Here is a 97500-nt window from a genome sequence, read left to right as displayed (position 1 = left end):
CATGGCCGCTAAAAGCAATCCCGGCCCACCTCTCCCCCGCCCGCTGCACCTACACTTCTGAGGTGAGTTTCCCGGCTGTCTCCTCCCCCACGCTCGATTCCACGATTCGGCACCTCTATGTGCATGTGCCGTTTTGCCCCAGCATCTGCCCCTACTGCGATTTTCATGTGCTGACGCGGCGGGCGGGGCTGGTAGAGGCCTATCTGGAGCGGGTAGAAACCGAGGCGGCGGAGTTGGCAGCCCGCTATGACGTTGATTTAGATACCGTGTATCTGGGCGGCGGCACGCCTAGTTTTTTGCGTGACGCAGAAATTACAGCGCTGGTGGGCAGCGTGCGGCGGCATCTGGGCTGGGGCAGGGTGGAGAACACGCTGGAAATCAATCCGGGCACCGTGAACCCCGAGCGGGCAGCCCTGTGGCGCGGGCTGGGCATAGACCGGGCGTCGGTGGGCGTGCAGAGTTTGGATGACGCCACGCTGAAATTTTTGGGCCGCACGCACGATTCAGCGCAGGCCAGAGCCGCCGTGACCACGCTGATAGACGCCGGATTCCGGGTCAGCGGCGACCTGATTACCGCCGTGCCGGGGCAGCCGTTAGAGGCCGATATTGCCGGACTGGTGGCGCTGGGCGTGGGTCATATCAGCGCGTACACCCTGACCATCGAACCCGGCACCGAGTTTGCCCGCCGGGGCGTAACGGTAGAGGAAGACGACGAACGCGCAGGCTTCGAGCGTACCGAAGAGTTGCTGACCGCACACGGTTTTGACCGGTATGAGATCAGCAACTATGCGCGGTCCGGTCAACAGTCGCGGCACAATCTGGCGTACTGGGGCAACCGTTTTTATCTGGGTTTGGGGCCGGGAGCGGCGGGCCACTACCCAGCGGCAGGTGAGGCAGAATTGTTAGGCCAACGCCGCACCAACCTTCACCTGCACGAATGGCTAACAGGCGCAGAGGGTAAGGCGCAACCCATAGATGCCGAGGAATACGTCACCGACGCCCTGTTCATGGGCCTGCGCGTGCAGCGGGGCATCAGCCTGAGCGACTTGACGCAGCGCAGCGGACTGGACGTGGCCGGACGATACGCCAAACCGATCAAGGCCAACCTAGCGCGGGGTTTACTGGCTTTGGAGGGCGACACGTTGCGGGCCACGCCGCAGGGCTGGTGGGCGCTGAACAAGGTGATTACGGACTTTTTGGAAGGGTGAGATCAGGAAGCTCCAACCTGTATCAAAAAGTGGGCGAAGGGCCAGAACCGCAAAGTTCCAAGCCCTTCACCCACTCACCACTGCCTACTTACCGTTTTTCACGCCCCGTATTTATTCAGTTTCAGCGCGTTCGCCATCAGCAGCGGCATGATATCCGTGCCTTTGCGGAGGCCGAGGCTGCCCCGTCCGGCTTCTTCTTCGGTGTAGCGGTTGGCGACGTCTTTGCGGCCATGTTCAGCGTGAATCAGGAACGGGACGGGATGCCAAGAGTGGCTGGCGAGCTTGCTAGGCGTGGAGTGATCGCCCACGATGCACAGCACGTCGGGCTTGAGGGCCAGCAGTTGGGGCAGCAGCGCGTCGAACAGCTCGATCTTCTTGACTTTGGCGGCAAAATCGCCGTCTTCGCCCGTGGAGTCGGTCTTTTTCACGTGGAAGTAGAAGAAGTCGTACTTGGCCCAGTTCTCGGTCAGGGCGGCGACTTTGCCTTCCAGCGCGTCTTCGTGGCCCTCTACGGGCAGCACATCCATGCCCACCAAACTGGCGAGGCCCTTGTACATGGGATAGCTGGCGATGCAGGCGGCCCGCAACTGGTAGGCGGCGTCGAAGGACGGGAAGTGGGGCACATCGCTGTAACCTCGGAACAGCACGCCGTTGACCTGAGGCTCGGCGCTGAGGGCAGCTTCGGCACGGGCCACGAAGGTATTGACCAACTGGGCGGTCTTGGCCCCGGCTTCGTCGTGGGCGACTGCCGTCATAGGCTGCACGCCCGTATCTTGGGGGTCTACGTCGCTGATGTTCGCGCCCAACGCCACGCCGCCCACCGCTCGGAAGACCACCACAAAACGGTGCTCGGACTCGGTGTAGATCTCCACGGGCGTACCGTCGATTTCGGCAATGGCTTCACGCAGCTTGGCCACGATTTCCACGTTCTTCTCATCGCTGGGGCGTCCGGCGCGGCGGTCATCCACGATCCGGCCCGCGCCGAGGGTGGCAAAGTTTCCGCGCACGGCCACATCGCCTGCACCCAACTTCACGCCGATGCCTACAGCACTGAGGGCACCGCGTCCCACCACGTAATGCAGCGGATCGTAGCCGAAGAGGCTAAGGTGGCCGGGGCCGCTGCCGGGGGTAATGCCCGCGCCCACCAGTTCGGCCAGCCCAAGCTGAGAAGCCGCTGCCAGTGCGTCCAGATTCGGCGTTTTGGCAGTGGCGAGTTCGGTGTCGCCGCCGAGGGTCAGGGGCAGGCCGCCCACGCCGTCCAGCACTACCATCAGGATTTTGCTGTCGGTTTTCTTGGCCAGCCCGCGCACGGTATCCAGAAGATCGCTCATGCCAGAAAGTGTAACTGTTACACCCTCAGGGGGCGGTCAGGAGTCTAGGGGGAGGGCAGAAGGCTGGTCTTACGCCTCTTCAGGCCGCGCAAACTGGCCATCCTCGTTCAGAGCCGGATACTCCTCGCCGCGTTCGCGGTAGCCCGCCGCCAAGTCGGGGTAGCCCCATTCGAAGGCAATCCGGGCCAAGTCATCCGGCGCGAGTTGGGGCGTGTCGTACATTCCGGCGCTCAGGCGTTGGCGCTGGGCTTCAAACAGAATGGTGGCCGCTGCAACGGACACGTTCAGGCTTTGCACCATGCCAAACATCGGGATGATGATGTTGCCGTCTGCCGCCTCCGCCGCTGCATCGGACACGCCCCATTTTTCTGCACCCAACAGCACGCAGGTGGGGCGGGTGTAATCGGGGGTGCGGTAGTCCACGCTGCGCTGGCTGAGGTGGGTCGCCAAGACCTGTACGCCCTGCGCCTGCAACTCGCGCACGGCACTCACGGCGTCGGTGTGTGGCTGCACCCTCACCCATTTGTGGGCGCTGCCCGATGTGGCCTCGTAGGCGCTAGAGCCGAAACTGGGCATCTCGCCACTTTTGGGCGGCACGGCGTGGGCGGTCTGCACGCCCACCGCATCGCAGGTTCGCAGGATGGCGCTGAAATTGTGGGGCTTGTTCACTTCGTCCATCAGGACACTGAGCGTGGGCTGGCGCTTGCCCAACACCCGCATGATTTTTTGGTATCGCTCCGGCGTCATCAGGGGGCTAGGGTAACGCACTTGGAGAGTTGAGTTGACGGGCGAACCCCCCCGTTGCCTCCCTAAGCCCACCGCCGCGCATAAGTCTCTATGTCAAATTTGCGCTTCAATCCCCCCGCATTCATGTAGCGCACCGTGCCAAAAATTGGGCGGCGTGTCCACGGACGGTCATGCAGCCCAAACACCCAACTGATGCCCGCGAAACTGTTGGCGTTGCGGCCATCTTGCTCGTAGCGGTTGTTGAGGGCGATCAGGTGGGCGTGCGCCTCACGCGGCGTTTCTGTCCATTCCAGCACTTTTTTGCCCCAATACATCCGCATGTAGTTGTGCATCCGCCCGGTTCTGACCATCTCGTTTTGCGAGGCGTTCCAGTAGGGATCGTGCGTTTCGGCGCGGTCAAGCTGCTCGCGGGTATACAGGGCTTCGCGCTTGTCTCCGGCGTGTTCTTCCAGCGTTTTCCGCGCCCAATCGGGCACACCGTCGTAGGTGTCGTAGTGCGGGTTGTACTGGCAGAGGTTGAAACTCAGTTCGCGCCGCACGATCAGTTCTTCCAAAAAGGTGTCGGCCCCCGGCCCGCCGTGTTCGCGGGCGGCCAGCGCAGCCGTCAGGGGCGAGAGTTGACCGTAATGCAGAAAGGCGCTGAGGCGGCTGCTGCCGTCCTGCGTGGGATCGTTGCGGGTGTCGGCGTACCCGGCAAGTTGCTGGCCCACGAAGGCACTCAGGCGGGCAAGGGCGGCCACTTCTCCACCCGCTTCCCGGCCCGGTGGCACGCTGAAATCCAGCGGCAGGGTCTTGACGGTGGCCGAGGGAGCAGAGACATCTAGTTGGGGCAAATCGAGATCGGTGGGCCAGTCTTGCCCCTGCCGCTTCAGCTCATGCGGTTCCAGCGGCACAAAATAGTCGTGCCAGAGGCGGTGAATCTTGGGCCGAATGGTGCGGGCGGCGTATTCCTGCTTGGGGCTGGTGGTCTGCACAGGAATCAGGGCTTCAGATTCCACCTGCACGAGTGGCACGCCGAGGCGCACGGCCAAATCCTCCCGCCACTGCCGCTGAATCCGCAGATACCCCCGGTCTGTGATCACCACCGCCGCGCCCTTAGAGGCCGCCAGCACCACATCGGGCGGAGAGCCGAGGCGCACGCTGAAGGGAATCCCGCGTGCCGCCAAGCCCGCCGAGAGATCGCGCAAGCCTTCCAGCAAAAACTGGTAATGGCGGGCGTTGGCCTCCGGAAAACTGGGCGTGAGACCGAACACGGCGGCAAGGGGCAACCCAAGTCGGTTAGCCTCTCGAACCGCGTATTCCAGCGCGTGATTGTCGGTGACGCGCACGCTGGCCTGCACCCACAGCAGCACAAAACTGCCTTTGCTGTCCGGCATTCCCACCCGCAGCAGTTGCACCCGTGACTCATGAATCATGCGCCGATTGTGCCGCGTAGGAGGTGGGAAGAATGGTAGGGAATGGTGCTGGGATGGGGTGTAGGGCAATCGCTAAAGCTCACTCACCCCCTCTGCTAGCGCAGCTCTTCGAGTCCCAACCTCCCCCCCTCAAGAGTGAGGAGCTAAAACCACTCACCGCCACCCCACATCGTCCCCGGCCAATTCCGTGTGAGGCCGTCGTCCACGCAGTGGGCGGGCCAATTCCAGCTTAGGAACGACTGGCAGTTCCACTTCAGGTGAACGATTCAGCCGAGTGTGGAGGCGACAAGATCAATCCTCCTCAGCGGAGCGACAACTCCCCTGCACCCTTTGGGGGTGGGGGAATCCAACGCGGGAGAAAGCCAGAAACCCTGTTTCAAACTCAAAAAAACCGAGCAGCAAGCCCAACCCCTACCCCCCCGGCAACCGCCGAACCGGAAGTTGCACCCACCCCCGCCGCGACACCCAGCGCAGCGCAATGACCACCAACGCCCCCGCCAACTGTGCCTGAAACGGCGTGACGTACGGATACAGCAGCAACACCGCCAACGCCCCCAAAGCCGCAGCCGTGGCATACAACTGGTCGCGGCGGTACATGACTTCCGGCACCTCGTTGGCGATCAGGTCGCGGATAATGCCGCCGCCAACGCCACTGAGCATGCCCACGAACACGACACCCAACGGCCCCAGCCCAAAATTGATGGCCCCGATGGCACCCGACGCGGCGAACAATGCCAGCCCCACCGTGTCGAAAATGCTGAGGGTGCGCTCGAAGCGGGCCAGCCGTTCTCCGAAGGCGAAGGCCAAACCTGCCCCGGCAAGGGCCACCCACAGGTAGGTTTCGTCTCTCAGAAAGAGGGGCGGCGTTTGGCCGGTGAGGGTGTCCCGGATGGCCCCGCCGCCCACCGCCGTGACGCAGCCCAGCACCACCACGCCGAACAAGTCGAAGCGTTTGCGGACGCCCAACAGCGCCCCCGACATGCTGAACGCCAAGATGCCCAGCAAATCCAGCAGCCTCAGGCCGAGGGCCAGTGTGACGGGCGGAATCAGTTCATGCACGCTCCGCACTGTAGCTAACCGCCAATGCTGCTCTGTACCCCAAACCCCCACCCGGCGCGGCGTGCTATACTCCCGCCTGTTGTCTCTTCCGCCCGATGTTGGCCGCGCCCTCCGGCACACCAGCACGAAAACACCCCGGCGGGCAGAGCGCGCCCCGGCGGGAAACGCCGAGCGGCACAAGGAGAATCCAACATGGCCAAGCATCCCGTTCCCAAGAAGAAGACCAGCAAGAGCAAGCGCGACATGCGCCGCAGCCACCACGCCCTCGTGGCCCCCAACCTGAACACCTGCCCCCACTGCCACGCCAAGAAACTGAGCCATCACATCTGCCCCAGCTGCGGATACTACGACGGCCGTCAAGTTCTGGCTGTCTGAGGTCAGATTTCAGAAGGTAAATGCCCCCCAGTTCGGGGGGTTTTTGCTGTTTAGGGCAGAGCGAAGAGGTTGGGGCAGTCTGAATTCCAGCTCTAGGCCATCGGCGGTAGACACAACTCGGTATTCCAGTCGCGCCTGCCCAAGCTGCGGCCAGTACTCGGAGTTGAGATCGGCGTAAAGCACCTGAATCTGATCCAAAATTCTGAGTGCCATGTCTTTTTCAGCCCCATTCGCTATAAAAAACATCTGGCTATATGCCGATTGGTGCTGAACGATTACCGAATCGACCTCTACACGCACTTTGATGTCGTCCGAAATAACCGCGCCAAGACGATCAATAAACTGGTTCAGGCGTTCAAGTCGTAAGGCCAATGTCAATTCGGGTTCGTTCACACCCGCAAGTCTTCTTCTTCGGTCAAGAAGTCCACTGCGCCGGAGCCGATTTCGTAGAACGCGCCGATCACGCGGATTCGGCCTGACTTTTCCGAGGCGGCCACGTAAGGCGTCTGCCGCAGCACATGGGCCTGATGGCGCACGTTGTTCAGGACGGCTTCACGCATCCGGGCTTTCTTGTCGCGGATGGGCGGCATATTGGTCACGCAGGGCTGGATTTTCTCGATCAGTTTCCGCAAGTGTTCGGGTTCCTGCGCCACCACTTCGGGGGGAAGCAGGGCCGCCGCCACCGCGCCGCAGCCCTCGTGGCCCAGCACCATGATCAGCTGAATATCCAGATGCTTGATGGCGTATTCCAGCGTGCCCAGCCCCGATTCACCCACCACGTTGCCCGCCACACGCACTACGAACAGTTGCCCGAGGCCCTGATCGAAGACCAGTTCTACAGGTACACGGCTGTCGCTGCACGCCAAAATGGCCGCGTAAGGCGTCTGGCGCATGATCTGGGCGCGGCGCTGGTTGGCCCCCACGTCCGGGTTGCCGCCCTGCCCCGAAAAAAAGCGGGCGTTGCCGTCCTTAAGGGCCTGAATCGCCGCTTCCGGCGTCTGCACGTCGGCGTTTTTGAGGGCCGCGATGTCTTCCATGCTGGCCCCCCGGCGCACGGCGTCCACGATGCGGCGCTCCAGTTCGCTGGGGGGATCGGTGGAAGGGGCGGTGGGCGGCAGCGCATCAGGCAACACAGCAGGCAGCGGAACGGGCAGGTCACTCACCCGGCCATCCTAGAACGTCAGGCCGGAGAACCTGCCCCCCCACTGCTCAGTTGTCTGGCATCCGGCTGGTTAGGTCAGGGAAGGTCAGGCTATTGCCCCTGCCCCGCCGTGTATCCCGCCTGACCGTCAAAGGTGTACAGGTGTTCGGTCTTCACGAAATCCAGTCCTACCGCCGACACCCGCGCCAGCAGCGCCAGCACATCGGCGTGGCCCACCGGTTGCGCCGGGTCTTGCCACATGAACCGGCAACGCCAGTGATCGGCACAGGTAGTTTCGGGCAGGCCCTGCGGCCACACTTTTACGCCCCGGTTGGAGATCATGTCGAGCCGCCAGCCTTCTCCCGCCGCGCCCTGTAGCTGCTGGCCCAACACTTCAGGATTGCGGTCTGCCGCCCACCATTCCAGAAATACATCGGTGCCCACCAACTGCTTGACGGCGCGGGGGCGGGCCTTGACCTGCACACGGATGGCCGGAGCATTGCCCAAGCCACTCACGGCGGGGAGGTGCTGAGGCAGACGGCCCAAGCGCTCGATCACGGCGTCGGCAAAGGCCTGCGTGCCCACGTGCTGAAGGGTGTGCGGCCCCGCCACGTCACCCGTATGAAAGCCGTCTTCCAGCGCACACAGCCACGCATTCTGAATCCGCTGGGCCACCTCGCCCTGCCCGATATGGGTCAGCATCAGGGCCGCCGCGTTCAGCAGGCCGCTGGGATTGGCCTTGTCTTGGCCCGCCAGATCGGGCGCGCTGCCGTGAACCGCCTCGAACATCGCCACCGACGCCCCGATATTGGCGCTGCCGCCCAGTCCCACCGACCCCGACACTTCCGAGGCGATGTCGGACAGGATGTCGCCGTACAGGTTCAGGGTCACGATCACGTCGAAGGTTTCAGGGCGTGCGCCGAGGCGGGCCGCGCCGATGTCCACGATCATATGATCGGCTTGCAGGTCAGGATACTCGGCGGCCACTTCATCGAAGACCCGGTGAAACAGGCCGTCGGTGAGCTTCATGATGTTGTCTTTGGTCATGGCCGTGACCTTGCGCCGTCCGTGTGCGCGGGCATATTCGAAGGCGTAGCGCACCACCCGCTCGCAGCCGTCGCGGGTCACGAGTTTCAGGCACTGGTACACCTCGTCGGTCTGGCGGTGCTCGATTCCGGCGTACAGGTCTTCTTCGTTTTCACGCACGATCACCAAGTCCATCGCCGGATGGTGGGTGGCGACGAAGGGCGCGTAGGCCCGTGCAGGCCGCACGTTGGCATACAGGCCCAGTGCCTTGCGGAGCGTCACGTTCACGCTTTTGTAGCCGCCGCCTTGTGGCGTAGTAATCGGGCCTTTCAGCAGCACTCCAGTCCGCCGCAGAGTCTCCCAAGCATCGGGGGCCACGCCCGAAGACACGCCGCCGAGGTACACCTGTTGCCCCACCGCCACCTCGTGCGGGTCTATGCGTGCGCCTGCCGCCAGCAGAATTCGCAGGGTGGCGGCCATGATTTCGGGGCCGATGCCGTCGCCGTGAGCAATGGCGATGGGAATGAGGGCGGGGCTGGAAGCAGGCTGGGCGACAGGTTGGGCGGGCGATTGAGTTACGTCTGAAATAGGCACGGGGGAATCTCCTTAGGTACGAAGTGGGCGACTTGCCTGCGTTCATACTAGCGAAAAAGTTGTCGCGTATTGGATATCGTATTTTGTACTTCGTCCAGACTTGAGGGAGGAGGGGTGAAACAATGGCAATGAGGCCAGTTAGACTGAACCCTAGTTGCCCCCACCCATGACCCTCACCCCGCCCCCCAGCCACTGGACGTTTCTGACCAACCACACACATGTGCTGCTGTGTCTGGTACGTCAACCCGACGCGACGTTGCGGCAAGTGGCGCTGGAAGTGGGCATCACCGAGCGGGCCGTGCAGCGCATCGTGCGTGACCTAGAGCAGTCGGGAACCCTGACGCGTACACGCACGGGCCGCCGCAACAGCTACGCCGTGAACGCCGCTTTTGCCCTGCGCCACCCCCTAGAGGCTCACCGCAGCGTGGGCGATCTGCTGGCGCTTTTGGCCCCCGTACCCAGTCCGGTTGACCCGGCGCAGTAATCTGAAGCCCATGATGGACGCGCTCGACCCCACCCAAGAACCCACATTGGCCGAACTGCTGGAGCGCTACGCCATGTTGCGCGACACCATGCTGGGGCTAGAAGCCGAAAAGGAAGCGCTGGGAGTGCAGATCAAGGCGGCGCTGCAAACGGGGGAGCAGGCCGAGACTGACCTGTACCGCGCCAGCCTGAAGATTTCGCGCCGGGTGGAATATCCGGTGGAACGGTTCCGGGAAGTGTTCGGAGACGCGGCGGCGCTGGAAGTGGCGACAATTGACCGCAAAAAGGCCGAGGCGCTGGCCCAAGCCGGAGATCTGGACAAGGACGTCTTGCGGAGCCTGAGCGTGGTGAAGGAAACTCAGGCGCTGGTACTGCAACCGAAGACGCGCTGAACCGCAGAAGTACAACAGCAGGTTGACGGCCCTCTGACACGTTCGGCGCAGGCTGCGGCCTATGCGCGAGTCTGCACCGCAACCGCTGGCCCGGCCACACACCCTGCTTGACCCCAGCCTTCCGGCGTGGCAACAGTTCCCCAGCGACACCCTAATTTGGACTCAGGCGAGCCAGTGGATGAACTGCCCGAAAAAAGAGCGGCTGAGTGAGGCAAAAGCCTTACTGCCCAACCCCCGCTGAACTCTGCCGCTGCCCCACCCCAACGGGGCCTGTAACGCCCCTCTCAGGTCATAGGGATGCCGTCCAATTCCTGTACAACTGGGAACCCCACCGGCTGTCCGTCCCTTTCCCGGCATCCCTATTTTTTCCTGCTCGCTCTGCTCGAATTGAATCCCAAACAAGGCGGGATTCAATCGGAATCTATATCAGATGAGAGCGGAGGCGTATTCTGTTTGGCGTATGAACGCCGCCGCCCAAGTTAAGACCTACCTCGACCTCGTGAAATTTGAGCACACGGTCTTTGCGCTGCCGTTTGCCTACGCGGGGATGCTGCTGGCAAGCTTGGCGGTGAACGGCACAGGCTGGCCGGGTTGGAGCGTGCTGATTTGGGTCACGGTGGCGATGGCGTCGGCCCGCACGGCGGCGATGGGGGCCAACCGGGTTATAGACCGCTTCATCGATGCACGTAACCCACGCACGGCGGGACGCGAGGTGCCCAGCGGCAAAATTACGCCTGCGCAGGCGTGGACGCTGGTGGTGGTTAGTCTGGTGGTCATGGCCTTTGCCGCCGCCCAACTGAACCCGCTGTGCCTGTGGCTGATGCCGCTGGCCGTTGTCTTCCTGATCGGCTACCCCTATACCAAGCGGTACACGTGGCTGTGTCATGCGTGGCTGGGCATCACGGACGGCGCGGCGGCAGCGGGCGGTTGGATCGCGGTCACGGGCGAATTTGCGCCCCCCGCGTGGCTCTTGTGGGCCGTCGTCATTTTTTGGATGATCGGGCTAGACGTCATTTACGCCACGATGGACTACGACTTTGACCGCCGAAACAACGTCAAGAGCATTCCGGTGCGCTTCGGCATTCCGCGTGCGCTCAAGATCGCAGCGGGCAGCCACGCCCTCACTTTTTTGCTGTTGCTGGCAGTCGGTGTGGCGGTGGGGGCCAGCGGTTGGTATTACGTCGCGGCCCTCGTTATGGGCGGCATTTTGCTGTACGAGCACCGCATCGTGAACCCCAATGACCTGACCCGCGCCAACGTCGCCTTTTTCGACGCGAATATGTGGTTGGCCCTCACCATGCTGGCGGGCGTCATCGTGGATGTGGTGTGGCGCACGCTGAACGGGTGAGGGGTGAACGGGTCAGCATTCCTGCCAAGATCAGGGCCGCTTTTGCAGAAGGCCAGGAGCGACACGCTCTCACCTTATTGCTGCGCGAGCGTGACCTGCACCCCGCCGGATCGCGCGCATGGGCCGATCTGGAGCGCCTGAGCGGGCTGGTCATGATTCATATGCTGCGTGAAGTAGAGGGCACCTTTGCCCTAGAGCGGGCCGATACGTTGCTGGACGCCCTACCCGACGGCACGCCCCCAGTGCCCCGCGAAGACCGCCCGACGCTGGCGTGGCTGGAGCCTGAAGAAGCAGACTGACCCGGAAACCTGACAGAGGCCCCGGTCTCCCGCTAGACTCCGGCCAATGTCCGTTTCTCCCGCCCTCTTGCCCACTTCCTCTGCACCGGAAACCGCGTGACGCTGGAAAGTTCTGAAACCGAATTCGCCTCGCGCTATGCGGCGTGGGCGGCGGTAGGTCAGGTCTACCCCCAGCGGGAAGGCAGCCCGTTGCAGGAGTTCTCGGCGGGCGGGCGCGTGCTGTACCTGTTTGACCGCAGCGGCCCCTACACGGTGCGCCCCGGCCCGGCCAAACTGGTGGTGCACGGCATTCTGGACTTGGCCGCCACCGATCTCCGTCCTCAACCCGCTGATGGACGTGAGGAACTGACCGTGATCGGCATATCGGGGCTGGAAGGCGTGGGCGAAGTATTAGATGTGTCACGCCGCTCTTGGGTCGTCCGGGCACGGCTGCCGCTGGTGCTGTCCAGCTTTACGCCTCTGCCCGAAGTGCGCCCCGGAGACTGGGTGGCCTTCCGCACACTGCCGCTGCTGCACGGGTTCGCCGTAGAGAACGATTCGCTTCGCTGAAGCTCTGAGACTGAACCTACCAATCAGCATTTCCTAGCGTTAAATTTTTTACAAATAAAGAGTTTCTTTACCCTCTGGTATATACTGGTGAGTCAGTAAAGCTCTTGTGCTGGCCTTCTGCTGACCCAGCAGTGGGTGAGCGGCGCTCCCGCCCTCCTGGGTGGCCTCGAGAGGCAGAAATTGAATGAGAGCTTTCTGACAAGCTTCTGAATAGAGATGAGATGAACAGGACATGGGCTTTACGTGAGGAGAAGGCTGAGGCATCATCAAGCTATCCCTATGCCCACTGACTTGCTGTTTCCCCTTCCCGCTCAGGCCACGCCCTCGCAACTGGCTTGTTTGGTCATGGTGGATCTGGTAGGCAGCACGCGCCTAGCGCACCTTTTGCCGCTAGATCACTACACCTCGCTCATGGCCGAATTTGTCCAGGTACTGATCCTCAGTTTCGAGGCGCGGGGCGGACAGGTGCTGCAACATCAGGGCGACGCGGTTCTGGCGCTCTGGGATGAGCAACACGTGAGCGCAGGCATCACGGCGGCCCTTGAGGCGCATGAGAGATCGGCGCGCCTGTCGTTGGCGGCCATGTTGGGCGTGACTCTGCAGGTTCGCAGCGGGGTCGCGGTGGGTCAGGTCATCACGGGCATGGTGGGCGGGCAACCTAGCGCCTACGGCCTGCCCGTCAACTATGCCTGCCGCCTGTGCAGCGCCGCCCATCCCGGTGAGACGCTGGTGTGCGGCGGCGCGTCCAAAATGGATCACTTGCGGCAGGTCAGTTACACGCCCCGCACCCTGCCTTCCCTGCACGGATTTAATACTGAATGCGTGGCCTTCACGGCGCAGCTGAGGCCCCAGCCAGAGCAGCACTCGCACGGCCACATGAAAGCTGGTTAAGCACACGGCGCGGCTTCTCATGAGAACGCTCCCTAGACTGACCCTATGGAACGCAAGCCGCTGGTTCTCGTGATTGAAGATGAGAAAGACATCGCCCGCTTTATCGAACTCGAACTCGCCGCCGAAGGCTACGCGACAGAGGTGGCGTTCGACGGCGTGACGGGTCTGTCAAAATTCCGTGAAGTCAACCCCGATCTCGTGATTCTGGATCTGATGCTGCCCGTGCTGGACGGTCTGGAAGTGGCCCGCCGCATTCGCAAGACCAGCAACACCCCCATCATTATTCTGACCGCCAAAGACGGCATTCAGGACAAGGTGGAGGGGCTGGACAGCGGCGCGGACGACTACCTGATCAAGCCTTTTTCTATTGAGGAACTGCTGGCCCGCGTGCGTGCCCACCTGCGCCGCGTGAATCCTGCCGTGACCGGAGAAGTACGCGTGGCCGACTTGGTCATGAATCTCGATGGCCGCGAAATTTTCCGGGGTGGACGGCGTGTGGAACTGAGTGCCAAAGAATTTGAGTTACTGGAACTGCTGGCCCGCAACCCCGGCAAAGTGTTCAGCCGCTTCGAAATCGAAGAGAAGGTCTGGCCGGAATATACGGGCGGCAGCAACGTCGTGGACGTATATATCGGCTACCTGCGCCGCAAGTTGGAAGAGGGCGGAGAGCGACGCCTGATTCATACCGTGCGCGGCGTGGGCTACGTGCTGCGCGAAGAATAAGCCGCAATCAGGCTGAATCGGCCTCACACCGGGGCGCGGTAGAGTGGGCGGCGTGATGTTCTCTGCCCTTTGCCGCTGCCCTGCCTGTCTGTACAGATATAGGTGGGCGGCGTGACCCTGCGCTGGCGCTTGACGCTGTTCTATACGGCGCTCTTGGCCGTCCTCCTGACAGGCGTTGCTTTTGCCACCCTGCTGATGATGAGAACCAACCTCATCAGCGGGATGGATCGGGAGTTGCAGGACACCTACCGCCAGTTCACCACCATTTATAGCCAGATCGAACTGGAATCGGCAGCCAGCGGGAACGGGGAGAATGGGAGCGCGGGTGTGCTGCTGAGGCCTGCCCGCTACTTTTTCCCCAACTCGGCCATTCAGATAGAACAGTTGTCCTTCTATGATCAGGACAGCTTGACTGCAGAGTTTACGCGGGCTAAGTCTGAGCAAGCCCGCACCCAACTGTTAACCATCATTCGCGCGTTGGCTGACGGCACCCGCCAGAGCGTGGGCGTAGACCCCAGCGCTCCCATTCGTCTGTCGGACGCCGAATTGGTACGCCTGATCTCCTCTCCCGGACGACAGATGATTCTGACCCAGCAAGTCAAGAAGCAGTTCGACGATCCCGTGTCTATGCGGGTACTGGTCACGCTGGCTCCGGTCTTGCTGGAAAACAACGCTTTCGGTACGGCCCGCGAGACTTTTGCGATTACCTATGTAGGCCGCGACCTGTCCACGCTCACGTTTACGCTGGCGCAACTGAGAAGCGTGATTCTGCTGCTGTTCTTGGTGGGACTCGTGACTGCTGGGGCGGGTTCCTATCTGCTGGCGGGGCAGGCCATGCGTCCCCTGCGTCTGGTACAGCGGGCCGCCGAACGCATTGGCGGCCAGAACCTCGCTGAGCGCGTACCCGAACCCGCCACCGGCGACGAGGTACAGGCTTTGGCACAGGCGCTGAATGCCATGCTGGGGCGCTTGGAAAGCTCCTTCGAGGCCCAGCGCCGTTTTACTTCGGATGCCAGCCACGAACTGAGAACCCCGGTAACGGCCATCAGCGGGCACGCCAGCTACCTGCTGCGGCGCACCAGCCCCAGCGGGCAGCAGCAGGAAAGCCTGAATATTATTCGCAGCGAATCCGAACGCCTGACCAACCTGATCGCCAGCCTGCTGCAACTGGCCCGCTCCGACAGCGGCGCACTCACGCTCACGCATCAGCCGATCTTGTCCAGCCTGTTCTTGGCCGATGTGGCCCGCGAACTCGCCCCGTTGGCACAGGCCCAGAACACCGTGCTGACCACCACAGGCGAAGATGTTCCCTTCGAGGGCGACCCAGACCGCATGAAGCAGGTCATCATCAATCTGGTGGGCAACGCGCTGAAGGCCGGAGCCACCACGATTACGCTGGAAAGTACGCCGCAGGACGTGGTGGGAGGCAAAACCAGAGAGGTGCGCCTGAGCGTCCGCGACGACGGCCCCGGCATTGCGCCCGAGCATCTGCAACGCCTCTTCGACCGCTTTTACCGCGTAGAGGACAGCCGCAGCCGGGATCAGGGCGGCGCGGGCCTCGGCCTCAGCATCGCCAAGGGCATCGTGGACGCGCACGGCGGGCGAATTTGGATAGAAAGTGAAGTGGGCGTGGGCACGGTGGCCCATGTACAGGTGCCGATTGGGAACGTGCCGGATTTGAGTGAAGAGGATGTGCCTTAAAACTGGGGAAATACGAGTGTGGATCGTGGTCAAGGTCAAACCACGATCCACACCCACGATCTAACCGATCATCAGCGCATTCAACTCTTCCATCAATTCCTCGCCCTCGGCAATCGTGCGGGCCACCACGAAAATGGTGTCTTCTCCGGCGATGGTGCCCACGATGTCGTCTCGGCGCAGGCGATCTAACAGCAGGGCGACCCCGGTGGCGTGGCCGTCGGCGGTACGGATGACCAGCACATTTTCGCCCCGGTCTACGTCATGCACGAAGTTTTGGAACAGACGGGCCAGTTCTTCTTCTACGTTGCCATGCCCTGCTACCTGCGCCAGAGCATAGCGGTGGCGGCCCTTGCCGATGGGCAGACGCACCAGCCGGAGTTCGTTGATGTCGCGGCTGACGGTGGCCTGAGTGACATGCACGCCGTCGGCCCGCAGCCGTGCGACGAGATCCGCCTGCGTGGAAACACTCTCGCGGGCGATGATGTCCTGAATGCGCTTTTGGCGCTGATCCTTGCTGAGCACCCTGCAATAGTATGCATATGCGGTGAATAATGCAACAAGGCGGGAAGTGGTTAGTGGTGAGTAGGAAAAGACTTTGATCGCCTGATGCTTACTGCTTCGTCCAACAGTTTCCGGGCCACTTCTCGCTTGCTGATGCGGGGCCAATCTTCGAAGGTGGCGTCGGGGCGGACGAGGGTCACTTGGTTGTCGTCTCCACCAAAAGCTGTGCCTTCGCGGGTGGGGTAATTCAGCAGAATAAAATCTGCATTTTTGCGCTGGGCTTTCAGGGCCGCCCGCTCCACGCCCGCGTGGGTTTCCATGGCAAACCCCACCAGCACGCGCTCTGGGTGGTGGGGCTGTTCGGCCCCTAGCCCAGCTAGAATGTCCGGATTGGGCGTCAGGTGAATGCTCACGTCGCCCGCGACTTTGGCCTGCTTTTCACTTGCTGGGGTGGCGGCTCGGTAGTCGGCGATGGCGGCGGTCATGACCACGATTCCGGCGGTTTGGGCAGCTTCGTCTACGGCAGCTTTCATCTCTAGCGCGGTTTCTATTCGTACCACCCGCACGCCCGCTGGATCGGGCAGGGTCACTGGCCCCGTGACCAGCGTCACTTCTGCGCCGCGTGACTGGGCCTCCTGCGCCACCGCAAAGCCCATCTTGCCGCTGCTGGGATTGGAGATAAAGCGCACCGGATCGAGGTATTCGCGGGTGGGGCCAGCCGAGACGACCACCCGCACACCCGCGAGGTCTTGCGGCACGGCGGGCGCGAGTAAGGCCAACGCCGCCGCTGCAATATCTTCCGGTTCGGCCATGCGCCCCAGCCCCACACCCTCTCCCCGCGAGCCGAATGCGCCCACTTCTGGCCCCAAAAACTGATGGCCCCAGCCGCGCAACGTGGCGGCGTTGGCGTGCACCGCCGGATGCCGCCACATTTGCTCGTTCATGGCCGGAACCCACAGCACGTGGCCGCGCACGCTGAGCAACGTAGCGGCGGCCAGATCGGCCCCATGTCCGCCCGCCGCCCGCGCCAGCAGATCGGCTGAAGCACCTACGATCACCACCGCATCGGCCCGCGCCAAAGCAAGGTGTTGGGCGTCTGGGCGAGACTCGAACCATGTTTCGTCGGTGGCGACGGCGGTGTCGGCAGCAGTGGACAAACTCAGGGGCGTAATAAATTCTAGTGCCGCACGGGTGGCGATGACCTGCACCCGCGCCCCGCGCTCCCGCAAGCGCCGCAGCACCGATGGAGCCTTGACCGCCGCCATGCTGCCCCCCACGATGACCAACACGGTGGGCAGGGCAGGTGCAGAAACGTCGGGATTCACGGGACTAGTTTAGGGGATGCAGCCAACCTGGGCTTCAGGATGTCCTCTGGCTGCCATTCACCAGTTGTAAGTGTAAATACTCCGCGTCCGGCTGGGCGGGTCAGAGGGACAGTCGGCGGGCGGGGGAACGCTAGACTACGGCCATGACGAATCAGGGTTCTTCCGGCATGGATTTTGACGTGTTGGTGATCGGCGCTGGCCCCGGCGGATATCACGCGGCCATTCGCGCCGCGCAGCTTGGATTGCGGGTGGCGTGCGCCGAGCGCGAAGCAGTGGGCGGCGTGTGCCTGAACGTGGGCTGCATTCCCACCAAAGCCCTGCTGCACGCCGGTGAGCAGATCGCAGCGGCCCGCCACGCCGCTGACTTTGGCCTGACCTTTGGCGAGCAGAAGATGGATATTGCCAAGCTGAACGGCTGGAAAGACGGCATCGTGAAGAAGCTGACGGGCGGCGTGGGTGCCTTGTTCAAGGCCAACAAAATTACGCACCTGATCGGGGAAGCCAGCTTTGTGGACGCCCACACCGTGAAAGTAGGCGACAAGACCTACACGGCGGGCAGCTTCATTATTGCCACGGGCAGCGAACCCGCCAAACTGCCCGGGCTGGACGTGGATCAGGTCGAAATTGTGGATTCCACGGGCGCACTGGTGATGCCTGACCCCGTACCCGCCCGGATGCTGTGCGTGGGCGGCGGCGTCATCGGCTTCGAGTTCTCGCATGTGTACAACAACATGGGCAGCGCCGTAAAAGTCATCGAGTTCCTGCCTAACGTGATTCCGGGGGCCGACGCCGACGCGGTGAAGGAATTTGCCAAGTCCATGACCAAGCAGGGCATCAAAATAGAGACGCAGACGAAGGCCAACAAAGCGGAGAAAAAGGCCGACGGCATTCACGTGGAACTGGAAAGCGTGAAGACCGGCGAGAAGCGCACCGAGGTCTTTGACCGCGTGCTGGTGGCTGTGGGCCGCCGCCCGCGCACCGATGGGCTGAACATGGCTGCCGCTGGCGTACACGTGACGGATCGGGGCTTTATTCCCGCCGACTTGCAGCAGCGCACCAACATTCCGCACATCTACTCGGTGGGCGACGTGGCCGGAAATCCCATGCTGGCGCACAAGGCCATGAAAGAAGGCTTGGTGGCCGCCGAAGTGATCGCCGGAAAACCCGCCGCACAAGACGCCGTAGCGATTCCCGGCGTGGTGTACACCAGCCCCGAACTCGCTTGGGTAGGCCTGACCGAGCAGGAAGCCAAAGACAAGGGCTACAAGGTTAAAACCGGAACCTTCCCGCTCAGTGCGTCGGGCCGCGCCATGACGCTCCAGCAGACCGATGGCTTCGTGAAAATGGTGGTCGAGGCCGACTCCGATCTGCTGTTGGGTGTGCATATCGTGGGGCCGCACGCCTCCGATTTGCTGGGCGAGGCGGGCTTGGCCCTAGAAATGGCGGCCACCGCCACCGACATCGCCCTGACCATCCACGCGCACCCCACCTTGGGCGAAAGCGTGCTGGAAGCGGCGGAAGCGGTGCATAAGCAGGCGATTCACATCATGAACCGCTGAGAAATAGCCTCACGGAGCAAAAGCGTCAGCGTGAATCTGGCGCTTTTGCCTGTTGCAGCGGCCTTGCTATACTCTGTGCCGCTACGTAGGCACTCGTAGCTCAGATGGATAGAGCGGCCCCCTCCTAAGGGGCAGGCCACTGGTTCGACTCCAGTCGAGTGCGCCAAGCAATAAAGAACACCCCGGCCAAGCGTCGGGGTTGTTCGTTGATGATCTGTGCCAGAACTTGCCCTGAAGACCCTTTTAGCCAACCGCCATCTGGCCTTGAACTGGGGCCGGGATGCTAGGGTGCATGAAACCCCTCACGCCGCGCCGCCACGGAATCGTCGACTACGCCGCCTGCGCCCTGATGCTGGCCGCGCCTCCCCTGCTGGGCCTGAACCCTGCCGCCCGCCGCGCTTCGGCCCTCTTTGCCGGAACCTATCTGGTGGTCACGGCGCTGACCGATTTCCCGCTGGGACTGCGGCGCACCATCCCTTTTCCGGTTCACGGGAAGATTGAACTGGCAAGCGCCCCGGCCCTGCTGGCACTGCCTGCGGTGCTGGGCGCAATGAGCGGAACCAAAGAAAAAGCCTATTTTGCGGGGCTGGCGGCCACGGTACTGACGGCGTACAGCCTGACCCAATGGGACGCTGACCCAGACGCCTGAGCTTCCTTCAACCCAGCACGCTGGCCCGTATGCTGAGGCCATGACACCTGAGCAACGGCCCGTGCTGGAAAATCAGTTGGCCCGAATCGCACAGGCAGAGGCCGTAGGTTTGCAGGCCTATGCACAGGTTCAGGCCAGCTTTGGCCCGGTCACAGCTATTTTTTCGGGGGCCGAGTTGCCCGTGAATATTGCGACCCTCGCACCAGACGTCACACCGACTGCCGAAGATTTCCGGGCCACCGCCGACTTTTTCAGGGTGAGGGGCGTGCGGCCCAGTGTGCAGGCCTTCAGCGACGTCAACGCTGAAACCCTGGCTGCCTTGACCGGAGCAGGCTTCGTGCTGACGCAAATCTTGCATGTGTATCTGCACCCCCTGACCGATCTGCCTCCTTTGCCCGCTATCGCCGTGCAGGACGCGCCGCCCGAACTCTGGATTGACGTGGCCTGCCGAGCCTTCGGGCCGGGCAGCGAGGCCATTATGCGGATCAATGCCTCGTTGCCCAACGTCAAACGGGTGCTGGCGCGGCTGGACGATCAGCCTGCGGGCGTAGGCCTGATGGGCACAGAACTAGGCGTGGCGATGCTGTTTAGCGGAGCCACCTTGCCAGAGCAGCGCAAGCGGGGCGTGCAATCGGCGCTGTTGGCTGCCCGCCTGCATCTGGCCGCGCAGCACGGGGCAGACTTTGCCAGCGTGAACGTGACCCCCGGTTCCGGCAGTGAACGCAACGTGCGCCGCGCCGGATTCGTCCAGTGCGGCGCACGCCTGCGCTTCGAGCAGGTTCAATCGGGAAACTGAGCCTAGAGCATTTGTCAAAAGAGTCGTTTGCTGTTGACCGAACAGAGTGAGTGAATTGAACGAGGATTCGGGAGAATGGAAGCGTCAGGAGCTTTTTTCTGACGCTTCCATTCGGACAACTGCTCTAAAAGTTAGTCCAGCTTGAGCTGCCACTCGGTCACGGCGGCGTAGGGCAGAAAGCCCATCTGCACATTGATGGCGAGCATGGCGGCGTTCACGTCGGCGTTGTTGGTGCGAATAAAGCGGGTGCCAGGGCACTGGGCGGGCAACTGGCGCAGGGCGGCGGCTTTCAGCCATTTGCCGAGGCCCGCGCCCCGGTACTCTGGCCGCACGGCGGTTGCCCCCTGATAGGCAATGCTGGCCCGCTGAGGATGCCAGAACAGTTGCGTGTATCCAGCTAGCGTGCCTGTGGCCGTGTCTTCGGCGGCCAGCGTCAGGCAGAGTTCACCCTCCTTCGCCATCATTTTTTCCCAGCCCCGGATCATCTCGGGCGTAAATGTCCAGTCTTCCACGTCCAACTCCCCGCGTGGCGCGCTGTTCATCACGCCCATCAGGTCGGCGGCGCGGGCCAGATATTCTTCGGGAAGGGTCGTCCAGACGTGCAGTCGGTAGGGGTCAGCTTCGGGGCGGGTGCACCAGCGCTCAAGCAGTTCGGCGCTGACGTCGGCCACCACCAACTGGCTCTGGCGCATGGGCAGGGCCGCTTCTCCGCCCAAGCTGTCGGCAAAGGCATGGGCGGCAGGCACGCGGTCAGAGGTCATGAAGGTCACGATGCGCCGCCCCTGTTGACGGGCTTGCTGCTCCATGGTGGCAGCCAAAGCGCGGCCCACTCCAGCGCGGCGGTGGTCGGGGTGAACCATGATGTTGGCGTGTGCGGCGTGCAAATTCTGCGTCAGGCTGAATTCCAGTTTGGCCCAGCCGATCACCTGCCCGCCCACGCGCACCAGAGAGGGCAACACCACCTCATCGGGCAGATGATCGCCCAATGTAGCGGCCACCTGATCCCGCACCAACGGTGGGTCTTCGGGGTAGGCCGCCGCATAGCAGGCCAAAATAAGGTCTGCCGCTGCCAGCCGCTCCTGCGGGGACGCCGTGGCCTTGTCGAATGTCTCTACTTGTAGCTCAGTTGCCGTCATGCTCCAGTGTGTGCCCAAAAGGGTCAAGAATGCATCGGCAAACTGGCGGAGTGCTTAAACTGATTGTGACGATGCACATATGCAGCACGGCTGGTCAGCACACTCCGTTAAGATGCCTTCATGAAGCGTTTGCTCTTTCCGATCACCGCCTGCCTGTGCCTGCTGACGGCCTGCCCCACCCGAAATCCTGAAGATTCCAGAGGGAGAAGCCGCCCTACACGGCGAATGGCGCGGAATGCTGACGCCTGCCGTGGGATATTCCCTTGAAACCCAAGGGGATGGACGGCTGTATGTGACCCGGAGTGAGGGCAACAAAGCTTCACGCCTCCTCGCCATTGAGAGTCAAACGGGGCAAGTGCTGAAGGAAGTTCCATTGGCTCAAGATGATTTTGTTTTTCGGGCAGCAACAGACACTACTCCTGCCCGACTGTTGTCTGATGGGTATGCGAACACTCAATGGGTCATGATTGAGCGTGACCCCCTAACCTTGGCTGAAACAGACCGCTGGGTGCTGCCCGCCTCCCTCCGAAGCTTCAATGCCGACACAACGCTGGCGCTGCTGTCCGACGACACCATCATCAACACACGCACGCGGCAGCTTGTGCCCCTTCATCCCGCCGTCAACACGCTTCTGGCGACTCTACCGAAGGACACTTACACGTATTGGTCATCTGATAAGCAGTGGTTTGCTGTTGAGGACTCGATCTGGCAAGGTGTCTACAAAGTGAGACGCTCTCTCTTTACGTCCAATGTCACAGGTCAAGCCATAGACGGGAAGGCTCAACATACTTTCAAATGCTCTGGCGGGAACGATAACGGCATCAGCAACGACGCCCTAACGCTCCCCGACGGCGGGGCAGCACTGGCCTACGATGACGGCGTAATCGAACTGCGCCGCGCCGACGGAACGCTGAGGAACGCGGTAGAGACTGGAGATTGCCAGCGGGTTGATCTGAGCCTGAAGGGAGAGACGCTAACCTTCACGGGCAAGACGCTGGGAACGGTGCGCCTCTCCGACGGGCAAATCACGGCGCAGGTGGACGCAAATGCCCCCGACGACACCCGCCTTCCTATTTTGGGCAGCATCCTCAACACCGACGCAGGCGTGTTGAAGTACCAACAAGTCGGCGGTGTGAAGTGGCAACTGGGTACCGCCCCCAAATCGCTGTGGCTGAAGGCCAACGCCACTTGGATTTCTGAATCCGAATACCACGTGACCGGGGAAGCCCGCGTGAACGATGAGCCACTGACGCTGACCGCCAAGGCTTTTGCCTCAGGCATCAAGTTTCAGGCTCAGGCGGTTCCTATTTATGTCAGCTGGGATGGAGAATTGCGCCGCGCCGATGGCAGCCTGTACGCCAGAGTAGACGGCTCACATGGGGCCAAAACCACAAGCCAGCAATTCAATCTGCAACTGGAAGGCAAAGATCGGGACTTTGCTTATCGGGGCGAATTGAAACGCTGAGAGAGTCGAACACAACCAATCAGCAGGCCGCTGAGACTGGATTGCTCAGCGGCCTGCTTAGCTCTCCCCTGCTTACGCCAACTGTTCGCCCAAAAAGGCCATCAGCCCTTTGATGTACTCGCGGTCAAAGCGGAATTCCACACCCGCTGCACGGTACAACTCCGGGTTGGGGGCCGTGCTGCCTAGGCGCAGGGCGGTTTTGTAGTTGGTGAGGGCCGCCGCCGGGTCAAGCCGCGCCCCCTGCCAAATGCCCACCGCCGCGAGATAACACATAGCGTATTCGATGTAATAAAACGGCGCACGGAAGATGTGGTAATACTGCCAGCCCTTGGCCCGAATGCCTTCGTCCAGTCCGTCCCAGTTGATGAAGGGGTGGAAGGTACGGTCAAGTTCCAGCCACTTGTTATCCAAATCGGCAATGGTCAGGTCGGCGGGGGCTTCGGCGTAGAGCCAGTGCTGAAAAGCGTCCATCTGCGCGGCCCACGGCAAAAAGGCCACCACGCCTTCCAGCTGCTTGGCGCGGTAGCGGGTCAGTTCGTCGGGCGTCAGGGCATGGCCCAGATGATCGAGCGTCAAGAATTCCATCGCCATGCTAGGAATTTCTACGAATTCAATCGGACTCCAGCGGTTCCAGAGCAGCGGTTGCGCGTCGCCGCTGTAAAAGCCGTGGAAGGCGTGCCCGACTTCGTGAAACAGCACGCGCACGTCTTCGCCCGTGCCCACCACGTTCATCAGCACGAAAGGTTGATTTTCCACGGGGTAGTACTCGCAGTAGGCGTGCGCCATTTTACCGGGCCGTGATTCTAGGTCAAGCAAGCCGCCGCGCATAGAGCGGAAACGTGCGCCCAGGTCGGCGTCCAGCGAGTCGAAGGCGGCTTGGGCCAACTCCTCCAACTCTGCGCCTGTGGTAAAGGGCTTCAGCGGTGCGCGGCCTTGCGGATCAAGCAAGTTGTTGCGGTTGTAATCCCAAGGGCGCACGGTATCGAGGCCCAATGTGGCGGCAATGTCGGCCATCATGCGGGTCGTCAGCGGCACCACTTCTTCCCGCACGGCTTCATGGAAGGCGGTGCAGTCGGCGGGCGTGTAGTCCACGCGGTCAAGGCGCTTCCACATATAGTCGCGGAAATTGCCCAAATCGGCGTTGCGGGCGAGTTGCTGGCGCGTGGCGATCAGTTCCAGCATCAGCGCGTCGAGGTCGGGGGCCACGGCCAGATTGCTGGCGGCCAGTGCCTGCCAAGCGCTTTCGCGGGCGGCGCGGTCTGGGTCGTCCAGCCGGGCTTTGGCCTGAGGCACGGTCACGCTTTCACCGTCCAACGTCACGGTCTGGTTGCCCGTAATGACCCCATGCCGCGACATCTGCTGCTCGTGCGTGGTGCCCAGTTCCACGTTCGCCTCACGGAACAGGGCGGCGGCGTCGCGGAATCGGCGGTAATTCAGGGCAAAATCGGGGGCGGGCACGTAACCGGGCACGGCCAGCAGCTTTTCGGTCAGGGCTTGCTCGGCCCGTTGCACGCCGGGAATCACGTCTTGCACGAACGCCTGAAACCGCGCCTGAATCGCCTCGTCATCGGTGTGCAGGTCGGCGTGCGTGGACAGTTTGGAGCGGGCCTGCGTCAGATCGGCGTCTACGGCGCTCCACTGGGCCAGCCATGCGGGAACGCCGTCCGCGGTCAGGTCGGCGTCCTGCAACGCCTGATAGCGCGGCGCGAAGGTGTCCCAGCGGGTTTGGTCTTCGGGAACGGCCAGAATGCGTTCCACAGCCTCTAGTTGTGCGGTCATGGCCCCCAGTGTAGCGGCAGAGTGTAGCGGGCGGGCATGGGGTAGGCATAGGCCAAATGACCGACAGCGGGGGCGGGTCTGAGGGTCGAGGGAGGGCAATCGCTTCGCTCACCACCCCCTCCCCAGCCCTCCCCCCTCAAGGGAGAGGGAGCGGAACACACCGCGCTACTTAGATCCTTGACCCTTAGACAAAATACCCCCTACGCCACATCACCGCCGCCCAACCCCGCCCGCACCCCCGGCCACTCCTCCCGCGTGATGGAATACATCACCGTGTCGCGCAGATAGCCGCTGGCCGTGATCATATGCGAGCGCAACACGCCTTCGCGCACCGCTCCCAGTTTTTCTATGGCCCGCTGACTACGGACGTTGCGGGCGTCGGTTCTGAGTTGCACACGCACGCAGCCGAGGCCGTCCCAGAGGCCCCCAAAGGCGTAAGTGAGCAGCAGCAGTTTCATGCGGCGGTTGGCCCCCGTACCGTGCAGGGCGGGTCTAAGGAATGTCCAGCCAATTTCGGCGGCGCGGTGGGCCTGACTTAAGCCGCCTAAGCGCGTTCCGCCCATCACGTCTCCGTTCACTTCCAGCACGAACGGCAGGGCATCGGGCGCGTCCAGCGCGGCCTGAAAATAGGCTTCTTCGGTGGGCTGGCTGCCCATCAAGGCCCATTCATCGGCTGTGGCGCGGGTCAGGGCTAGGAGAACGGGAATGCCGGCAGGCGTCAGGGGCCGCAAGGTCAGGTTGCCTTCAGTCAAGGTCAGGGCGTGCCGCATAGCCCCAGCTTAAAGAACCCGGCTGCATAGATTGACTTGCGGTGCATACCGCGCTATCTTGTTGTCAATCAAGTTCAGTGTTCAACCAAATGCAGCCACCGCCGCCAGAAGGCGGATTTTTTGTTGTGGGCTACAAAGTGAACTGGCAGAGACTGGGGCGAGGTTGATGCTGAAAATTGCAGGTTCTTTGTCCTCTAACTCAACGCCGTCCAGTACGCAGTTTCTCGGATCGACCTGCATAGCTTGACTGGCCCTGCATACCGCGCTATACTCTGTTCAATCAAGTTAAGCCAACCGCCGCCACAAGGCGGGTTTTTTATTTCGTGTTCAGACACGGCGTCCGATGACCTGTAGCGCGTCCTGTGCGGCGTCCAGTTCCAGTTGTGCGGTGCGGCCCGGTGCGGCCAGTGGGGTCAGGCGCAGCACGTCGGCGCGGATGCGGGCAGCCAGCAGCGGCCCAGCTTCGCGCAGCAGGTGGGGGCCGTAGCGCAGGGCGGCGGTGTGCGGCAGGCCCGAATAGGCCGGATCGGGGCCGGGATGCCTCAGTAGACGCAGCACCGGATACGGCCAGTAGCCGTCTATCAGGCGCTCGTGAGTCAGGTGATAGCCCGATTGCTGCGCCCACACGCGAATGGGGGCCGGATTATCGTTGGGCTGCAGCACCAGCGTAGGCGGCAAGACCCCTACCTCTGCCCGCCGCAAAATGACCGCGATGGTGCCCGCGCCCATGCCCGTAATGCTGGCGCTGTCGGCCTCAGCGGGGTGCAGGGGTGCAAAGCCGTCGCCTGCGCGGATCTCGATGTAGTCTGCCAGTCCGGCACGGGCCACATTGCGCCGCGCCAACGCCAGCGGGCCGGGATTGAGTTCTATGACGATGCAGCGCCGCGCCCGCCCGGTCTGGATCAGGCGCAGGGGTAACTTGGCATGATCGGAACCTATGTCGGCGTGCGTGTCTGTGTCCAGAAGCGCCAAGACAGCTTCTAGGCGCTCGTCCAGCCGAACGAACCGCCGCACCGTTTCCGGCGTCGAAAGAGTTGGCTTCGTGACCTGTGGCGTCACCGTGCCGCGCCCTCATCTTCGGCCAAGGGGCCTGAACTGTGCTGCTCCCCCTCTGTGTGGTCACCGACCTGATGCCGCTCGCTCTGGCGCGACAAAATGACCGAATACACGCCGATAGACAGGATCATGGCGGCCACGGCTGCCCCGTAGATCAGCACGTCGTAGCCGCCCGTCCATTCCAGCGCCACCGAAAAAAAGTCGACGGCGATGGCCGTGATGACGATGCCCAGCAGCTTTTGCTTCAGGTCTTCGAAAGTGCGGATGTGCAACCATTCGGGCACATTTTTGATGCCGCCGATAAACAGCGACTGCATGCCGAGGCTGATGATCAATAACGCCATCGCCACCAGCAGCGTATCGGTCTGCTCCACAGCCGCGATCATCAGGTGCTTGGTGGTGTCTTCCTGGCCCAGCCGCGCAAAAGCCTCGGTGATGCTGACGTAGGCCTGCACGATGGCGGCCACGAACAGCGCCAGACTGAAGGCGAGCGCACTCAACACGCCGATTTCGACGATCAGGCGCGAAAACCCGAAGGCCCGCTGGATGGCAGTGGCCCGGACATGGCTGGGGGAAGAACGGCGCTGACTCACACGTTCCAGCATACGGGGTCGGCTGCGATAAGGGGGCCACCGGGCAAGACGGTCAATCGGGCAACACGGTCAGCGCGTCGCCTACCCGGATCAGGCCGCCCCGCACTACCCGCGCTGTGATGCCGCCGTGCCCGCGCACCGCGTTGTAGCCGCCCGCCCCAAAGGTCTCTTCCATGCGCGAGCAGGGGTGGCATTCGCCCGTGCCTTCCAAAATCACCTCTCCAAGCTGAAAGCGGGCGTCCTTGAGGGCCAGCACCGACAAGCCGCTGACGACGATATTGCGCCGCATTTCTTCGGGGGTCACGGTTTGCACGCCCGCCAAAGCCGCGATCACGGGCAAGTGTTCGGCCTGAATAAGCGTGACTTGGCGTTTGCCGGGGCCAGTCCAACCCGATGAGGCGGCGGGCGGCGGGAGGTACGGCGGCACTTCCTCTCCAGTCTCAAACGGAATGGCCTCGCCCGAAATGGCCCGCAAACGACCCGGCGCGGTTTTGCCGTGATCGCCCAGCAGGCCCACGAGCGGATGGGCTTCGGCGTGCTGCACACTCTGAACAGGCAGGCGGCGGCCTTCGCGGAGGCCGATCCAGTCCACCCGTCCGGGCCGGGGCAAGCTGCGTCTGAGTTCCTGCATGGTGAGCATGGAGCCATGCTAGCGGGGTTAAGGCGGGCCAACTCCCGTTCAGTCCTGAATACGGGCGTCGTATTCTACGCGCTCCGGCACAAGATTGCCGCCCTGCACACGGTAAATCAGCAGCAGGGTGCCCGAAAAAGCCCAGTCCTGCTGCACCGTCGCTTCGGCCACCAGACGACCCCCACGCACGCTCCAGCGCAGTTGGTCGCCTATGCGGGACGGCACGGCGGGCGCACCTTCGGGCAAGTCCAGCGTGTGCCGCACGCCGCCCACGATGACGGCACCGGGGGCAAAGGTGACGCGGGCGCGGATGGCGTTCAGCGGCTCGGCTACGTTCAGTTCCCACAGTTCCCCGTTTAGCGCGTCGGGCAGGGCCAGCACACGGGCATCGAAGATGGCGTAGCCCGTGCCCTCGTCCACCATCAGTTGCGCCAGCACTTCGGGCCTGCCGTCTCCGGTCAGGTCGGCGGCCTGAAGCGTGGGCCAAAACGTCGGGTTGCCGATGCTACGCCACGCCGGAAACACCCGCACCGCGCCGCCTGCCCGCACCCGTATTCCAGTGATGTCGTTCCATTTGAACGCCCGAACACCTTCTAGCGTGACCGCAGGCTGCGCGAGTCGGGCCAAGACTTGCCCAGCAGGAAAAGTTCCATCCGAGCGTGGGCCGCCCGAACCGCCAGCAACGGCAAAAGCAGGCAGAGCGAGGGCCAAAGCGAGCAAACTCCGGGCAACGGGGCGGCGCATGGCTTTAGCGTAGGCTTCCGGCGGACGCGGCGGCAGACCCTCCCCCACTGTCTCCCCCAGTGGCCCCCGGTGTGTAAATGGGCGGCCCAAGCGGCGGCATTCGGCGTTCCAGTCGCCGTTCTAGCTGAAACCCGAACCCTGTCCAAGTCCACTCGCTGAGGGCGACTGACGGGCTACTTCTGCCCGCTGCGTAAGTGCCTTCCCAAGTTCGCAGGCGGCCCCCCGGCTCCACACTCAGCGCCAGCACAGGCCGGAACAGGGCGCTGCCGATCCAGACTTTTTGGTACGCCCCGCCCGCCAACGGGCGCAATACCGCGATGTGGGCGCTGTCTCCGGCGGCGTCCCGGTTGGCCCCTATAGGCGTCTGGGCCTGTGACCAGCGGCGGATCGGCCAGTCGGCCCACGGACGCCACAACGCCAACACGCATTCGGGCAGGCCATCGCCCGTAACGTCGGCATACGCGCCGGAACGCACATCCCAAGTGGGCGGCAGGTGCAGGGCCGCGCAAGGGGCAGGCAAGGAAGCAGGCAGGCGTGCAGGCACAGACACGGGGCCACTGCCGCCACCGGCAAACGCCGTACAGAACGACAGAACAAGGAGAATCAGGACTTTCATGGCAGCCCGCCCATGCCCCCAGCACAGGCCGGAAGATTCAGCCGCGCCAGCACTGGCCCAGCTTCGTCACCAGTGGCCCGCGTGACCCGGCCCGCACGCACACGGGTCGGCACGGCGCAGGCGTCCAGTTGGCCCTGCACCCAGCGCACCCGTACCACCGCACCCACCCGTGCCGCCGGAAAGGTCTGATCGAACAGCAGGTTGCCGAGGCTGTACAGCACCAACGTTGGGCCGCGTGGGGTGCCGAGTTGTTCTGCCCGCTGAAGCACGTGCGGGCCGCTGCCTACGATCAGTGTCGCGCCCGCCGCGGCCAGTTGGCGGGCCAGCAGGCGTTGCCGCGCTGTGACCGGGCCAAACTCTGCGCCCCAATGCACGGCCACGATGACTACCCGCGCCCGCTTTGCACCGTCTTGCACGGCAGCCAGCGGGGGCAGTGTACGCCCATCATCAAAAAACCCGATCCATGCCACAGGTACGCCGCGTACCTGCGAAACGGTCAGGCGCGTGGTCACGGGCAAGATGCCGTGCCGCCGTAAAGTGGCCCCCGATTCGGCTTGCCCCGCCGCGCTGCCGTCCTGCGCGTGGTTGTTTTGGGTGTTCAGGTGCGTAAAGCCGGAGAGAGCGGCCACCGCTTCAGGAGTGGCGCGGAGGTCTATTCCTGCCGTCTGGCGCGGGGCCACCGTCAGCGGAGATTCCAGATTGCCCAGCGTGGCGTCGGCCTGCAGGGCCGGGCGCACCCCGTCCAGCGCCGCAGTCCAGTTGCCCGCCAACGCCTGCGTCACGCCCCGCGCAAGGCTGAGGTCTCCGGCAAGGGCAAAGGTCAGGGGAGCAGACGCAGGGGGGCCGGAACTGCCGGAAGTAAGGGCGAAGGCGAGCAGGGCGGCGGCCAAGTGTTCGCCGCCGCGCCTCCATCCCGCCCAGCGCCTCACTTCACCACGATGCCCCGCAGCCAAGGGTGCATGGGCGGCAGTTTTCCGGCTTTCAGTTGTGCCCGCCACGCTTCGTTGGTCAGACGCTGAGCAGAGGGAACCGTGAATTCGTACTGCGAATACACGCCGCCCCGCGCCACTTGCACGCCGCCGCGTCCGTTGGGCACCACTGCGTACAGTTCGTGAATGGTTCCGGTGGCCTGCTCCAGTGCCTCGCCGCCCGCCGTGGCGACATCGGCCACCACCGCAGCGTAGGGCGGCTCGTCGAAGGTGGGGCTGCCGCCCTCCGATCCGTCTTCGGGGTCGGTGCTGGCGAGTTTGAGTTGTTCCAGCCAACCGCCGTAAAAATGAATGCGGTCATAGTCGTCGCGGCTCAGGGCAGTTCCGGCCAACTGCTGGGCACTGACCCGGTTCAGAAAAGTCAGCATGTCTTTCAGTTCGGCCAGATTGGTATCGGTGCGCTCCGACAAGATGTTTTGGTTCACCAGCACGCGGCGGGTCAGGGCTTCGAGAGTCAGGAGGCGCGTCCAGACCGCCGCGTTAGGTTCCACGTACCCGCGCGGCGATTCAGGTTCTTCGCCCGCGCCCATTTCGGCCATGACCTGTTTGGCGTACAGCAGCGTGTCGTGGCGCAGTTCCGTCCACGATCCTAGGGCGGTCAGCATCTCTTTGCGCGTCCAAGCGGGCGTGCGCATAAAGGCTGGATAGCGGGCGTCACGGGCGGCGGGATTGGCGAGGGCTTGCAGCACGTACACCCACCCGCTGTACACGTTGGCCGTCCAGTCGGCGGGCTTGAGGGCCGCGAATTGGCCGCGCACTTTGGTCATCTGAGATTCGTAGTTCAGGAATTTGGCGTCGCCCAACTTGCGGGCTTCGTTCAGGGCGGCGTTGCTGCCCAGCGCGGCCAGCAGGTCTAACCCACGCGGAAACAGGCGCGGCTGGGTTTCCGTGCCTACCTCGCGGTACACCAACTGTTGCAGGGCCGCGCCGTCCAGCGTAAAGCGTTGCCCCATCAGCCGGAAGCCGAGGGTCTCGCGCTGCCGCACGTCTACACCTTCGCCGGGTTTAGCCACCACGAATACGCTGTTCACACGGGGCGGGGGCAGTTTGGCAAGGGCCGCTTGCACCGCCGCCAGCTTGGTGCCGTCTGCCAGTTGCCGAATGTCTCCCCCCGTCACCGACTTCAGAACCTGCGCGTATTGGCGGTAATTCAGGTCGTCGCTGGCTCCCACCAACAGCGCCGTGGGGTCATACACCCGCGCCCAGAGGGTTCTGACCTCGGCGTTGCCGTCCATCAGGCGCGTAATCAGGGCCGCCGTCAGCGTCTCGGACGGCTTCTCTACCCGCAGATTCAGGTGCCCCAGCCACATCATTGCCCGGAAATAGCGTTTCAGGGCTTCACTTTTGCTGTAGTGGCCGCGTGGCACGTACTGCGAATAGTCTTCGGTGAGGTCGGTAGAGGCGAAAATGGGCGAGACGGCAGCGCCCGCGTGGGCATCGATGAGCCTGAGTTCGGCGGCCACCAGCGCGGCCACTTCGGGCGGGGGTTGGGCAGCGGGGTCGGCCAATTTTTGCGCCACCGCCACATAAGCCAGCGCCTGCCGCGCTTGGGGGGCCAACTCTGTTCCGGCCAGCGCCGCCGATTGCTTGCGGGCGTCTTGCACCAATAGGGCCGTCATGCGCCGCACTGCCGGGGCCAACGTTTCGCGCTCTAGGTCACGCAGCATCTTGTCGAACACCAAATGGTAGATGTGCAGCATGGAATCGGTGGTAATCAGCACGGGTTGAGCAGCGTAGCGGGTATTTTCGTATACGGCGTCGAATTGCCGCCAGTTGGCCGGAGCGATCACGAACCCCTGAGCGGTGAGGGCCGCCCGCTGCGCTGCACTGAGGGCCGGGAATCCGGCGTCCTTGTCGCCCGTCAGGAGGTTGGGATTGCTGACCGTGCCCAAGTTCACGGGCAGGCTGTAGCTGGAGGCCGCCCCCGCCGTTCCCAAACACAGCGCCAAAGCTAAAGCCGCCGTAAGTCTGCCGCGCCCGCCCGTCCCACCCTGTCGGTTCATACCGATTGATACCACTCCCAGAGCCTAGAAGGAACCCGCCCCCCAACCCCAATCAGATGATTCGGCCCGCTAGTGCCCGCCGCGCCTGCTCCACTTCATTCCAAGCCAATGTTTCCCCACTGCGCTCCAGTGTGTCTTCGGGGCCTTTTCCGGCCAGCAGCACGGTGTCGTCGGGTTGGGCGGCATGAATAGCGTGGGCAATAGCTTGGGCGCGGTCTGGAATAGACACGAAATTAGACTGTCCCGCCTCCCGCGCTCCGCGTTCCATTTCATTCAAAATGTCGGCCAGCGGGGTATCGCGGCTGTCTTCTTCGGTAAAGACGGCGTGATCGGCCAAGCGCGTAGAAACCTCGCCCAGCGGCGCACGTTTGCCGGGGTCGCGCAGGCCCCCCGCCGAACCCAACACCACCCACAGTTGCCCGGCAGTGGTGGCCCGCAGCATGCTCAACACCTTCTCCAAACTGGGCGGCGTGTGGGCAAAATCCACGATCACGCGGGGGGCATCGGGCAAACCAGGCACCAACTCCATACGCCCCGGCACCCCCCGGAACGACGCCAGGCCCGCCACCAACTGCTCGGCAGTGGCCCCCAAATGTGCCGCCGCCGCCATGCCCGCCAGCGCATTGGCGACATTAAACCGCCCGATCATGGGCAAGTGCGCCTTGAACTGGCCCAGCGGTGAAGCAACCTCAAAGTGCAGGCCGTCCGCCGTTTCGCGGACTGCGCGGGCTTGCCAGTCGGCGTGCTGGCCCTCTGCCGAATAAGTGACTTCGGCGGGGGCGATGCCGCGTAACTGTGCCGTCCACGGGTCGTCGGCGTTCAGGACGGCAAACGGAGCGCGTTCGATCAGCTTGCGCTTGTCGGCAAAGTAGTTTTCCAGCGTGCCGTGAAAATCCAAGTGTTCGGAGCTGAGGTGCGTCCAGACCGCCACCGCCCACGGCACGCCGCGCACCCGGTCTAGGGCGAGGGCGTGGCTGCTGGCCTCCAAGACCACCGCCGCACCGCCCGCCTCTGCCATGTCGCGCAGGGTGGCCTGCACTTGCGGCGCTTCGGGCGTGGTGAAATGGGCCGGAAAGTGGCGCAACTGGCCGTCTGGAAGCTCGTAGCCCACCGTACTCAGCAACCCTGTGGGCAGTCCGGCGGCCCGCAACAAATGGCGGGTCAGCCAACTGGTGGTGGTTTTGCCATCGGTTCCGGTTACGCCCACCACCTTCAATTCCCGCCCCGGATGGCCCGCCAACGCTGCCGCTGCATCAGCTAACGCGGCCCGCGCCGACGCCACTTTCAAATAGGGCAAAGGTGAAACTACGCCGTCTGACAAGCCTTCGCCCAAGACGGCCACTGCCCCGCGTGCGGCCACATCGTCCAGAAAACTATGCCCGTCGAAGCGTGCGCCGCGAATGGCGACGAACACGTTACCGGGTTCCACCCATGCCGCGTTGTGGGTAATGCCAGTCAGGTCGGCTTCGGGCCACGCGCCCTCTTCGGGGACGACATCTAGGGTATGGGCAAGGTCACGCAGAAGCATGGGCCAACGCTAGCAGTGTTGGGGGGATGGGTGCATGGGGCTAAGCATCAAACGTTGTAGCCAAAGATGAGCCGAACATCATCGAGGCCACCCAGCGGGCGCAGTTTGTCTAAAACAGCCGATCTGACATACAGCAAGTATCCCAGCCATTCTTGTTTCTTTTCGTCGTCAATATGCGTCCATCTCCAACCGTCCCAGCAAGCTTCCCAATCTGTCTCTTCAAGATCACGGAGCAAGAGCATCTGGTCTGCTTTCTTATCAGTGGTGAAAAAGATGAGCGCCTCTCTGGCCTCACGACTCATGTCATCAGGCACTGAACGACGAGTAGGCCATTCTACGTTCATCAGCCACTGATCGCGGGGATAGAAAGTCCATGTGTTATGGAGCAGGTCTGCCTGCGAGATGCCCAAATCGGGATAGTCCTCGGCAAGCCACGAGCGATAATCATTGGGAACCAACTCCTCCGCCCGTTCCCAGCGCCCATCAGTCCGGCGACGTTCCACAACAATGATCACATCTAGACCCATACTGCCTGCACCCTACCGCAAGAGCGGCAGCCCGAACCCGAACGCCTGCACGCGGTCACAGACCCACTGAAAGGCGGCGGGGTCTTGCACAAAGTCCAATTGATCGCCGGGCACGCGTACCACCGGGCAGGCGTCGAAACTCGCTACCCAGTCGTCGTACAAGCGGTTTAATCCGCCCAAATAGGCTTCGGGAATAGTTTGCTCGTAGCTGCGGCCCCGCTGGGCAATCCGGCTTTGCAGGGTGGGCAGGCTGGCATCAATATGAATCAGCAGATCAGGGAGGCGCAGAGCAGGCAAAATCCCCTCGTACAGCCCCCGGTAAGTGGCCCAATCCCGGTCTTCCATCTGGCCCGACTCGTACAGGTTGCGGGCAAAAATGTTGGCGTCCTCGAACACGGTGCGGTCTTGAATGACGTACCGCGCCCCAGTCACCAAATTCAGGTGTTGCTCTAGGCGGCGGCTGAGGAAATACACCTGAGAATGGAAGGAATAGCGCCGCATATCGCGGTAAAAGTCTTCCAGATACGGATTATCGGTGTATGGCTCGTACACGGGGCGCAGGCCGTAGCGGTCAGCCAGCATCCGGGTGAGGGTGCTTTTGCCGCTGCCGATGTTGCCTGAAACGGCGACGTACATCTAGCGAATCCGCCGCTGAAAAACGAATCGTGGAGTGTAGATCGTAGAAAAAACACTCTCCAAAACCCACGATCCACGATCCCCTAACCACGTTCCGTCCCTCATCAATCTGCCGCGCTCGCCGCTGCTAAAGCCGCCTCAATCTGCTCTACGATGGCCTGCTCGTCGGCCTCTTTGCCCACAAAATCGTAGCCGCTGGCGTCCACCGTCAGCAGGGGATGGGGATAGGTGCGGAAATATTCGTCGTAGCGGGCGGTCAGGTCGGCCAAGTACGCGGCCTGCATATCGCGCTCGAAGGGCCGCCCACGCTGTTCTATGCGCCGCAGCAGCAAATCGGTGTCTGCCCGCAGGTACACCACCAGATCGGGCGTGGGCAGGCGCGGCGACAGGTGCGAATACAGGTCTTCGTAGAGGGAAAATTCGGCGTCTTTGAGGTTCATGGCCGCGAAAATAAAATCTTTGGCGAACAGGTAGTCGCTGACCACGTTGCCGCTCCAGAGACCGGGCTGGGCCAGTGTACTGAGCTGCTTGAAGCGCGAGAGCAAAAAGAACACCTGCACTTGAAAAGAGTAGGCGGCGGGGTCTTCGTAAAACCGCGCCAAGAACGGGTTCTCTTCTACGATTTCCAGATTCAGGTCTGCGCCGTAACGGGCAGCCAGCCGCCCCGCGAGGCTGGTTTTTCCCACCCCGATGGGGCCTTCTATGACCAAGTACATGACGGGGGGAATGATAGCGCCGCTGCGCCGGATAGAGTGAGAGGGGGCGCGGCGGCGATGGGGGTAGAGTTTTCTGCTCTGCTGGTTTATTGCAGCGTGCGCCGCAGCAGCGTTACCTTCACGTCTACACTCTTCTTGTTGCGCCACAGCCGCAAAGTGACCGTTTGGCCGGGCCGTTTGGCCGCCACGATGCGGATCACGTCAAACGAGTTTTGCACCCGTTGGCCGTCTACTGCCACGATGATGTCTCCGAGGGGAGCCAAAAACTGATCCTTGCTGTTGCGGAGTGAACCGCGCAGGGCGGCCCGTGCGGCGGCGCTTCCGGCGGGCACTTCGTCTACCAGTGCGCCCTCGCTGCTGTTCAGGCCCGCCAAGCTCCGCAGGGCCGGGTCGAGGGTTTCCAGATCCACCAAGGTCACGCCCAGAGTGCCGCGCTGAGGCACACCGATTTTCTCCAGATCGTCCAGACTTTGCTTGACCAGATCGCCGGGAATGGCGATGCCGATGGTGCCGGGAATCAGGCCGCTGGGGGCCGCGTTCAGGTCGGCCACACCCACCACCGCGCCGCGAGAATCGAGGATAGGGCCGCCGCTGTTGCCCGGCTGGATGCTGGTGGTCGTAGAAATGTACTGCCCGATTTCCGATCCCAGATTGTCGTTGCGCGGCACGTCTCGCGGGCTGACCATCACGCTGAAGATGCCTGCGCCCACGAAGTTTTGAATGCGGAGCGGCGTCCCGATGCTGATCAGTTTTTGGCCGGGAATCAAGCGGGCGCTTTGACCGAAGCTCAAGGTTTTGGGGGCCGTAACGCCCGTGACGCGCAAGATGGCAATGTCTATGCCGGGGTCTACGCCTTCAATTCTGGCGTTCACGCGCCGCCCGTTCGACAGCGTCACGCTCACCGATTCCTGATACTGAATGACGTGGTAGTTGGTCACGATCAGGTCTTTTTTGTAGAAGAACCCGGTGCCCACCTCTATAGGATCGTCGCCGGGTTGCAGAAATTCCTTGCGGAGCCGCGAATCCACGCGCACCACTGCCTGAATAGATTTCTGCACCACTTCGACGGTATTGATTTCATCGGACGTGACGAGGGCTCGCTGGGCCGTGACGCGCCCCGTGACATACGCGCCCGCCACCGCCGCCGACAGCAGCAACAGGGCGGCCAGCACGGGTTTATTCAACCCTACTTGGTTCAATGCTGGCATCAGCGGGCGCTTGGGCCGCGTAGGTTTGGCAGGCGTTCCAGTCGCCGGAACCTCCGCCTGAACCTCTGCCGCCTCTGGGGGCCGGGGCGTGCCAGGGGGGGTCATTCGCCGCCGCTCTTGCCCTTGCTGCCCCCCGAACTCTCGGAAGAACCGCTGCTGCTGGAAGAACTGCCCGAATCCCCACCGGAAGCAGGGCGGGAATCGTTGACATAAAAGCCGCTGCCCTTAAAGGCGATGCTGGGCCGCGCCAGAATGCGCTTGACGGCCACGCCGGTTTCAGGGTGGGTGGTGTAAGCATCGTCGCGCATGCTCTGGCGCAGTTCGTAGACCTCTCCGGTCAGGGTGTTTTTGTACAGGTACGTCGGCATGGGTGTCCTCTTAACTGGTGGGGGTTGGGAATCGGGTATGCGTGTGGAACTGGCCTGCGTGAACAACACCTGCTTCTGACGCGCCAAAAGCGCCCGTGCTGCGGTCTTGCCCGGCTGCGGTGCTTCCCCAGAGTGCGGAGTTGCAGCGCCGGGCCGCCTGCCGTGCCGACATCCTATCAGGCAGCCCCCGCACGGGCACAGCAAGCTGTCCCACCCTGCTTGAGCCAATCGTCAGGGAGGAGGGGCAGGCCAGCCGCCTCCCGCCTCTACACCCGACAATGAGTATCTTGCTCCCCTTGCTCAGGCGGGGTGCTACACTGCGGGGCAGACTTGTGGTGTCGGGTCTACACGAAGGAACAACAGGGCAGCGCAAGGCCCCACTGCCGGGCAACACTCGGGAACGCCGGGGAACACTAGGCAGGTGGGGAAACGAGGTGAGGGTCAGCGAGATTTCTGCGGATGCCCTCAGGCGAGCATGAGCGCCTACCCGCCGTACCAGTCGGTACGGGAAGCCCGGACGATAACCCCTGCGGCAACGCAGACATAAGGTTCGGCAACATGCATCCAATTCAAAGCAGACACCCCCACCAGCTTGTACGCCGTGTGGGACGGAGTTCTTATGTGTGGAATCGTAGGGTATATCGGCAGTCGGCAGGCGCAAGACGTTCTCATTTCGGGCCTCGCCAAACTGGAATATCGCGGCTACGACAGCGCGGGCGTGGCTATTCGCAACGGCACGCACATAGAAGTAAAGAAGAAGGCGGGCAAACTCGCCAACCTGAGTACGCTGCTGGAAGGCAAGCCGCTGGAAGGCACGCTGGGCATCGGGCACACGCGCTGGGCCACGCACGGCCTGCCCAACGACACCAACGCGCACCCGCACGCCACCGAAGACGGGCGCATCGTGATCATTCACAACGGGATCATTGAAAACTACCTGACCCTGAAAGCGGGGCTGATGGAACGCGGCCACAGCTTTAAGAGCGAAACCGACAGCGAAGTGTTGGCCCACCTGATCGAAGAAGCCTACTCCGGTGACCTGTACGAAGCGGTTCGGACGGCGCTGGGACAGGTACGCGGCGCTTACGGCATCGTGGTGACGCACGTAGACCACCGCGAAATCGTGGCGGCCCGCACGGTCAGCCCGCTGGTCATGGGCGTGGGCGAAGGCGAAATGTTCCTCGCGTCCGATGTGCCCGCGCTGCTGCCCTACACGCGCAAGATGGTCTTCCTGCACGACGGCGATATGGTAGTGCTGCATGACGACGGCTTCCGCATTACCGACCTCGCCGGAAATCCCGTCGAGCGCGACATCGAGCATATCGACTGGGACGCCGAAGCAGCCGAGAAGGGCGGCTACGACACGTACATGCTCAAGGAAATCTACGAGCAGCCCACCGCCCTCACCAACACCCTGATTGGCCGCCTGCACGATGAAACAGGCGAAGTGAATCTGGACATCAACCTCGATCCGGCCAGCTTCAAGCGCATCAGTATTATTGCGTGTGGTACGGCCTATTACGCCGGATTGGTGGGCGAATACCTGATCGAGCAACTGGCGCGGATTCCGGTGGAAGTGGACGTGGCGAGCGAATACCGTTACCGTTCGCCACTGGTCAGCGAGAACACCCTCGCCATCGTGGTGTCTCAGTCGGGCGAGACGATTGACACGCTGGAAGCCCTGCGCGAAGCCAAGAAGCACGGCGCGAAGACCCTCGGCGTCATCAATGCCAAGGGCAGCTCTATGACCCGTGAACTGGACGACACGCTCTACATCCACGCTGGCCCCGAAATTGGCGTAGCGAGTACCAAGGCGTACACGGCGCAGGTGTCGGCCATGCTGATGCTGGCGCTGTGGCTGGCCCGCGCCCGCAACACCCTGACCGACGAACAGGCCAAAGAGCTGCTGCACGCCGCCCGCGAACTGCCGCGCCTCGTGGAAGAAGCCTTGGCCCCGGAGCGCGTGGAAGCCATCAAGGCAGTGGCCGAGAAGTACGCCCATGCCCGCGACTACCTGTTCCTTGGGCGCGGCGTGAATGCCCCGACTGCCCTTGAGGGTGCGCTGAAGCTCAAGGAAATCAGCTACATCCACGCCGAAGGCTACGCGGCGGGCGAGATGAAGCACGGCCCGATTGCCCTGATCGACGAAAACCTGCCTGTGGTGGTCATCGCCACCGAGAGCTTCCTGTTGGAAAAGACCATCAGCAACTTGCAGGAAGTGCGGGCGCGGGCAGGCAAAGTTATTGCCATCCTGAGCGACGGCGATACCGCCAACGCTGTACACGCCGACGACGTGCTGTACGTGCCCCGCGCTCACGAAATGGTCAGCCCGATTGTGAACGTGGTGGCGCTGCAACTGCTGAGCTACTTCACGGCAACGGCGCTGGGCAAAGACGTGGATAAACCCCGCAACTTGGCTAAGAGTGTGACGGTGGAGTAAACAAGTCTAAAAGTTAGACAATAAACAAAGTGGCGGAGCTATCAAGTCTCCGCCACTTTCTATTGCTTTAGGCTGAAATCAACTTTTCGAAATCAACGTTCCCAAGTCATCCCAGACCACCCGAATCTCACGCAGTTCTCCGCCGGGAATGGTTTCGATCTTCTCTCCTGCCTCGCGCCCTCCCAAATGCAGGTAGAAGGCGCGGGTGGGATTGACGTCCAGCACCCAGAGGAACAGAGATTGGAAGCCGCGTGCCTGCAATTCTTCGGCCAGCGTAGCGGTGAGGCGGCGGCCTAAGCCCAAGCCCTTGGCGTGTGGCAGGGCGTACAGGGTATGGAGTTCGGCGTCAGAGCTGGGGTGATCTCGCTCAGCTGTAGGGCCGCCGGAGACGAAGGCCACCACTTTTTCTCCAAGTTCGGCCACCAGCGTCACGTGATCGGGGCTGCCCACATGCCTTTCCCAGAAAACGCGGCGGCGTTCCTGTGCGGCGGCATCGGTCATGCCTGCCAGAAACTCGGCGGGCATCAATCCGGCGTAGGTGTCTTGCCAACTGCTCACGTGTACCCAAGCCAAAGCGGACGCATCGGCAGGGGTAGCCCACCGGATGCGTCCGTTTGTCATAGGAAAGCTTAGTTACTCTGTTCGAGGTAGCGTTTCAGGGCTTCCATCCGCACGATGATAGGCGTCCGGGCACGCATGATCGCGCCTTCCTGCTTGAGTTTGCCCAAAGAATGACTCACCGTTTCGCGGGTGGCCCCCACCATGCGGGCAATATCTTCTTGGTTCAGCTTGAGGGCCAGTTCCACGCCTTGTGCGTGTGGGCGGCCAAATTCCCGCGCAAGGCGGTACAGCAGGCTCGCCACGCGCTCTGGGGCGCTGTAGGCACTGACGGCAGCCGTCCAGCTTTGGGCCTCAAACAACCGGGCGGCCATCAGGCGAATGAGTTTCATAGCCAGTTCGGGCTTGCTGTTCAGCAGCTTTTGCAGCTCGCCGCGCGGCAGCACGATCAGGGTGGTGCGTTCTAGGGCTTCAGCCTGTGTGGGACGGCGCTCATCGGCTTGCAGCAGCAATTCCCCAAAGGTGTCGTGTTGCCCGATCACGCCGAGAATGGCCTCCTTGCCGTTCGGAAACAGCTTGCTGATTTTCACGAGGCCGCTGCGAACGAAATACAGCGCATCGGAAGGGTCGTCCATGCGGTAAATCACTTCACCCGGCTGATAAGAACGGTAGGGCGTCGTGGCAGCCACGCGCTCTAGTTCGGTCAGCTCAAGATCAGCAAACAGCTCGGTGCGCTTGAGGTGCCAAACAAGGCTTGGGTAGTTCATGATCCTTAACAACATACCTGAAATGCAGAGAGGGAACACAAACAGACCTGACGGGACAGATGGCCCCCGCCCCCCGATAGATGAATTCCGGCGTGATTTAACCTGTTTTGGGGCGAAGGTGAATCTCTGCTTTAGGTTTGATGAGGGGCTGAGTGCCGTGTTCCCAGCGCAGAGACACCTCTGGCTGCCTTGAGACGTTTTTGAAAGCACGGTTGAACCACATGACAATGCCGCCAAAAAGTTTTAGACTGAGTCTAATCAACAATGCTGGGTTGCGCCCTCTCGTCGGGCGGCCCCCTGCGAGGAGTGTTTTATGCCTGTATACAAAGCCCCCCTTCGTGACGTGAAATTCCTGATGCATGAGCTGCTGGACGCCCCGGCGCAACTGGCGAAGATGCCGTTTTATGCCGAGAACGACACCGCCGACGGCGACCTGATGAACCAAGTGTTGGAGGAAGCCGCCCGCTTTGTAGAAGGCGAATTGTTGCCCCTGAACGCGGTGGGCGATCAGGAGGGCTGCACCCGCCATGACGACGGCAGCGTGACCACCCCCACCGGATTCAAGGCCGCCTACAACAAGTACCGCGCCGCAGGCTGGACGGCCCTCGACGCTGACCCCGCGTTCGGCGGTCAGGGCATGCCGCATCTGATCAGCAACGTGCTGGTGGAAATGATGAACTCGACCAACGTGGCGTGGAGCATGTACCCCGGCCTCAGCCACGGCGCTTATTCGGCGCTACATGCGGTGGGCAGCGAAGAACTGAAGGCCATCTACCTGCCCAAAATCGTGAGTGGCGAGTGGACGGGAACCATGTGCCTGACGGAACCGCACGCCGGAACCGACTTGGGCATCATTCGCACCAAAGCCACCGCCAACGCCGACGGCAGCTACGCCATCAGCGGCACCAAAATCTTCATCAGCGCGGGCGAACACGACCTGACGCCCAACATCGTGCATCTGGTGTTGGCCCGCTTGGAAGGTAGCCCGGAAGGCACCAAGGGGATTTCGCTGTTCCTCGTGCCCAAGTTCCTCGTGAATGAGGACGGCAGCCCTGGCGAGCGCAACGGCGTCGTGTGCGGTTCCATCGAACACAAGATGGGCATTCACGGCAACGCCACCGCCCTGCTGAACTTTGACGGCGCGACCGGCTACCTCGTGGGCGAGATCAACAAGGGTATGAACCACATGTTCATCATGATGAACGCGGCCCGTTTGGGCACGGGCTTGCAGGGCTTAGGCATTGGCGAAACCGCTTACCAGAACGCCTTGGCCTACGCCAAAGACCGCACCCAGATGCGCCATGAACCCCGCGTGAATCCCGGCGAGAATGCCGATCCGATCATCGTGCATCCCGACGTGCGCCGGATGCTGCTGACGGGCAAGGCCTACACCGAAGCGGGCCGCGCTATGGCGATGTGGCTGGCCCTCAGCATCGACACCGAGCACCATCACCCCGACGAGGCCGCCCGCAAAGAAGCCGCCGACCTCGTGGCCCTGCTGACGCCGATTGCCAAAGCGTTTATGACCGACAACGGCTTCAACATTGCTGTGCAGAGCCAGCAAGTGTTCGGCGGTCACGGCTATATCCGCGAGTGGGGCATGGAACAGTACGTGCGCGACGCCCGCATCGGCCAGATTTACGAGGGCACCAACGGCATTCAGGCGCTGGACTTGCTGGGCCGCAAGGTGCTGATGGACGGCGGCAAGAAGCTGCAAAAGCTGGCGACCATCCTGCAGACCTTTATCGAGGAAAATGAGGGCGAGGACGACTTGGCCGCCATGCTGGATCAACTCGGCAAGGCCGCCAACCAACTGGGCAGCTTGACGATGGTGGTGGGCCAGAAAGCCATGAGCGGCCCGGAAGGTGCCGACGAGGTGAACGCCGTAGCGGTGGATTACCTGCGCTTTTTCGGGCACGTAGTGTACGGCTACCTGTGGGCACGCATGGCGAAAATTGCCCACGCCAAGATTGCCGCCGGACAAGACCGCGACGGCTTTTACCTCGCCAAAGTCCAGACCGCGCAGTTCTACTTTGCCAAACTGTTCCCTGAAACCAAGGCGTTGGCTGCGACCATCAAGGCCGGAAACGAAAGCCTCGCCGTGGATGACCGCATGTTCGGACTAGAGCGGGCATTGGTCGGCGCTTAAGCCTCCGCTTTACAGCGTTAGCTTTCAGGCCATTCAACGCTGCTCCTGCTTCACGGCGGGGGCAGTTTTTTTAGTGCTCTATTTTTAGTGCTGTGTCGCCCCTTCCGCCCCAAGGAAGGAATTCAGGCGGCGCGACATTCCCCGCATCTCCCCGCCCGCTTCACCCGGCACACCCTCGAAGGCCAACACGGCCAGCGTGCAAGCTTGGCCTTCATTGGTCAGAGGTTCGGCGGCGACTTCGGCTATCAAGTTGCTCAGGGCGCGGGCAAGGCGGGCGTAGCGTTCCGGCGTGAGGCGTAAGGTCAGGGCATCAAAGTGGGTGGGGTAGGGTTCTACGGCGGGCTTGTCCAAGAGGCTGATGGGCGGCGCTGGAATGATGTGGTCTCCAAAGCTGAATGTGCCGTCCTCATCACCCTGCATCACGCCCCATGACCGTTCGTAGGCGTGCAGGAAGGCTGCCGACAGTTCCCGCATGTCTGCCGTGCCGTTGCCCAGCCCATCTTCGGGCGGGAGCAGGCGGGACGCCACCACAAATTCCCGCGCCGCCAGTTGGTAGGCCACTTTGCCCGCCTTGCGTTCCAGCCGGATCAGTAGGCCCAATCCGGCCAGTTTGCGGGCGTGGTGATGGGCCAGATTCGGGGCCATGCCCACCGACACGGCGATGTCGCTGGGAGAATGCGGGGTGAGAAAGCGGGCCAGAAAATGATGCTGCTGCCGCAGGGCGCGGGCCTGTGCTGCGTCGGTGATTCGGAATTGGGTCTGCTGGGTGGCGGTCATGCCTTCAGCGTGGCACAGGCGCTTTCAGCCCGCGCCCCCTGCCGCTGAAAGCCACATCAAGACACGCTCAATCCTTTCTGACAGCCCCATCAGACTCACCTGACCTGTGCGTGCTACTTCTAGTTTGATGAAGCGCGTTGCCCTCTTGTTTGCCCTCTCCTCTGCCTGCTGTACGCCTGCCGCCGCTGCTCCTGCCAAAGCGGATGTAGAAAAGGCGGCGGTGAGGCTGGCAGGCGTGCTGGACGGCGTACTCCGCAATTGCCCCACCAGTTTTGCCAAAATTGGCACCACCCTAAAGGCCTGCGTGGGCACAGGGGGCACCGTAGAAAATGTGCGGATGAAATTGGTGGCCGAACTGGAAGCCGACCTGTACGGGGTATGGCGCAGCCGCGACGAGCAACGCAGCGTGTTCAATTGGCTCAAAACCCCGGCGGGCTTCGTGTATGTGCGCCTGCAACCCGATCCCGATGGCCGCGCCCAAACGCTGGTGTATGTGGACACGCCGCCCGCCAGTGCGCCCGCGCCCACTGCCGCACCGACCACGCCCAGCACGGCGGCCAAGCCTGCCACTCCGCCTGCCAACTCCACCCAAATTGGTGGCGTAACGCTGACCCGGCCTACGCCCACCCCGGCTCCGACCACGACGCCCACTCCTACACCGACGCCCCCAGCTCGCACGCCGCCTCCCGTACCGACCCCGACAGTCGCCGCTGCAACGCCTTCACCCGCCCCCAGCGCGACACAACCCTCAGTGGCCCCGCTGACGTACACCCGCCCGCTGGAGCTGCTGCCCAAGCGCATGAACGGACAAGACGTGCTGGCCGTGCAAAACCGCCTGATCGCCCTGACCCAGCCCAGCGGCGGCGGGCGTGGCGACGGCTATTTCGGGCCAGTCACGGCGGCCACCGTGCGGGCGTTTCAGGCGGCCAACGGCCTTGGCGTGACGGGGCGGGTAGACCGCGCCACTTGGGACGTTCTGTTTTCGGCGGGGGCCAAACCCTTTAAAGCCAGTTCTATTCGGTAAAGCACGTCTAGTGGACAGCCACAGGCATGACATGGGTTAGACTCAGGAATGGGACGACAGAAGCAGTGGGTTGTGAAGCTGAGTGACGATGAGCGGCAACAGCTGACGGACATGACGCGCAAAGGCGTGCACAGTGCGCGGGTCATGACCCGCGCACGTCTGCTGTTGCTGAGCGAGCAAGGGCTCCTCGATCAGGAGGTGGCCCAGCGTCAGGGCGTCAATGCTGCGACTGTGGCATCCATTCGCAAGAAGTACGCTGAGGGCGGCCTGCAGGCTGCCCTGTACGAAAAAGAGCGTCCTAAGCAGCCCCCGAAACTGGATCCTCAGCAGACGGCGATCCTGATTGCCGAAGTCTGCTCGACTCCTGAGGGTCGGGAGAAGTGGACGATGCAGCTCTTGGCTGATCGTCTGGTGACCTTAGGCGTGGTGGACAGTATTAGTGACGAGACGGTGCGGCGCACACTGAAAAAAACGCGCTCAAACCGTGGCAAGTTCAAAGTTGGTGTGTCGCTCAGGTAGGCGCGGACTTCGTCTGGCGCATGGAAGCTGTGCTGGACACGTATGCTCAGCCCTACGACGCTTCGCGGCCGGTCATCTGCTTCGATGAAAAATCCTACCAGCTGCTTGATCATGTCCGTGAGCCATTGCCACCCGTGCCGGGAATCCCGGCACGGGTGGATCATGAATACAAGCGGTGCGGCACGGTGAATTTCTTCGTGGCCTTCGAACCCCTGACGGGTCAACGTACGGTCACGGTGACCGAGCGACGAGGAAATGCGGAGTTCGCAGCGCAACTCCAGAGCCTGGAGGTACACTATCCCGAGGCAGAGAAGATCACACTCGTCCTGGATCAGCTGTCGACACACAGCCCAGCGGCGTTATATCAACATCTTCCGGCAGAGGAAGCCCGGCAATTGACTCGTCGATTTGAGTGGGTACACACGCCAAAACATGCGTCTTGGCTGAACATGGCCGAACTCGAATGGTCGGCCCTGCAACGTCAGTGTCTTGGGCAACGTCTGGCCAGCAAAGAGGCCGTCGAGCGTGAGATACATGCCTGGGAAACCGACCGCAATGCGCGGGCGGTGCGCGTGAACTGGCAATTCTCAACACCAGCTGCGCGGGAGAAGCTCGGACGGCACTACCCAGCGTGAGAATAACTACAGACATGCCTGTGGCTGTCCACTAGGCCGTATCCTGAACGCATGACCGCCCCCGCTCCAGCATCTGTAACTCTGCCGCTCAATATTCTCAGCATCCAGTCTTGGGTCAGCTACGGGCATGTGGGCAACGCCGCCGCCGTGTTCCCGCTGCAATGCCTCGGGTTCGAGGTCTGGGCGGTGAACACGGTGCAGTTTTCCAATCACACCGGGTACGGGGCGTGGACTGGCGCGGTGTTTCCGCCCGAACTGGTGGCCGAATTGCTGGACGGCATAGAGGCACGCGGCGCACTGCCGGGGTGTCACGCCGTCCTCAGCGGCTACATGGGCAGCGAAGGTACGGTGGCGGCTGTTGTCGGCGCGGTGCAGCGCGTGCGGGCGGCCAATCCGGCGGCCCTGTACTGCTGCGACCCCGTGATGGGCGACGTGGGACGCGGCGTGTTCGTGCGGCCCGAACTGCCGGAATTGATCGCGGGACAGGCCATTCCCGCCGCCGACATCGTGACGCCCAACCAATTTGAACTGGAACTCCTGACCGGGCAAACGGTGAATACACTGCAAGACGCCCTGAGCGCCGCACACGCCCTACGGGGCCGCCTGAACCCCAACGGCCCCCAAATTGTGTTGGTGACCAGCCTGACCCGCAGTGACGCGCCGCAAGACACAATTGAAACGCTGGCAGTGACGGATGAGGGCGCTTGGCTGTGCCGCACGCCGCTGCTGCCGCTCGACCCACCGCGCAACGGCACCGGAGACGCTATTGCCGCGCTGTTTTTGGGGCAATTCGTCCGGACTGGAAACGTAGCGACGGCGCTGAGCCTGTCCATGAGCGCCCTGTACGTTCTGCTAGAGCGCACGCACCAAGCCGGAACCCGCGAAATTCAGTTGGTAGCAGCGAGGGACGAGTACGCCGCGCCGGGGCGGGTGTTCGGGGCAGAGCAGGTGGACTAGAAATCCGGGGGCCGGATGTAGGCGGAAAATGAAGGCCAGCCTATTCGTGTCCGGTGTACACCATCGGCGGGCAGGTTAAGATGGGCGGCATGTCCACAAGCCCAGAACAGAGCGGCACAGAGCAGGCCACGGGTCAGACCTCCGGCGCGGCGCAACTGAGCATCAACACCATCCGCACCCTCAGCATCGACGGCGTGCAGCAGGCCAACAGCGGGCATCCCGGTGCGCCGCTGGGAGCCGCGCCGATGGGCTACGTGGTGTGGCAGGATTTCCTGCGCCACAATCCCGCCAACCCCGAATGGGCGGGCCGTGACCGCTTCGTGCTGTCGGCGGGCCACGCCAGCATGCTCATCTACTCGCTGCTGCACCTGACCGGGTACGATATGCCGCTGGAAGACATCAAAAACTTCCGGCAGTGGGGCAGCAAGACGCCCGGCCACCCGGAGTTTTTTCATACCAAAGGGCTGGACGCCACCACGGGGCCACTGGGTCAGGGCGCGGCGATGACGGTGGGCATGGCGATGGCGCAGGCGCACTTGGCCGCCCGCTACAACCGTGAAGGCTTCCCCGTGTTCGACAACTTCGTGTACTCCATTTTGGGCGACGGAGACTTGCAGGAAGGCGTGAACCACGAGTCGGCAGCGCTGGCCGGACACCTGAAACTGGGCCGCCTGATCTGGCTGCACGACGACAATCAAGTGCAGCTGGATACCGCCACCGACAAGGCCGAATCCGAGAACACCTCGGAGCGCTACCGTGCTTACGGCTGGCAAGTGCTGCGCGTGCAGGACGGCAATAATCTGGACGAAATCCGCGCCGCCATCGAGCAGGCCAAGGCCAACAAAGATCAGCCCACGCTGATTCACGTTCGCACCGTCATCGGCTTCGGCAGCCCCCGCGCAGGCACCAGCAAAGCGCACGGCGAGCCACTGGGAGCAGAAGGCGTCGCTTCTACCAAAGCCGCGCTGGGCTGGGACTACCCGCCCTTTACCGTGCCGGACGAAGTGAAGGCCCACATGGACGCCACCGCACGCGGCGCGGAGCAAGAAGGCCAGTGGAACGAGATGATGGCGGGCTACCACGCCGCCCACCCCGAACTGGCCTTGGAGTTGGACGCCATGCTGGCCCGTGAACTGCCCGCAAATCTGGCCGACGCGCTGCCCAGCTATGAAGTGGGCGGCAAGGCGTCGGGCACCCGCGTCACCAGCGGCGAAGTCATCAATGCGCTGGCCAAAGTGGTACCGGGTCTGATGGGCGGCAGCGCCGACCTGAGTGGCAGCACCAAAACCACCATTACGGACGGCGGCACGCTGGACAGCAGCAATTACGCGGGCCGCAACGTGTACTTCGGCGTGCGCGAATTCGGCATGGCCGCCGCCGCCAACGGCCTGAGCCTGTTCGGTGGCCTGCGCCCGTTGGTGGGCACGTTCCTCGTGTTCGCGGACTACCTCAAGCCCGCCTTCCGCCTGTCGGCCCTTCAGATGCAGCCCGTGACCTATGTGCTGACCCACGATTCCATCGGGTTGGGCGAAGACGGCCCCACGCACCAGCCGATAGAGCAGCTGGCGATGCTGCGTTCGGTGCCCGGCGCACACGTGATCCGGCCCGCCGACGCCAACGAAACCGCCGCCGCGTGGCTGATGGCGCTGGAATACGGCAAAGGCCCCACCGCCCTGATCTTGTCTCGCCAAGATTTGCCGATTTTGCCCCGCAACCATGCAGGCGTAAAAAAGGGAGCCTATGTGCTGCGTGACGCCGACAACGCACAGGTGATCTTGGTCGCGTCGGGAAGCGAAGTGGCTCTCGCGCTGTCTAGTGCCGACGCTCTTGCCGCCGAAGGCATCGGTGCCCGCGTGGTGTCTATGCCCTGCATGGAAGTGTTCCGCGCCCAAGACCGCAGCTACCGCGACAGCGTCCTGACCCCCGGCGTTAAGCGCGTGGCGATTGAAGCCGCCACCAAGCAGCCTTGGTATGAATGGGTCGGTCTGGACGGCGCAGTCATCGGCATGGACACTTTCGGTGCATCGGCACCCGCGCCCATCCTGTTCGAGAAATTCGGCTTCAGTGTGCCGAATGTGGTGAAGACGGTGAAAGGGCTTCTGTAAAGCTCAAACCTTTCAAAACGCCCACCCCCAAGCAGCAAGGGGGTGGGCGTTTTCTTTGGTCAGGCCCAAGACCTTCTGAGGCTTCTCCCTGTATTTGCTACACGCGCTCTAAAGGACAAAGCAGGCTGGGGCGTGTGAAATAGGCGCATGACCTCAGACCAGCATGAATTGAACCAACAGGGCCAGCCGGAAACCGCCGCCATTCAGGACATGCCCGAACAGGTGCCCGCCGAGACGCAGGATGAGCAGCCCGGCAGCGAAGCGGAAATGAGCGTGGCCCCCGTCGTGGTGCGCGACAACTACCGGGGCAGCGGCAAACTGGAAGGTAAAGTCGCCCTGATCACGGGTGGAGACAGCGGCATCGGGCGGGCGGTGGCGGTGCATTTTGCGCGGGAAGGCGCAGACGTGGCCGTGCTGTATTTGGACGAACACGAGGACGCCAAAGCCACTGCCGAGATGATTGAGAGCGAAGGCCGGAGGTGCCTGACCATCGCGGGCGACGTGGGTGACCCCCAGATCGCCAAGGACGCCGTGCAGCAAACGGTAGACAAGTTTGGCCGCCTCGACATCGTGGTAAACAACGCCGCCGAGCAGCACCCGCAGGACAGCATCACCGACATTACGCCGGAGCAGTTGCAGGCCACCTTCCGCACCAACGTCTTCGGGATGTTTTACGTGACTCAGGCGGCCTTGCCCCACCTGAAAGAGGGCGCGAGCATCATCAATACCACCAGCGTCACGGCGTACAAGGGCAGCCCGCAACTGCTGGACTATTCCAGCACCAAAGGCGCACAGGTGGCCTTTACCCGTAGCCTCAGCCAAGCGCTGGCCGAACAGGGCATCCGCGTGAATGCGGTGGCCCCCGGCCCCATCTGGACACCCCTGATTCCGGCCACCTTTGATGCCGAACGGGTAGGAGAACACGGCGCAGACGTGCCCTTGAAACGCCCCGGCCAGCCCGCCGAAGTCGCCCCTGCCTATGTGTACTTGGCGAGCGAGGACAGCAGTTACGTGACGGGGCAAGTGATGCATGTGAACGGGGGCGAAGTGGTGAACGGCTGAAAACCGTGAGTGGCGAGTAATTAGTGGTCAGTGGAAAAAGATAAAAGCGGGAACTGCACACAGAATGTCGTTGCAGTTCCCGCTTTTCCCACTCACCACTGACCACTTACAGCAATTACATCCCTTCCAACATCAACCGGTCAGGATTCTCCAAGAGCCGGATCACTTCTTTGCAAAAGCGGGCGGCTTCCGCGCCGTCTACGAGGCGGTGATCGAAGCTCAGGCTCAGGTACATCATGTGGGCCACCACGATCTCGTCGTGTTCGTTCACAATCGGGCGCTTGACGATGGAATGCACGCCCAGAATCGCGGCGTCGGGCACGTTGATGATCGGGAAGGAAAACAGCGCACCAATGGAGCCGATGTTGGTGATGCTGAAGCTGCTGCCCGTGAGTTCGTCGGCACTGAGTTTGCCGTTCTGGGCGCGGCCTGCGAGGTCAATCACTTCGCGGGCCAAGTCGAACACACTCTTATGATTCACGTCGCGCAGCACGGGCACGGTCAGGCCCGCGTCGGTGGCGACGGCCATGCCCATGTGGTAGTACCGCTTCTGCACAATTTCCCCGGTGGCCTCATCAAACGAAGTGTTCAGGCTGGGGTATTTGCGGAGGGCCACCGCTACGGCCTTAAAGAAGAACGGCATGTAGCTGAGGCGCACGCCCGCCTCTTTCGCCTCTTCCTTCACGCGGTCACGGAAGGTCACGAGCTTGGTCAGGTTGACCTCATCCACGGTGAGCGTCCGGACAGTGTAGAGGTGGCTGGCCTGCATCTGGTTGCTGATGGCCCGGCGCATTCCGCGCAGTGGCACGCGGTCTTCCAGATGTTCGTAGCCTTTGGGCGTGCGGTACTGCACGGGGGCGACAGGCATTCCGCCGGTATTGGTTGGGGCGGGCTTGGCGGGCGCTTGAGGTTGAGGGGCCGGAGCGGGGGCGGCAGACTGGGCGGGTTGAGCTTGAGCGGCTGGAGCCTGTGCCACTGGCGACTGTGCTGCTGGCGCTTTGACCCGCTCCACATGCGCCGTCACGTCCTGCACGCGCACCCGCCCGTTGGGGCCGCTGCCCTGCACCTGCGCCACGTCTACGCCCAGTTCCCGTGCCAGTTGGCGGGCGGCGGGAACAGCCAGAACGCGGCCATCTTCGCGGGTCTGCACGGCGGGCTGAGCGGGGGCCGGGGCTGTCAGAACGGCAGTGCGGCCAGCGTTTCCTAAACCCTGCACCTTCACCGTTTCGTCGCTGGCAAAGGCTTTAAAGAGGCTGGTGTCGTCGTCGGCTTTGGCCGGAATATGGCCCGCTTCTACAATCGAGCGTTCTTCCTGCGCTTGCGGGGGCAGATGCTCGGCTGTGGTGGCAGGGTTTTGAACGCTGTCCTGAATGGCCTGAATCGGGGCCACGCTCTCCCCTGCCCCGCCTGCCGCACTCTCCGCGCCGCTCTCATCGATCAGGGCAATGGCCGCGTGGACGGCCACCACGTCGCCTTCCTGCGCCAAGCGTTTGGCAAGGCGTCCGGCGACGGGGCTGGGCAGTTCCACGGTCACTTTATCGGTCATGACTTCGCAAAGGGGCTGTTCCAGCGCGATCATGTCGCCTTCCTGTACCAGCCATTTCAGAATTTCGCCTTCTACGACGCTTTCAGCGAGTTCGGGCAGCAGCACTTCTTTCATAAGGAACCTCGGTTGTGGGGGGAGGCTGTGGGAACAGACCCAGCCCCAGATAAATTGTGTTCAGCACAGGACGTTTATCTGAGAAGGAAGGCCCGAAGCAGGCCGTACCCCATCAGGATCACGCCCAAGACCTGAATCCACCGTTCGCCCGCCGCGTACACCCACGCCGCCACGCCGAGCAGCACGAACATCGCGCCGATGCACAGGCTTTGCCACGGTTCGGGGAGTCGGCCTGCCTGCGAATACAGGCCAAAGCCGATCAGCAGGCCGATGGTGCCGAGGAAGGGACGCAGAAAGTTGGGATTCATGGCCCCCAGCATAAAGACTAATAATCCAAAGCCTAATAGTTCAGCGCCTTCACGCAGGCCGCCGTGATGCGGTTTGGCCCCGGCAGATACACCTTGTCCTGCACGTAGGGATAAGGCGTATCGAAACCCGCGACTTGGCCCACCGGAGCCAAGAGCGAGTCGAAGGCCTGCTCCTGAATGACGTAGGCCACCTCGCCCATAAAGTTACTGATGCGCGGGGCCTCGCTGACCAGCACGGCGCGGCCCGTTTTTTGCACGCTGCTGAGGACGAGTTCCCTATCCCAAGGCACTAGGCTCCGCAGATCGATGACTTCCACGCTCACGCCCTCTGCGGCCAACGCGGCGGCGGCCCGTTCCGCGTCGGGCATCACGCCGCCGTAGCCCACCAGCGTCAGATCGGTGCCTTCCCGCCGAATGGCACCCTCGCCAATTTTGACGGTGTAGTCGTGGCTGGGCACTTCCCCTTTGGCCGCGCGGTACAGGCGCTTGGGTTCAAAATAAATCACCGGGTCTTCCCCACGAATGGCGGCTTTCAGCAGGCCTTTGGCGTCGTAGGGCGTGCTGGGCATCACCACTTTCAGCCCCGGCGTGTGCGTGAAGTAGCTTTCGGGACTCTGGCTGTGATGGTGCCCGCCCTTCACGCCGCCGCCGCTGGGCGTGCGAATAATCATGGGCGCGGTAAATTGTCCGCCGCTACGGTAGCGGATTTTGGCCGCCTGACTGATGATCTGGTCGAAGCCCGGCCCCATGTAGTCGGCAAACTGAATTTCGGCAATCGGACGCAGGCCACGCACAGCCATGCCCACTGCCGCGCCCACCACGCTGGCTTCCGACAGGGGCGTATCGAACACCCGGCGCGGGCCAAATTCGGCTTGCAACCCGGCAGTGGCGAGGAACACACCGCCGCGTGCGCCCACATCTTCTCCGAACACCACCACGCGCTCGTCACGGGCCAATTCTTCGCGCATGGCTTCGGTCACGGCCTGAATAAGGGTGAGGATGCGGGTCTCCCCCGCCCCAGTTGGTCGCTCTTGGGTAGCCGTCATTTTTGGCCCTCCATCTCGGCCCGCACGAAGGCGGCCTGCTCGCGCAGATGGGGCGGCGTGTCGGCGTACACGTCCTCGAACATGATGCGCCAGTCGGGTTGCCCGGTGGCTTCGGCCTTCAGTACATCGGCGTCCACGGCCCGGTGAACCGCCGAAATCAGGTCAGCGCGTTCTTCGGCATCGACCGGGTGGCCCAAGTGCGCCAGCAGTCCTTCTACGCGGGCAATCGGGTCGCGGGCCAACCAAGAATTCACTTCGTCGCGGGTGCGGTAGTTCTTTTCGGCGTCGGCATCAGCATTGCTGTGAGAACCCACGCGGTAGGTCAGGCACTCCACCAGCGCGGGGCCGTTGCCTGCACGCACCCACTCGGCAGCGTAGCCGCAGACTTCCATGACGGCCACGATGTCGTTCCCGTCGACATAAAACCCCGGCATCCCGTAGGCCTTGGCCTTGATGTGAATGTTCGGGCTGGCGGTCTGGGCGGCCAAATTGGTGCTGATGGCCCACTGGTTGTTCTCGCACACGAACAACGCCGGAGCTTTGGCCGCGCCCGCCATGTTCAGGCCCGCGTGCCAGTCGCCCTCGCTGGTTGCGCCGTCGCCAAAGGTGCAGAGGGTAATTTCATCGGTGCCGAGGTACTTCTGGGCCATCGCGTTGCCCGCAGCGGGGGGCACCTGAGAAGCGATGCTGGAGCTGATGGACACGAAATTTTTGCTGGCACTGCCGAAGTGGTGCGGCATCTGGCGGCCTTTGCACAGGTCGGAATTGGTGCCGAGGCACTGGCTGATCAGGTCGATCATGGGCACGCCCATAGCCAAGCCCAACGTATGATCGCGGTAATAGGGCCAGACCCAATCGTGGCCCACGCGGATAGAGCGGGCCAGCCCGACTTGCGTGGCTTCCATGCCGCTGGACTGGGCATAAAAGGTGGTTCGCCCTTGCCGCAGCAATGTCACCAATTTGCGGTCAAACTCGCGGGCACGCACCATCTCACGGTGCAACTCTCGCAAGAGTTCAGGCGTGTAGCGGGCGGGCAAGTCGCGCACAGGACGGCCATCTTCGGCCACCCAGCGCAGCGGCTCGGGCGAAAAGGGTTCGATGGGGCTGGCTAGGGGCAGGGTGGTGGGGCTGGATGGTGAAGCGGTCATCATGACCGGGCCTCCTCGAATGCGGATGGGAAATACGGAAAAGTGCTGGCGGAATGGGGTTGGGATGCAGCAGGCGGCAAAAGGCGCGGGCGATAGCTCTAGCTCTGGCCTCCTTCTGCTTTGGAAATCTGTCTAGCAAACGCTCGTTAGGTATCTTATACGGATTCGGCCCGCCGCGTTCCATTTGGGGGAAAGTGGCGGCTGGGTGGGGGTTGGGTTACATAGCAGGTCAGACTGAACTGGGCAGATTGCTTCCAGTTCGCTCTGCTGCGCATCGGTGAGAATGCACGGGTTAGGGCGCACTGGCTGAAGCTCTGGCCGTGCGGTGGTGGGGAGTTGGGGGTGTCTGGGAGTGCTGGACGGGTTGGGTGGGGCGGTTACTGGTGGCCCCCTCTCCCACAGGTGGAGAGGGCAACACACAAGGGCAAAAGCCTCGTTTTGCTCCTCACCCTTGAGGGGGAGGTTGGGAGGGGGTGAGTGAGCGAAGCGATTGACTTGGACTTTTCTCCTGCTCGTCCCCACAAGCTCCGCTCAATACGCGAAAAACACCAAGTCTGCCGGAATATGCGCCGGAATAGTCCGCTGCTCCAAATCGGGCGCGAGGGCGGCTACCCGTGCCGCAGCTTCAGCCAAATACTCGGCGTAGGGCACGTCTCCCCCACTGCGCTCTGGGCGGGCTTCCCCAAACAAGTCCAGCGGGGCGGTGTCGGCGTCATGAGTCCATGCGCCCGAACCCCAATCGAAGTGGTACAGCGGCAAAAAGCGTTCGCCGTATGCAGCTACGAATTCGATGGCGTCCAGCAAAAAGTCCACCTCGGCGTCGGTGGCCCAAGGCGCGAGGTTCAGGCGCGTCCAGCCGGGTTTCAGGCCGTCCATCTCGCCCAACACACAGTTCAGGTAGCGTTCGCTGCGTTCCTCGTCTATGCCCAGCAGCACATGGCCGTATGGCCCCGCACAGGCACAGCCACCCCGCGCCTGAATGCCGAACAGATCGTTCAGCAGGCGCACCACGAAGCGGGGATGCAGGAACGCGCCCGACTCGGTGCGGATCAGGAACGACAGGAAGGCCAAGCGGGGCGAATCGGGATTGCCCAGCAGATGCACGCGCTTGTTGGGGGTCAGGCGGGCCATGGAACGTGCAAACAACTCGTGTTCGCGTGAGGTGAGCGCCTTTACGCCCAATTCCTCCTTGACCTTGAAGGCCAGTGCGGTGCGGATTTTACCCAGGATGGCGGGTGTTCCGGCATCCTCACGGGCCTCAATGTCGTCGATGTAGGCGTGCTTGGTGCGGCTCACGTAGCGCACTGTGCCGCCGCCCGCCGTACTGGGCACGGTCAGGCGGTACAAATGCTCCTGAAAGCACAGCAAACCGGGCGTGCCAGGGCCACCCACAAATTTATGGGGGCTGAGGAACACCGCGTCATACCCGTCTGCCTTGCCCGGCTTCATATCGATCTGGACATAAGGGCCACTGGCGGCAAAGTCGAAGCAGGCAAATGCGCCGTTCGCGTGCAGGATGCGGGCCACCGTGCGCGTATCGGTCAGCAGGCCCGTGACGTTGCTGGCGGCGCTGAACGAACCGATCTTGGGCCGCCGCACGAATTCGGGGGCCTTGAGCAGCGTCACCAACGCATCCAGATCAAGATTGCCGCGCTCGCACAACGGCACTTCTACCACTTCGGCCAAGGTTTCGCGCCAACTGACCTCGTTGCTGTGATGCTCATAGGGGCCGACGAACACCACCGGGCGCTCGTGGGCGGGCATGGTGTTCAGGATGGCGGCGCGGTGGGCTTCTGGCACGCTGAGGCCCAGAATGTCCTGTAACCGCCGCACCGCCGCTGTACTCCCCGAACCGCAGTACACCAGCTTGCACGTCGCGTCGCCGCCCAGTTGCCCTTTCACGTATTCGGCGGCCTGGTGCGCCAAATGCGTGGTCTGCGCTCCCGTCGCGCTGTCCTCGGTGTGGGTGTTGGCATACAGCGGCAGCGCCAGCGTCTGCACCCGCTCTTCTATGCTCCGCAGCGCCCGCCCAGACGCCACATAGTCGGCATAGGTCACGCGGCGAGGCCCGAACGGGGTGCGAATCAGGGTGTCCGTTCCGATCAGGTCAGCACGCAGCGTGGCAAAGTCCATGAAGCTATCTTAATCTCCGGGGCGTTGAGCTACTGTGACAGACCGTGATCCAGCGCCGCGCAATCCTCTCCCCTGCCCACTACACTCTTTGCTGAGATGAGCGGCGTGCAGACGGGATGGAACGTAATCGTAATCGGCGGCGGCCACGCGGGGTTGGAAGCGGCGTGGGCGGCGGCCAAATATGCGCGTGTGGCGCTGTTGGTGGGCAATCCGTCCACCATTGGCCGGATGCCCTGTAACCCGGCGGTGGGTGGCCCCGGCAAAAGTCAACTGGTTTTTGAGGTACAGGCGCTGGGCGGTCTGATGGGGCAATTGGCCGACGCCACCGCGATTCATACCCGCGTGCTGAACGCCAGCAAAGGGCCAGCCGTGCAGTCTTTGCGGGTACAGAACGAACGTGACGCCTACGCCGAACACGCGCAGGACGTGATTTTAGGGCACGCGGGCATAGATGTAGTTCGTGGAGAGGCCGCCGATCTGGAAAGTGACGGGCGCGGCGGTTGGTGGGTCATCACGACGGATGGACGCAGATTGGCCGCTCGCAGTGTGGTCATCGCAGCGGGAACTTTTATGCGGGCGGTCACGTGGTACGGACGGCAATCGCGCCCCGAGGGGCGGCAGGGCGAGCCACCTTCACGCTTCCTGTCGGAGCCGTTGGCGCGGGCGGGGCACGTGCTGAAGCGGTACAAAACAGGAACGCCGCCACGTGTGCGGGCCGACGCCGTGCGATTTGAAGACCTGTTGGAGATTCCCGCCGATCCCCACCCACGCGGTTTTACGGGCACGCCCGGCCCACGCGCCATGCGCTCCCCCACTTGGCAGACCTACACCACCCCTGAAACGCACCGTCTGATTCAGGAAAACCTGCACGAGTCGCCCATGTACGCCGGAGACATTGAAGGCTTAGGGCCGCGCTACTGCCCCAGCATCGAGGACAAAGTGGTGCGGTTTGCCCACCATGACCGACACTTGTTGTTTGTGGAACCCGACGGCATAGAAACCAGCGAGGTGTATTTGCAGGGCTTCAGTTCCTCGCTGCCGCCCCACCTACAAGACCGTCTGGTACGCACTTTGCCTGGATTTGAACAGGCCGTGATTCAGCGCTATGCCTACGCCGTGGAATACGACGTGGTGGATTCCACCGAATTGACCCTGAATCTGGAGTCTCGCCAGTTACCCGGAGTGTTTACCGCAGGCCAGATCAACGGCACGAGCGGGTATGAGGAAGCCGCCGCACAGGGCTTGGTGGCCGGAACCGCTGCTGCTCGACGTGCCCAAGGCCTACCCGAACAGTTCATTGGCCGCGAAACCGGCTACATGGGCGTGATGCTGGACGATCTGGTGTTCAAGGGCAGCGACGAACCCTACCGCATGATGACCAGCCGCGTGGAACACCGCCTGCTGATGCGACAGGACAACGCCGACGAACGGTTGACGCCGTTGGGCCACGAATTGGGCTTGGTGAATGACGCTGAACGAGCGCGCGTGGCTGCTAAATACGGACGGGTGGCCGACGCCGTAGCTGAATTAGGCCGCCAGCGCGTACAAGGACATACCGGGGATGCGTGGTTGCGCCGTCCAGAATTCACGCTGCCGGATGTAGAAGCTCTAGGCTTCACTCTGCCCGTGCTAGACGCCAGCGAACGGGAAGCCCTAGAAATCCGGGTGAAGTACGCGGGCTACATTGCGCGGGCCGAAACGCAACTGAAGTCGGAAGGGCGGGCGCGGGAACTGAGTCTGGCGGACGTGGATTTTGCGGGCATCGCGGCCCTGTCGAACGAAGCCCGCGAGAAGCTGGGGCGGGTACGCCCGCTAACGGTGGAGCAGGCCGCACGGGTTCCTGGTGTGCGGCACGCTGATATCAGCGCCCTATTAGTACATCTCAAGCGTCAATCCGCATAAGAATGTTTCACGGGAAACTTGACGGTGAAACAAACTTGGATGGCGAATAGATGGTGCTTGACCTGAGTCACGTTTCACGGGAAACTTGACGGTGAAACATGAATAAGCCCCCCGAACCTTCCGCTCCTACCACGCCCTTCGATCAGGGCTTACTGCTGGGCATCCTAATCGGTGAAGGACATTTCGGCGGCGACGGCAAGCAGCCCCACATCACGCTGAGAATGCACACCCGCCACCGCAAACTGTTTGAAGCCATGCTGCGAATCTGCCCCGGCTCGCGGCTGTACGGCCCCTACGATCACGGCGGACGCCAGTATTACCAGTGGATGGCGCGGGGCAAAGTGCTGCGCGAACAGCTGGTGCCGCTGCTGGACGCGCTGCCAATGGCCGAATTGGATGACCATGTATTTGAACGCTACACAGATATGAAAACGAGGTACGGCCTGATGAACACGACACCATTGGAAACCCAATCAAGAGAAACGCAGGACACCGCATGACGCCCGAAGGCCAAGACCTCCTGCTGCGGGGCGGCGACGCGCTGGGTATAGACCTCACGCCGCACTTGCCCGCCTTTGCCGAATTGCTGAGGCTGCTGCTGGAAGGCTCGGCCCGTACCAACCTCACCGCCCTCAAGGAAGAACCCGACATCATCCTCAAACACTTCGTGGATTCACTGACGTGCTTGCAAGGCGGCTATCTGCACGGCGTTCAGCGCGTCATTGATTTGGGGACAGGCGCAGGATTTCCAGCCTTGCCACTGGCAATCGTGCAGCCGGAATTGCAGTTGGTTCCGGTGGATTCCACCCGCAAAAAGATCGAGTTCGTGCGGGCTACCGCCGCTGCACTGGGTCTGACCAATGTAAATCCGCTGGTGGGCCGCGCTGAGGAACTGGGCCAAGACCCCGAACACCGCCAACACTATGACCGCGTGGTGGTGCGTGCAGTGGCCGCCTTGCCCATTTTGGCGGAATTGGCTTTGCCCCTCCTTAAAGAAAACGGCCTGCTGGTGGCCCAGAAAGGCCCGATCAGCAGTGAAGAACTCAACGCGGGCCGCCGTGCATCGGGCGAAGTGGGCGGCAAGGTACAAGTCGTTGATCCCTTTACGCTGCCCATCTTGGGCGACGCCCGCACGCTGATCGTGATCGAAAAGCTCAAGCCCACTCCTGCCAAATATCCCCGGAAACCGGGTGTGCCCAACCATCAACCCCTGTTCTGGAATGGCAATACGTGAGCAGCCGAAAAATCACGGCAACACCGCTTGACACCCAATTGACGGTATCTTCACTGGCAATGCTCGTTCTCAAGGACCCTCAGTGAAGACCATCGGCGTGGTCAATCAAAAAGGTGGGGTGGGCAAGACCACCACCGCCATCAATCTGGCCGCGTACCTCGCGGCGGGTGGGCGGCGCGTGCTGCTGCTGGACATGGATCCGCAGGGCAACGCCACGAGTGGGCTGGGCCTGCGCGGAGCCACCGAGGGCCTGTATGAGGCGCTAGGCGAACCGGGCCGAGTCGCCGAATGGACGTGCACCACCGATCAGGCCGGGCTGGATGTGCTGCCCGCCACACCGGATTTAGCAGGCGCGGGTGTAGAACTGGCCGAAGACCCGGACGCCCTGACGCGCCTGCTGGCCAGCGTGAAAGGCTACGACTTGGTACTGATCGACGCGCCGCCCAGCCTTGGCCCCCTGACGGTCAACGTGCTGGCAGCCGCCGACGCCCTGCTGATTCCCTTGCAGGCCGAGTATTACGCGCTGGAAGGTTTGGCCGGAATGATGGAAACCGTAGAACGCATTCAGGGCGGCCTCAATCCCCGCTTGAAGGTGCTGGGCGTGGCTCTCACCATGTTCGATGGCCGCACCAACTTGGCGCAGGAAGTAGAGACGATGGTGCGCCAGCATTTCGGAGAACTGGTGTTCTGGTCAGTCATTCCGCGCAATGTGAAACTGTCGGAAGCGCCCAGTTTCGCCAAGCCCATCAACGCCTTTGCACCTCTATCGAGCGGCGCAGCGGCCTACAAACGGTTGGCCGAGGAGGTGATGCAGCGTGTCGAAAAAATCTAGCCTCGGACGCGGCCTAGACGCCCTGCTGGGCAAGCCTGTGGCCGAATCGGGCAGCGTGACGGGCATCCAAACCCTGCGATTAGACCGAATCGTGCAGGCGGCCTATCAGCCCCGGCAAGTGTTTGCCGCCGAGGGCTTGGCAGAACTGGCTCAGAGCATCCGTGAAAAGGGTGTGCTGCAACCGCTGTTGGTGCGTCCACGTGGCGACGCCTTCGAGATCGTGGCGGGCGAACGGCGTTGGCGGGCCAGCCAACTCGCAGGCCTGACCGAACTTCCAGTCATTATCCGTGACCTCGGAGACCGCGAGGCACTGGAAATTGCGATTGTAGAGAACCTGCAACGCGAGGATTTGGGGCCACTGGAAGAAGCGCGGGCCTACCAAGCCCTGCTGGATCACGGGCTGAATCAGGAAGGTGTAGCGCAGGCGGTGGGCAAAGGCCGCAGCACCGTCTCTAATGCGTTGCGCCTGCTGACGCTGGGCGACGCGGCACTGCGGGCGCTGGACAACGGCGAGATCACCGCCAGCCACGCCCGCGCCGTCCTTGCACAACCGGCCAAAGACCGCGACTGGGCGCTGGAACAGATCGTGTCGCGTGGCCTGAACGTGCGCGACGCCGAAGCCTTGAAACGGGAAGTCAAAGCCGAGAAACCTGCGGCCCATACGCCCATTCCCGTGAATCCACCGCGCACCTACCGCCAGTTGGAACTGGATTTGAGCCGCCGCACTGGAACCCGCGTGCGAATTACGGGGGAGGACAAGGGACGCGTGGAACTGAATTACGGCTCGCGTGAGGAGCTTGACCGGATTCTGGAACTGTTGGGGTTCACGGCTGAGGAGTAAGTCTAAGGGTCTAGGGTAAAAGGGTCTAAGAAAAGCAGTGGGGGAGAGGCCGCCAAAGCCTCTCCCTTCCCTAGTCCGACTTTAGCGACGTGTGCCGACCAAGAAAATATTGGGCCACGGGCGGTACACGCTCCGCAAAATATCTTGCTTGAAGGCTTGCCCGTTCCGCACGAATTTACGGGTGACTTCGATGGTGGCTCCGGGAGCGGCCCACTCGACTTGCTTGCGCTGTCCGGCAGGCAAACTGGCGTCCGAAATCAGGCGGTCTGCGGGCGAGGCACGGGTATTGAGCGTGCGGGGCGTGCCCACCTCTACGGTGTAGTCGCGGGCCTTACCGAACACGGCGATGCTGAGGCGGGCCTCTTCGTCGTTCCAGTCGGTCTGGAACCACAGTGCGCCGCCCGTATCGTTGGCAAATTTCAGGTCAAGCGTGGGCTGGTACACCGCCGCATCGAGGCCCGAAGGATCGTAGTAGCGCACCTGATACGAGTGGTTTTGGCGCTGGGTGGCCGTCAGGCCCGCGCCGTAGAGGGTACGGAAGACGGTGGTGCTGACCTGACAGACGCCGCCGCCCACGCCGTCCACAGTGCGCTCACCCGCGATGACCAGCCCGGTCACAAAGCCCGTTTGAGTACTGATCGGCCCAACAGCCTGATTAAACGAAAAGGACTTGCCCTCGAACAAGCGGTCTTTGAAACGGGACGCCGCCACATGAATATTGGTGACGCGGGCCGGACTGCTGCCGTAATAACTGGTTTCGCCCGTGCCGAGGTGCTGCGTGATGCCGCGTGAGGCGAAGAAATTCAGGGTGCGCTCCGGGGCCACTTGCCCAGACACGATGACGCTGGCCTGCACGCCTTTGGGGTTCTTCAGCACGGCTTCGATACTGGCGCGGGTCTTGTCCATGTTGATGATCAAGCCGTTGCGCTGCACGATAGACCAGCCGTCCCAGAGTTGCTCGAAACGGGCATTTTCGGGTTTGGAAGGCAACTCGGCCACAAACTTCTTCAGATCGGCCTCTAATGAAGCGCTGATGCTGCCGCCACGTGCCCGCAATTCGTTGACCCGCGCACTGGAAATGGTGAGAGTGCGGGTGAAGGGCAAGGTGGTTTTTTTGCCGTCCACCAGCGCAGGCCACTCGGCACGCACCGTGATCAGAAGCGGCGCGGTGCGGGGAGGCGTGACCTTCACGCTGGGTGCGGGCGGCGTGGGGGCGGGCTGGGGAGCAGGTTCAGTGGGCGGTGTGGGCACAGGCTCCGGCGTCGGCTCTAGGGGCGGCGCGGGTGGCACGACTTCCGGGGGAACTTCTACAGGCGGGATGGGTTCTGCAGGCGGTGTCGGTGGAGGCACAGGGGCGGGCAGTACAGGCGCAGGAGGTGTGACGGTGGGGGGCACCGGGGGCAAGGGCAACACCGGAACCACGATGGGCGCGGGGGCAGCGGGGGGCGTTTCTGTCTGCGCGCCCGCGCCGCCCAACAGTGTCCCGCCCAAAACTGCACTGACCAGCACAGTCCACTTGCCCACACGCCTCAGTTGACCCTTCATGTCCGGCAGTATTTCACGCGCCCCAGACTGAATTGTGAAGCTCGTGAACGTACTGATGGGGGTGCCGTGGAGCCGTTCAGCGGCCTATCAGCGCCGAGTGTTCCAGTTGCCGCCCGATTTCGGCTACCGCTGCGATGGCGTGATGCCGCCCATTTTCGATGAAGACCTGATTGGTCTTGCCCGCGAATCCCGCGCTGCCCACCACGAACAGACCCGGCACGCTGCTTTCATAACTCTCGCTGAGAACCAAGCATTCGTCCGGCTGCTGCGCCAAATTCAGACCGTCTAGGAAGCTGAGATCAGGGCGGTAGCCGGTCAGGGCAAAGGTGAAGTGCGTGGGTAGATCGAAGGTGCTGCCGTCGGCCCGCTCGATTCGCGCCATGTCGGGCAGGATTTCCGTGACCCGCGAATTGAAGTGCGCGGCGATGCTGCCTTCTTTAATCCGGTTTTCCAAATCAGGGCGCACCCAGTATTTGATGGTGGATTTGAGTTCGGGCGCACGCACCACCATCGTCACCTTGGCCCCACCGCGCCACAGGTCAAGGGCGGCGTCGGCGGCGCTGTTGCCCGCCCCGATCACGGTCACGTTCAGGCCCATAAACGGGTGCGCCTCGGTGTAGTAGTGCGAGACGTTGTCGCCGTCCTCGCCGGGAATGCCGAGGTGCAGGGGATTGTCGTAGTAGCCTGTGGCCACGATCACGCGCCGCGCTTCCACCACGCCGGGGGTGCCGTCCCGCGCCTCTATTTCCAGCGTGAAGCCCGCCGGAGCCGCGTGAATCTCGGTCACAGTGGTGTACTGTTCCACGTTCAATTCTTCGCGCTGCGTCACGAGGCGGTAATACATCAGCGCGTCGCGGCGATCCGGCTTGTCATGACCCGTCACCATCGGATGGTTGCCGATTTCCAGTTCGGGGGCAGTGGTAAAAAACGTCATATAGGTGGGGTATTCGAAAATGGCGTTGACCACACAGCCTTTCTCCAGCACCACGTAACTCAGGCCCGCCCGTTTGCAGGCGATAGCCGCCGCGAGTCCCACCGGGCCAGCGCCCACGATTGCCACATCAATCATACGGACTCGCTCTGATTCCCGAACATCTGCAACGACACCGGATGTTCAGCAAACGCCGCCAGCCCGTACTTTTTGCCACTCGCTCTGCTCTGCTGCGCAGCTTTGCAAGTCGGATTCGTCTTCGACTCATCGCAATTTTTTATCAGACCACTCATGCCGCCCATTCTGGCAGGGGAGGGGAGAGGAGACCGTAAGAGAGGCTTGGCTAGGGGCGTGAAGGGCGTCTAAGGGTCAAGAGTCTGAGGGTCTAAGAACGGCAACTATGTTCCGCCCACCCTTTGCCGCTCACCGTTAAACTAAGCGCATGACCGATACCCGCCAACCTGCAACCCGCACCGAGTCCGATACGATGGGCAAGCTGGAAGTCGCCTCTGACCGGTATTGGGGCGCACAGACCGAGCGCAGCATTCACAATTTCCCGATTGGGCGCGATACCTTCGTGTGGGGCCGCCCCGTTATTCAAGCACTTGGGATTTTGAAAAAGGGCGCGGCGCAGGCCAATGCCGACCTAGGCGAATTGCCGCAGGATGTGGCTGACCTGATCGTGCGGGCCGCCGACGAAGTGATCGCGGGCACGCTGGACAGCCATTTTCCGCTGGTGGTGTTTCAGACCGGAAGCGGCACGCAGAGCAACATGAACGCCAACGAAGTGATTTCCAACCGCGCCATAGAACTGGCGGGCGGCGTGCTGGGCAGCAAAGCGCCCGTGCATCCCAACGACCACGTGAACCGGGGCCAGAGCAGCAACGACACGTTTCCGACTGCCATGCATATTGCCGTGGTGCTGGAATTGAACCACCGCCTGTACGGCAGCGTGGGTAAATTGCGCGACACCTTGCACGCCAAAGCCGAGCAGCACGCCGGACTGGTGAAAGTGGGGCGAACGCACCTGCAAGACGCCACGCCCATCACGCTGGGTCAAGAAATCGGCGGCTGGGTGGCGCAACTGGACTACGCCCTAGCCGAAGTGAAGCACGCCGAAGCGGGATTGTATGACCTCGCCATCGGCGGCACGGCAGTCGGCACGGGCCTGAACGCACACCCCAAATTCGGTGATCTGGCGGCGCAAAAGTACGAGGCTGAAACGGGCTTTCCCTTCCGCTCGGCAGAAAACAAATTCGCGGCCCTGAGCGCCCACGACGCATTGGTGCAGACCTCGGCAGCCTTGCGGACGCTAGCAGGCGCACTGATGAAAATGGCGAACGACGTGCGCTGGCTCGCCAGTGGCCCCCGCAACGGCATCGGTGAGATCGTGATTCCCGAAAATGAACCCGGCTCCAGCATCATGCCGGGTAAGGTGAACCCCACCCAGAGCGAGGCGCTGACGATGGTGGCGACCCGCGTGTTCGGTAACGACGCCACCGTTGCTTTCGCGGGCAGTCAGGGTAACTTCCAGCTGAATGTGTTCAAGCCCGTGATGGTTCACGCCGTGCTGGAAAGCATTCGCCTGATTTCGGATGCCAGTCTCGCCTTCAACGACAACTGCGCGGTGGGCATAGAGCCCAACCTTGCCAAAATCGAGGAGAACCTCAGCATCAACCTGATGCAGGTGACGGCGCTGAACAAGCACATCGGGTACGACAAGGCCGCCGCCATTGCCAAAAAAGCGCATAAGGAAGGCAGCAGCCTGCGCGAAGCAGCGTTGGCCTTAGGCTACGTCACCGACGAAGAATTTACAGCGTGGGTGATCCCGCTGGAGATGACGCACAACTGAGGACGGGGGTGGAACCTGGAGTGTGGGAAAAGCAAAAAGCTACCGGCCACCACGCCCTTCCCATTCACCACTCACAGCACCCCGCGATTCCTGCACCTCGAAGACCCACGATTTGGCCCCGGCAGGCAGCGCGAGCTGGGGCGCGGGGCAGGCCCACCGGCTGGCGATCAGCAGCAATCCCGGTTGGGCGGGACTCACCAGCAATTCGGCCCCCACGAAACCGGGCTGGGTCTGCAACAGGTTCAGGTGGGCGCTGAGGGCGGCACTGGTCAGGCCGTCGCCGTTGTCGCGGGCCTCCACGTACTGCACCTGAACGGGCGGAGTGGCAACGGACTGGGCGGCAGGCATAGACCTAGGCTACTGGCTCCAGCGGGCCTCACCCAGTTGGGGGCTGACCTGTCAATAACGGCTCTCTTTGTTCTCCAGACGCGCTAGGCTACGGTTCATACCGTGTCTCTCTCTCCCTCTCCCACTGAGTTCGACGATGTTCCTGTGTCGCCTGCGGTGATTCAGTGGGCGTCCGACTGGCGTGTACAGGCCCTCAGATTGCTGGGAACGGGCCGCATCCAGCAGGCACTCTGGCCGATGGCGCGGGCCAACGCGGGCGGCGATCCTTGGGCGCGGGCCACCTTGGGGCACATGTACGCGCTCTTAGGCTTAGGGGATTCTGCCGAGAGACATGAGGCGGCGGCGCTCTCTCACCTGACCCAGCAGAGCTTGGGCGGCGATGCAAGTGCGGAAGCGGCCTTGGCCTGTGCGCGGGCCTGGGCCGCCTTGCGTGAAGCTGCGACCCGGCCCCAGCAGAACAACTGGCAGCGGGCCTTTCAGTGCGTGCAGGACGCCTCTACCAGTCCTTCACCGTTGGCCCCGCATCTGTGGCTGGCGTTGGCGCGGGGCCTGCGTGAGGCGGGCGAGGCGGCGCAGGCAGCGCGGGCACTTCAGGCGGCTCTGACTGCACCGGGCAACACCGCTCAGAGCGACACGGCACCCGGCGACACCGCACAGGGAGACACAGACGCCGCGCTTCCAGCCGAGGTCTGGGCCGAAGTTTGGACAGCGGAATGGGCGCTGACTGCACTGCTCACTTCTGAAAGCGGTAGTGTGACTTCTGAAGCCGGTAGTGCCGACAGGCCCGCGCAACAGCACCGGCAAACGCCGACGCCCGACGCACCCGGCCCCGATGCGCGGGCACTCAAGGCGTTGGCCGCGCTGCACCGTCACGCCACGGTGGGCACACTCTCTGAACTGGCCGAGGCTCTAGAGGCCGTAGAGCGGGTGGATCTGCGCCGCAGCTGTGCTTTTGCTCTGGCCGAACGCCTGAGTGTACTGGGCGCACACCGCGCCGCTCTGGCCGCCATGCACGCCTATCCTCTGTTTCCCCGCGCCACTGGGCCGCGTGACTGGGCCTGCCGGGGCATTCTGCTGCGCCGCCAGCACCACGACCCCCCCGCCCTGCGCGACCTAGACGCGGCCCTCAGCGACCCCGACAGTTTGCCGCCCCCGCTGAGGGTGAGGGTCGGCCTGCACCGCGCCGACCTGTTGTACCGCCAGAACCGCGTGCCAGAAGCCCTGAGCGGCCTACGGGAAGCCCTGCCCGCTCTGTTGGAACTGACCGCTCCGTGGCAGCTGGCCCCTGACCTTGCAGAACTGACCACGCTGATGCAGTTGGCGGCGCTGGAGCCTGACCTGAGCGGTTGGGCAGAGCTGGCTTACGGAGCGGCAAATCGGCGGGGGTCAGCGCCTGCAGAGGCCTCTGCAGGCTGGACGCTGGACACGCTGGGACAGGCCACGTTGCGCCGGAGCGGGCAGCCCGTTCCCCTGCGCTGGCCCGAAACCTCGCTCCTCATCGCCTACCTGACCTTGCAGGGCGAGGTGACCCGCACGCAGGCCGAACTCGATCTGTTTCCCGATCTGCCGCCCAAACTGGCGTTGGCCCTGTTCCGGCAGGCTCTGGCCGAACTCCGCACGCACTTTGGCCCGGACGCCGTGCGCGTGGGCGGCCCCAGACGCTCTCCGACCTACACGCTGCTGGTGCCTGTGGCGCTAGATGTACAGCGGCCCAGCGCAGTGGCCGCCGCGCCGGGGCTGTTTTTGCCGCATCTGCCGCATACCGGCTGGGTGGCCGAACGCCGGACGCTGCACCGCCTCACCGATCAGCATTTTGTAGAGCAGCAGACAACCAAGCAGGCCAAGCAAAGCCTCTTCAAGAGAAGGATGGATACGGATTACATCTGAGAGCGGGAAAAAGCGTCGAAGGGTCGAGAGTCGAGGAAAAGATGTCACGCTCTGGTGGAGCCGATTAAGCGATCAGTACAGACTCAGGGGATCGCGTGGACTCCAGCGCAAGTAGGTTCCGAAGTGCAGGTGCGGCCCTGTGGAGCGGCCTGTGTTGCCTACCCGGCCAATCGGCTGCCCCCGAGTCACCACTTCACCCTGTCTGGCCAGATTGGCGCTCAGGTGGGCGTAGCGGGTGATCCAGCCGTCCGGATGCTCCAGCACCACTGTCCAGCCCCAGCCCCGGTCAAAATCGGGCCGGGATTCCAGCACCCGTCCGCTGCGGGCCGCCCGCACCAGCGTTCCGGTGGGGGCCACGATGTCTATGCCGTAGTGCATCTCGCGCACGCCGTCCAGCACGCGGGAACCGTAATCGCTGCTGACGGTGCGGTATCCGGCCACCGGCCACAGCCACGCACCCGATGACGCCGGAGACACAGGATTGACCCGGATGGCGGCGGGGCGCACCGTGGCAGCCGTGCCCGTGCGTGCGGCCACCGTGCGGGCCGGAATCTGAATAATCGCGCCCACCCACACAGGTTTTCCGCCTGCATATTTGGGATTGGCCCGCACCAACTGTGTCAGGGTCAGGCCTACCCGCTGGGCAATGACCGTCAGATTCTCGCCCGCCTTGACGCGGTATCGGGTGGCAGGCAGCACGCGCCCCGGCAGGGTCAGCACCCGGCCCGCCTGCACCGAATTGGCGTCGCGCAGGGCTGGGTTGGCCGCCCGCAACTGCGCCACCGTCACGCCCGCCCGCACCGCGATGCCCGACAGCGTATCGCCCGGCTTGATACGGTAGGTGGCAGCCGACGACGCGCTTCCCAGCATCAGCGCGGCCACGATGGGCAGACAAAGTGCCCGCGAAACTTGGTTGAGAAGGCTCACAAGCCACAGGATACCCATCTGGCGGCCAAATAAGCTGAGAGCCGTTTCCCCGCACGCCTCTATCGGCTAGCCTGTTGCAGTGTCCGCCGATGCTGTCTTGCCCGACGCCCCCCTGTTTGCCCCGCCCGCCGGATTCATCCGTCTGCGCCTCACGGTGGCCTATCACGGCGCAGAGTTCGCGGGTTGGCAGTCTCAGCCCCAGACCCGCACGGTGCAGGACACCTTGCACGAGGCTTTTGCGCGGCTGGGCGCGGGCGAGTCGGCGCGTCCGGTGGCGGCGGGGCGCACCGATGCCGGGGTTCATGCCGACGCCATGCCCGTGCATATAGACGTGCCAGACAGCTTTCGCCTTGCCCCGCAACGATTGGCCCGCGCGCTGAATGCCCACCTTCCCTCTGATCTGGCCGTGCTGGACGCCGCACCTGCTCCGGCCAACTTTCATGCCCGCTTTCGCTGCACGGGCCGCGCCTACATTTACCGCCTCTGGACGGCCCCGCAACGCCACCCGATGTGGGCAGACCGCGCCCTGCACGTGTCCGCGCCACTGAACGCAGAAGCCATGAACGCCGCCGCCGCCGCCCTGATCGGCACCCACGATTTTGCCGCCTTCGCCACCCGTGAAGACCGCCATACCGTGCGCGAACTGCGAGAGTTGGAAGTCAGGAGAACAAGTGAGCTTTGGGAAATACACGTACAGGGCGAAAGTTTTCTGCGCCATATGGTGCGCGGTTTGGTGGGCACGCTGCTGCTGGCGGGACAAGGCCAACTCAGTCCTGCCCAAACCGCCGACATTCTTAGCGGCGGCGAACGCGCCCGCGCAGGCGCAAACGTGCCCGCACACGGCCTGACCTTCAGCGGGGCAGAGTACGGGAAAGTAGTGTATAGGAGCCAGTCAACCAGTCTTTTTAGCAGTTTTTAGACCCTTGACCCTTAGACCAGCCCCACTAATCCCCGCTCCCAAGTCACCCACATCGGTTCCGGCACGTAGCCGAGGCGGGCATTGACGCGCAACATGGGCAGGTTCAGCACTGTGCCCCCCGTGCCAGCCGCCAAAAACCCCTCGGCTTTGGCCCAAGCGAGGGCGCGGGCCTTGACCAAGGTGGCGAGGCCGCGTGAACGGTGGGCAGCATGAGTGACGGTGTGTTCAGTTTCTACCTCCGTACCGCGTGGCGTTAGGCGGGTGCTGGCCACAATTTGCCCACGCCAACGCACCACGAAGGCCACTTCTTCACGGCGCACCATGTCGCGCAGTTCGGCGGCGTTCAGTACGTCCGGCGTAGTGGTGGGGTTACGCGGGGCGTCGGCGCTGCCCTGTTCATAGAGAGTATGCAGTGCGGCCCAGTCGGAGTCCTCTGCATCTTGCTCCAAGCGTTCCACCTCGTAGCCGTCCAAAAACAGGCGTTCCTCTAGCGGCTGATAGGGGAGAAATTCAAAACCTGCCAAGTCCAGATGTGCGCCCCACGATTGCCAAGCGTTGCGGAATCCTGCCGCCCCAAAAAAGCCCATTTGTTCGGGCCAATCTTCGCGGGTCACGCCCAGCAGGCGCGTGAATCCGGCGGGCAGGCGGCCCAGCAAGGCCAGATACAGCGGCGTGAATGCCGCGCCGTCACCTGCCAAATCTAGGCGCAGGGCGTCGGGCGCACCGGAACCGAACGGGGCGAGGCGGGCCATTGCCACCACGCGCCCCCCCTGCTCGGCCACCCACCGCAAACGGTCTGGCTGCACGTCTTCCTGAAACTGTTCGGCGTTGTAGCTCCAATGCCCGCGCACACTGTCCGTCACGAGTTGAGCCACCGCCTCGGCATCGGCATTCTGGAAGGGGCGTAGTGTGAATGGCGTGTGGGAGGGCAAGCCGTGTGATTCCGACATAGCGACATCCTGCACCGGAGAAGACCAGAAGGCCAACTAGGGGAATACGCCACTTGGCCTAGGTGCCGAGTATGCGTTGGCATATACCTCAGCCTACCGCTCTCAGCAGACTCTCAGGCTGTCTGGTGTATTTGTGACTAAGAATATATTCACATATCTGTTGACAAGATTCTGTCTGTATCATATTATGCTGTTACCGGAATGGAAGTGCCATCGGTGCACTTGTTCCCCAACCCGGAGGGATCACCGTTTTCCCCAGATACCAATGAGGCGACGCCTGACCCAACTTCAGTCTTAACCCGCGCCCCCCGCCTGTTTCCGGCGGGGGCTGCGCCGTTTTTGAGCGTGTTCCAGAGAAGCGGGACGTGGCGAGGCTGTGCTGCAAAGGCGTGCTGCCGAGGCTGTGCTACCCTGCGTCTATGACGTTCCCGCGCCCGCCGTATTCACCCCGCCGCAAGTCGGGGCGTCTGGCGTAAGCGAAGGCAGAACGGTTCCGGCAGGCGGCGTGCGATACAGGGCACGCCGCCTTTTTTTGCCTCTCTGAGCTGGAAGGAGTTCCCATGACCGACATTCAAAGAAACTTGCCCGTAGACGAACAACTTGCCCTGCTGAAACGCGGCGTCGTCGACCTCGTTTCGGAAGACGATTTGCGGCGCAAGCTGACGCAGGCGCAGGCAGAAGGCCGCCCGTTGCGCGTCAAACTAGGGGCCGATCCGACTCGCCCCGATCTGCATTTGGGCCATGCCGTCATTCTCCGCAAAATGCGCCAGTTTCAGGATTTGGGCCACAAAGTCATCATGCTGATCGGTGATTTTACGGCCATGATCGGTGATCCCAGCGGCAAATCCAAGACCCGCCCGCCGCTGACGCTGGAGGAAACCCGCGCCAACGCAGGGAGTTACCTAGAGCAGTGCAAGCTGATTCTGCGCGACGATCCAGAGGTACTGGAAATCCGCTACAACGGCGAGTGGCTGGAGCCGATGGGCTACGCCGACGTGATCCGGCTCGCCAGCCGCTACACCGTGGCCCGCATTCTGGAGCGCGACGACTTCACCAAGCGCCTCAATTCCGGCACGCCCATTCAGATGCACGAACTCTTGTACCCGCTGACGCAGGGCTACGATTCGGTGGCGCTGGTGGCTGACGTGGAATTGGGAGGCACCGATCAATTGTTCAATAACCTCGTGGGCCGCGCCCTGCAACGCGATTACGCGCAGGAACCGCAAGTCGTGATGACGCTGCCACTGCTGGTGGGGCTGGACGGCACCGAAAAAATGTCGAAGAGTCTGGACAATTACATCGGCCTGACCGACGAAGCGCACCGGATGTTCGCCAAACTGATGAAAGTGCCTGATCCGCTGCTGAACAACTACTTCACGCTGCTGACGGATTTGAGCGCCGAACGCGTAGCGGAGTTGCTGGCGGGGCATCCGGTAGCCGCACACCGCGAACTCGCCCGCGAAGTAGTGGCGTCGCTGCACCCCGGCGCAGACCTAGAGGCCGCCGAAGAACGGTTTAAATCCGTTGCCAAAGGCGGCATTCCTGAAAACATTCCCACTGTGCCCATTCCCGCCACCGAGCGCAACGCCGAAGGACGCTACAGCCTCGCCCGTTTGGTGGTGCTGGCCGGACTGGAACCCAGCAACGGCGCGGCCCGCAAACTGATTGGGAACCGGGGCCTCAAGCTGAACGGCGAAACGGTGGCCGAAGCGCAGGCCAGCATCGAGCTTCCGGAGGGCGGCGCGGTTATCCAGAAGGGCAAAGACCGCTTTGCGAGGGTCATTGCTGAGACTTAGGCCAGAACAATCTTCACGGGGCCTTCATGGGCCTCACAGCGCCTTCTGGCCTCTCCCCCCAACTGGCTGGATTTGGCGCTGTAGGGGCAAAGTTATGCACAGGAAGGTGTGGACAACCTCCGCAGGCTGTGGATAACGTGCTGGAGTGCAAAAACCTCGACTCGTACCCAAGAGTTATCCACAGGGAGCGTGTGGATAAACCGCGTCCCTGTGGATAAAAGCCTGACCGCCCCATCACACTTGGCAACGGGGACGGTCAGGGCGAGCTGAGGATTAGACCCTGTCGCTCATGTCCTCTTCGCGCAACCGCTCAACGCGCAGCATGTTGGTGGTGCCGCGCACGCCGAAGGGCACGCCCGCCGTGATCACGTAGCGGTCTCCCACATCGGCCAGCCCGCTCTTTTTTAGTTCGTCATTGGCAATGCGAACCATGTCGTCGGTGTCGCGGGGGTCTTCGCTGAGCATAGGCACGACGCCCCAAGACAGCGCCAACTGGTCACGCGTCTGGATGTTGGGCGTGAGGGCCAGAATCGCCAGTGGGGGCCGGTTCTTGGCAATGCGGGCCGCCGCGCCGCCCGTGCTGGTAAAGGTCACGATGGCGGGCGAGTCCAGCTTCTCACCGATGGTACAGGCCGCGTAAGCGATAGAATCCTGCGCCAGTTCGGTGTCGACCACCAATTGACGCTGCAACATCTGGTAATGCTCGCTGCCTTCGGCTTCACGGGCGATTCTGTCCATCATCGCTACCGACTCCACCGGATACTGCCCCGCCGCCGACTCTGCCGACAGCATCACGGCGTCGGTGCCGTCGTAGATGGCGTTGGCCACGTCCGACGCCTCGGCGCGGGTGGGGCGCGGCAGGCTGATCATGCTTTCCAGCATTTGGGTGGCCGTAATCACGGGCTTGCCTGCTTCACGGCACATCCGGATAATGCGCTTCTGGATGGTGGGCACCTGTTCTGCACGCATTTCTACGCCCAGATCGCCGCGTGCCACCATGATGCCGTCCACCTCTTTGAGGATGTCCTCGAAGCGGTCTACGGCTTGCGGCTTCTCGATTTTGGCCATCAGCTTGGCGCGGCTGCCAAAGCGTGACAGGTAGTGGCGGGCCAAGAGCAGATCGTCGCGGCTGCGAACGAAGGAGAGGGCTACCCAATCTACGCCGAGTTGTGCGCCAAATTCCATGTCCTGCACGTCTTTATCAGACAGAGCGGGCACAGACAGGTCGGCTTCAGGCACGTTGATGCCCTTGTTGTTTTTCAGGACGCCGCCCACGACCACCGTAGTTTGCACATCGTTGCCACGCACGCCGTCCACACGCAGGGCCATGTTGCCGTCGTCGAGCAGCAGGGCCATACCGGGGTGCACGTCCTGGGCCAAGCCCTTGTAGGTGGTGCCCACGCGCTCGGCGTTGCCTTCCACATCGTCATCCATCGTGATGATGAATTTCTGGCCCTTGACCAGCGTGACCGCACCTTCCGCAAAACGGGCCACGCGAATCTTCGGCCCCTGCAAATCTTGCAAGATACCGATGCTCACTTCTTTTTCGGCGGCCAACTTACGAACCATCTCGAAAGTCTGGCGGTGGTCATCGGGATCGCCGTGACTGAAATTCATACGAACCACGTTCAGGCCCGCGTCGATCATGCGACCCAAGACCTCGGGGCTGCGGCTGGCGGGGCCGATGGTGGCAACAATTTTGGTAGCGCGGTCAAAATGCTTCATGTGGGTTACCTGCTTTGTGCGGGAGAGGCTGCTCTGGTTGGGTCGCTGCTGACAGTGCTGCTGGAAAGGATTCCAAACTGTTCTGAACAGATGGGCGGCAAGGGTCATGGCCCCGCCGCCCACCTGCTTTGGGCCAGCGCAAGCTTTAGCGCAGGGCTTTGCGCCCGAGGAACACGGCGCGGTCACCCAAACCGTCTTCGATACGCAGCAGTTGGTTGTATTTGGCGATGCGGTCAGAGCGGCTGGCGCTCCCGGTCTTGATCTGTCCGGCGTTGGTGGCGACCGCCAAATCAGCGATAAACGCGTCTTCGGATTCGCCGCTGCGGTGGCTGATGATGGTGCCGTAGCGGTTGCGCTTGGCAAGTTCGATGGCGTCCATGGACTCGGTCAGGCTGCCGATCTGGTTCACTTTCACCAGAATGGCGTTGCCTACACCCGTATCGATGCCGCGCTGGAGGCGTTCGGGGTTGGTCACGAACAGGTCGTCGCCCACGAGTTGCACCTTGTCGCCGATCTTCTGGGTCAGCAAGCGCCAGCCATCCCAATCGTCTTCGGCGAGGCCGTCTTCGATAGACAAAATGGGGTAGCGGGCGGCCCAATCGGCCCAGAAATCCACCATTTCGGCGGTAGACAGCACGCGGCCTTCACTTTCGAGGTGGTAATTGCCGTCTTTGTACAACTCGGTCACGGCAGGATCGAGCGCGATGACGATGTCTTTGCCGGGTTCGTAGCCCGCCTTCTCGATGGCTTCGAGGAGCACGCTGAGGGCTTCTTCGTTGCTCTTGAGGTCGGGGGCAAAGCCGCCCTCATCGCCGACGTTGGTGTTGTAGCCGCGTGCGCTCAGCACTTTCTTCAGCGAGTGGAAGGTTTCCGTGCCGTAGCGCAGCGCCTCACGGAAGGACGGCGCACCCACAGGCATGACCATGAATTCCTGAAAATCCACGGAGTTGTCGGCGTGTGCACCGCCGTTGATCAGGTTCATCATGGGCACAGGCAGCGTCTTGGCGTTGCTGCCGCCGAGGTAGCGGTACAGCGGAATATCAAGTTCGGCGGCGGCGGCGCGGGCGGTGGCGAGGCTGACGGCCAACACCGCGTTGCCCCCCAAGCGGCCCTTGTTAGGCGTGCCGTCGAGGTCGAGCATGGCGGCGTCGATGGCGGCCTGATCGCTGGCGTCGAGGCCTACAACGACTGGCCCCAGAGCCTCGTTCACGTTCTGCACGGCTTTTTGTACGCCTTTGCCCCCGTAGCGGCTGCCGCCGTCGCGGAGTTCGAGCGCCTCATGCGTGCCGGTGCTGGCTCCGCTGGGCACGATGGCGCGGCCCACATACCCGCTGTCGAGATGAACTTCGGCTTCTACGGTGGGGTTCCCACGCGAATCCAGCACTTCACGGGCCATCACTTTTTCGATGTTCATGCGTTCCTCCGGGTGTTTCTTGGTCTCGAATCTGAATTCAACCGCATCCCGCCGCAGTCCAAAATCGGTGGGGCGCTAGGTGTACTTAGAACACTATAAGCGCCCCGTGTCAGGTGTGGATGCACCCGGTCTAACGTGGTCACCCGTATTGGCATTCAGTGAAACTAGTCGGGAACTATCTCAGCGAACAGAATCTGAGTCGAAGGGCAGCCTCAGCAGATGCCCGTGCCGCCTCTCACTGGCCCCTCAGACGCGCAGCGTGACCATGACTGCCATGTAGCCGCCTCCGCCGCTTGCACGGAAGATAGCGGGGCTTGTGGAGCCGCTGAACAAAAGTTCGGCGTCGCCCTCGATTGGGCCGAGGGCGTCAAGCACGTGCCTCGCGTTGAATGCCAAGCTCATGGCGGGTTCGGTGCCGCCCTGCACCACGTCCAGCGTGTCTTGGGCACGCCCATAGTCGCCCTCGGCAGCCAGAAGGAGCTTGCCTTGAGAGACTTGAAACTCGACTCGGTTGTTGGCGTTTTTGTCGGCCAGCACAGCCACGCGGTTCACAGCGTCCTTGAGTGCGGTGGCAGGCAGCGTGACCTGCAAGCGGATGTCTTTGGGGATCACCCGCTCGTAGTCGGGGAAGTCGCCGTCAAGCAGTTTCAGGTTCATACGGACGCGGTCTGTGGTCACGGTCAGCATGCCTTCGCCGTAGGTAAACCGGGCCTCGCCGTCCTTCAGCACGCGAATCAGCTCATCGGCGCTGCGGGCAGGCACGATCAGATTTTTGCCGTCGCCGCTGGCCGGAAAGTCCCGAATGGCCACGCGGTAGCCGTCAGACGCCACCACCCGCGCTGTTTCGCCCCGGTGTTCCAACTTGATTCCCCGGAAGACGGCTTGAAAAGCCTCGTTGCTGGCGGCATAACGCACGCTACCAAAAGCCCGCGACAGTTCCCCGGCGTCCAGACTCACGTCGGCTTGCGTGGGGAACGACAAGGGCGGGTAAGCTTCAAAATCCCCGGTTTGCAATTTAAAATTTGAGCCGCCAGCACGCACAGCAAGCTCATTCCCCGTCAATTCCAGTTCCACGAGTTCGCCGCCCAAGCTGCGGACGATCTGGGCGAACAAGTGGGCTGGAATGACAAAGTTTTGCGGATTTTGAACTTCTGCTGGCACGAAGCAGGACAGGTCGATTTCCAGATTCGTGCCGCTGAGGGTCAGGCCCGCTTCTGTGGCTTCGACTTTCAATGAAGTGAGCAGGGGGTTGCTGCTGCGGCTGGGGATCACACGCTCAAGAAGTCCTAGACCTTCGCTCAAGATTTTTTTGGTGACATGCGCTCTCATGTTGGGTGACCTCTGGGCAGGAATGGAAAGGGGAGAGAATCTGGCTTGCTCCCTCATGGCTGGGTTCCTATCTTTTATCTGTCTTTATATAAATTAAAAGATAGTAGTAGTAGTAATAGGGCCTGTGGAAACTGTGGATAAGTAGCTTAGGCGGGCGCTAGGCGCAGGTTTGCCCTGTGGACGAAATTGTGGATAAGTGGCACTTGCCTGTGGATAACCTGTGGATAAAAATGGCACTTATCCACAGGCCTCAATTGACCCAAGGTTATCCACAATTTTATCCACAGGAAAATGGCACTTATCCACAGGTTATCCACAGGGTTATCCACAGCTTGTGAAACTCCGCACACGGTTTTGGAACGCTGGGTGGAACTTATTCAGACCTGTGCGTAAAACAACTGCCTGATTATGCCTCATTTTCTTCCTCATCCAAGCCTTGCATTCGCCTCCGCAGGCTCGAAACCGAGGCGGTCAGTTCAGTATCTTTGCCCATTTGCTCCGTCACTTTGCTCACGGCATGCATCACGGTGGAGTGATCGCGCCCAAAAAACTGGCCGATTTCGGGCAAGGAATGGCTGGTGAGTTCCCGAATCAGGTACATGGCGACTTGGCGCGGCACGACAACCTCCCGCACGCGCCCAGCGCCGCGTACCACGTCCTGCGGCATGTTGAAGTGCGCGGCCACTTGCCGGAGTACATCAATCATTTCTACTTTGACTTCTTGCGGTGTAAAGACATTACTTAAAGCCTTAGCTGCCACCGCACGCGAAAACGGTACGTTATTCAAGCTACTGAAGGCCACAACCCGCATCAATGCGCCTTCCAATTCACGAATGTTGCTCGTCACTTGGCGTGCAATAAGTTCCAACACGTCTTGGGGAATATCAATGCGATTATGCTCCGCATTCATCTTCAAAATCGCCACACGGGTTTCGAATTCAGGCGATTGAATGTCTGTAATTAGACCCCATTCGAAGCGACTTCTGAGGCGACCTTCCAGCGTTTGGATATCTCTGGGTGGCCGATCTGAACTGAGGATGATCTGCTTGTGGTTTTCGTACAAGGCATTGAACGTATGAAAAAATTCTTCTTGTGTCCGCTCTTTGCCTGCCAAAAACTGAATGTCATCTACCAATAGAAGATCAACAGAACGATATCTGTTGCGGAACAGGGTCATCTTATCGTCACGAATGGCGTTAATCAGATCATTGGTGAAGCTTTCCGTAGAAACATATTCGATTCGCTTGCCCGGAAAGCGTTCCATCATGTAATGGCCCACCGCATGCATCAAATGGGTCTTGCCTAGACCCACATCCCCGTAAATAAAGAGTGGATTGTAGGCTTTACCGGGAGATTCGGCCACCGCTAGCGCCGCAGCGTGGGCCAGATTGTTGTTCGGCCCTACCACGAAGTTCTCGAAAGTGTACTTGGGATTCAGGCTTTTGCGGTTCTCGAAGGGGGCGGGCGAAGGCGAGCGCGGGGGCGGGCCGGGCGGTGGCGGCGCGTCTTGCGGCATGAACATGGCTTCTTGCACTGCGGGCAAGACCTGAAAACTCACGGCTGGATTTTGTGCCCCCAGACTGCGGAGCGCGTCTTCCAACAGCTCAAGGTAGTGTTTGCGAAACCACTCCTGCGCGAAACTGTTCCGCACGCCGAGTACCAACGATCCTTCCTGCACGCCCAAGTTTTTGACCGGGGCGAACCAAGTGTGGTACTCGACTTCGGAGATGTTTTTGCGGACGTACCCCAGCACGTCCGCCCAGATTTCCTGCGAAATAAAGCACACCCCCCTTCTGTCCTGCGTCGGATTGTCGCCGTATCGACCCAACCCATGTCAGGCCAGCATACCACCCCCCATTTCTGTAACCCGCCGCCTTACCGACGAACAGGTGAATGAACAGTAAGGTGGGCAGTTCGGGTGAAAGCAGCGTGTGTGGCTAGAGAAGTGGAGTGCTGAACCAACCAGAATCTGCCTTCTAGACGGTGCGGCTGACCTTCACTGCTTCTGCTTCCCGCTCTGGCGTCAGGAGATATTCAGTTGGTTGGCCTGCACTCCAAGCCCCCGTGTCCCGCGCAGTCGTCGCCGGATCGGTCAGCGTGAGGCCAGCGGCGAGAGCACGGGTGGCGTCTACGTCCATCAGGCCGCCCTGTTCGCTGTCGTCGGCCAGATACAGCGGCAAATCGCGCCAGCCGATGCCCTGAGCTTCCAGCGTGGCAGCGTCTACCCACACCACCGACTGTGCGCCTATGGCAGTCATAAATTCGGCCCAAGTCAGGCGCGGGCCAGCCACATTGAAGATGCCGGGCGTGCTGTCTTCTATCACCCGAACGGCAAACCGTCCAAAATCCCGTGCATCTATGGCCTGCACATGATCGGAGCCGCTGCCGGGAGCCAACATGGGCTGGCCGTTCTGCCGAGCCTGCGTCGCACGATCCGGCCAGTACGGATAGCGGGCGGTATGGTCGAAAGGGCCAGCCACGATCTGCGGGCGAAGAATGGTGGCACGGTCTGCGAACACCTCCTGCACGATCCGTTCACAGGTCACTTTGAGGGGGCCGTAGCTCTCGCCCGTGACTTCGGTCAGGTCTTCCGGGGCGGCGGGCAACAGCGGATCGGTTTCTCGGACAGGGTGGCGATTCTGTTCGGCGTACACGCTGACCGTGCTGACGAAGACATAGCGCCCCACGCTGCCCGCCAATGCCTCGGCACTGGCCCGAACTGCGGCGGGCGTGTAGCCGCTGACATCTACGCAGGCATCCCACGTGCGGGCCACCAACGCTTGCAGGCCCGCCGCGCCCCGTTCACGGTCACCCTGTAAGCGTTCCACGTGTTCCGGCAATTCATCCGGAGACTGGCCGCGTGTCAGCACCGTGACCGTATGGCCCGCCGCCAAGAGTGCTTCTACAATGTGCCGCCCCACAAAGCGTGTCCCGCCTAAGACCAGTACCGTCTGGGTTGTTGCCATACCCGCAGAATGCCACGGCGCTCCACTCCGCGCCATACACTGCCTGCCATGAAGATTCGGTTCACGGCGGGGCGGGTGCGGGTGCGCCTAGACGATCTGGAAGCCGCGAGCTTGGCGCGTGGGGAACGGCTGGAAACGGGCGTGAGTTGGCCGGATGGGGGCTGGAGCCTGACGCTCGATCCGCTAAAAGTAGGAGTTCAAGGTGCGGCGGGTGGCCTGACTGTCGGCTTGAAAGACGTGTTGGCTACTCTGCTTGACCCCGCCCAAGAAGGCGTGACTCTCCCCGGCCCGCCGCGTGTGGATGTGGAAAAGGACTACGGGCCACAGCACGAATAACGGCCTGCTCTTACCGCCTGACCCATCTTCCCCCCACTTCTTCGGCCAGTCCTTGCAGTTGCAGCATCACCAGCGCGGTTTGCAATTCAGGGAGGCCCAAACCCGTGCGGGCTTGCAAATCATCCAAGGTAGAAGGTGCGTTGAGCGCGGCCAGTACGCGGGCCTGATCGGGTGGCAAGTCGGGCAAGGGCGCGGTGCGGGCTTGCCCCCAGCCCATCTCGTTCAGGATGTCCTGCACGTTCTCGGTCAGCACGGCTCCGTCACGAATCAGGCGGTGTGGGCCAGCGGCGCGGGGATCGCCTGCCAGTCCCGGCACGGCGAACACGGTGCGGCCACATTCCAGCGCGTGCGTGGCCGTAATCAGTGACCCCGACTTCCACTCGCCTTCTACGACCAACGTGGCCGCACTCAGCGCCGCGATCAATCTGTTTCTGATGGGGAAATGGTGCGTGGCAGGCCCAGTACCCAGCGGATACTCGGAAATCAGCGTGAGCTTGCTGGCGAGGGCAGTGTTTTCCTGCGGATAGATCATGTTCACGGCACTGCCCAAAATGCCGATGCTCAGGCCGCCCGCCTCGGTGCTGGCAGTGTGGGCGGCGGTGTCTATGCCGCGTGCGAGGCCGCTGATGACGATCACGTCGGAGCGGGCCAAATCTGCGGCGATTTTGCGGGTCAGCGCGAGGGCGTGCGGGCTGGCAGAGCGGGTGCCCACTACGCCGACCGCACGCGGCACGGTGGGCAACTCGGGCAGTGGCCCCAGCACCCACAGCACGGCGGGTGGGTCTCCCAGCGAATCCAGCGCCGCCGGATAACCGGGGAGTCCCCGGCCCAGCAGGGTCACGCCCCCTTGCTCCAGTTTGCCCAGCTCGGCCTCGGCCTGCTGCGCGGGCTTGGCGGTTCCTATGCCTGCCAGCGATTTGGCGTCCAACCCCGGCGTATGGCGCAGTTCGGTCAGGGGCATGCTCAGGGCCGCCCGCGCACTGCCAAATCGCTGGCGCAGGTTTTCTATCCGGCGCGGCCCCAACTGAGGCGTCAAGCGGAGGGTCAGCAGGGCGAAGAGTTCCTCGGCTTGCTCGGAAGCAGGAGAGGAACTTGAGGTGGGATTCACACCGCCAGCATAAGCCTAAGAGAGAGGTAAATGTCAGGGCGTTCAACAATGATGTAAAGTCTCTAGCTTTTTAGAGTGGCCGGATCGACAGCGGGGGTTCACGTTCCACTTCCCCCAATCTGACCCCCTGTGCAGAACATCTTCACCCCCTCACAGCCTGGGCGCGTATCATGGCCGGGTGCGGCTCCTGCTGCTTTCTGACATTCACGCCAACCAGACAGCTCTGGAAGCGGTGCTGAGCGATGCCGAACCCAAGCGGCACGAACAGGTCATCCACCTTGGCGACGCGGTGGGCTACGGCCCTCACCCCCGCGAGGTACTGGATACCCTGCGCGACTTAGACGCCGTATGCGTCATGGGCAACCACGATCAGATGCTGCTGGACTACGCCGATGGCCGCCGCGAGATCAAAGAGAGCATCGTGTCTCAGGCGTTGTTGTGGCAACTGGAGCGCCTGTCCGAGCGCGATGTGGCGTGGGTCAGGACGTGGCGCGACGGCATAGACGACCCCGATGTGGGCGCACGCTACCGTCACGGCACCCCGGTCAGCCTCGACGATTACACCGATTCGGTCACGGCGGCCCGCGACGCTTTTCAGCAGTGGCAGGGGCGGCTGGGCTTCGTGGGCCACACGCACGCGCCCAGCGTGTACGCCACCCTCAATGCCCCGGTGGGCGAGTGGATCAAGCATCAGGCGTTTCAGGACGGAGGGAGTTATATGGTGCCGCCCAGCGCCCGCGTGATCCTGAATCCGGGCAGTGTGGGCCAGCCCCGCGACGGCAACCCCAAAGCCAGCTACGCCATTTATGATTCGGTGCGCGGTCACTTCGAGGTGTTCCGGGTGGCCTACAACATTGCGCGGGCACAGGAAGCGGCGCTAGACGCGGGCTTGCCACAGGTGTTGGCGGCGCGATTAGCCATCGGCAAGTAGGACGTGAGTTGTGGCAACTGGGAAAACATCTAAAAAACAGGCTGAAGCTGAGGCAACCGTTCTGGCTATCGGCTCGATGACGGCGCAGGCGGCGCTGCTGCACGGGCCTCTGCTAGAGCAGACCGGGTTGTTTGGGGGCAATGCCCTGCTCCTCACCGGGCCAGCGCGGGTAGGCAAGTTGGCGGTGGCATGGGCGGTGGCCGCGCAGTTCAACTGCTCCGGCACACGCGGCATGTCGGGCGAGGCGTGCGGGCAGTGTCCGTCTTGCCGCACGTTGGCGGCGGGCACCCACCCCGATGTGCTGACGGTGGAACCACGCGCCACCACCAGCACCGGAAAAACGGCGCGGCGCAAAATCATTCCCATCGGCGCGATTCTGGACAGCCGCGACGACAAGAATGAGTACGACATTCACGTCTACGAATTTTTGGAAGTCCGGCCCAGCTTCAGGCGGCGCGTGGTCATCGTGAACGGTGCGGAACATTTGGGAAATACCGCCGGAAACGCCCTGCTGAAACTGGTGGAAGAGCCGCCGCACGGGGCCATGTTCGTGTTTTTGGCCGAGGATGCGCGGGCGGTGCTGCCCACGATTGCCAGCCGGAGCGCCCGCCTGAGGGTGTCGCCCGCACCAGACAGGGCGGTGGCGTTTGCCCTAGCCAAAGCAGGCCACGAGCCAGACCCCGAACTGGTGGCCTTCGCCGCAGGCCGCGCCGCAGTGCTGGCCGACCCGGACACCGTGCGAAACGCTTTGGCCGATGCCCGCGAACTGGATGAAGCCATCGGCACGGGCTTGCTGACCGCGCTGGAAGCCGCCGAACGCTTGGAGAAACGCTTTGACCCCGCGTGGCATCCCGAGGCGTTGCGCTTTGTGTGGCAACCCCGTCCCCCTACCCAGCGTGCCCGTGCCGATACCGCGCTAGACGCCCTACAAGCCGCGCTGGAAGCCTACGCCAGCCCCAGCCTCAGCTTTCAGGTATTCGTGCTGGCCCTGCGGGATGCGTTCGGGTTGGCGTAGAGGGCAAACCCCCCGGTACACTCCCCCCATGACCCGCCCCCACACCCAACCGCAAGTTCACGGTTCCACCCGCGTCTGGACTCTGGCCACTGGCCCCCTCCAAGAAAACGCTGTGCTGGTGGCAGGCCAAGGCAATGAAGGCTTCCTGTTCGATCCCGGCGACGAGGCCGATAAGATACTGGCATGGGTGCGGGCGTCGGGCGTCACGGTGCAGGCCATCTTGCTCACTCACGCGCATTTTGACCATATCGGCGCAGTCCAACCCGTGCGCGAGGCCCTGAAGGTTCCGGTGTATCTGCACCCCGCCGACTTGCCGATTTATCAGATGGGCGCGGCGAGTGCGGCCCGCTGGAATCTGCCCTTCATTCAGCCCCAAGCGCCGGAACACGGCATTGCACAGGGGCAGACCTTTACGGCGGGCGACCTGACCCTGACTGCCCGCGAGGTGCCCGGACACGCTCCCGGCCATGTGGTGTTCGTGGACGCGGCAAGCGGAGTTGTCGTTGCCGGAGACACCCTCTTTCGCGGCGGCATTGGCCGTACCGATTTGCCGGGGGGCAACCACGCCCAACTCTTGGCAGGCATCGCGCAGGAACTGCTGACCCTCCCCGACGAGACCGCCGTCTATCCGGGGCATGGCCCAGCCACCACCATCGGCTTCGAGCGGCGAACCAATCCATTTTTGCAGTAGGGGCGGTGTTCTTGGTTACGTATCCCCGACACGCTGTAATGACCAATCTTTCATCTGTTCTTAGACTCTTAGACCCTAGACCCTTCGACGCCTTCCCCAAAGGACTCCCATGACCCACACCCCTCCACCCGCCGGAGTGTTCGACGCCGTGGCCACCTTGCGGGCCGACGATGGCCGCCGCTTCCTGCTCCAGCGCCACCCACAGAGTCCTGTGTTGCGCCCCAACCCGCTCCATGCATGGGAAGCCATGAACGTCTTCAATGCCGCTGTGGTGCAGCACGCGGGCCTGTTTCATATGCATTACCGGGCGCAGGGCATCGATTTCGTGTCCAGCATCGGCTACGCGGTGTCGGCGGACGGCCTGACGTGGAACAAGTTGGAGCGCCCGGTGTTGGCCCCCCAAGAACCCTACGAATCGCGTGGCGTAGAAGACCCGCGTGTGACGTGGCACGAGGACGACCAGTGTTTTTATATGGCCTACACCGCTTATTCGCCGCTTGGCATCATGCCCTGCTTGGCGCGCTCGCACAATCTTATTTCGTGGGAACGCCTTGGCCCGGTCATTCGCGGCGAGGACAATAAAGACCACGTGCTGTTTCCGCGAAAGATCGGCGGGCGCTACGTCATGTTTCACCGCCGCCCGCCCAGCATCTGGATTGCGTATTCGGACGACTTGCTGAACTGGGCAGACCACCGCGAACTGCTGGCCCCGCGCCCCGAATTGGGCGGCTGGGACGAAAAGCGCGTCGGAGCGGGCGGCGTACCGATAGAAACGGCTTACGGCTGGTTGGTGCTGTACCACGCCTATGATCAGCGCCACGTATACCGCCTGTCTGCTGCGCTGCTTGATCTGGAAGACCCGTCCAAAGTACTGCGCCGCCCCGCCGACTTCATCATGGAACCCACCGAAACATGGGAAATCCGGGGCGACGTGCCCAACGTGGTCTTCTCCTGTGCCAATCCTGTGGTGGGTGACGAAGTCTGGGTGTATTACGGCGGTGCAGACCGGATGGTAGGGCTGGCCACCTGCACCCTCAGTGCCCTGATGGAGTTCGTGCTGGAGCCGTAACGGGCACACCGAATTCAAATCTGGCCTGGCACCCAGACAACCACACGTTCAGATGAGACTCTGAATGTGTGAGAATCCGTGCAAAGCAACTTTAGACTCTGGTGGCAAAAGCCCCAGCTGCATGTGCCGGGCAGCGACGCCAAGCGGGTGACCTGGCTCGAACTCTTTTATGACCTGATTTTTGTGGTTGCCATTGCCCGGCTGGCCCACCATCTGGCCGAGCATCCCGATCTGAAAACATTTACCGAATTTGTGCTGCTGTTTATTCCGGTGTGGTGGGTTTGGCTGTCCATCGCCTATTACAACGAACGGTTCGAGACTTTCGATCTCAGTTTCCGGGCCTTCACCTTCTTGCAAATGCTGTCTGTGGCGGCTATTGCGGCAACCGCAGAATACGGCCTCAGCAAGACGGCCACCGGATTTGCACTCTCCTACGCCTTTGCGCGGGCGGTCATTACGTTTATGTGGTGGCGGGCAGGGCGGCACAATCCGCAGGTCAGGGTAGTCACCGACGTGTATGTCAGAAATTTCAGCATCAGCATCGTGCTGTGGGTCATTGCCGCCTTCGTGGGTGGCCCGTTGGGGTTGGCCCTCAAAGGGGCGGGCCTCCTGCTTGACCTGATCACGCCGCTTCTGACCGTCAAGGATCAGCACCGGGCTTTTCCTGCCGCTGCCCGCAAGTTGCCGGAACGTTTTGGCCTGTTCGTCATCATCGTGTTGGGCGAAAATTTGGTGGGCATCGTGAACGGGTTGGCCGATGCCGAGCAGCTCAACGCCGTCATTTTGCTGCGGTTCGTCCTCGGTTTCATTTTGGGGTTCGGGCTGTGGTGGGTCTATTTCGACTACATCGGGCGGCTGGAACCCGATTCGCACAACCGCCGCAAGTTCATCCGCTGGTCTTATCTGCATCTTCCGCTGGTCATCGGCATCACCATGATCGGTGCCATGATTCAGCACGCCATTGCGCCGCACGGAGAAGGGCCGGATGCCCAGACCGTAGACATCGGCGTGCGCTGGCTGCTGGCGGGCGGATTTGCCCTGTTCTATCTGGCCTGCGCGGGTCTGGAGCATACGCTGGAAGAGGGCGGCACTCTCATTGCGGCCAAAACCATCGTGCCGATCAGAATTGCTACGGCGGGCGCGGCCCTGCTGCTGCCCCTGTTGCCCGTCACGCTGTCTTGGATGGTGGTCGGGCTGATTTTGCTGCACGTGCTACACGCCGTTCTGGGTGTACGGGCGTGGTTTGCCAGCGGCAATGTGGGGCGTACCGACGTTCACTGAGTGGAGTGTCGGTTGTGGGACGTGGGACGCGCGTCTAAGCGTCTAGGGGTACGGTGTCTGAGGGTCTAGCGTCTAAGCGTCTGAGATGGGATTCAAGAACAGGCTCCAGCTGTTGCCCGCGTTGAACGGTGCGGTGGATCACTGGGTGAGATTTCCGTTTACCCTGCTGCGCTACCCTGATGGCATGAATCCCTCTCTGTCTGTGGTCACGGCCTGATGCCCGGCTCTGGCGGCGGGCCGGGAGCGGTAGCGGGCAGCGCCCTGACCGAGGCGAGCTACAGCACCAACACGGCCAACGCCCTGATTCACCTCTACCGCGCCGAGGTGGGCAAAATGACGGCTTACCGCCAGCGGCTCGATATGACCACCAACTGGTCTGTGGTGACTACGGCGGGTCTGTCGTCGTTTGCGCTGGGTGATCCCAACAACAGCCACGCCACCTTCCTCTTTGCGATGTTCATGAACTACTTTTTCCTGCGCTTAGAGGCCCGGCGCTTTCGCAGTTTCGAGATTGCCCATCACCGGGTGCGGATTATGGAGCGCTTTTTTTATCCGGCCATGCTGGGCGACAAGGTAGATACAGGCTGGCACCAGTTGCTCTTGGCCGAGTTGGGCAAACCCCGCAGCCCCATGACCCGCGCCGACGCGCTGGGCTGGCGGCTGAACCGCAATTACCTGTGGATTTACACGGCGGTGCTGTTCGCGTGGTTTGCCAAATTAGACCTCAGCCAACCCAAAGGCTGGACGCTGGAATTTCCCGAAGCGCTGTCCTTGGCCGACATCGGCAATTTCCCCGGTTGGCTGGTGTTCGCGGGCGTCACGGCCTTCTATACGCACCTGATCGTGCTGGCGGTGCGGGCAGCCCGGACGTATCCGTTAGAGGAAGGGTAAGGAGTGTAGAACGTAGAACAAGCCAACCCACCTTCTACACTCCACGTTCTGTTGTTCGTTCTACCCGTCCTTCCCGCCACAGTTGCACGCCCAGCAGCACCGCCGCTTGCACGGGCAAACTGGCCGCATACAGGCGCGGTTTGCCCAGCAGCAGGCACGCTCCCAGCGCCAGCAGTTGCGTACTCAGCCCCAGATTGGCGGCCAGTCCGGTGATAGGTTGCGGCGTGTAGGCCACCCGCTGAGTTTGCGTTGGCGTGGGGCCAGCATGAGCGTTTAGCCGACGTTCGAACACTGCACCCAACAACTTCTCCTGCGGCACGAAATAGGCCGCGTAGACGGCTTTCAGGGCCGCCAACAGGTGCGGGTTGTCTGTGTTCTGGGCAGGCGCGGCCCGGAATTCTTCCCCCCGTGCGGCGCGGTAGTCGCGTTCCCACAGGTAATCCACGGTCAAGATCAGGCTTTGCAGCAGCGTCAGCGGCAGGCCCCAGCGCCCTACCAGCGCCACATTCAGCGCGGCATTCACCACCAAATCCATTTCGGTATCCAAATAGCGCCCGGTTTCGGTGGTCTGTCCGGTGGCACGTGCCAATTGGCCGTCCAAGTTGTCCAGCACAGTCTTGACCTGAAGCAGCAGCGCAGGCGTCAGCCGTCCGCCGCGCCGGATGGAATGGGCCGCGTACAGCCCCAGCGCCGTGTGAAACAGCACCAGATAGGCTGGATTCACGCCCCGTTCGGCAAAAGGTGGAATCAGGCGTTGGGCCAGAGGCCGGAACAGTCGCTCAGCCGCCCACTCGATACCGGGGCGGGCCTTGCGCGTCTGTGCCAGCGGGGGAGAGGAAGGGGCAGACATTGTGCCCATCATCCTGCATCAATTCGGCCCGATCACAACAGTAACCCCCGCCGCACGATTGCTCATGCTTGGCGGGGATCGGCTGCAACTGTGGGTGTGAACAGGAGCGGCAGGCTCTATCGGCGGCCACCCTTCGGCGCACTCTTCCGCACTCCGGCATAGCGGTTGCGTTCCTTGCGGCGCTCGGCACTGGTTTTGCCCGCTTTATTCACGGGCGCTTTGCTGGCTCGGCCTGCTGCCAATCTGCTGGGCGCAAAGGTATCCACCATCAGAAAACGGGCCAGCGGTATATACAGCACCAGCACAAAAATCAGGGTTCCCCACCACGTATCCAAGTATGGCCCCAGCCCGACAGCCCGCAGCAGTCCGCCCACCAACGTGGCGAAGAGGGCGAACAGGAACACGCGCACCGTGAGCTTCATGATCTTGCCGCGAGTGAAACCGGGTTCGGGGTCAGGGGTGGTCAGCCAGCGCCAGATGTTCATGCGGGTTCGTCTCCTGTGGTTGTGGTGCCTTTCGCGGGCCGGGCCGCCGCACCCAGCGTAATCCGGTCACGGAAGGCTTCCAGTTCCGGCCACTCGGTTTGTCCGGCGTCCAGTTCGATGAGGAGCGTGGGCGCGTGCATCCGGGCGGCGGCGCGGGTCAGGGCGGCACGGTGGGCAGCGTCACGGGCCGGGGCCACGAAAATCACGCCCCGCACGGCGCTTTTACCCGACAACAACGACGCCGCGCCAAACAGTTCCCGTTCGCCCGCCGTGATGTGTCCGGTGTCTTCCATTCGCACGGCCCGCGCCAACACCTGCGCCACAGGCAACTCGGAAGAAAAGACGGCGTGCAGGCCAAGTTCATCCAGCGCCGGAGCCAAGCCGCCCGCCAGAATGTCTTCGGCCAGCAGCGAGCGCGGCCCGATTACGGCCACCGTCACGCGGGACGCCATCGCCAGCGGCGGCATATCCTCGCGTGCGCCACCCGATTTGGGCTTGACCCGCTCCAGCGCCAGCCGCATGCCGCCCGGATTCTGGGCCAGTTTCAGACCAATTTCAGTCGCCACCGTTTCCAGCGTGGGGCCGCCATCAGGAATGGGCATCAGCGTAGGCAAGCTGCTAAAGCGCCGCGACAGCAGTTCGGTCAGCGCCTCGCCCCAAGCGTCGTTGGCCACCGGGGGGCTTTGCGGCACCAGCACCGCGTCCACCCGGCCCAGCGCCAAAATGCGTCCCAGCGCCAATTGCACCTGCACGGGTTCCCCCGGCAAGCTTTCTTGCCCCAGCGCCAAAGCTTCGGCGTCGGTCAGGTCAGAGACGGCTCTCTCGACCCCAAGTTCCTTAAGGTACGCCGCCCAGTACCCCGACAGACGCGCCGCACGCGATTCCAATAAGCCAACCTTCACGCTCCGCAGTGTACAGGGCCGGAGTGTTCACAACCGGAATCTGGGTTTCCTCGGCCTCGCGCAAGCCTCTATCCTTGCCCCCATGTCTGATCTGCCCACCCTCCCCGACGCCCTGCGCCGCATCCTGCCCGCCGCCCGTTGGGAAGCCATCACCGAGGGTCAAAGTGGAGCGGGCGTGTGGAAATCGCAGAAGTATGTGATGAAGGTGCAGGAGCGCGGCGGCCACCCGGTCAGCACCTTGCAGCAGGAGCGGGAGCGGTTGCGCTGGCTGGCGGAGCGCGTGCCCGTGCCTGCGCTGATCGGCTTTGAAGTGAGCAGCGCACACGAGTTTTTGGCGATGTCGCGCCTGCCCGGAATCCCCATGAGCCACGCCGACGCCCTGCTGCACCCAGAGCGCGTGGTGGGTCTGCTGGCGCGGGCGCTGCGCCAACTTCACGCCCTGCCCGTCCGAGATTGCCCGTTTTCCATGATCCTGCCCGTGACCCTGCGGCTGGCCCGCGAACAGGTAGAAGCGGGCGCGGTAGACGAAACCGACTTTGATGAAGAACGCTTAGGCCGCAGCGCCGTCAGTATTTTCAACGAGCTGGCCCGCACCCGCCCGCCCGCCGAAGACATCGTGGTGACGCACGGCGACCCGTGTTTGCCCAACCTCATTCTAAATGGCGAGTGGGTAGAAGGCTTTGTAGACGTGGGCCGCGCGGGACTGGCAGACCGACACGCCGACTTGGCCTTGGCCCACCGCAGCCTCAAATTCAACCTGAACGCCGCCCATGCCGAAGCCTTTCTGGATGCGTATGGACGCGAGTGGGTAGACCCGGAGAAGTTGGAATATTACTGCCTGCTGGACGAATTGTTTTAGGGGAAGGGTTCATGGTTGGCGATGCACTACAACATAGGAATGTCAGGCGACCTTGAACTCTTTCTTCCCGCTGAAACCGCTGAGCCCTTCCGATTCCCGCCCACCGTTCGTCATTGGGGGCCAGAGGAATTCGTGATTCCCAGTGAAGAGTTTGGCGTCGATCCTGCCTTTATTTTTCGGCAACTGGACAGCACACCCGCTTTGTATGGCCCTTGGCTTCAGGATGTAGCTGCTTATGGTGCTCCTCGAATCTTGTTCCGCCTCAGTGCCATAGAAACGCTCAGGTGGCATGGCCCTGCAAACGACAGTAACCCTACTTGGAGGGCTCTGCAACGTTTTCTAGAGGCGACATTGCCAGACAGTGCCGCTTGGTGCTTCATAGTTAGCCACGACAGCGAAGGGCCGCTCCCTCATGAGGCAGAGTTTGGGGATGTCGCCGTGTTGATGCAGCGACTCCGCAGCTATTTCGAAGAAGGCACCCGCCAAAGTTTTGCCGTCCGTTCACCACGCCCAACACTCTGACCTTCTAAAACACATTCTGCTTAAGCACAGGGATTAACACGTTTTCTATCCAGCAGCCGCAGACCATACTGCCCCACCTGTATCTCTTCCGTCACGTCCTTTCCCGCCCCCCATGCTCTACTTGGGCTTCATGCGTGCCCTTTCCCTCTTTGTGACCCGGCGGCCCTGGCTGGTGCTGGCCCTCTGGGGGCTGGCGGCGCTGCTGTCGGTGCCCTTTGCGGCCCGCGCTCCCGCCGCACTTTCGGCCAATCCCGGCAGCCTGCAAGACTCCGATGGCCGCCGAGTCATCAACATTTTGCGCGAGCGGTTTGAAGAAGTCGACACCAACACGGTGCTGCTGGTCACACGCAGCACGCCGCCGCTGGATACCGCGCAGGGCAAAGCTGTCTACGACAAGTTCGTGCAGGGGCTAGAGGGTGTGCAGGGCGTGACGCGGGTACTGCGTCAGGATGCCCAGACCACGCTGCCCACGCGGGCGGAGGACGGCGTGCTGGCCCTGACGGTGGCGCAAATTCCTCTGGAAGAAGGAGCCACCGAAACCCTAGCGCGGGTGCGCGAGTACGCCGACAAGGTAGAAGCGTCTCAAGTGGGGGCGTCCGGCCCCGGCCTCAGCATCCGCATCACGGGCGGGCAGGCCATTGCCGACGATTTCACCGCCTTTGCCGAAAGCGATACCAAACGCAGCGAATTCGCCGCCCTGCCACTGACCGCGCTGGTGCTGCTGCTGGTGTTCGGGGCGCTGGTGGCGACTGGGTTGCCGTTGGTGGTGGGCGTCCTCAGTATCACGGTGGCTATGGCGTGCCTCTTTGGCCTAACGCGGGTCATGGAAGTCAGCACCTTTGCCCAGAGCATCATCACGCTGATCGGCCTCGGCGCGGGCATCGATTACGCCCTGCTGATGGTCAACCGCTTCCGCGAAGAATTGGCCCAAGACGGCGATTCGCGGTCAGCGGCAGCCCGCACCATGCTCACGGCGGGGCGAAGTGTGGCCTTCAGCGGCATCACGGTAGCCATCGCCATGGCGGGCCTGATCCTGCCGCCGCTGGCCTTTGTCCGCAGCATGGGCCTCGGCGGGGTGCTGGCCGTCCTGCTCACCATTCTTGCCAGTCTCACAGCCCTCCCGGCGATGCTGGCCTTATTGGGCGAGCGCGTGAATAGCCCCCGCATCCTCAAATTTCCGTGGGCACAGAGCAGCGCGGCCTCCGAAGCATGGACGGCCTTCGCCCGCCGCGTTACCGCCCGTCCCTTTCTGGGGGTCATCCTCAGCACCGCGTTTTTGCTGCTGCTGGCGCTGCCTGCCCTGAACATGAAAACAGGCTACGCGGGCGCGTGGGGCCTCACGCCGGGAGTCGAAAGTCGGGACGCGCTCTCCGATGTCCGGACGCTGGGCGCGGGCGGCCTACTTAGCCAATTCGAGGTGGTGCTGGACAACGGCGGGCGTTACGGCCCCGAAGACCGCGACAGGTTCCGGGCAGTAGTGGCCGACTTGCGGGCCTTGCCGGGGGTAGAAACCGTGCTGAGTCCCTTCCTGACCGCTGCCGATCTCAGCGGCAATACAGCGGGAGGCGGCACCGACGCTATCGCTGCCGTCACCGCGCTCACCCAGCGTTCCTTTAGCACAGACCGCCAACTCCTCCGCGTCACGGTCATTCCCGATACGGCGCTGCGGGCAGACCGCATCGATGCCTTCGAGACCCAGATTCGGCGCACTTTGGACGCCAGCGGCTACCGCTACACGCTGGGCGGCGCTCCTGTGGGCGAGCGGGAATTCAGTCAGGCCATCACCGGGGCGCTGCCCACCGTCATCGCGGGCGTATTCGTCGCCACCTTCCTGCTGCTGATGGTGGCCTTCCGCAGCCTGTTGATTCCCCTGAAAAGCATTTTGATGAATGCCCTCACGGTGGCCGCCGCCTACGGAGTGGTCACGCTGGTGGTACAGGACGGCTTTCTGGCCTCCTACCTCGGCATTCCGCAAGATGTCGGGGTGCTGGATTCCAGCCTGCCGCTGCTGCTGTTCGCCGTCCTGTTCGGCCTCAGCATGGACTACGAAATCTTTTTGCTCTCGCGGGTGCAGGAAGAAGTGCTGCGCGGCCACTCCAACGATGAGGCGGTGGTATTGGCGGTGGGGCGCACAGCCCGGATCATTACGAGCGCCGCCATCATCATGTTTATCGTGTTCTGCGCCTTCATCGTGGGGCGCGTAGTGGCGAATAAAAGCATCGGCTTGGGGCTGGCGGTGGCCGTGCTGCTGGACGCCACGTTGGTCAGGCTGGTGTTGGTGCCCGCCTTCCTCAAAATTGCCGGAAAGTGGAACTGGTGGCTACCCGCGTGGTTAGACCGGTTGTTGCCGCAGGTGCGGATAGAGCATTGATGGCGGGTGGATAGTAAAACGTGGATCGTGGGGCAAACGCCAAACCACGATCCACGTTTTACTATCCTTAGTGCCGTTCAATCACCGTGCCCACCACATCAATCGGCAGATCCAGCACCGTTCCCGTCAGGCCGTTTTTAGCCATCACGCTATGCAGATAGGTGTGCAGCCGCGCCGTGTCTTCGCGGGTGTCGTGAAAACACAGCACAGTTGGCCCCGCGCCACTCAGGGCGGCTCCCAGTGCGCCGTGCTTGTGGGCTTCTTCCAAAATGTCGCTGAGGCCGGGCACAAGGGGCGCTCGCCAGATTTGATGAATGTAGTCCTGCATGGCGTGGCGCAGCAGATCGAGCCTGCCCACGCTCAGAGCCGCTGCCAGCAACGCCGCATGAGACAGCGCGTGTACGGCGTCGGCGCGGCTGTATTCCTTGGGCAGCACGGCGCGGGCCTTGCTCGTCGACAACTCGAAGTCGGGAATCAGCACCGTGACGGCCAAGTGTGCGGGCGGGTCTAGGCGCACATAATGCGTGCCCAACTTGTCCAGTGTGGCGACCACGATGCCGCCAAACAGCGCCGGAGCCACGTTGTCGGGGTGGCCTTCTTCCCGCGCCGCCACGTCCAGCACGGCTTCGGGGGTCAGCGGGTTGCCCAACAGTTCGTTGCCCGCCACGATTCCGGCCACCAAGGCGGCGGCGCTGCTGCCTAGGCCCCGTGCCAGCGGCACATCGGACTCGATTTCTATGCGGGCGTGCGGCAAAGGTTGACCCGCACGTTTGGCGGCCAGCAGCATGGCCTTGTACACGTAGTTGCTCTCGTTGTGCGGCGTGCCGTCCAGCCCCGCACCCATCGGCACCACTTCGGTGTGGCCCTGAGGCGTCACGCGCAAGGTGGTATAGAGCGGCACGCTCAGGCCGAGGCTATCGAACCCCGGCCCCAAATTAGCGCTGCTGGCAGGCGCACGAACGGTAAACGGAGTCACCCGACTACCGCAGGTTCAGCAGTCCAGCCCACGCTCCACGATCCACACTCTGTCCCGTGTGTTTCCCACTCACCGCTCACCACTAACCACTGACCCATTTTCAAAGAATAGTCGCCAACACGCTCTGCATATCCGCCCCCACCGCCACAGGCGCGGCCATGCCCCGCATCGCGTTGTTGGGGTCTTTCAGGCCGTTGCCCGTCAGCACGGCCACTACACGCGATCCCGGCTTCAGTTTTCCGGCGGCGTGTAGCTTCAGCAGGCCCGCAACGGGGGTGGCGCTGGCAGGCTCGCAAAACACGCCTTCGCGGGCAATCTGAAAGTAGGCGTCCATGATTTCGTCGTCGGTGGCCATATCGAACAGGCCGCCGCTCTCGCTGACCGCCGCTTTGGCGAGGTGGGCGCTGGCCGGTGCACCAATGCGGATGGCCGTCGCCAGCGTTTCGGGGTTGTCCACCCGCTCCAGCCCGCGTGCCAAAGGAGCCGCCCCCGCTGCTTGAAAGCCCCACATGCGCGGAAGCGTGTCGGTCATCCCACGCGTGCGGTACTCGCGGAAGCCCATCCAATACGCGCTGATGTTTCCGGCGTTGCCCACAGGCAGGGCCAGAATATCGGGAGCCGCACCCAGTTCATCCACGATTTCAAAGGCCGCCGTTTTTTGACCCTGCAAGCGGTAGGGGTTCACGCTGTTCACGAGGGCAATCGGGTGTTCCCGGCTGATCTGCTGCACCAGACTCAGGGCCGCATCAAAGTTGCCGTTGATCGCCACGATCTGCGCCCCATACGCCACCGCCTGCGCCAGCTTGCCCAGCGCGATGTTGCCGTCGGGAATCAGCACGATGCAGCGCAGCCCACTGCGGGCGGCGTAAGCGGCGGCGGCGGCGCTGGTATTGCCCGTGCTGGCGCAAATTACGGTGTCTGCGCCGTCTTCGACTGCTTTAGCTACGGCCATGACCATGCCCCGGTCTTTAAAACTGCCGGTGGGGTTCAGGCCCTCGTATTTCAGGAACAGCTCTATGTCCAGCAGTTTGCTCAGGGCGGGCGCGTGAATCAGCGGCGTGCTGCCCTCGTGCAGGCTCAGGGCGGGCGTCTTGTCGGTGATGGGCAAAAAGTCTTTGTAGCGTTCCAGTAGTCCGGGCATAGGGGTGATGTCCTCCGCGCCGCCTCACCACTGCTGTGGGAGCGGATCAAGTCTGCCTATGCTAGCGGTGCAGTCGCCCCGGCGTGGGCAGGGGGGCAAGACAAGACAGCGAACACCCCCAATTGGCGGCGGCACTCCTGCCGATTCGTCAGCTTGAAGTCAGAGATGAGCGTGCTGGCCGTCCTTTGCATAGCCCAGCTTGATCGGCGGTTTCGCTGGTGCTTACCCCATGTTGGGCCAGTCTTGAGAAGGTGTGCTTGGCTACACTGATCGGGGGGCCTGCGTCTCATGCTCATCCCACAACGGCTTCACCTCAGAAGCAAGCATCGTTGAAACTCAACGTCCAGGAGGTAAGAATCATGGGTTGGATCATCACTATTCTGGTAGGTGCCCTCTGCGGTTGGCTCGCAAGTCTCATCATGAAGACCAACGCTCAGCAGGGTGCAGTGGCAAATATCTTGATCGGTATCGTGGGCAGCATCGTCGCCCAGTTCGTCTTCGGCAACCTGCTCAACATCGGCGGCGCAAGTGTCGCGGGCAGTGGCTTCACCATCTGGAGTATCATCTGGGGCGTGGTCGGCAGCGTCGTGCTGATCGCTATCCTCAAGGCCCTGAAGGTTTTGCGCTAACACCTTCTTTCTTCACCAACCGGACGCCCCAGTGGTGTCCGGTTTTTTGTGTCTTCGCCCTTGGCAAATCGCCCTTAAGATTCGTTGCTGGGTCTGTGCAAGGCTTATCTTGCCCATTTTAGATGTGCTACATTCGTAAGGCTTGTCTGTTCCCGCCCGGCGTGGCAGACGCTCCAAAATGGGGCGCGGCCTGCGGGCAGTGCAGCGGAATCAGACTCAAGAAGGGAGACCAACATGTCAAAAGTATGCGAAATGTGCGGCAAAGGGCCGGTAGTCGTCAACTCTGTGGTGCGCCGTGGTAAGGCCCGTGCAGCGGGCGGCGTAGGCCGTAAAGTCACCGGCGTGACCAAAACCCGTCAGGTGCCTAACCTGCAGCCCCTCACCGTGACTCGCGGCGGCATCAGCCTGCGCGTGCGCGTGTGCACCAAGTGCCGCCGCAGCCTGATCTAAGCTGCTTGAATCTTCACTCGTCGCCTCTGTCTGTCATGGATGGAGGCGGCGGTTTTTATTGGTCTGCTTCTACAGCTTCGGTTTGCGGTCAGGCACGAGGCTGGCAATCAGGAGCAGCAGCGTGCCGCCGACGACGCACATATCGGCAATATTAAAAATAGGGAAGTCGCCCGCATTGAAGGCGCGAGTCACGGCGCTTAGGGCGGGCGAGTGGATCATGTCGGTCACCTTGCCCTGCCGAATGCCGTCTATGGCGTTGCCGATGGCCCCGGCAGAGACCAGACTTAGGACTACTGTAATAAAGCGGGGTTGCGGGCGGAAAGTAAGGTAGCCCAAAATGCCCAAGCCAACGGCGAGCCTTCCTATCGCCAGCGGCAGCGCCGAGCCGCTGAATAGACTCCACGCCGCGCCCGTGTTGAAGGTCAGTACCCAATCGATCAGACCGGGAATAAAAGGGATGGCAGGTTGGCGTTCTACTAAATTTGCCAAGGCCCACGCTTTGAGGGCTTGGTCGGCCACGATCAGCAGCCCAGCTATTAGGAACGGCATCCACACAGGCAGGCGGGGCGCACGGTTGGTCAGGGTCGGCACGCCGAGCAGTATACGGAGCGTGGGCAGGGAAGAGGGGAGCGGCGTTGCAGGTAGCCTGCCGCGTCACCATATCTATCCACCGACTGCGCGACAATAAACGGTATGGCAAATGTCGAATCCTTCGATCTGGATCACACCAAAGTCAAGGCTCCTTACGTGCGCTTGGCGGGCGTCAAGACCACGCCGCGTGGCGATTCCATCAGCAAATACGATCTGCGGCTGCTTCAGCCCAATCAGGCGGCCATAGACCCGGCAGCCATTCATACCCTCGAACACCTACTGGCCGGATATCTGCGCGACCATCTGGAAGACGTAGTAGATGTTTCCCCGATGGGTTGCCGCACCGGAATGTATATGGCCGTCATTGGCGAGCCTGATGAACAGGGCGTATTGCAGGCCTTCGAAGCGGCCCTACGCGATACTGCCGCCCATGACCGCCCTATTCCCGGCGTCAGTGAACTGGAGTGCGGCAACTACCGTGACCACGATCTGCAAGCTGCTCGCCAACATGCCCGCGACGCTCTGGGAGGCGGCCTGAAGGTACAGGAGACCATCCTGCTCCAACGCTGAGCCTGTTCCACTGCCGTGTCCTCCAACAATTCGGTGGGTAAGATTCAAGTCGATCCGGTCTGCAAAGGCCGGATTTTTGCGTCCTGAACGTTGACTTTCATCTCACGAGAAAAGTATTCAGAGAAGATGGCGGGCAGGGGGTTGACACCCTGCGCGTTCCCGTGTAATCTCTCTGAGCCTCACGAGAGGCGCGGTGCATGACAAGCGAGTGAGAAGAGCGAGAGCAAGCAGAAATTATTCTGTCTGCGCGTGCGCAGACAGTTGCAAGC

The 97500-nt window shown here is 62.5% G+C and carries 94 protein-coding genes and 1 tRNA gene (1 of these 95 cut by a window edge); 45 read left to right on the top strand and 50 right to left on the bottom strand.

The window, feature by feature from the left end; genetic code table 11:
- Nucleotides 1-12: the final stretch of a hypothetical protein gene (locus tag SU48_RS00810; RefSeq protein WP_064013584.1), read on the top strand. Its footprint begins 474 nt before the window's first position; only the last 12 of its 486 coding nucleotides appear in the window; its start codon lies beyond the left edge, outside the window; its stop codon occupies nucleotides 10-12.
- A 50-nt stretch (nucleotides 13-62) separates the two neighbouring features.
- Nucleotides 63-1208 (top strand): radical SAM family heme chaperone HemW, encoded by a 1146-nt coding sequence (gene hemW, locus SU48_RS00805; protein WP_064013583.1) that lies wholly within the window; start codon nucleotides 63-65, stop codon nucleotides 1206-1208.
- Between the two features lie 98 nt (nucleotides 1209-1306).
- Here the strand turns inward: hemW and SU48_RS00800 are convergent, their stop codons facing one another.
- From SU48_RS00800 to SU48_RS00785, 4 genes are all read right to left on the bottom strand, one after another.
- Nucleotides 1307-2539, bottom strand: coding sequence for a 2,3-bisphosphoglycerate-independent phosphoglycerate mutase (locus tag SU48_RS00800; protein ID WP_064013582.1), 1233 nt, complete (start codon nucleotides 2537-2539; stop codon nucleotides 1307-1309).
- 69 nt (nucleotides 2540-2608) lie between these two features.
- The gene (gene trmH, locus SU48_RS00795; RefSeq protein ID WP_064013581.1) at nucleotides 2609-3286 is read right to left on the bottom strand and encodes a tRNA (guanosine(18)-2'-O)-methyltransferase TrmH; all 678 of its coding nucleotides are present in this window, start codon (nucleotides 3284-3286) and stop codon (nucleotides 2609-2611) included.
- 62 nt (nucleotides 3287-3348) lie between these two features.
- Nucleotides 3349-4701 carry a deoxyribodipyrimidine photo-lyase gene (locus SU48_RS00790; protein ID WP_064013580.1) on the bottom strand — a complete coding sequence of 451 codons (1353 nt, stop codon included), beginning with the start codon at nucleotides 4699-4701 and terminating at the stop codon, nucleotides 3349-3351.
- A gap of 411 nt (nucleotides 4702-5112) precedes the next feature.
- The gene (locus SU48_RS00785) at nucleotides 5113-5760 is read right to left on the bottom strand and encodes a trimeric intracellular cation channel family protein (protein WP_064013579.1); all 648 of its coding nucleotides are present in this window, start codon (nucleotides 5758-5760) and stop codon (nucleotides 5113-5115) included.
- A 192-nt stretch (nucleotides 5761-5952) separates the two neighbouring features.
- On the opposite strand from SU48_RS00785, the gene rpmF reads away from it, so the two are divergent.
- Nucleotides 5953-6135, top strand: coding sequence for a 50S ribosomal protein L32 (gene rpmF / locus SU48_RS00780; protein WP_064013578.1), 183 nt, complete (start codon nucleotides 5953-5955; stop codon nucleotides 6133-6135).
- Nucleotides 6136-6144: 9 nt separating this feature from the next.
- Here the strand turns inward: rpmF and SU48_RS00775 are convergent, their stop codons facing one another.
- The 3 genes from SU48_RS00775 to SU48_RS00765 all read right to left on the bottom strand — a co-directional run bounded on the left by SU48_RS00775 (nucleotide 6145) and on the right by SU48_RS00765 (nucleotide 8896).
- Nucleotides 6145-6528 carry a hypothetical protein gene (locus SU48_RS00775; RefSeq protein ID WP_064013577.1) on the bottom strand — a complete coding sequence of 128 codons (384 nt, stop codon included), beginning with the start codon at nucleotides 6526-6528 and terminating at the stop codon, nucleotides 6145-6147.
- Nucleotides 6525-7172, bottom strand: coding sequence for a carbonic anhydrase (locus tag SU48_RS00770; RefSeq protein ID WP_231881705.1), 648 nt, complete (start codon nucleotides 7170-7172; stop codon nucleotides 6525-6527). The genes SU48_RS00775 and SU48_RS00770 overlap by 4 nt, the downstream gene beginning before the upstream one ends.
- Before the next feature lie 215 nt (nucleotides 7173-7387).
- Nucleotides 7388-8896 carry an NADP-dependent isocitrate dehydrogenase gene (locus SU48_RS00765; RefSeq protein WP_197474659.1) on the bottom strand — a complete coding sequence of 503 codons (1509 nt, stop codon included), beginning with the start codon at nucleotides 8894-8896 and terminating at the stop codon, nucleotides 7388-7390.
- Between the two features lie 166 nt (nucleotides 8897-9062).
- Between SU48_RS00765 and SU48_RS00760 the strand changes: the two genes are divergently transcribed.
- From SU48_RS00760 to SU48_RS00725, 9 genes are all read left to right on the top strand, one after another.
- Nucleotides 9063-9380 (top strand): winged helix-turn-helix domain-containing protein, encoded by a 318-nt coding sequence (locus SU48_RS00760; protein ID WP_064013576.1) that lies wholly within the window; start codon nucleotides 9063-9065, stop codon nucleotides 9378-9380.
- Nucleotides 9381-9390: 10 nt separating this feature from the next.
- Nucleotides 9391-9771: a hypothetical protein gene (locus SU48_RS00755; RefSeq protein ID WP_064013575.1), complete on the top strand. Its 381-nt coding sequence runs from the start codon at nucleotides 9391-9393 to the stop codon at nucleotides 9769-9771.
- A gap of 61 nt (nucleotides 9772-9832) precedes the next feature.
- A complete protein-coding gene (locus SU48_RS14015; protein ID WP_157451032.1) occupies nucleotides 9833-10012 on the top strand; it encodes a hypothetical protein in 180 nt (59 codons plus the stop codon).
- Between the two features lie 219 nt (nucleotides 10013-10231).
- Complete coding sequence (mqnP, locus tag SU48_RS00750; protein ID WP_064013574.1) at nucleotides 10232-11119, top strand: menaquinone biosynthesis prenyltransferase MqnP; 888 nt, start codon at nucleotides 10232-10234, stop codon at nucleotides 11117-11119.
- Entirely contained in the window at nucleotides 11116-11418 is a 303-nt protein-coding gene (locus tag SU48_RS00745; RefSeq protein ID WP_231881651.1) for a hypothetical protein, read from the top strand. The genes mqnP and SU48_RS00745 overlap by 4 nt, the downstream gene beginning before the upstream one ends.
- Nucleotides 11419-11514: 96 nt before the next feature.
- Nucleotides 11515-11967 carry a hypothetical protein gene (locus SU48_RS00740; protein WP_064013572.1) on the top strand — a complete coding sequence of 151 codons (453 nt, stop codon included), beginning with the start codon at nucleotides 11515-11517 and terminating at the stop codon, nucleotides 11965-11967.
- A 279-nt stretch (nucleotides 11968-12246) separates the two neighbouring features.
- Complete coding sequence (locus tag SU48_RS00735) at nucleotides 12247-12858, top strand: adenylate/guanylate cyclase domain-containing protein (protein WP_064013571.1); 612 nt, start codon at nucleotides 12247-12249, stop codon at nucleotides 12856-12858.
- Between the two features lie 45 nt (nucleotides 12859-12903).
- Nucleotides 12904-13581, top strand: a complete 678-nt coding sequence (locus SU48_RS00730) for a response regulator transcription factor (protein WP_010887388.1) — start codon at nucleotides 12904-12906, stop codon at nucleotides 13579-13581.
- A gap of 111 nt (nucleotides 13582-13692) precedes the next feature.
- Nucleotides 13693-15282 carry a sensor histidine kinase gene (locus SU48_RS00725; protein ID WP_064015759.1) on the top strand — a complete coding sequence of 530 codons (1590 nt, stop codon included), beginning with the start codon at nucleotides 13693-13695 and terminating at the stop codon, nucleotides 15280-15282.
- A 60-nt stretch (nucleotides 15283-15342) separates the two neighbouring features.
- On the opposite strand, the gene argR is transcribed toward SU48_RS00725, so the two are convergent.
- On the bottom strand, nucleotides 15343-15804 hold the full coding sequence (argR, locus tag SU48_RS00720; RefSeq protein ID WP_064013570.1) for an arginine repressor: 462 nt from the start codon (nucleotides 15802-15804) through the stop codon (nucleotides 15343-15345).
- 50 nt (nucleotides 15805-15854) lie between these two features.
- The gene (coaBC, locus tag SU48_RS00715; protein ID WP_082869588.1) at nucleotides 15855-17108 is read right to left on the bottom strand and encodes a bifunctional phosphopantothenoylcysteine decarboxylase/phosphopantothenate--cysteine ligase CoaBC; all 1254 of its coding nucleotides are present in this window, start codon (nucleotides 17106-17108) and stop codon (nucleotides 15855-15857) included.
- A 167-nt stretch (nucleotides 17109-17275) separates the two neighbouring features.
- Between coaBC and lpdA the strand changes: the two genes are divergently transcribed.
- The 4 genes from lpdA (at nucleotide 17276) to SU48_RS00695 (ending at nucleotide 20112) form a co-directional block, all read left to right on the top strand.
- Nucleotides 17276-18667 carry a dihydrolipoyl dehydrogenase gene (gene lpdA / locus SU48_RS00710; protein WP_064015757.1) on the top strand — a complete coding sequence of 464 codons (1392 nt, stop codon included), beginning with the start codon at nucleotides 17276-17278 and terminating at the stop codon, nucleotides 18665-18667.
- Nucleotides 18668-18756: 89 nt separating this feature from the next.
- Nucleotides 18757-18833 (top strand) — tRNA-Arg (locus tag SU48_RS00705).
- Nucleotides 18834-18959: 126 nt separating this feature from the next.
- Nucleotides 18960-19316, top strand: coding sequence for a hypothetical protein (locus SU48_RS00700; RefSeq protein ID WP_064013569.1), 357 nt, complete (start codon nucleotides 18960-18962; stop codon nucleotides 19314-19316).
- A 40-nt stretch (nucleotides 19317-19356) separates the two neighbouring features.
- On the top strand, nucleotides 19357-20112 hold the full coding sequence (locus SU48_RS00695; RefSeq protein WP_064013568.1) for a hypothetical protein: 756 nt from the start codon (nucleotides 19357-19359) through the stop codon (nucleotides 20110-20112).
- A 131-nt stretch (nucleotides 20113-20243) separates the two neighbouring features.
- On the opposite strand, the gene SU48_RS00690 is transcribed toward SU48_RS00695, so the two are convergent.
- Nucleotides 20244-21248: a GNAT family N-acetyltransferase gene (locus tag SU48_RS00690; RefSeq protein WP_064013567.1), complete on the bottom strand. Its 1005-nt coding sequence runs from the start codon at nucleotides 21246-21248 to the stop codon at nucleotides 20244-20246.
- A 463-nt stretch (nucleotides 21249-21711) separates the two neighbouring features.
- Between SU48_RS00690 and SU48_RS00685 the strand changes: the two genes are divergently transcribed.
- Entirely contained in the window at nucleotides 21712-22713 is a 1002-nt protein-coding gene (locus SU48_RS00685; protein ID WP_064013566.1) for a hypothetical protein, read from the top strand.
- Nucleotides 22714-22785: 72 nt separating this feature from the next.
- On the opposite strand, the gene SU48_RS00680 is transcribed toward SU48_RS00685, so the two are convergent.
- From SU48_RS00680 to SU48_RS00610, 15 genes are all read right to left on the bottom strand, one after another.
- Nucleotides 22786-24492: a M3 family oligoendopeptidase gene (locus SU48_RS00680; protein WP_064013565.1), complete on the bottom strand. Its 1707-nt coding sequence runs from the start codon at nucleotides 24490-24492 to the stop codon at nucleotides 22786-22788.
- Between the two features lie 200 nt (nucleotides 24493-24692).
- Entirely contained in the window at nucleotides 24693-25262 is a 570-nt protein-coding gene (locus tag SU48_RS00675; protein WP_064013564.1) for a GNAT family N-acetyltransferase, read from the bottom strand.
- A 327-nt stretch (nucleotides 25263-25589) separates the two neighbouring features.
- A complete protein-coding gene (locus SU48_RS00670) occupies nucleotides 25590-26276 on the bottom strand; it encodes a tRNA (adenine(22)-N(1))-methyltransferase TrmK (protein ID WP_064015756.1) in 687 nt (228 codons plus the stop codon).
- 41 nt (nucleotides 26277-26317) lie between these two features.
- Nucleotides 26318-26911, bottom strand: a complete 594-nt coding sequence (locus tag SU48_RS00665) for a YqhA family protein (protein WP_331710193.1) — start codon at nucleotides 26909-26911, stop codon at nucleotides 26318-26320.
- A gap of 52 nt (nucleotides 26912-26963) precedes the next feature.
- Nucleotides 26964-27551, bottom strand: a complete 588-nt coding sequence (locus tag SU48_RS00660) for an MOSC domain-containing protein (RefSeq protein ID WP_064013562.1) — start codon at nucleotides 27549-27551, stop codon at nucleotides 26964-26966.
- 39 nt (nucleotides 27552-27590) lie between these two features.
- Nucleotides 27591-28286 (bottom strand): hypothetical protein, encoded by a 696-nt coding sequence (locus SU48_RS00655; RefSeq protein ID WP_064013561.1) that lies wholly within the window; start codon nucleotides 28284-28286, stop codon nucleotides 27591-27593.
- 4 nt (nucleotides 28287-28290) lie between these two features.
- The gene (locus SU48_RS00650; RefSeq protein ID WP_231881650.1) at nucleotides 28291-28902 is read right to left on the bottom strand and encodes a hypothetical protein; all 612 of its coding nucleotides are present in this window, start codon (nucleotides 28900-28902) and stop codon (nucleotides 28291-28293) included.
- On the bottom strand, nucleotides 28899-29831 hold the full coding sequence (locus SU48_RS00645) for a CapA family protein (RefSeq protein ID WP_231881649.1): 933 nt from the start codon (nucleotides 29829-29831) through the stop codon (nucleotides 28899-28901). Before SU48_RS00645 ends, SU48_RS00650 begins: the two co-directional genes overlap by 4 nt.
- A complete protein-coding gene (locus SU48_RS00640) occupies nucleotides 29828-31894 on the bottom strand; it encodes a DUF3160 domain-containing protein (RefSeq protein ID WP_064013560.1) in 2067 nt (688 codons plus the stop codon). The genes SU48_RS00645 and SU48_RS00640 overlap by 4 nt, the downstream gene beginning before the upstream one ends.
- A gap of 52 nt (nucleotides 31895-31946) precedes the next feature.
- The gene (locus SU48_RS00635; protein ID WP_064013559.1) at nucleotides 31947-33422 is read right to left on the bottom strand and encodes a UDP-N-acetylmuramoyl-L-alanyl-D-glutamate--2,6-diaminopimelate ligase; all 1476 of its coding nucleotides are present in this window, start codon (nucleotides 33420-33422) and stop codon (nucleotides 31947-31949) included.
- Between the two features lie 47 nt (nucleotides 33423-33469).
- Nucleotides 33470-33949 (bottom strand): hypothetical protein, encoded by a 480-nt coding sequence (locus tag SU48_RS00630; protein ID WP_064013558.1) that lies wholly within the window; start codon nucleotides 33947-33949, stop codon nucleotides 33470-33472.
- A gap of 12 nt (nucleotides 33950-33961) precedes the next feature.
- The gene (locus SU48_RS00625; protein ID WP_064013557.1) at nucleotides 33962-34585 is read right to left on the bottom strand and encodes a deoxynucleoside kinase; all 624 of its coding nucleotides are present in this window, start codon (nucleotides 34583-34585) and stop codon (nucleotides 33962-33964) included.
- Between the two features lie 104 nt (nucleotides 34586-34689).
- The gene (locus SU48_RS00620; RefSeq protein ID WP_064013556.1) at nucleotides 34690-35301 is read right to left on the bottom strand and encodes a deoxynucleoside kinase; all 612 of its coding nucleotides are present in this window, start codon (nucleotides 35299-35301) and stop codon (nucleotides 34690-34692) included.
- Between the two features lie 86 nt (nucleotides 35302-35387).
- A complete protein-coding gene (locus tag SU48_RS00615; RefSeq protein ID WP_064015754.1) occupies nucleotides 35388-36509 on the bottom strand; it encodes a S1C family serine protease in 1122 nt (373 codons plus the stop codon).
- A 101-nt stretch (nucleotides 36510-36610) separates the two neighbouring features.
- Nucleotides 36611-36877, bottom strand: coding sequence for an FmdB family zinc ribbon protein (locus SU48_RS00610; RefSeq protein ID WP_064013555.1), 267 nt, complete (start codon nucleotides 36875-36877; stop codon nucleotides 36611-36613).
- 619 nt (nucleotides 36878-37496) lie between these two features.
- On the opposite strand from SU48_RS00610, the gene glmS reads away from it, so the two are divergent.
- Complete coding sequence (glmS, locus tag SU48_RS00605; RefSeq protein ID WP_064013554.1) at nucleotides 37497-39317, top strand: glutamine--fructose-6-phosphate transaminase (isomerizing); 1821 nt, start codon at nucleotides 37497-37499, stop codon at nucleotides 39315-39317.
- A gap of 78 nt (nucleotides 39318-39395) precedes the next feature.
- On the opposite strand, the gene SU48_RS00600 is transcribed toward glmS, so the two are convergent.
- Nucleotides 39396-39938 carry a GNAT family N-acetyltransferase gene (locus tag SU48_RS00600; RefSeq protein WP_064013553.1) on the bottom strand — a complete coding sequence of 181 codons (543 nt, stop codon included), beginning with the start codon at nucleotides 39936-39938 and terminating at the stop codon, nucleotides 39396-39398.
- Nucleotides 39939-39946: 8 nt separating this feature from the next.
- The gene (locus tag SU48_RS00595) at nucleotides 39947-40642 is read right to left on the bottom strand and encodes a Crp/Fnr family transcriptional regulator (protein WP_026298891.1); all 696 of its coding nucleotides are present in this window, start codon (nucleotides 40640-40642) and stop codon (nucleotides 39947-39949) included.
- Nucleotides 40643-40955: 313 nt separating this feature from the next.
- Between SU48_RS00595 and SU48_RS00590 the strand changes: the two genes are divergently transcribed.
- Nucleotides 40956-42791 carry an acyl-CoA dehydrogenase C-terminal domain-containing protein gene (locus SU48_RS00590; RefSeq protein WP_064013552.1) on the top strand — a complete coding sequence of 612 codons (1836 nt, stop codon included), beginning with the start codon at nucleotides 40956-40958 and terminating at the stop codon, nucleotides 42789-42791.
- A gap of 84 nt (nucleotides 42792-42875) precedes the next feature.
- Here SU48_RS00590 and SU48_RS00585 read toward each other — a convergent pair whose 3' ends face one another.
- Nucleotides 42876-43568, bottom strand: coding sequence for a winged helix-turn-helix domain-containing protein (locus tag SU48_RS00585; RefSeq protein WP_064013551.1), 693 nt, complete (start codon nucleotides 43566-43568; stop codon nucleotides 42876-42878).
- 127 nt (nucleotides 43569-43695) lie between these two features.
- Here SU48_RS00585 and SU48_RS00580 point away from each other — a divergent pair, with 127 nt between their 5' ends.
- The 5 genes from SU48_RS00580 to SU48_RS00555 all read left to right on the top strand — a co-directional run bounded on the left by SU48_RS00580 (nucleotide 43696) and on the right by SU48_RS00555 (nucleotide 49870).
- The gene (locus SU48_RS00580; protein WP_064013550.1) at nucleotides 43696-44592 is read left to right on the top strand and encodes a peptidoglycan-binding domain-containing protein; all 897 of its coding nucleotides are present in this window, start codon (nucleotides 43696-43698) and stop codon (nucleotides 44590-44592) included.
- Nucleotides 44593-44640: 48 nt separating this feature from the next.
- Nucleotides 44641-45746 (top strand): IS630 family transposase gene (locus SU48_RS13800; RefSeq protein ID WP_157451030.1). Its coding sequence is split into 2 segments (ribosomal slippage): nucleotides 44641-45055 and nucleotides 45055-45746, totalling 1107 coding nucleotides; the frame shifts between segments, so codons are not numbered across the junction.
- A 51-nt stretch (nucleotides 45747-45797) separates the two neighbouring features.
- Complete coding sequence (gene pdxY, locus SU48_RS00565; RefSeq protein ID WP_064013547.1) at nucleotides 45798-46703, top strand: pyridoxal kinase; 906 nt, start codon at nucleotides 45798-45800, stop codon at nucleotides 46701-46703.
- An 89-nt stretch (nucleotides 46704-46792) separates the two neighbouring features.
- On the top strand, nucleotides 46793-48808 hold the full coding sequence (tkt, locus tag SU48_RS00560) for a transketolase (protein ID WP_157451029.1): 2016 nt from the start codon (nucleotides 46793-46795) through the stop codon (nucleotides 48806-48808).
- A gap of 147 nt (nucleotides 48809-48955) precedes the next feature.
- A complete protein-coding gene (locus tag SU48_RS00555) occupies nucleotides 48956-49870 on the top strand; it encodes an SDR family oxidoreductase (protein ID WP_064013546.1) in 915 nt (304 codons plus the stop codon).
- 115 nt (nucleotides 49871-49985) lie between these two features.
- Here SU48_RS00555 and SU48_RS00550 read toward each other — a convergent pair whose 3' ends face one another.
- From SU48_RS00550 to SU48_RS00530, 5 genes are all read right to left on the bottom strand, one after another.
- Nucleotides 49986-51530: a dihydrolipoamide acetyltransferase family protein gene (locus SU48_RS00550; protein WP_064013545.1), complete on the bottom strand. Its 1545-nt coding sequence runs from the start codon at nucleotides 51528-51530 to the stop codon at nucleotides 49986-49988.
- A gap of 74 nt (nucleotides 51531-51604) precedes the next feature.
- Nucleotides 51605-51838: a hypothetical protein gene (locus tag SU48_RS00545; protein ID WP_064013544.1), complete on the bottom strand. Its 234-nt coding sequence runs from the start codon at nucleotides 51836-51838 to the stop codon at nucleotides 51605-51607.
- Nucleotides 51839-51870: 32 nt separating this feature from the next.
- Nucleotides 51871-52884 carry an alpha-ketoacid dehydrogenase subunit beta gene (locus tag SU48_RS00540; RefSeq protein ID WP_064013543.1) on the bottom strand — a complete coding sequence of 338 codons (1014 nt, stop codon included), beginning with the start codon at nucleotides 52882-52884 and terminating at the stop codon, nucleotides 51871-51873.
- Nucleotides 52881-54035 carry a thiamine pyrophosphate-dependent dehydrogenase E1 component subunit alpha gene (locus SU48_RS00535; RefSeq protein ID WP_064013542.1) on the bottom strand — a complete coding sequence of 385 codons (1155 nt, stop codon included), beginning with the start codon at nucleotides 54033-54035 and terminating at the stop codon, nucleotides 52881-52883. Before SU48_RS00535 ends, SU48_RS00540 begins: the two co-directional genes overlap by 4 nt.
- A 528-nt stretch (nucleotides 54036-54563) precedes the next feature.
- Nucleotides 54564-56165, bottom strand: coding sequence for an aminotransferase class V-fold PLP-dependent enzyme (locus tag SU48_RS00530; RefSeq protein WP_064013541.1), 1602 nt, complete (start codon nucleotides 56163-56165; stop codon nucleotides 54564-54566).
- A gap of 96 nt (nucleotides 56166-56261) precedes the next feature.
- Here SU48_RS00530 and mnmG point away from each other — a divergent pair, with 96 nt between their 5' ends.
- From mnmG to parB, 5 genes are all read left to right on the top strand, one after another.
- Nucleotides 56262-58067, top strand: a complete 1806-nt coding sequence (gene mnmG / locus SU48_RS00525; RefSeq protein WP_064013540.1) for a tRNA uridine-5-carboxymethylaminomethyl(34) synthesis enzyme MnmG — start codon at nucleotides 56262-56264, stop codon at nucleotides 58065-58067.
- Nucleotides 58068-58165: 98 nt separating this feature from the next.
- Nucleotides 58166-58567, top strand: a complete 402-nt coding sequence (locus SU48_RS00520; RefSeq protein WP_064013539.1) for a hypothetical protein — start codon at nucleotides 58166-58168, stop codon at nucleotides 58565-58567.
- Entirely contained in the window at nucleotides 58564-59301 is a 738-nt protein-coding gene (gene rsmG / locus SU48_RS00515; protein WP_064013538.1) for a 16S rRNA (guanine(527)-N(7))-methyltransferase RsmG, read from the top strand. The genes SU48_RS00520 and rsmG overlap by 4 nt, the downstream gene beginning before the upstream one ends.
- 82 nt (nucleotides 59302-59383) lie before the next feature.
- Nucleotides 59384-60133: a ParA family protein gene (locus SU48_RS00510; protein WP_064013537.1), complete on the top strand. Its 750-nt coding sequence runs from the start codon at nucleotides 59384-59386 to the stop codon at nucleotides 60131-60133.
- The gene (gene parB, locus SU48_RS00505) at nucleotides 60117-60974 is read left to right on the top strand and encodes a ParB/RepB/Spo0J family partition protein ParB (RefSeq protein WP_064013536.1); all 858 of its coding nucleotides are present in this window, start codon (nucleotides 60117-60119) and stop codon (nucleotides 60972-60974) included. Before SU48_RS00510 ends, parB begins: the two co-directional genes overlap by 17 nt.
- Before the next feature lie 81 nt (nucleotides 60975-61055).
- On the opposite strand, the gene SU48_RS00500 is transcribed toward parB, so the two are convergent.
- Nucleotides 61056-62519, bottom strand: coding sequence for a VanW family protein (locus tag SU48_RS00500; RefSeq protein ID WP_231881647.1), 1464 nt, complete (start codon nucleotides 62517-62519; stop codon nucleotides 61056-61058).
- Nucleotides 62520-62595: 76 nt separating this feature from the next.
- Nucleotides 62596-63588 carry a YpdA family putative bacillithiol disulfide reductase gene (locus SU48_RS00495; protein ID WP_064013535.1) on the bottom strand — a complete coding sequence of 331 codons (993 nt, stop codon included), beginning with the start codon at nucleotides 63586-63588 and terminating at the stop codon, nucleotides 62596-62598.
- 304 nt (nucleotides 63589-63892) lie between these two features.
- On the opposite strand from SU48_RS00495, the gene fumC reads away from it, so the two are divergent.
- On the top strand, nucleotides 63893-65302 hold the full coding sequence (gene fumC / locus SU48_RS00490; RefSeq protein WP_064013534.1) for a class II fumarate hydratase: 1410 nt from the start codon (nucleotides 63893-63895) through the stop codon (nucleotides 65300-65302).
- A gap of 39 nt (nucleotides 65303-65341) precedes the next feature.
- Here fumC and SU48_RS00485 read toward each other — a convergent pair whose 3' ends face one another.
- Nucleotides 65342-65650 carry an antibiotic biosynthesis monooxygenase family protein gene (locus tag SU48_RS00485; RefSeq protein WP_231881646.1) on the bottom strand — a complete coding sequence of 103 codons (309 nt, stop codon included), beginning with the start codon at nucleotides 65648-65650 and terminating at the stop codon, nucleotides 65342-65344.
- Between the two features lie 102 nt (nucleotides 65651-65752).
- Here SU48_RS00485 and SU48_RS00480 point away from each other — a divergent pair, with 102 nt between their 5' ends.
- Complete coding sequence (locus tag SU48_RS00480; RefSeq protein ID WP_157451028.1) at nucleotides 65753-67537, top strand: hypothetical protein; 1785 nt, start codon at nucleotides 65753-65755, stop codon at nucleotides 67535-67537.
- 72 nt (nucleotides 67538-67609) lie between these two features.
- Here SU48_RS00480 and SU48_RS00475 read toward each other — a convergent pair whose 3' ends face one another.
- Complete coding sequence (locus SU48_RS00475; protein WP_082869584.1) at nucleotides 67610-68464, bottom strand: LysM peptidoglycan-binding domain-containing M23 family metallopeptidase; 855 nt, start codon at nucleotides 68462-68464, stop codon at nucleotides 67610-67612.
- A 79-nt stretch (nucleotides 68465-68543) separates the two neighbouring features.
- Between SU48_RS00475 and truA the strand changes: the two genes are divergently transcribed.
- Nucleotides 68544-69383: a tRNA pseudouridine(38-40) synthase TruA gene (gene truA, locus SU48_RS00470; protein WP_231881645.1), complete on the top strand. Its 840-nt coding sequence runs from the start codon at nucleotides 68544-68546 to the stop codon at nucleotides 69381-69383.
- 11 nt (nucleotides 69384-69394) lie between these two features.
- Here truA and SU48_RS00465 read toward each other — a convergent pair whose 3' ends face one another.
- A complete protein-coding gene (locus SU48_RS00465; RefSeq protein ID WP_064013532.1) occupies nucleotides 69395-70333 on the bottom strand; it encodes a GNAT family N-acetyltransferase in 939 nt (312 codons plus the stop codon).
- Between the two features lie 560 nt (nucleotides 70334-70893).
- Between SU48_RS00465 and tyrS the strand changes: the two genes are divergently transcribed.
- Complete coding sequence (tyrS, locus tag SU48_RS00460; protein ID WP_064013531.1) at nucleotides 70894-72129, top strand: tyrosine--tRNA ligase; 1236 nt, start codon at nucleotides 70894-70896, stop codon at nucleotides 72127-72129.
- A gap of 273 nt (nucleotides 72130-72402) precedes the next feature.
- Here tyrS and pyk read toward each other — a convergent pair whose 3' ends face one another.
- The 5 genes from pyk to SU48_RS00435 form a co-directional block, all read right to left on the bottom strand.
- On the bottom strand, nucleotides 72403-73854 hold the full coding sequence (gene pyk, locus SU48_RS00455; protein WP_064013530.1) for a pyruvate kinase: 1452 nt from the start codon (nucleotides 73852-73854) through the stop codon (nucleotides 72403-72405).
- Between the two features lie 145 nt (nucleotides 73855-73999).
- Nucleotides 74000-75268: a phosphopyruvate hydratase gene (gene eno / locus SU48_RS00450; RefSeq protein WP_064013529.1), complete on the bottom strand. Its 1269-nt coding sequence runs from the start codon at nucleotides 75266-75268 to the stop codon at nucleotides 74000-74002.
- Nucleotides 75269-75514: 246 nt separating this feature from the next.
- Nucleotides 75515-76597 (bottom strand): DNA polymerase III subunit beta, encoded by a 1083-nt coding sequence (gene dnaN, locus SU48_RS00445; RefSeq protein ID WP_064013528.1) that lies wholly within the window; start codon nucleotides 76595-76597, stop codon nucleotides 75515-75517.
- A 406-nt stretch (nucleotides 76598-77003) separates the two neighbouring features.
- Nucleotides 77004-78350 (bottom strand): chromosomal replication initiator protein DnaA, encoded by a 1347-nt coding sequence (gene dnaA, locus SU48_RS00440; protein ID WP_231881644.1) that lies wholly within the window; start codon nucleotides 78348-78350, stop codon nucleotides 77004-77006.
- 223 nt (nucleotides 78351-78573) lie between these two features.
- Nucleotides 78574-79563, bottom strand: coding sequence for an NAD-dependent epimerase/dehydratase family protein (locus tag SU48_RS00435; RefSeq protein ID WP_064013527.1), 990 nt, complete (start codon nucleotides 79561-79563; stop codon nucleotides 78574-78576).
- Nucleotides 79564-79611: 48 nt separating this feature from the next.
- Between SU48_RS00435 and SU48_RS00430 the strand changes: the two genes are divergently transcribed.
- Nucleotides 79612-79899, top strand: a complete 288-nt coding sequence (locus SU48_RS00430) for a hypothetical protein (RefSeq protein ID WP_064013526.1) — start codon at nucleotides 79612-79614, stop codon at nucleotides 79897-79899.
- Nucleotides 79900-79909: 10 nt separating this feature from the next.
- On the opposite strand, the gene dprA is transcribed toward SU48_RS00430, so the two are convergent.
- Nucleotides 79910-81007 (bottom strand): DNA-processing protein DprA, encoded by a 1098-nt coding sequence (gene dprA, locus SU48_RS00425; RefSeq protein ID WP_064013525.1) that lies wholly within the window; start codon nucleotides 81005-81007, stop codon nucleotides 79910-79912.
- A gap of 178 nt (nucleotides 81008-81185) precedes the next feature.
- Between dprA and SU48_RS00420 the strand changes: the two genes are divergently transcribed.
- The 6 genes from SU48_RS00420 to SU48_RS00395 all read left to right on the top strand — a co-directional run bounded on the left by SU48_RS00420 (nucleotide 81186) and on the right by SU48_RS00395 (nucleotide 86885).
- Nucleotides 81186-81938 (top strand): metallophosphoesterase family protein, encoded by a 753-nt coding sequence (locus tag SU48_RS00420; RefSeq protein ID WP_064013524.1) that lies wholly within the window; start codon nucleotides 81186-81188, stop codon nucleotides 81936-81938.
- Nucleotides 81939-82014: 76 nt separating this feature from the next.
- The gene (locus SU48_RS00415; protein WP_064013523.1) at nucleotides 82015-82953 is read left to right on the top strand and encodes a DNA polymerase III; all 939 of its coding nucleotides are present in this window, start codon (nucleotides 82015-82017) and stop codon (nucleotides 82951-82953) included.
- 28 nt (nucleotides 82954-82981) lie between these two features.
- Nucleotides 82982-83644 carry an MBL fold metallo-hydrolase gene (locus SU48_RS00410; protein WP_064013522.1) on the top strand — a complete coding sequence of 221 codons (663 nt, stop codon included), beginning with the start codon at nucleotides 82982-82984 and terminating at the stop codon, nucleotides 83642-83644.
- A gap of 109 nt (nucleotides 83645-83753) precedes the next feature.
- Nucleotides 83754-84713 (top strand): glycoside hydrolase family 130 protein, encoded by a 960-nt coding sequence (locus SU48_RS00405; protein ID WP_157451027.1) that lies wholly within the window; start codon nucleotides 83754-83756, stop codon nucleotides 84711-84713.
- A 78-nt stretch (nucleotides 84714-84791) separates the two neighbouring features.
- Nucleotides 84792-85994: a low temperature requirement protein A gene (locus SU48_RS00400; RefSeq protein ID WP_064013521.1), complete on the top strand. Its 1203-nt coding sequence runs from the start codon at nucleotides 84792-84794 to the stop codon at nucleotides 85992-85994.
- A 216-nt stretch (nucleotides 85995-86210) separates the two neighbouring features.
- The gene (locus SU48_RS00395; RefSeq protein ID WP_064013520.1) at nucleotides 86211-86885 is read left to right on the top strand and encodes a DUF2270 domain-containing protein; all 675 of its coding nucleotides are present in this window, start codon (nucleotides 86211-86213) and stop codon (nucleotides 86883-86885) included.
- A 34-nt stretch (nucleotides 86886-86919) separates the two neighbouring features.
- Here the strand turns inward: SU48_RS00395 and SU48_RS00390 are convergent, their stop codons facing one another.
- From SU48_RS00390 to SU48_RS00380, 3 genes are all read right to left on the bottom strand, one after another.
- A complete protein-coding gene (locus tag SU48_RS00390) occupies nucleotides 86920-87735 on the bottom strand; it encodes a CDP-alcohol phosphatidyltransferase family protein (protein ID WP_231881643.1) in 816 nt (271 codons plus the stop codon).
- 116 nt (nucleotides 87736-87851) lie between these two features.
- Nucleotides 87852-88220, bottom strand: a complete 369-nt coding sequence (locus SU48_RS00385; protein ID WP_064013518.1) for a hypothetical protein — start codon at nucleotides 88218-88220, stop codon at nucleotides 87852-87854.
- On the bottom strand, nucleotides 88217-89122 hold the full coding sequence (locus SU48_RS00380; RefSeq protein ID WP_064013517.1) for a hypothetical protein: 906 nt from the start codon (nucleotides 89120-89122) through the stop codon (nucleotides 88217-88219). The genes SU48_RS00385 and SU48_RS00380 overlap by 4 nt, the downstream gene beginning before the upstream one ends.
- 82 nt (nucleotides 89123-89204) lie before the next feature.
- Between SU48_RS00380 and SU48_RS00375 the strand changes: the two genes are divergently transcribed.
- A complete protein-coding gene (locus tag SU48_RS00375; RefSeq protein ID WP_064013516.1) occupies nucleotides 89205-89981 on the top strand; it encodes an APH(3') family aminoglycoside O-phosphotransferase in 777 nt (258 codons plus the stop codon).
- A 652-nt stretch (nucleotides 89982-90633) separates the two neighbouring features.
- Entirely contained in the window at nucleotides 90634-92874 is a 2241-nt protein-coding gene (locus SU48_RS00365; protein WP_064013514.1) for an MMPL family transporter, read from the top strand.
- 67 nt (nucleotides 92875-92941) lie between these two features.
- On the opposite strand, the gene thrB is transcribed toward SU48_RS00365, so the two are convergent.
- A complete protein-coding gene (thrB, locus tag SU48_RS00360; RefSeq protein ID WP_064013513.1) occupies nucleotides 92942-93850 on the bottom strand; it encodes a homoserine kinase in 909 nt (302 codons plus the stop codon).
- Nucleotides 93851-93950: 100 nt separating this feature from the next.
- Entirely contained in the window at nucleotides 93951-94991 is a 1041-nt protein-coding gene (gene thrC, locus SU48_RS00355; RefSeq protein ID WP_064013512.1) for a threonine synthase, read from the bottom strand.
- Nucleotides 94992-95350: 359 nt separating this feature from the next.
- Between thrC and SU48_RS00350 the strand changes: the two genes are divergently transcribed.
- Together SU48_RS00350 and SU48_RS00345 are read left to right on the top strand one after the other, a co-directional pair.
- The gene (locus tag SU48_RS00350) at nucleotides 95351-95620 is read left to right on the top strand and encodes a GlsB/YeaQ/YmgE family stress response membrane protein (RefSeq protein WP_064013511.1); all 270 of its coding nucleotides are present in this window, start codon (nucleotides 95351-95353) and stop codon (nucleotides 95618-95620) included.
- Nucleotides 95621-95854: 234 nt separating this feature from the next.
- The gene (locus SU48_RS00345) at nucleotides 95855-96070 is read left to right on the top strand and encodes a large ribosomal subunit protein bL28 (RefSeq protein WP_064013510.1); all 216 of its coding nucleotides are present in this window, start codon (nucleotides 95855-95857) and stop codon (nucleotides 96068-96070) included.
- A gap of 69 nt (nucleotides 96071-96139) precedes the next feature.
- Here SU48_RS00345 and lspA read toward each other — a convergent pair whose 3' ends face one another.
- The gene (gene lspA / locus SU48_RS00340; protein WP_064013509.1) at nucleotides 96140-96661 is read right to left on the bottom strand and encodes a signal peptidase II; all 522 of its coding nucleotides are present in this window, start codon (nucleotides 96659-96661) and stop codon (nucleotides 96140-96142) included.
- Nucleotides 96662-96763: 102 nt separating this feature from the next.
- Between lspA and SU48_RS00335 the strand changes: the two genes are divergently transcribed.
- Nucleotides 96764-97231: an S-ribosylhomocysteine lyase gene (locus tag SU48_RS00335; RefSeq protein ID WP_064013508.1), complete on the top strand. Its 468-nt coding sequence runs from the start codon at nucleotides 96764-96766 to the stop codon at nucleotides 97229-97231.
- Nucleotides 97232-97500 lie beyond the last annotated feature (269 nt).

Source organism: Deinococcus puniceus (assembly GCF_001644565.1).
Lineage (GTDB): Bacteria > Deinococcota > Deinococci > Deinococcales > Deinococcaceae > Deinococcus > Deinococcus puniceus.
This window is presented reverse-complemented; position numbering and strand designations above follow the sequence as displayed.

Excerpts from the sequence above, each read along its gene's own strand:
- SU48_RS00800 (WP_064013582.1), bottom strand. The coding sequence starts at position 2,539 with ATGAGCGATCTTCTGGATACCGTGCGCGGGCTGGCCAAGAAAACCGAC.
- trmH (WP_064013581.1), bottom strand. The coding sequence starts at position 3,286 with ATGACGCCGGAGCGATACCAAAAAATCATGCGGGTGTTGGGCAAGCGC.
- SU48_RS00790 (WP_064013580.1), bottom strand. The coding sequence starts at position 4,701 with ATGATTCATGAGTCACGGGTGCAACTGCTGCGGGTGGGAATGCCGGAC.
- rpmF (WP_064013578.1), top strand. The coding sequence starts at position 5,953 with ATGGCCAAGCATCCCGTTCCCAAGAAGAAGACCAGCAAGAGCAAGCGC.
- SU48_RS00770 (WP_231881705.1), bottom strand. The coding sequence starts at position 7,172 with ATGGAAGACATCGCGGCCCTCAAAAACGCCGACGTGCAGACGCCGGAA.
- SU48_RS00760 (WP_064013576.1), top strand. The coding sequence starts at position 9,063 with ATGACCCTCACCCCGCCCCCCAGCCACTGGACGTTTCTGACCAACCAC.
- SU48_RS00755 (WP_064013575.1), top strand. The coding sequence starts at position 9,391 with ATGATGGACGCGCTCGACCCCACCCAAGAACCCACATTGGCCGAACTG.
- SU48_RS14015 (WP_157451032.1), top strand. The coding sequence starts at position 9,833 with ATGCGCGAGTCTGCACCGCAACCGCTGGCCCGGCCACACACCCTGCTT.
- mqnP (WP_064013574.1), top strand. The coding sequence starts at position 10,232 with ATGAACGCCGCCGCCCAAGTTAAGACCTACCTCGACCTCGTGAAATTT.
- SU48_RS00735 (WP_064013571.1), top strand. The coding sequence starts at position 12,247 with ATGCCCACTGACTTGCTGTTTCCCCTTCCCGCTCAGGCCACGCCCTCG.
- SU48_RS00730 (WP_010887388.1), top strand. The coding sequence starts at position 12,904 with ATGGAACGCAAGCCGCTGGTTCTCGTGATTGAAGATGAGAAAGACATC.
- lpdA (WP_064015757.1), top strand. The coding sequence starts at position 17,276 with ATGGATTTTGACGTGTTGGTGATCGGCGCTGGCCCCGGCGGATATCAC.
- SU48_RS00700 (WP_064013569.1), top strand. The coding sequence starts at position 18,960 with ATGAAACCCCTCACGCCGCGCCGCCACGGAATCGTCGACTACGCCGCC.
- SU48_RS00695 (WP_064013568.1), top strand. The coding sequence starts at position 19,357 with ATGACACCTGAGCAACGGCCCGTGCTGGAAAATCAGTTGGCCCGAATC.
- SU48_RS00690 (WP_064013567.1), bottom strand. The coding sequence starts at position 21,248 with ATGACGGCAACTGAGCTACAAGTAGAGACATTCGACAAGGCCACGGCG.
- SU48_RS00685 (WP_064013566.1), top strand. The coding sequence starts at position 21,712 with ATGATTGAGCGTGACCCCCTAACCTTGGCTGAAACAGACCGCTGGGTG.
- SU48_RS00680 (WP_064013565.1), bottom strand. The coding sequence starts at position 24,492 with ATGACCGCACAACTAGAGGCTGTGGAACGCATTCTGGCCGTTCCCGAA.
- SU48_RS00675 (WP_064013564.1), bottom strand. The coding sequence starts at position 25,262 with ATGCGGCACGCCCTGACCTTGACTGAAGGCAACCTGACCTTGCGGCCC.
- SU48_RS00660 (WP_064013562.1), bottom strand. The coding sequence starts at position 27,551 with ATGCTCACCATGCAGGAACTCAGACGCAGCTTGCCCCGGCCCGGACGG.
- SU48_RS00655 (WP_064013561.1), bottom strand. The coding sequence starts at position 28,286 with ATGCGCCGCCCCGTTGCCCGGAGTTTGCTCGCTTTGGCCCTCGCTCTG.
- SU48_RS00650 (WP_231881650.1), bottom strand. The coding sequence starts at position 28,902 with ATGAAAGTCCTGATTCTCCTTGTTCTGTCGTTCTGTACGGCGTTTGCC.
- SU48_RS00640 (WP_064013560.1), bottom strand. The coding sequence starts at position 31,894 with ATGAACCGACAGGGTGGGACGGGCGGGCGCGGCAGACTTACGGCGGCT.
- SU48_RS00635 (WP_064013559.1), bottom strand. The coding sequence starts at position 33,422 with ATGCTTCTGCGTGACCTTGCCCATACCCTAGATGTCGTCCCCGAAGAG.
- SU48_RS00630 (WP_064013558.1), bottom strand. The coding sequence starts at position 33,949 with ATGGGTCTAGATGTGATCATTGTTGTGGAACGTCGCCGGACTGATGGG.
- SU48_RS00625 (WP_064013557.1), bottom strand. The coding sequence starts at position 34,585 with ATGTACGTCGCCGTTTCAGGCAACATCGGCAGCGGCAAAAGCACCCTC.
- SU48_RS00620 (WP_064013556.1), bottom strand. The coding sequence starts at position 35,301 with ATGTACTTGGTCATAGAAGGCCCCATCGGGGTGGGAAAAACCAGCCTC.
- SU48_RS00615 (WP_064015754.1), bottom strand. The coding sequence starts at position 36,509 with ATGCCAGCATTGAACCAAGTAGGGTTGAATAAACCCGTGCTGGCCGCC.
- SU48_RS00610 (WP_064013555.1), bottom strand. The coding sequence starts at position 36,877 with ATGCCGACGTACCTGTACAAAAACACCCTGACCGGAGAGGTCTACGAA.
- glmS (WP_064013554.1), top strand. The coding sequence starts at position 37,497 with ATGTGTGGAATCGTAGGGTATATCGGCAGTCGGCAGGCGCAAGACGTT.
- SU48_RS00600 (WP_064013553.1), bottom strand. The coding sequence starts at position 39,938 with ATGACAAACGGACGCATCCGGTGGGCTACCCCTGCCGATGCGTCCGCT.
- SU48_RS00595 (WP_026298891.1), bottom strand. The coding sequence starts at position 40,642 with ATGAACTACCCAAGCCTTGTTTGGCACCTCAAGCGCACCGAGCTGTTT.
- SU48_RS00590 (WP_064013552.1), top strand. The coding sequence starts at position 40,956 with ATGCCTGTATACAAAGCCCCCCTTCGTGACGTGAAATTCCTGATGCAT.
- SU48_RS00585 (WP_064013551.1), bottom strand. The coding sequence starts at position 43,568 with ATGACCGCCACCCAGCAGACCCAATTCCGAATCACCGACGCAGCACAG.
- SU48_RS00580 (WP_064013550.1), top strand. The coding sequence starts at position 43,696 with ATGAAGCGCGTTGCCCTCTTGTTTGCCCTCTCCTCTGCCTGCTGTACG.
- pdxY (WP_064013547.1), top strand. The coding sequence starts at position 45,798 with ATGACCGCCCCCGCTCCAGCATCTGTAACTCTGCCGCTCAATATTCTC.
- tkt (WP_157451029.1), top strand. The coding sequence starts at position 46,793 with ATGTCCACAAGCCCAGAACAGAGCGGCACAGAGCAGGCCACGGGTCAG.
- SU48_RS00555 (WP_064013546.1), top strand. The coding sequence starts at position 48,956 with ATGACCTCAGACCAGCATGAATTGAACCAACAGGGCCAGCCGGAAACC.
- SU48_RS00550 (WP_064013545.1), bottom strand. The coding sequence starts at position 51,530 with ATGAAAGAAGTGCTGCTGCCCGAACTCGCTGAAAGCGTCGTAGAAGGC.
- SU48_RS00545 (WP_064013544.1), bottom strand. The coding sequence starts at position 51,838 with ATGAATCCCAACTTTCTGCGTCCCTTCCTCGGCACCATCGGCCTGCTG.
- SU48_RS00540 (WP_064013543.1), bottom strand. The coding sequence starts at position 52,884 with ATGACGGCTACCCAAGAGCGACCAACTGGGGCGGGGGAGACCCGCATC.
- SU48_RS00535 (WP_064013542.1), bottom strand. The coding sequence starts at position 54,035 with ATGATGACCGCTTCACCATCCAGCCCCACCACCCTGCCCCTAGCCAGC.
- SU48_RS00530 (WP_064013541.1), bottom strand. The coding sequence starts at position 56,165 with ATGGACTTTGCCACGCTGCGTGCTGACCTGATCGGAACGGACACCCTG.
- mnmG (WP_064013540.1), top strand. The coding sequence starts at position 56,262 with ATGAGCGGCGTGCAGACGGGATGGAACGTAATCGTAATCGGCGGCGGC.
- SU48_RS00520 (WP_064013539.1), top strand. The coding sequence starts at position 58,166 with ATGAATAAGCCCCCCGAACCTTCCGCTCCTACCACGCCCTTCGATCAG.
- rsmG (WP_064013538.1), top strand. The coding sequence starts at position 58,564 with ATGACGCCCGAAGGCCAAGACCTCCTGCTGCGGGGCGGCGACGCGCTG.
- SU48_RS00500 (WP_231881647.1), bottom strand. The coding sequence starts at position 62,519 with ATGAAGGGTCAACTGAGGCGTGTGGGCAAGTGGACTGTGCTGGTCAGT.
- SU48_RS00495 (WP_064013535.1), bottom strand. The coding sequence starts at position 63,588 with ATGATTGATGTGGCAATCGTGGGCGCTGGCCCGGTGGGACTCGCGGCG.
- fumC (WP_064013534.1), top strand. The coding sequence starts at position 63,893 with ATGACCGATACCCGCCAACCTGCAACCCGCACCGAGTCCGATACGATG.
- SU48_RS00485 (WP_231881646.1), bottom strand. The coding sequence starts at position 65,650 with ATGCCTGCCGCCCAGTCCGTTGCCACTCCGCCCGTTCAGGTGCAGTAC.
- SU48_RS00465 (WP_064013532.1), bottom strand. The coding sequence starts at position 70,333 with ATGTCGGAATCACACGGCTTGCCCTCCCACACGCCATTCACACTACGC.
- tyrS (WP_064013531.1), top strand. The coding sequence starts at position 70,894 with ATGACCGACATTCAAAGAAACTTGCCCGTAGACGAACAACTTGCCCTG.
- pyk (WP_064013530.1), bottom strand. The coding sequence starts at position 73,854 with ATGAAGCATTTTGACCGCGCTACCAAAATTGTTGCCACCATCGGCCCC.
- eno (WP_064013529.1), bottom strand. The coding sequence starts at position 75,268 with ATGAACATCGAAAAAGTGATGGCCCGTGAAGTGCTGGATTCGCGTGGG.
- dnaN (WP_064013528.1), bottom strand. The coding sequence starts at position 76,597 with ATGAGAGCGCATGTCACCAAAAAAATCTTGAGCGAAGGTCTAGGACTT.
- SU48_RS00435 (WP_064013527.1), bottom strand. The coding sequence starts at position 79,563 with ATGGCAACAACCCAGACGGTACTGGTCTTAGGCGGGACACGCTTTGTG.
- SU48_RS00430 (WP_064013526.1), top strand. The coding sequence starts at position 79,612 with ATGAAGATTCGGTTCACGGCGGGGCGGGTGCGGGTGCGCCTAGACGAT.
- SU48_RS00415 (WP_064013523.1), top strand. The coding sequence starts at position 82,015 with ATGACGGCGCAGGCGGCGCTGCTGCACGGGCCTCTGCTAGAGCAGACC.
- SU48_RS00410 (WP_064013522.1), top strand. The coding sequence starts at position 82,982 with ATGACCCGCCCCCACACCCAACCGCAAGTTCACGGTTCCACCCGCGTC.
- SU48_RS00405 (WP_157451027.1), top strand. The coding sequence starts at position 83,754 with ATGACCCACACCCCTCCACCCGCCGGAGTGTTCGACGCCGTGGCCACC.
- SU48_RS00395 (WP_064013520.1), top strand. The coding sequence starts at position 86,211 with ATGCCCGGCTCTGGCGGCGGGCCGGGAGCGGTAGCGGGCAGCGCCCTG.
- SU48_RS00390 (WP_231881643.1), bottom strand. The coding sequence starts at position 87,735 with ATGTCTGCCCCTTCCTCTCCCCCGCTGGCACAGACGCGCAAGGCCCGC.
- SU48_RS00385 (WP_064013518.1), bottom strand. The coding sequence starts at position 88,220 with ATGAACATCTGGCGCTGGCTGACCACCCCTGACCCCGAACCCGGTTTC.
- SU48_RS00375 (WP_064013516.1), top strand. The coding sequence starts at position 89,205 with ATGTCTGATCTGCCCACCCTCCCCGACGCCCTGCGCCGCATCCTGCCC.
- SU48_RS00365 (WP_064013514.1), top strand. The coding sequence starts at position 90,634 with ATGCGTGCCCTTTCCCTCTTTGTGACCCGGCGGCCCTGGCTGGTGCTG.
- thrC (WP_064013512.1), bottom strand. The coding sequence starts at position 94,991 with ATGCCCGGACTACTGGAACGCTACAAAGACTTTTTGCCCATCACCGAC.
- SU48_RS00350 (WP_064013511.1), top strand. The coding sequence starts at position 95,351 with ATGGGTTGGATCATCACTATTCTGGTAGGTGCCCTCTGCGGTTGGCTC.
- SU48_RS00345 (WP_064013510.1), top strand. The coding sequence starts at position 95,855 with ATGTCAAAAGTATGCGAAATGTGCGGCAAAGGGCCGGTAGTCGTCAAC.
- SU48_RS00335 (WP_064013508.1), top strand. The coding sequence starts at position 96,764 with ATGGCAAATGTCGAATCCTTCGATCTGGATCACACCAAAGTCAAGGCT.